Consider the following 115343-nt stretch of genomic DNA (forward strand, 5'->3'; position numbering starts at 1 on the left):
GCACGGCATCCCGGTGCTGATCGCCAAGGAGATGGGCTGGCTGGAGTTCCCGTGGCTGCACGGGCCGCTCGGCGTGCTGGCGATCAGCTCCAGCTGCTTCGCCCTGGCGATCGTGTTGTGTCTGCCGGAGACCAGGACGGTCTTCAAGTGGGTGCTCGAGCCCCGCCTCGTCTGGCTCTATCGCCGTCCCTCTGGAAGTTAAGCGGCCGTTCCACCCGCATTAACGCCTTTGACCTGGTAGGCGCGGAGCATCGACACATGCGCGCATGTGTCGCCACAACCGTCCATCACCCCGAGGACGCCCGGATCATGCATAGGCAGATCAGGGCGTTGCTCGACGCGGGCCACGAGGTGACCTATGTGGCGCCGTTCACCTACTACAACGTGACCCCGGCCATGGGGGTCACCGCGGTGGACGTGGCCCGCTCGGCCTCGTTCGGCAAGGCACGGGCGGCGCTCAGACGCGGCGTCAGGGGCGCGGACTTGCTGATCGTCCATGACCACCGGCTGCTGAGCGCACTGCCGTACCGGCGTCCTCCGGTCGTGTGGGACATGCGCGAAGACGTCACGCCCAGGCAACTGGCCCGCGCCGAGCGGCGCCACCGGGTGATCACCTCCGCGGTGGTGCCCGAAGCGACCCTGGTGTCGCCCAGTCCTCCCCCTCCTGGCGACACCAGGGTCGTGCACCTCGGCCGCCTGTCGGTCGAGCGCGGCGTCAACGAGCTGATCGGTCTGGCCGAGCAGCTGGTGCCGCACGGCGTCCGGCTGGACCTCATGGGGTCCGCCGAGCGCGACGTGCGCCCGCTGCTGCGGGACGCGCAGCGGGTCGGCCTGCTCGACTGGTTCGGGTACGTGCCCAACCGGCACGCGCTGCGCATGGCCGAGGGCGCGCTGGCCGGCCTGTCGCTGGCCGACGGCACGGTACGCGAGGTGCCGACGAAGATCATGGACTACATGGGCCGCGGGCTGCCGGTGATCACCACGCCGCAGGGGGCCACGCTGGTGGAGGGCGCAGGCTGCGGACTGGTCGTGCCGCTGGACGTGGACGCCGTGCTGAACGCTGTCCTGGACCTGAAGGAGGACGCGGTGCGGCGGATCAGGCTGGGCGCCCAGGGCCACGCCGAGGCGCGTCTGCACCACCACTGGCCGGACCACGCGGCGGCCTTCGTGCGCCAGGCCGAGTCGTGGGCGGGCAAGCCCGCCACGCACGCTCTGGCGGTGTAGTCATGGTAAGCCGGGCCCGAGGTTGATGTACTGGGACCATGGCATCTCATCTGATCCAGGGCCGGACGGTGGACATGCCTGTCCGGGTGAGGGACGCGGAGATCTGCAGTGCCTTCTACCCGGTGCGTGCCGACGCCGCCCGGGCGGTCATCGCGTACTCCGGGCTCGACGTGGCTGAGGCGCTGCCCGGCAAGGCCGTGTGCATGCTGCTGTTCGTCGACTACCGCGACGGGGACCTCGACACCTACCACGAGTTCGGGATGGCCTTCCTGGTCCGCCCTCCGGGCGGCTCGGGGGCCAAGGGACTCGCCGATCTCCGGGAAGCGGGGATCTTCGTGCACTGGTTGCCCGTGGACCAGCGGTTCACGCTGGACGCGGGGCGCACGATCTGGGGGTTCCCGAAAGAGCTCGCGGACATCGAGTTGCGGCTCGGCTCGCCGTACAAACGGTGCATCCTGCGCAAGGACGACAGGCTCGTGCTGGACATGCTGATCAAGCCGGGGGTGCCGGTGCCGGGCGCCGCGGCGATGGCGCCGATGGACGCCTACACGCACCGGGATGGGGTCACGCGGCGCGTCCCCTGGTCCGTACGAGCCCGCGGCGCCAAGATGCGGCCCAGCGGCGCGCTGATCCGCCTGGGCAACCACCCCATCGCCAAGGAGTTGAGCGAGCTGGGTCTGCCCAAGCGGGCCATGTTCACCACGACGGTCTCGCGGGCGACGATGACGTTCGGCGCAGCCGTGGAGATCTGAGCCGGACGATCGGAGGGTGGCCGCGCCAGACGATCGCGAGGCGCCCGAGCCAGACTTTTGGGGACGGCCGAGCTAGACGATCGGGGGGCGGCCGAGCTTGACCATGCGCCAGGCCGTGCGCCAGGCCATCGGCCGCCGCTCGCCTGCCGGGCTGCGCAGACCCTCCATGAACCCGGCGAACCACGCCTTGAGCGCCGTCGACGACCCGCGTTCGCGGACGAGGGTGAGCGCCACCCAGTTGGTCAGGTAGAGCACCGCCAGCGGCCACGGCAGGTTGCGGCGGGCCAGCCAGACACGGTTGCGGGCGTTGAGCCGGTGGAAGTTGGCGTGCCGGGTCGGCGGGACCTGCGGGTGGTACATCACCGTCTCGGCGTCATATTCGATCCGGTAACCCTCGCCGAGCAGCCGCCAGGCCAGGTCGGTCTCCTCGTGGGCGTAGAAGAAACGCTCGGGCAGGCCGCCCACCTGCAGGAACGCCGAGCGCCTGACGGCCGAGGCGCCGCCGAGGAAGGTCGTGACCGGCGAGGAGCGCTGCGGGTCACCCGCACGCAGCCGGGGCACGTGCCGCCGCTGGCCGATGCCGCCGTCGGGGTCCATCACCCGAAAAGAGATCACCGCCAGGTCCGGCTCGGTGGCGAAGCGATCACGCACGTGCGCCACGACCTTCTGGCTGGCATACCAGCCGTCGTCGTCGAGAAACAACACGACGTCTCCCGAGCACTCCTCCACGCCGCGATTACGGCCGGCGGGGATGCCCGTGTTCTGGTCGAGCCGGATCGACTTCACGACCGCGGCGGACCCCTCGGGTGGCGTGGCCGACACCTCGGGCACGTCGGCGCCGTTGCCCACGATCACCACTTCGACGTCGCCGTCGATCTGGTTGAGCGCGGACTCGACCGCCCGGTTCAGCTCCGCGACCCGGTTGCCCATGGTGAGAATGACACACGAGATCTTCAAGAGATCACCAGGCGGTCGTGGCATGCTTTCATGATCACCGAGTCTGTTTCTGGGTACGGGTGAAGCTAAGCGTATCGGAACTGGGGATGAACCCCCACCGAACGGCGGACGTCCGATCAATACGACGGACAGCGCCCCTCTTCGGTTCCGATATGCCATCACGCCAGGCGCCTCGACGAGACGATGCTTACCAAATGCAGAACAACCTGTAGGCAAGCCGCTACGAAACACGCGGCGAGAAGAACCCGGGTGACCGTCAGGCCGCCGGCGAACTGGTCGACGATCGCGGCCGCCAGCGCGAGCAACGACAGCTCGATCGGCTGCATGATCCGGTGGAATTGCGTCGCCGACAGCACCCGCCGGCCCAGTGCCAGCAGCCCGGAGCGAAACTGCACCGCGGACGCCTCGGTGGCGGCCGGCAGGCCCCCCTTGGCCCGGGCCACCTCCACGAGGTCGGTCTCGGCCTTGATGAGGATGGCGCCGAGCGCGGCGGCGACGCCCAGCACCGTATACCAATCGGGCATGACGGCCGACGCCCGCCAGCCCAGCCCGACCAGCAACGCGGCCTCGGTGAAGTAGGCCCCGACGCGGTCCAGATAGACGCCGACCAGCGAGGTCTTCCCCGTCCAGCGGGCCAGCTCACCGTCGGAGCAGTCGAGCAGCAGGTAGACCTGCACGAGCAGTGCGGCGGCCACGACGGCCCACAGCCCCGGCAAGGCCAGCACGACACCGGCCGCGATCCCGGCGAACGTCATCAGCCAGGTGAGCTGGTTGGGCGTGACCGGCGTCTTGGTCATCAGCCAGGTGACGTAGATGGACAACCTGCGCATGTAGAGCACGCCTGCCCAGTGCTCGCCGTTCCTGCGATCGAGGTGGCCGGCGGGCTGGGCGACCCGCCGCAGCTCAGCGACCGAAGGCGTGGACATAGTCCCCCACCCGATCGCGGATCTCGTTGTCCTGCATGCGCAGGTGCTCCAGGATCGTGTAACGGCCGGGGCGGGTCGCCGGCGCCAGCGCGACGGCCTCGGCGAACTGCTCGTCGCTCAGCCCGATGTCGGCGGGGACGACCGGCAGCTCGTGCCGCCGCAGGCAGTCGACCACCTGCGTGACCCGGGCCTTGTCCTCCCTCAGGAAGAAGCAGAAGGCGGCACCGATGCCGGCGAGCTCGCCGTGGTTGGAGGTGCCGGGGAAGAGCTGATCCACGGCATGAAGGATCTCATGGTCTCCACCGCTCGCGGGCCGGGATGACCCCGCGATCACCATGGACATGCCGGACAGGATCAGGGATTCGGCCAGCACGGTCAGGAACGCGTCGGACTCGATGGAGTCGTCGCGGCCGATGAGCGCCTCGGCGGAGGTGCGGGCCATCGAGCAGGCCAGCCCGTCGATGGGCTCGCCCCGCTCGATGTTGCCGAGCTGCCAGTCCTCAATGGCCGACAGGTTGCTCACCACGTCGCCCACGCCCGCCCTGACCAGCGACTTCGGCGCGCTGTGCACGAAGTCGAGGTCCACCAGGATCGCCAGTGGCATCGGCACCCCGAAGGTGCCCTTGCCGCCCTCGTACACCAGGGAGGCGGTGGGCGAGCAGATGCCGTCGTGGGAGAGGTTGGTGGCCACCGCGACCATCGGGATGCCGGCCAGCGACGCGGCGTATTTGGTCGCGTCGATGGTCTTGCCGCCGCCGACGCCGACCACCACCTCGTAGGCGCCCTTGCGCAGGTCCGCGCCGAGCGTGACGGCCGCGTCGACCGACCCGTCGGCCACCCTGAACACCTCGGCCTCATCCAGCTGAGGCGCGATCAGGCTCTCGATGTGGTCGCCCTGGCCGGGGCCGACTGCCACGGCGACCCTGCCGGAGGTCGCCACGCGGCTATCGGCCAGCAGAGCGCCGAGCTCGGCCACGGCGCCACGTCTGACCTGCATGGTCAGCGGCGCCGGCAACATCCTCGCGAGAAGCGGCATGCCCGCCCCCTCAGTAGCGAACGGCTATGGTGCGGGCCTTGGCCAGGTCGTCGTGGTTGTCCACCTCGACCCAGTCGACCTCGCCGATGGGCGCGGCGTGGATCGTCTCACCGCGCTCGACCATCTCCTGGTAACCGTCCTCGTAGTAGAGCTGCGGGTCACGCTCGAACGTGGCCTTCAGCGCGTCGGCCAGCCGCTCTCCGGCACCCGGTCTGATCAGGGTGGCGCCGATGTATTCGCCGTAGGCCTCGGCCGGGTCCATCAGCTTGGTGATGCGCCGCAGCGAGCCGTCAGGCGAGAGCGTGACCTTCATCTCCTCGTCGGCGAGCTTCTTGACGTCGTCGACGGCCAGCAGGATGTCGCTGGTCTCGGGGGCGGACAGGAGCGTCTTCTCGACCGAGACCGGGTGCACGGTGTCGCCGTTGACCAGCAGTGCGCCCTGGGAGAAGTAGTCGCGGGCGCACCACAGGGAGTAGGCGTTGTTCCACTCCTCGGCCTTGTCGTTGTGCACCAGGGTGAGCTTGACGCCGTATTTCTTCTCGAAGGCGTCCTTGCGCTCGTGCACGGCCTGAGCGGCGTACCCGATGATGATCACGATCTCGCGCAGGTCCACCTCGGCCAGGTTGCGCAGCGAGATGTCCATGATCGTGGTTTCACCGTCGACCGGCACGAGCGCCTTGGGCAGCGTGTCGGTGTACGGCCGCAGGCGTCGTCCGGCCCCAGCGGCCAGCACCATTCCCAGCAACGTGCACTCCTCAGTCGAGCATGTCGAGCATGACGTACGTAGGCCCAAAGGTTAGTTCCCTTTGGGCCCTCCGCGGGTAATCCGGCGTTAGTCTTGCGTTCCCATATCGGTCGCTTCCACCCCAGATCGGGGTGCGGCCAGCAAGCAGGTCAAGCTCTCCCAGGCGAACAACGCCCACAGGTAGAGCGCGAGCACAAGGTAACCGAAGGTCAACGACCCCAGGAGAGCGACCAGCGAGACCGCCATCATCCGGCCGTCCCAGCCGAGCCCCAGCGTGGACAGCCACGACGGCGCGTAGATGTGCTGCCGCAGCCGATAGACCAGATCGTAGTGGTGGAACGCCAGCGCGCCGAGCAACAGGAAGATCAGCGCCGGGTTCAGCTGGTGGGCGAACCCGCACGCGGCCACGAACGTGTACTCGATCACCCGCAGCATCGGCGGAACGAGCCAGTCGAGCCTGCCGTCGTGCGGATGAGTGCTGCCGGGCCCGGCCAGCAGCAGCGTCACGGCCGGCGCGAACACCGCGAGCCCGTCGGTACCCGCGACACCGAGCACCAGCAGCACGCCGGTGACGAACGTGCCGGCGAGCACCGGCGGCAGCGGCGGCAGCTGCCCGGCCACGAGCAGGCCCATGGCACGGGAGAGCGGACCGTCGTCGCGGTAGGCCACGACAGTGCTGTTGGGTACGGGGGCCATGTGCACAGGACTCATCGCGCCGACCTCATCATCCGCCCGGCAAGTTGGTAGAGGGCCGCCACGCCGCCCCAGCAGAGCAGGGAGAGGAATGTCACCCTGGGGTTCCAGACGGCGGCGGTGACGGCGATCAGCGCGGTCCGCTCACCGATGGGCAGCACGATGATCTTCTTGATCCATCGGGTGGCTCTCCGGCGGTCCAGACGCTGGGCGAGCCTGAGCACGCCGGTCGCGTGCCGGGCGTCGGCCGACTCCTGCAGCGAGCGGGCCGGCCTGCCCCAGCTCGCGCCGACCCGGGCCGCGTCGGCGACCGCCCCGGCGTAGGCGAAGTCGATGGCGTGCCGGACAACCTGCAGGATCATCGCGGCCACAGCCAGATACCAGATGCCTGGGTCGGTGGAGCCGAAGGCCAGGCCGACGTAGACGATGTACTCCTTGACGCGGTCCGCCATGCCGTCCGCCCACGCGCCGAGCGGCGAGAACGTGCGGGTGTAGCGGGCCAGCTGACCGTCGAGGCAGTCGAGCGTGAACGACAGGTAGAACAGCAGCGCCCCGAGCAGCCGCCCGCCCTGGGTGCCCGCGGAGAACCACACGGCCGCCAGCAGGGCCAGGCCGACCGAGACGCCCGTCACGGTGTTGGGGGTGAGCTTGAGCTTGACGGCCGGCTTGATCAAATAGCGCGACCAGGTGGAGACGAAGTAGGTGGCGAAGAAGCCGTCGTCCTGCTTCACCGAGGTGTCCAGCCTGACCTTGGCCTCGTCCACCTCGGCCAGCGCCGCGACGGCGGTGTCGGCGGCGTGCTGGCCGGTCACCCGGTCGGCGTGCAGCGGCCCGATCCCGGCGGCCCGCACCGGCACGCCCGTCCTGACCAGCCCGACCAGCAGCAGGTCCACTGCCTCGACCGGGGTGACGGGGCCCAGCTTGCCGGCATCGGCCAGCTCGGCCAGCTCCTCGGCGATGTCCGCCAGCGTGCCCAGATCGGACTCGCCGGCCTGCAGCACGCCGCGAAACGTGGCGTTGGCCTCGGGGACGATGTGGAACGAGCTGCCCGCGGCGACGACCTTGCCACCCTCGACGCGTACGGGCGGCCGCATGGGCCCCGCGGTCGCGTCGTGGGAGATCAGTGCCCCGGTGGCGTGCGCGGGGTGCTCCAGCAGCAGCGCTAGCGCCTCGGTGTGGGCCACGAGGTCGGCGGGGAGCACGGCTACGGCGCCTGCCGAGATCCGGGCGATCTTGGCGACGCCCCTGAGGTCGGCTCCGAGTCCGCCGTCCGGGGTGACCACTTGGACCTCGTTCACGGGCAGCGTGGCGAGCTGGCCGGTGATCCGATCGACCAGCGTGCCGTCCGCGCAGGAGAGCCGGGCCGCCGGGGTCGTGGCGAGCAGCACGACCGACGTGGTCGTGCTCTCGCGGGTCGTGAACGAGTCGGGCAAAGCGCGGGTCTCCTCCCGGCCGGGGTGGAGCGCGTGGACTTGGGGGGTGCGTAGCCAGCGTAGCGACAGGTCAGGCCAATATCACGGAACAGCACCGTTACTCTGCCAGTATGGATTCAAGGTCGGTTGGGGTGCTTTTGGCGGGCGGTGTGGGGCAGAGGGTGGGATTGGCCACTCCCAAGCAACTCGCCGAGATCGCCGGAAAGACGATCATCGAGCACTCGATCGCCGTGTTCGAGGACGCGCCGGAGATCGATGAGATCGTGGTGCTGATGACGCCGGGCTACACCGACCGGGTCCGCGAGATCGTGGACAAGGGTGGCTACCGCAAGGTCACCAAGATCGTGGAGGGCGGCGCAAGCCGTACGGAGAGCACGTGGCGGGCCCTGCAGGCGCTGGGCACGCAGGAATGCAACGTGCTGCTGCACGACGCCGTGCGACCGCTCGTAGAGCCCCGGATCATCGCCGAATGCGTCAAGGCCTTGCGCACGCATCGGGCCGTCGACGTGGCCATCCCGAGCTCCGACACGGTTCTCGTGGCCGTGCCCGGGCCGGACGGCGAGGTCATCGGCGAGGTGCTGGACAGGTCGCGGCTGCGGCGCAGCCAGACGCCGCAGTGCTTCAAGCTGTCGGTGATCAGGCAAGCGTACGAGCGGGCGCTCGCCGACCCCGATTTCGGCAGCCGCCCGGCCACCGACGACTGCGGTGTGGTGCTGCGTTACCTGCCTGAGGTCCCGATCCACGTGGTGCCGGGCAGCGAGCACAACATCAAGATCACCCATCCCGCCGATCTGCGGATCGCCGAACTGCTCTTGCGGCTGGCCGCCGAGCGGCCAATGGCATAAGGGTCAAGTGCGCGAAAACCCCCGCGTTGTAGGCGTGTGGGGAGATGCCGCTTGACCTGATCCTTGTTACCGTGCGATCACATGAGGAAACTCATCGTGATCGCGGCGCTGCTCGTCTGCTACCCCGTGCTGCTGGTGTCGGCGCTCTGGCCGGCGCCGGTGCTGTTCGGCGTGGTGGCCGCGCTCTCCTACGCCGCCGAGTACGCCGCGCCGCGCGTCGCCAGGCGGCTGACCGACGTGCTCGGCAAGGTGCACCTGGGGATGACGCTGCGATTCGTGGCCAGGCAGACGGCGGCGCTGCTGCTGGTGGCGCGGACGGCCGGGCCGGATTCGCCGTGGTTCGTGGCGCTGGCGGCGGGGATGTTCGGGATTCACGGGGTGCGGGCCGTGCATACCGGGCTGGCGCTGCGGCTCAGGCTGATCCTCAGCAGGATGCCGGTCACCACCCGCAACCTGGATGTGTCGGCGCTGCGTATACCGAAGATGCCGCCGGGCTGGCTGGGTGACGCCCGCAGTGTGCGTTTCCTCTATCTGGACGTCCTGCCGGTGCTCGGGGCCGCGGCCGGCGCCGTCGCGGCGGCCTGTGGCGCGGCCCTGGCGCTCCTGGCCGGCGCCGTCGGCGCGCTCACGCTGTTCCCGTACGTGCGCCGGGCCCTGCCGCTCACCGACAAGGCCCGGGCCATCCAGGTCGTGAGCGAGCAGATCAGGGCCTACCATCCGGAGGTCATCCTCTACTTCTCCGGCGCCACCGCGGCCGCCTACCAGGCCAGGATGTGGCTGCCGACACTGGAGCGCATGGACCGGCGGGCCATCGTCGTGCTGCGCGAGCGCGGCATGGCCGCCCATCTGGAGCCCACGACGCTCCCGATGGTGTGCATCCCGTCCTCGGCCGACCTGATGAGCTTCCACGCGCTCTTCAGCGCCAAGCTCTGCCTGTACGTCTCCAACGTCGGCAGGAACGTCCACATGTTGCGCATCCCCACCCTGCGCAGCGCGTTCCTCAACCACGGGGACAGCGACAAGGAGGCGTCGTTCAACCCGTTCTCCCGGGTCTACGACGAGGTGTGGGTGGCCGGGCCGGCGGGACGCGACCGCTACCGCCGGGCCAAGGTGGGCGTCAGGGACGAGACCATCCACGAGGTCGGCCGGCCGCAACTGGAGGGCATCTCGACGGAGGGGCCCGGGCTGCCGTACCGGACCGTCCTGTACGCCCCCACCTGGGAAGGCTGGAACGACGACCTGTTCCACACGTCGCTGATCACCATGGGGCCGCGCATCGTCCGGGCGCTGCTCGAGCATGATCCGCCGCTCCGCGTGATCTACAAGCCGCACCCGCTCACCGGATACCGCGACAAGAGCGCCCTGCGCGCGCACCGGAAGATCGTCACCATGATCGAGGCGGTCGAGCTGGCCAAGTCGAAGGCCAGACACCCGTCGCGGGCGGCCGGGTCGACACCGCGGATCGCGCACATGGTCGTCACCGGCCGCGAGCCGCACCTGTACGACTGCTTCAACGAGTGCGATCTGCTGATCAGCGACATCTCCAGCGTCGTGGCCGACTTCCTGGCCAGCGAGAAGCCGTACGCCGTGACGAACGTCGCGGGCCTGCCCGAACGCGCCTTCCACGAGCGTTATCCGAGCACCGAGGCAGGCGTGCTGCTGGGCGAAGACCTGGCCGGGCTCGCGGAATTCCTCGACGGGGAGGACACGCTGGCCCGGGCCAGGATCAAGCTCAGGAGCTATCTGTTCGGGCCGGAATATCCCGACGCGCTGGCCCGCTTCAACGCGGCGGTCGAGCGGGTCATGACTTCGGCGGGCGGGCCAGCTTCTTCGGGCTCGTGAGGAAGCCCCATCCCCAGGAGCAGTGCATCGTGGCGTACACGATCGGCAACCGCAGCCGCGCCGCCGGCGACAGCCCGCCGCCGGTCACCACCGAGCCCGCCACGATGGCGAGCGCGTAGCCGCCGGGGATGACGAGCGCGAGCGGGAAGAACGGCGCGACGACCAGCCCCAGCAGCATGGCCAGCACCGCGGCGGGCGGCGCCAGATAGCGCAGGTTGATCGTGCCGTCATGGGTGCGCGCGACCACGCGCCGCCAGCGGCCGTAGTGGAAGTATTGCTTGGCCAGCGCCTTGACGTTGGGCCGCGGCCGGTAGGAGACCCGCATGCGCGGCTGGAACCAGACCAGGCCGCCGGTCTGGCGGATGCGGTGGTTCATCTCCCAGTCCTGGGCCCGCTGGAAGTGCTCGTCGTAGCCGCCCACCCGGTCGAGCGCCGAGCGGCGGAAGACGCCGAGGTAGACGGTGTCGGCGGGGCCCGGCGTGCCGCCCACATGGAACGCGGCCGCGCCCACGCCGATCTTGGACGTCATGGCACAGGCCACGGCCTGCTCGAAGGGTGTGACGCCCTCGGCCGCCATGATGCCGCCCACGTTGTCGGCGCCGGTCTCCGCCAGCGTCTCGACCGCGACGCGCAGGTAGTCGGGGGGCAACATGGCGTGCCCGTCGACCCTGGCGATGATGCCGTTGCGGGAGGCGGCGATCGCGGCGTTGAGCGCGTTGGGAGTGCGGCCCGTGGGGTTGGGCACCACGGTCACCCGGGGGTCGGCCGCGGCGATGGCCTCGGCGACCTCCTGAGTGCGGTCTTGGGACGGCCCCACGGCGAGCACGACCTCGATGGCGCCGGGGTAGCTCTGGGCGAGGACCTGGTCGACGGCCTCGCGGAGGTGCCGCTCCTCGTTGAGGACCGGCATGACGACGGAAATGGGGGGCCAGGCGCGCGTTTCCGCGGGCGCCTGCGGCGAGTCGGGGAACTGCTTCATGGCGGGGCTCACGCTACTGTACCGGCAGGGGAGGAGGGCAATCGAAAGCTCGATCCTCCGTGCGACATGAGGGGGACGGCATGCGCGGCTCGGGCGAGGAGGACGCCGGAGTTCTCGTGGGCGGCGACGCCTACGGCGGCGTCAGGCTCCCGCCCGGCCGTCCGCGCCGGCCGTTCAAGAGGAGCGCCAAGGCGCGCCGCAGGAATGTGATCGCGGCCGGGCTCCTGTCCACGGGCGTGCTCGTCACCACGGGCGTGGTGTGGGCGACCCCGCGCCAGATCGGCACCGTGGACGCGGGCGTGACCGCCCCCTCCCGCGGCGCCGAGAACATCCTGCTGGTCGGCGTGGACAAGCGCGACGACCTCACCCGTCAGCAGCAAAACCGGCTCAAGCTGGGCCGCGAGGCCGGCCAGCGCACCGACACCATGATGGTGATCCACCTGTCCGAGGATCATCGCCGGGTCACGGTGGTGAGCCTGCCCCGCGACACCTGGACGACGATCCCCGGCAAGGGCGACCACAAGATCAACTCTGCTTACCAGTTCGGCGGGCCCAAGCTCACCAAGCAGACCGTCGAGGCCGCCACCGGGCTGCAGATCAACCGCTACATCGAGGTCAACATCCTCGGCTTCATCGACGTCGTGGACTCGCTCGGCGGCGTCACGGTGTGCACGCCGGTGGCGATCAACGACCCGAAGACCGGGCTCAACCTGGCTGCGGGCACCCACCAGCTCGACGGCGTGCAGTCGCTCGGCTATGCCCGCACGCGGGCCACCGCCCGCTCCGACCTCGACCGCATCGACCGGCAGCAGCAGGTCATCTCGGCTCTGCTCAACCGGGCGCTGAGCGCCGGCACGCTGGCCAATCCGGGCAAGCTGGCCTCGTTCGTCAACTCGACGCTCAGCACGGTGAAGGTGGACCCGGACGACGGGTTGCTGGGCCTGGCCACGCAGCTCAGGGACGTGTCGCTGCAGGATGTGAAGTTCGCCGAGGTGCCGCTGACGAACGTCGACTTCAAGGCGCCCACGGGCGAGTCGGCGGTGTTGTGGGACAAGCAGGCGGCCCGCGACATGTTCGCCAAGATCAACGCCGACCAGGACCCGAGCAAGCCCACGCCTACGGCCTCTCCCTCGGCCTCAGCCAAGCCCTCCCCCATCGCGCCGGGGAGCATCTCGCTCAAGGTCAAGAACGGCACGCTCATCACGGGCCTCGGGGCCCGTACGAAGGCGGGGCTGGTCGCGTACGGCTTCAAGGTCCCGGGCGAGCCGGGCAACACCCCGAAGAAGGACTACAAGAAGACCGTCATCCGGTACGCCGCCGATCAGGAGGCCGCCGCTCGCATGGTGGCCGCCGCCATTCCGGGGGCGGAGTTGAAGAAGGCCGATGTCGAGGGCATCGAGGTCGTCGTCGGGAGCGATCGGCCGACCATTCGGAAACAGAAGGCTACTCCTGCCCCAACTGCTCAGCCGCGCGTTACAACTACGACGGAAACGGCAATGCAGAACATATGTAAGAAGTAATCATAACTTTGTGCATATTGGGCAGGTGAGGCCGGTGGTGGTCAGGCGTTGGCGGGAGGACCCCTGTACGGTTCTGCACGTCGTCGGTGATCTCGATGTGGCAGGTGCTCCTCGGTTGCGGGCCGAGTTAGAGCAGGCGATCGCCGAGGCCGATCCGCCCAACCTGGTCGTCGACCTGACCGAGGTGCCGTTCTGTGACTCCGTGGGCCTGGGCGTGCTGGTGGCCACGCTCAACCGCATCCATCACATTCGGGGCCGTATGATCCTGGTGCTGGGCCCCGGCATGATCCGGCACCTGCTGATGATCACTAACCTCGATCGGCATTTCGAGACCAGCGAATCGATCGGCGAGGCCCGCACGGCGCTCGGCAGCGCCGCCTGACGACCTGCCCCATCGACCTACCCCATCGACCCGCACCATCGACCCGCACCGCCGACCCATGCCGCCGACCCGCGCTGTCGACCCGCGCCGCCGAACACCGCGCGCTCATGCCGGTGGAGGCAGGCGCGCAGCGCGTCACCGCGACCACGGGCGTCGCCGATGTCCGCCCTCCCCAGGCCTTCCCCCTCCCACGTGCTGGATACTCGGAGATCGGCCGGGTGTTCCGTTATTACTGGAGGCAATCATGAGACTTGGCGTGATGTTCGACAGGGACCTGCCGCCCGAGCAACTGATCCCGTTCGCCAGGGCGCTGGACGAGACGACCGTCGACGACCTGTGGGTGGTGGAGGACCTGGGCTGGACCGGCGGCATCTCCTCGGCGGCCACCGCCCTCGCCGTCACCTCCCGCCTGCGCGTCGGCATCGGCATCGCCCCCGCTCCCCTGCGTAACCCGATGTTGCTGGCCATGGAGCTGGCCAACCTGGCCCGCGTACATCCCGGACGGCTGGCGGCGGGGATCGGGCACGGCGTACAGGACTGGATGCGCCAGGTGGGCGCCGCCCCGCCGTCGCCGCTCGCCCTCCTCGAGGAGACGGTCACGGCGGTCCGCGCGTTGCTGCGCGGCGAGACCGTCACCCTGCACGGCAAGTCCGTCCACCTGGACAGGGTGTCGCTGGTGCATCCGCCCGCTGTAGTGCCGCCCGTGCTGACCGGGGTGAAGAGCCCGCGCTCACTGGCGCTGTCGGGGCGCGTGGCTCAGGGGACGATCGTGCCCGAAGGCATCGGTCCCGCCCAGGTGCCGGGGATTCTGGAGCAGATCGGGGCCGCGGATGGCGCGGACCACGAGCTGGTGGTCTTCACGTTCCTGCATACCGAGGCTGACGGTTCGCAGGTCGCCCAACCCATGGTGGAGGGGCAGGCGTCGTTCCTGGGGGTGGCTCCGGAGGATGTGGTGATGGCTGACGGGTCGCCGGAGCGGGCGGCGGCGCAGGTCAAGAGTTTGTGGGCGGCGGGGGCGGACACGGTGGCGGTGCGGCCGCTCGGCTCCGACCCGTTGCGCCACGTCACGGCGCTGCTGTCGGCTTTGTAGCGGCCGGTCGACCAAATGGCCGATGGTGCTCGGTCGGATGGCCGATGAGCGACGAGCGGCGCCCGGCCACGATCGACCCATGAGGCGAATCGCAGCATTAACGGCATGCGCGGCGACGGTGGCACTGGCCACGAGCGGTTGCGGCGGTCTGGATCTGGATGCCGAAGAGGTGCGCTCAGCACAGTCGTTCCCCGTGAACGGGACCTCTCTGAGGATCATCTCCTCTCTGGGCGGCGTCCACGTACTCGCCGGCACCGGCAGCACCGTCGAGGTGGAGCGGTGGGTACGCGGCAAGGCCGCCGACGACGGCGGCGCCGCCTGGTCCCTGCGGGACGGCACCCTGCGGCTCAGCGCGAACTGCACCATGGTCTTCGGCGACTGCGGCGCCCGCTACCACGTCAAGGTCCCGCCGGGCGTACGGCTGTCGATCGACGCGGCGGACGGCGTCATCCTGAAGGACCTCCCTCAGGACGTGGACGTGGCGAGCCGGGATCGCATCCAGGTGTCCGGCACCTCGGGAAAATTGCGGCTGCGCAGCGAGGGCCCGATCACGGGTGACGGGCTGAAGTCCGCGAACGTCCGATGCCGGACCCTGGACGGCGCGATCGACCTCTCCTTCACGAGCGCACCGGCCAACCTGGACCTCCAGTCCAGCGATGGCAAGGTGACGGCGACCGTGCCGAGGGGCTCCTATGCGGTGACGGCGAACAGCACGGACGGCAGCGAGCGCTCCGAGATCAAGAACGACTCCAAGGCCACCAGCAAGATCGTCGCCCACAGCACCTCGGGAAACGTCCGCATCCTGGCCCGCTGACCGACGCCGGGCACCCTGGACATGGCGTGCCCGGCGTCGAGGATTGGGCGGCCGGGTCATGGAGGGCCCATGAAAGCTCAGCACCGCGCGTGACGGGTGCCCCGGCGACTGATCAGCCGACCCGCTCGAAAGGCGTCGGGGTCTGGCCCGTCCAGCGGTACAGCTGGGCGGTGCCGGTCTGCTTGGTGACGCCGCCCTCCGTGACGGTCCCGGCCTTGGAGACGTAGTAGCGGCCGCCACCGAGCGAGATCAGGCCATACTCACCGGTGAACTCCCAGCCCCGCACCCCGGACGCGTCATGCTGCAGGCCACCCGGCGCCAGGGTGAGCAGCTCGCCCTGCTCCGGACGAGGCTGTCCGACGATGTCCCCCTTCCTGGGCTGCGCGCCGCCATCGACCATGAAGAACGAGTAGTTGGGGAACTGCGGCTTCTTGCCCTTGTACACGGCCATCATCCAGTTGCCGGTGTGCTCGTCGTACTCGAGGTTCTGCACGCCGTACGTGGTGTTGCCGGTGTAGGCGAAGTACTTGCCGTCGGTGTGCTCCGGTCCGCTGGTGTGCGGGGCGCTTTCGGTGAGCGGCCGCTCGTACTTCTTCCACTGCTGGATGTCGTACTGAAGCAGGACCTGGTAGTCGTTGTCCTGCCGGTCCACGTTCGAGTAGATGCCGTACGCCACAGTCAGCTTCTGCTTGCCGTGCTTCTTGCCGAACGCGGGGCCGAAGGAGACGCCGTCGATGCCGCTGCAGCCGTAGCGGTGGTCGGGGGTGTTGGCGATGTTGCCGTCGAACTTGCCGTCACCGTTCATGTCGGCCACATAGTCGGCCACGACCTCCTTGAGGTAGACCGTCTTGACGACGTCGGTGGTCTGGGCGTCCATGTTCATGCTGGTGATGCGGTCGACGTCGAAGATCGCGATGTAGAACGACTCCTGCGCCTTGTACTCGAGCGAGCCGTACACCCGGCCGTCCTGGGCGTTGAAGTCCAGGTCGCCGAGGTGTCCGGTGAAGCCTGTCACGGAGCCGACCGGGTTGCCCTTGAGGTCGGTCTTGACCAGGAGGTTGGTGAAGGAGAAGTACATGAACCCCTTGCGCTGGTCGATGGCCATGCCCTGCACGTGCCCGGCGGCCCAGGTGCCCCCGTAGATCTCTTTCGGCAGGTCGGCGGGGGTCGCTGTGGCCGGGGTGGTAGAGAAGAGGCCGAAGGTGGCGGTGGCGGCGAGGGTGAGCGTCAGGACTTTACGCATGGTGCGGTACCCGTCTTCGGTTGTGGATCTTACCGAGACGAGACGTTAGCCCGCTGTCATGACGATGTCTGACAAATCAGTAAATCGGCAGTGAAGTCCAGCCGAACGACATATCCAGGGCTGTGCGCGCCCTGCGACCGACGGATGGTTCGCCTTCCAGGACTACAACCACGCCTCATCACGAGGATCGACGACAGCGAGATCATCGGCAATTCCACCGGCGGTCGCCTGGATCAGACCTCCTACAGAGCTCTCCGCCTGCATGGCAGCTTTGAAGAAGTCCATCGAGCCAGCCCTTCCGGCCTTCTTGTATGCGAGGGCCAGCTCGTATGCCGCATTGACCAGTTGGAGACCGCGCACCCGGAGGGCAGCGGCCTCAGGAACCTTGCCCATGGCCCTGCCCTTCCAAAAAACCGCCATATCCCGCCAGTAGGCCGCCTCTTCCCGACCGTTGTCGCTACTCTCCAGTCCGATGGCCTCGCACGCCAGCAGTACGGCTACTTCGTAGGCAGCCCGAGCGTCCCCATCCTCAGCCTGCTTGAGCCGTCGGCTGCCCAGACGGCCCCAACTGTCCGGCATGCGCCGGACTAGCAGAGTAGTCCTCCGCGAAGGCCCTTCCCCGTGAGCCGGGCCCAGGACGTCACCTTCGATCTCGTTGCTCGTAGGCTCTGGCTCTGCACCGCCGCTATGTGGGGCAGCGTAGGTCTGCGGTGCGGATAAGCCACCTTCCTCGTCCTCCTTTGCGGCCTGCCACAGCTGAGCGAACTCCTTCAGCAGGGACTCTTGGGCAGCAATATCGAGATTCGACTTGGTGGCGATGCGGTGACACACGACCACCAGCGTGCGTACGAGCCACCAGTCAGGAGTCCTCTTGTACTTGCCGCTGATCAGGTCGCAGGCGGTGGCTCGTGGGAGATGCCTGAGCCAGTGACCGTCCTCCTCCTCAGCCTCCGCGATGATGCGCTCGGCCTCCCGAGTGAGCGTCTGATATGACGGCTGGCCCGCTTCGACGCTGTACAACTTTCTGATCCGCGTCGCGAGTAGCGCTAGGCGGGTACCACCTGGGCTGGCTCCAGTCATGATCCAACCTGTTTCGGGATCGAAGGCCCGTTTAGGGACGAAAGGGGGCAGGCCGACGCGGAGGAAAAGTGCACTCTGCCGTTCGGCCTGAGAGGTAACTATGGTCCCACAGGTCAGTCTCAAGGGGGTTCGCCACGCTAGGCATGGCATACCCCACTTGGCCGATTTACTCCGAGACTTCCGGTGGCGTCCGGCGGCATCCGGAGCCGAGACCTTCTCATCCGGCGACGATTCCACCCCATCCGGGGTTTGATCAACGCAAAGTGTGAGGACTCACGCTCTGCTACTCGTACTCCTATGACACTCTGTTCAGGGCTCAGACGCGGTAAGTACGGGGTCGCCACTCAAGAGGAGAACGAGGCGTGAGCAAGGCGAACCTCATCTGGTGGGCCGTCGCAGGTGCCCTGCTCTCCCTCTTGATCGGCGTTGTCGGCGCCCTGCTTGCCCTCGGCAATGGGGACGTGGTCACCGAAGCGGTCATCTTCGGCGCAAAGGCAGCAGGAGGCTGCGCGGGACTATGGATCGCGGCTACCGCAGCCATACATGCAGTACTCAAACGGTAGATCGCCAAGAACGTCGACAATTGTTCGGCTTCCCAGACGTGATACACCCTTGCCTGTTCATTCGGCAGGCGGGGGTGTGTCAGTTTGCTGCCCCGTGCGGTCGTAGCCTCGTCGAAGCTGGCCGAGGCCAGGAAGCGATCTGGTGGAAGCCGATGCCACGTCCGTCCGGCGAGCCGGGCGGACCGTGGCTGAGAACCGCATTATCGGGCCTGACTCCGCATTCCTGGAGGGAGTGCGGCTCTTGGGCCACCGCCCCGCCGGACGCTGTCCCGCTGGTGTGGACACCGATGGGGGCGGGGACCAGGCGCCGGTCAAGCACCCGGCGGTGACTGAACACTGCCGTCCGATTATCTTCAGTTGCAACCGATCGGCTCAGAGAACCAACCACCGTTCCCAGTGTTACACCGGCCGGCGCGGCCGGTCGATCTTGAGGCGATGCGAAGCGCGCAAGACCAGGCCGCTCCCTCACGCGATCGAAGACCCGCTCCGGCTTGACGATCAAACCCCTCCACCTGCCTCGGAATATACAGAGCTACCCTTCCCAGAAGTACACTTCTATATGGCAGCACCGGCGTAGTTTCAGGCCGGGACCCAGATCTCGTCGCACAGCAACATTCCGCTGACGGGTTCGTCGTTCACGCCGTGTCCCTATGACGGGCGCGACTCGGACTCCCCTGGAAGGGCGGGTTCTCAGACACGCGACAGGCCTCTGTACTCGCGGCGTGGATCACCTCGCCACGACCGCATCGGGCACTACTTCTCTATGCACCCGCTGGAGATATTCCACGGCATGCTCCGAGGCGGGATCATGGTTCAGCCGCTCTCGATAGAAGTGAAGCCGATCTTCACAGTCGTCGATGATCTCGCACCACGTTCGAGCCCAGATGCGAACCCCTCCCTCCCACTCGGCGATGCAGCCGGGTGGACGATTCGGCGCACTGGCATCCCGCCTTACGATGTCCGCCATCTCAGTGGAGACCACCCAGAAGTCCCATGAAACGCGTACGTCCCGGAACTGCGGATCGCTGACGATCGCCTCCGCATAGCTCTTGATTTGCGCTACCTCCACCTGGCCGATCTTGACGTTGGGCGCCTTGAGTTCGACCACAAGGTGTTCCCGCCCGGAACTCCCCCGGTGTGCGCGCCCAAGGAGGAGATCGACGATGCCCGCCCGTCCGTCCTCTCGGCGCACCGGATTCAGTTGGCCGTTTTCCGGCTCTCGGCCCAGTTCCTTGAGATGGCGGGCCAGGACGGCGTCCAGGCTCTGATCGCTGATCATCAGGGAGTAAGCATCCCCGAAAATCCACGTCTCACGCTCGAGTATCTTGTGCAGCTCGCTGCGTTCCTTGACGGTCCGGCTGATCTCGGGCTCGAAGACGAGCTTCTTCAAGGCCGCCAAGAAGTCGAGCCGATCACTGACGTGCCCCGTTGCCTTGATCACTTCCGAAAGGCTCGTCCGCTGCAGGATTCGCTTGAGCTCTTCCTGTTCCGATTGGGACAGCCGGAACAACTCATCCAGCACCGGGTACAGTCCGCTTGGATTCCGGGAAATGATCTCCCGGAGGAGCCGCAGGGTGGTCTTCTTGCTCTGCGTCACGCCTGGGAGACGCCGCGAGATCCTCGTAGCCACTTCGTCGAACATCTCACGTTCGACCGCTTGCGCGGGCTCGGCCGGCTCCTCGGAATATGGATAGACGCCCTCGTTCTTCCACTCCTGAATGAGCCTGGCCCGGCGCTCTTGATCGCGTCTCTTGAAGTGCGCACGCAGTGTCTCGCGCGCCAGCGCGAGGAGGGGCCCGATTTCGTCCATCTCCGCCAGCGGCAGGTCGTCCCTTCGCTCGACGAAGCCATCCCAGAGCAGATAGGCGGTGAAGTGATATCCGGGCGCCTGAATGCCCGGCGAAGGTTCATCCAGCACGACACCGTTGGCATCGCAGAGAGCGAGCACCCGCCCGACGTCCTTCGGCCATTCAATGACGCGTAGCACAGGGTCGGCCGCCACGTCCGGGGCAGGCCAGGGCACTTGATACTCGGCCATGTCCGTCCACACAGTCGACGGGTCCAGGGCCGTGCCCTGATAAGCGATCCGCACATCCAGATTGGCTGCCAGGAACGGCGCGAAAATCGAGGCCAACTGCTGAGCGATGTCGTCCTGCGTGAGCCGAGTAACGAAGTCCGCCGGGACCGACGCCTCTACACGCGTGCCGCAAGGCGCCTTCACATATTCCGGCTCCGATATATCGAAATCGGCAGGTCGATCTACCGCCCCGCTGATGACAGTTCGTTCGATCCGGCCATCTGCCGCCTGCGCCACCGTGACCCATCGGACCTGCTCGCCGAGTGCAAAAGCGCGGAGGCGACCTTGCCCACTGCGCCCGTGGAGCCCCCGCTTCAGCACCGGCGAGACCTTCGCGCTGGTCTTCCAGGACCCACCCAAACCGCCGAAGTAATTCGCGCAGGAGGCGTTCGGCATGCCGTGGCCGTCGTCCGTGATACGGACCGACTCCACACCGCCCAGTTCGTTGACCTCGAGATCGACGCTGACGACGCTCGCCTCCGCGTCGAGCGCGTTCCAGATCATCTCCGCCACCGCGCCCACTGGGTCCTTCTGCTTGGCCAGGCGCAGCAGATGGTCCGGCTTGGCCTCGATGTGAACGGTACGCACACGGCCACTATCCCAGATGACGTGCGGAATCGCCCGTAAGATCGCTGGAAGCGAGATGTCTGCCGGCCGCCCTGCAATCAGAGCTTGGACATGTAGGTCGCAGCCGTACGCCTGATCGCGGGCCGACCTTGGTGCCCATCGCGGCGGTTACCGCTGTTCGGGTACGAACGTCGCGGCCCCTCCCACATCGACCACACTGCCGGCAACAAAGAATCGCGCAGTTTCTTCGTAGGGCTGCGAGCCGCCGCCGATGCCTTGCGATCATAATCTTGGTCGCGGCCATCGTCGCACTGGCCGCTTTCTGCATCGGGCGCGAATCGGGCGATAGCCGGGGCGAAGCCCTCAAAACAGCGGGAAGAGCATTTTTCGTAGTCCTCGGAATCGGCGCAACGCTACTGATCGCAGCCGCGGCGTTCAGGTCCTGGGATCGCCCAGCAAGCCCGGCCGCGACCGGCCCGGAGTTCATCAACAGCAGATGACGCAATGACGGGACGCGGGAGCCCGCCGACAGCGGGCTTCCCGTCCATACGTCGGCATCCGCCTCTCCAATCGGGCCTCTCACGGAACAGACACGGAGCAGTGATCGTTCAGGTCACGGTCACAAGACAACGAACCTCGCCTCTGCCGGTCAGCAGGCGAGGTTTCCGCATGTCAGGGCTACTTCAGCAACTGCCTGGCCATCACCATGCGCTGGATCTGGTTGGTGCCCTCGTAGATCTGGGTGATCTTGGCGTCGCGCATCATGCGCTCCACCGGGAAGTCCTTCGTGTAGCCGTACCCGCCCAGCAACTGCACCGCGTCCGTGGTGATCTCCATAGCCGCGTCCGAGGCGGCGCACTTGGCGGCGCTCGACAGGAACGTCAGGTCCTTCTGGGGCTCGCCGTGCATCGCGCGTTCCGACTTCGCGGCCGCGTGGTACGTGAGTTGCCGGGCCGCCTCCAGTTTCATGGCCATGTCGGCCACCATGAACTGCAGGCCCTGGAAGTCGGCGATCGGCCGGCCGAACTGCTTGCGTTCCTTCACGTAGCCGATCGCGTAGTCCAGAGCACCCTGGGCGATGCCCAGGGCCTGGGCGGCGATGGTGATGCGGGTGTGGTCCAAGGTCGCCAGAGCCGTCTTGAAGCCGGTGCCGGGGGCGCCGATCATGCGGGTGGCGGGGATTCTGACGTTGTCCAGGATGACCTGGCGGGTCGGGGAGCCCTTGATGCCGAGCTTGCGTTCCTTGGGGCCGAAGGAGACGCCCTCGTCGGACTTCTCCACGACGAAGGCGGAGATGCCGCGGGCGCCGGCTGACGGGTCCGTGACCGCCATCACCGTGTAGTACTCGGAGACGCCGGCGTTCGTGATCCACATCTTGGTGCCGTTGAGGATGTACGAATCGCCGTCCGCCACCGCCCTCGTCTTCATCGCGGCGGCGTCCGAGCCGGCCTCCGGCTCCGACAGCGCGTACGAGAACATGGCCTCCCCCCTGGCCACCGGCGCCAGGTAGCGGGACTTCACCTCCTCCGAGGCCGACAGGAGGAGCGGGACGGTGCCGAGCTTGTTGACGGCGGGGATCAGGGAGGTGGACGCGCAGGCGCGGGCCACCTCCTCGATGACGATCACCGTCGCCAGCGCATCCGCCCCCGCGCCGCCGTACTGCTCAGGAACGTGCACGGCGTGCATGTCCGCCGCCACCAGCGCCTTGTAGACGTCCCAGGAGAACTCCTCGGTCTCGTCCGCCTCCGCGGCATGCGGGGCGATCTTCTCATCGGCCAGGGCCCGGACGGTCTCCCTGAGCATGTCGTGCTCTTCGGCGAGCGCGTAAAGAGGGAAGCTCATGCGGTAGATACTAGGACGTCCGAGCATCTTGTTACCAGCCGGTACGGTTTGCGGAGGGGCACCCGTGGCACGTAGCTGGTAGCGAAAGGCCGGTAGCATGCCTGCGCGATCGAAAGGAGCTCACTCGTGCCATATCGCCTCACGGTGATCGGGACCGGATACCTGGGCATCACGCATGCGGCATGCATGGCGGATCTTGGATTCGAGGTCCTAGGCCTCGACATCGACGCTGACAAGGTCCACCGCTTGAACAGCGGTGAGCTCCCGATCCATGAACCGGGGCTGGAACCCGTGCTCCGCCGTGGGCTCGAATCCGGCAAGCTTCGCTTCACCACCTCCTACGAGGAGGTCGCCGAGTTCGGCGACGTGCACTTCATCTGCGTCGGCACACCGCAGAAGCGCGGCGAGTACGCGGCCGACGTCTCCTACATGGACGCCGCGATCGAATCCCTTGCCCCGCTGCTCGACCGGGAGTGCCTGGTCGTCGGCAAGTCGACCGTGCCCGTGGGCACCGCGGAGCGCCTCGCGGACAAGATGGCGCGCCTGGCCCCGGCAGGAGTCGAGGCCGAGCTGGCGTGGAACCCCGAGTTCCTGCGGGAGGGGTTCGCCGTGCAGGACACCTTGCACCCGGATCGGATCGTGTTCGGCGTCCGTACGGAACGGGCGGAGAAGGTGCTGCGTGAGGTGTACGAGCCGCTGGGCGACGTTCCGATCGTGGTGACGGATTTCGCCACGTCCGAGCTGGTCAAGACGGCCGCCAACGCCTTCCTGGCCACGAAGATCTCTTTCATCAACGCCATGGCCGAGGTCTGCGAGGCCGCGCATGCCGATGTCCAGCAGCTGTCGGAGGCGCTCTCGTACGACGACCGGATCGGCGGCCGTTACCTCAACGCCGGACTCGGGTTCGGCGGCGGTTGCCTGCCCAAGGACATCCGGGCGTTCATGGCCCGCGCCGGTGAGTTGGGCGCGGACCAGGCGCTGACGTTCCTGCGCGAGGTGGACGCCATCAACATGCGGCGGCGCGCCCGCATGGTGGACCTGGCCAGGGTGCTGGCGGGCGGTTCCTTCCACGGGTGCACCGTGGGCGTCCTGGGAGCGGCGTTCAAGCCGAACTCGGACGACATTCGCGACTCACCCGCTCTCGACGTCGCGGTCACCATTGGCCACCAAGGCGGACAGGTCACCGTCTACGACCCGATCGCGCTCGACAACGCTCGCAAGGCTCATCCCGAGCTGAACTATGGCGCGTCGGCTGTCGAGGCGGTTCGCGGGGCGCATGTGGTGTTGCTGCTCACGGAGTGGCAGGAGTTCGTGGACCTCGATCCGGAGGAACTGGGCGCGGTGGTCGCCACCCGGCGCATCGTCGACGGGCGCAACGCGCTGGACGCTGAGACGTGGCGGTCGGCCGGCTGGCACTACCGGGCCCTAGGCCGGCCGTAAGGCCTCCCGCCCCGGTCAGAGCTCGGCGGCCTCGGCACGCAGGCGCTCACCCTTGGCGTACGCCTGCTCCTTGAGCCGCTCCTGGAACTCCTCCATGCGCCGGCGAAGATCGGCGTCGGAGGCGGCGAGGATGCGTACGGCCAGCAGGCCCGCGTTACGTGCCCCGCCCACCGCCACCGTGGCGACCGGGACCCCGGCCGGCATTTGGACGATCGACAGCAGAGAGTCCATGCCGTCGAGGTATTTCAGCGGCACCGGCACCCCGATCACCGGCAGCGGCGTCACCGACGCCAGCATGCCGGGCAGGTGCGCGGCCCCGCCGGCGCCCGCGATGATCACCTGGAGGCCCCGCGAGGCGGCCTGACGACCGTATTCGATCATCTCGGCCGGCATGCGGTGCGCGGACACGACGTCCGCCTCGAAGGGCACGCCGAACTCCGCCACCGCCTCCGCCGCGGCCTTCATCACCGGCCAGTCGGAGTCGCTGCCCATCACGATGCCGATTTTCATGTGTATTCCCCGGTGGTCAGGTAGACGGCGGCGTGGCGAGCGCGGGCGCGGACCTCGTCCAGGTTGGAGCCGAGGGCGGTCACGTGGCCGATCTTGCGGCCGGGACGCACCTGCTTGCCGTAGAAGTGCATCTTGATGCCGGGGTCGTGGGCCAGCACGTGCTCGTAGCGCTTGAACAGGTCGGGGTCGTCGCCGCCCAGCAGGTTGACCATGACGACGGCCTGGGCGGTCATCGTGGGCGAGCCGAGCGGCAGATCCAGCACGGCCCTCAGATGCTGCTCGAACTGCGACGTCCGCGCGCCCTCGATCGTCCAGTGGCCGCTGTTGTGTGGCCGCATGGCCAGCTCGTTGACCACCAGACCGCGGGCCGTCTGGAACATCTCGACCGCCAGCAGCCCGGTCACTCCCAGCTCGTGGGCGATCTTCAGGCCGATGCGCTGGGCCTGCGCGGCGTCCTCCTGGTCGAGATCGGGGGCGGGCGCGAGCACCTCGACGCAGATGCCGTCCTGCTGCACGGTCTCCACGACCGGGTAACTGACGCCCTGGCCGTGCGGCGAGCGGGCCACCAGCACCGCCAACTCCCGCTCGAACGGCACGAACGCCTCGGCCATCAGCTCGGTGCCGGACGCGAACGCCTCCTCCGCCTCGGCGGCGTCAGCGCACACCCACACGCCGCGGCCGTCGTAGCCGCCGCGCACCGCCTTCAGCACCACGGGCCAGCCGTGCTCGTCCGCGAAGCCCGAGACGTCCTTCGCCGACGACACCCGCGCCCAGGCCGGGCAGGGCACGCCGATCGCGGTCAGCCGCTCGCGCATGGCCGCCTTGTCCTGCGCGTGCACGAGGGCGTCGGCCCCCGGGTGAACGGCGTGGCCGCTCTTCGCCAGAGCCCTGATGTGCTCGGTCGGGACGTGCTCGTGGTCGAACGTGATCGCGTCGCAACCTTGGGCGAACTCGCGAAGAACGTCCAGATCGCGGTAGTCTCCGATGCGCGTGTCGACGATCACCCGTGCGGCGCTCTCATCCGGAGCACCGGCGAGCACCCGCAGCTCGACGCCGAGTGCGATGGCGGGCGGCTGCGACATCCTGGCCAGCTGGCCGGCGCCGACGATGCCGACGACCGGGCCGATGGGGTGGTATGAACTCACGCCAGGTGAGCTTACCGGGACGCAACGATGACTAACCCATCGCTCGCATCCATAGGGTCTAGGCGTGAACGACACGCCCACCACTGGAACCGTGAGCGACATGACCACCACTGGAACCGTGAGTGACACGCCCACCACTGGAACACTGCACCACGTGGAGATCTGGGTCCCGGATCTGCCACGGGCGATCGGCAGCTGGCAGTGGCTGCTGGAAGCGCTCGGCTACACCGTGTCCCAGGACTGGGCGGGCGGCCGGAGCTGGCGGCTGGGGCCGACCTACCTGGTGATGGAGCAGTCGCCCGCCCTCACCGCCGACCGCCACGACCGCCGCCGCCCCGGCCTGAACCACCTGGCCTTCCACGTGGAGAGCCGCACCCGGCTGGATGCCCTGGTGCAGCAGGCCCCGGCGTATGGCTGGACGCTGATGTTCCCCGATCGCCATCCGTACGCCGGCGGCGAGCAGCACTACGCCGCATACCTGGAGGACAAGGACGGGTTCGAGATCGAACTCGTCGCCTTCGACCGGCCAGGCCCTTCCTGAGCCCGCGGATCGGCGGTTCGTCAGCTGCCGAGGGAGGTGACGGGGCTGGGCGGTCGTTCCGGGTCGCCTCACAGGCACGGCCGCCCAGCGACCTGCACCGCAGCGTAATGGCAGCCGATCAGAATTGCCGCCTATAGGACGACATTTCTAAACCGGCTCTTGACGCGGTAAGTTCATCCGTCTGACACCGGCCCTACATCGTGACCGGTACGCTGGGGTGACCAGCAGCAGCCCGATGGAAGGGACCGAGCAGAGACGTGGACTTCGTTAAACGCCTCTACGAGCGGTTCGCGGCCCTTGTGCATGAGCTGGCCAAGTTCGGCAGCATCGGCGCCGTCGCCTTCGTCCTCGACACCGGGGTCTACAACCTCTTCCTGCTGGGGCTGGAGTGGGGGCCGCTGACGTCCAAGGTCCTGGCGACCACGATCTCGGCGACGTTCGCCTACGCGGGCAATCGCTTCTGGACGTTCCGGCACCGCGAGCAGAGCGGGCTGGGGCGCGAATACTTCCTGTTCTTCCTGCTCAACGGCATCGCACTGCTGTTCGGGCTGCTGGTGATCGGCTTCACCAAATACACGCTCAACCTGGACGACGGCCTCAGCCTCAACATCGCCAACTTCTTGGGCGTCGGGCTCGGCACGCTGTTCCGCTACTGGTCTTACAAGAAGTGGGTTTTCTTGGAGGCCACCGAGCCGCTCCCGGTCGAGCTGCCCGAGGCCGTCAGGCAGGACCGCTGACGACTCGGCTCCTGCTGTCTTCGTTCGCCGGGCGCAAGAAGATGGCGAACGTCGCGGGACGGCGGCGCACGAGCTCCAGTCGGCCGCCGTCGGCGGCGGCCAGCGCGCGGGCGAGCGTCAAGCCGAGGCCGGTCCCCCCGCCGCCACTGACGTTGCGGTCGAAGATCTTGGGGGCGATCTCGTCGGCGATGCCGGGGCCCTCGTCCGCGACCTCGATCACCACGTAGTTGTCGCCGCTGCTGGTGGTGATGGTGACGGCGCCACCGCCGTGGCGCAGGGAATTCTCCAGCAGGGACGCGATCACCTGGCCGAACCCGCCGGTCGTGGCCATCGCCATCAGCTCGCGCGCGCCCTCCAGCCGCAGCATGCGTCCCGCGTCCCTGAACACCGGCTCCCACTCGGTGATCTGCTGGCCGAGCACGATGTCGATGGCGACCGGTTCGGCTTGGGCGTGGCGCTGGCGGCGGGCCGCCGACAGCAGCTCGTCGATCACGGCGGTCAGCCGCTCCGCCTGCACGATCGCCGCCTCGCCCTCCTCGCGTACCACCTCGGGGTGGTCGGAAGCGGCGACGATCTCCTCCAGGCGCATGGTGAGGCCGGTCAGCGGGGTGCGGAGCTGGTGCGAGGCGTCGGTGGCGAACTCGCGTTCCCTGGTGAGCAGGTCGGAGATACGGGTGGCGCTGCGATCGAGCACCTGGGCCACCCGGTCGAGCTCGGGTATGCCGTAGCGGTGTTTGCTCGGCCGCGCGTCGCCGGAGCCCAACCGTTCGGCGATCTTCGCGAGGTCCTGCAAGGGCAGTGTCAGCCGCCGGGACTGTACGACGGCCAGACTGACGGCCACCGCCAGGGCGGCCACGGCCAGGGCGACGATGAGGAGCAGGCGGGCCCGGACATCCCGCTCAACCTGATCGCGGTCACGACTTATCCGGACGTAGACGCCCGTGTTGGTCTGCGCGTCCTCTGTCATCAGGTGACCGGACGGCGGCGGCGTGCCGACAACGGTCACCCGAAGGGGGGTTCCGCGCTCCCAGATCTGTATGTACCTGCCTGGGTATTTCTGCTCCAGTTGCTGGGGATCCAGCGGTGTCTCCTGCACGCGGGCATACTCGACCTCTCCCACGAGGCGTTTTGCCTCAGCCCCGAGCTCTTGAGCCGCCTCGTCGACGATCAGGCGGCTCACTACGACGCCCAGGGGGACCCCCAGCAACAGGACCGCGATAACCGCGACGACCAGGGTGGAGGTGAGCAGTCGACGGCGCATCCGCCTACTCGCGTTCGAACCGGAAGCCGACTCCCCGGACGGTCGTGATGTAGCGAGGCTTGGCGGCGTCGTCGCCGAGTTTGCGGCGCAACCACGAGATGTGCATGTCGAGTGTCTTGGTGGAACCCCACCAGTTGGTGTCCCACACCTCGCGCATGATCTGCTCGCGGGTGACCACCTTGCCGGCGTCCCGTACGAGCACGCGCAGCAGGTCGAACTCCTTGGTCGTGAGATGTAGCTCTTTCTCCCCCATCCAGGCGCGCCGCGAGTCGGCGTCGATCCGCACCCCCTGGACGACCGGGGTCTCGGAGGTGCCGCGACGTAGCAGCGCGCGTACTCGGGCCAGCAGCTCGGCCAGCCGGAACGGTTTGGTGACGTAGTCGTCCGCGCCGGCGTCGAGCCCGACGACGGTGTCGACCTCGTCGACGCGGGCGGTGAGTATGAGAACTGGAGTGCCGTGGCCCTCGGCCCGGATCCGGCGGGCCACTTCCAGGCCGTCCATCTCTGGAAGACCAAGATCAAGAACAATGAGGTCGATGCCGCCCGACAGTGCCCTCTCGAGGGCCTGTGGGCCATCCGGGCTCACCTCGACCTGATAGCCCTCACGGCGCAGAGCACGCGCAAGAGGCTCAGAGATCGAGGTGTCGTCCTCGGCTAGAAGTACGCAGGTCATGAAGCGATCGTAGGACCTTAGGCGATCGTTTCCCGGGCACAGCGCGCAGTTTGACTCGTCATTGACCTATCTATTGACCTGGGCAAACACGACTAAAATACGGTTGGTCGTGATTAAATTACCGTGGCTTTCCGGGGGAGATCATTGGCTGATCATGCCCAGAGCCGGAATTCTTAACCGTCCGCCGCGCGGCGGCGCACCCAGGCGGGCGGTCACGTCCTTCCGTGACGGTATCGTCGCGGGCAATTTTGCGCTCTGTGTCGTATGACCTGTTCGCCGCGGGGGAACTGCACCGATCCTCATCCAGGACATTCTGCGGGGGAAAGGGAAGAACGATCATGTCAACGACTACCGACGAGTTCGCCGAGCGCCTGTTCCAGGCGTCGCTCGGCACCATCGAGGTCCTCTCCGTGCACATCGGCGACCGCATGGGCTGGTACCGCGCGCTGGCCGCGCACGGCCCGGCCGGGCCGGACGAGCTGGTCGCGCGGGCCGGCGGCCACGAACGCTACGCCAGGGAATGGCTGGAGCAGCAGGCCGCCTACGGGATCCTGGAGGTCGCCCCGGACGGCCGCTTCGTGCTGCCGAAAGGCGCTGCCGAGGTGCTGACGAACGAGGCCGGCCTGGCCTACCTCGCGCCGCTGGCGCGGATGCTCGCGGGCGCCGCCGTGCAGATGCCCGCCCTCCTGGAGGCGTACCGGAGTGGCGGTGGCGTCGGCTGGGCGGAGTTCGGGCCGGATGTGCGGGAATCGCAGGCCGACATGAACCGGCCGTGGTTCGAGCACGCGCTGCCCGGCGCCCTGGCCGGCGTGCCGGACCTCGACGCCGCGCTGCGCCGCCCCGGCGCCCGCATCGCCGACGTCGGCTGCGGCGGTGGCTGGTCGACCATCGCGCTGGCCAGGGCGTACCCGGAGGCGATGGTGGAGGGCGTCGACATCGACGCGCCGTCGATCGAGCTGGCCGAGCGCAACGCGGCCGTCTCAGGTCTCGGCGAGCGGGTCTCGTTCCGCCGTGTCGACGCAGCGGCCTTGGGCGACGGCCGGTACGACGCCGTCTTCGCCTTCGAGTGCGTGCACGACATGCCGCGACCGGTGGACACGCTGGCGGCGGTGCGGCGCGCGGTCGTGCCCGGCGGGCCTGTCGTCATCATGGACGAGGCCGTGGGCGAGTCCTTCGCGGGCCCGGCTGACGACACCGAGCGGCTCATGTACGGCTTCAGCCTGCTCATCTGCCTGCCGGACGGGATGAGCGAGCAGCCGTCGGCCGGGACCGGAACCGTGCTGCGGCCGGACACGCTGCGGCGCTACGCGCGGGCGGCCGGGTTCGGCGACATCGAGGTCCTGCCGATCGAGGACTTCGGCTTCTGGCGCTTCTACCGGCTGATCCCGTAAGCCGCGAAGCCGTCCCTCCAGGACACGTACGCAGGCGTCCAGCCGAGGCGCTTACGGGCGTAACGATTGTCCGCGCCGCGAGCGAACCCGTTCCGCGGCGCGTCGTCCTGAGGCGGCGCGGGCGCGCCGACGGCCCGGCAGAAGGCGGGCAGCCAGTGATGTGCGGGCGCGGGCTCGTCGTCACAGACGTTCACCGGACCGGACGGCCATTCCAGGGCCTGTACGGCGGCGGCCGCCGCGTCGTCGACGTGCACGAAGCTCGTCACGTCCGCATCGGCCATGAGCGCGCCCGAGCGGGCCTGCTCCGCCCGTTGCCCACGCGGCTCGAACCAGGTGCCGGGGCCGTAAAACATCCCGTAGCGCAGCACCACCCACTCCGGCAGCTCCCGGACCGCCGACTCCAAGCTCGCCACCGCCTCGACCATGGGCCGGCGTGTCTCGGGCGCGTTCACGTCGAGCGGGGTCTCCTCGGCGGCGGGGTCGTCGCCCGGCTCGTACACCCACGCGATGCTCTGCGCCACGATGCGCCGCACTCCAGCCGCCAGGGCCGCGTCGACCAGGTTGCGGGTGCCGATCTCGCGGATCCGGCTGTTGGCGGCGAAGTCACCCCCGCTCAGATCCGTCAGCTGGTGCATCACGACGTCGGCGCCGGACTCACGCACCGCGGTCCGCAGCGCGGCGGCGTCGTACACGTCCACCTGCACGGGAACGGCGCCCAGGTCGCGCAGCAGCGCGGCCTTCGCCTCGTCACGGGTCGTCGCGGTCACCGTGTAGCCGTGGGCGACCAGGAGCGGGACGATCCGGCGGCCCAGCACCCCGGTGCCGCCGGCCAGGAACACCTGCAAGGTCATGCCACCTCACGCTAGGGCGTCGCCGGTTCGGGGAAATAGTCCACTTGACCCGCATTCCTGTGGACCACTTAGTTACCGTTGTCCCTCATGACAGGCTTGACGCTCTGGTACGACCGGCCCGCGATCGACTGGGAGACCGAGGCGCTGCCGATCGGCAACGGGGCGCTCGGCGCGATGATCTTCGGCGGCACGGCACTCGAGCAGATCCAGTTCAACGAGAAGACCCTGTGGACGGGAGGGCCGGGGTCGCGGCAGGGCTACGACTTCGGCAACTGGACCGCCCCGCGCCCCGGCGCGCTTTCCGAGGTCCGCGAGCGGCTGGACCGCGAAGGGCGGATGGACCCGGAGGAGGTCGCGGCCAGGTTGGGTCAGCCGAAGTCGGGCTTCGGGGCGTACCAGACCTTCGGCGACCTGTGGCTGGACCTGCCCGCGGGCCCGCCCGCGACCGGCTACCGCAGGGAGCTGAGCCTGCGCGAGGCCGTGGCCGGGGTGACGTATACGGCCGGCGGGGTGCGGCACACGCGCGAATACTTCGCCAGTCACCCGGGCAACGTGATCGTCGGGCGGATCTCGGCCGACGAGCCGGGGGCGGTGGAGTTCACGTTGCGGGCGTCCTCGCCGCACGACGACAAGCGGATCAGCGTCGCGGACGGGCGGCTGACGATGCGCGGTGCGCTGGCGGACAACGGGATGATGTTCGAGGCCCAGGTGCAGGTGGTCGTGGAGGGCGGCACACGGGCGGACGAGGCCGATCGCATCACGGTCACCGGGGCCGACAGCGCGGTGTTCATCCTCTCGGCCGGCACCGACTACTCCCCCGTCTACCCGGCCTACCGGGGCGAGGACCCGCACGACGCCGTCACCGCGACCGTGGACAAGGCGGCGGCGCAGGGATATGACGCGCTCAAACAGACGCACCAGGACGACTACGTGCGGCTGTTCGACCGGGTGGAGCTGGACCTCGGGCAGGAGACGCCGCAGGTGCCGACGGACCGGCTTCGGGCGGCCTACACCGGCGGCGACTCGGCCGCCGACCGCGCGCTGGAGGCGCTGTACTTCGCCTACGGACGCTACCTGCTGATCGCCTCCTCACGAGCGGGGTCGCTGCCGGCGAACCTGCAGGGCGTGTGGAACGACTCCACCAGCCCGGCCTGGGCAGGCGACTATCACGTCAACATCAACCTGCAGATGAACTACTGGCCCGCGGACGTGGCGAACCTGGCCGAGACCGCGCAGCCGTACGACGACTACGTGCAGGCCCTGATGGCGCCGGGCCGGCGGACGGCGCGGGAGATGTTCGAGGCGGACGGGTGGGTGGTGCACAACGAGACGAACCCGTTCGGGTTCACCGGCGTGCACGACTGGGCCACCGCGTTCTGGTTCCCCGAGGCGGCGGCCTGGGTGGCACAGCACCTGTACGACCGCTACCGGTTCAGCGGGGACGCCGGCTACCTGCGGGAGAGCGCCTATCCGGTGCTGAGGGGGGCGGCCGAGCTCTGGCTGGACACGCTGCACACCGACCCGCGGGACGGGACGCTCGTCGTGTCCCCCAGCTACTCGCCCGAGCACGGGGATTTCTCCGCGGGAGCGTCGATGTCGCAGCAGATCGTCTGGGACCTGTTCACGAACGTCGCGGAGGCGGCGGACATCCTGGACGTGGACGCCGAGTTCCGCGCGCGGGTGCTGGACGCGCTGGAGCGGCTGGATCCCGGCCTGCGGATCGGGTCATGGGGCCAGTTGCAGGAGTGGAAGGCGGACTGGGACGAGCAGGACGACACGCACCGGCATGTCTCGCATCTGTTCGGACTGCATCCCGGACGGCAGATCGTCGCGGAAAGCCCTGAGGGCGAGGCCGCCAAGGTCACGCTGGCGGCCCGGGGCGACGGCGGCACCGGATGGAGCAAGGCCTGGAAGATCAACTTCTGGGCGCGGCTGCTCGACGGCGATCACGCGCACCGGATGCTGGTCGAGCTGCTCACGCACTCGACGCTGGACAACCTGTGGGACACGCATCCGCCGTTCCAGATCGACGGCAACTTCGGGGCCGTCGCGGGGATCGCGGAGATGCTGGTGCAGAGCCACCACGGGGTGATCCACGTGTTGCCGGCGCTGCCGCCGGCCTGGCGTACGGGGTCGGTGCGCGGCCTGCGGGCCCGCGGCGACCTGACCGTGGACGTCTCGTGGCGCGACGGGGTCGCCGAGAAGGTGACGCTGCACACGGGACGTGACGGGGAGATCAGGGTGCGGGCGGCCGTCGAGGGCCCGGTGTGGGACGGCGCGAGCCGTTCCGGGGACATGTGGAGCTGGGAGGCGCAGGCCGGAGAGTCGTACACGATGGGCGGGTGAGCCGGGCCCGCCCGCCCCATCGGCAGGGTCAGTCGTCGGCGGACGGCGGCTCGGCGTAGCGGGCCAGGTAGAGCTGGATGCCCAGGCTGTTGATGAGGCCGAGCTCGGTCTCCAGATAGTCGATGTGCTGTTCCTCGTCGCGGAGGATGTCCTCGAAGATGTTGGCCGAGGTGATGTCGCCCTTCTCGCGCATGAGGGCGATCGCCGGGCGCAGCCGCTGCACCACCGACATCTCCACTTCCAAGTCGGCCCTGAGCTGCTCCTCGACGGTCTGCCCGATGTGCAGGGTGCCTAGTCTCTGGTAGTTGGGAAGGCCCTCCAGAAAGAGAATGCGATCGGTGAGGCGCTCGGCGTGGCGCATCTCGTCGATCGACTCTTCCCGGGTGTGCTCGGCGAGTTTGGTGTAGCCCCAGTTTTCCTGCATCTTCGCGTGCAGGAAATACTGGTTGATCGCGGTGAGCTCGGCGGTCAACTGTTCGTTGAGCAACTCGATGATCTGCTTGTCGCCCTGCATGTGACGGGCCCCTTGCTGCTATCCGGCTATGCGGTCGTCAGTTCTTCCGACCGTTTCAGGATCGCACAGATCTTCCGCACACATCGGGCACAGTCCCCACCAGCCCCGGTGGTGTCGCGAATCTCCTTCGCGCTCGTCGCCCCCGAGGCAATGCAGTCGTGCACTTCGTTCTCGGTCACAGCACGACAAATGCACACGTACATCCAGGGACGGCCTCTCGCCAGGAGTTGGGATGCCAAGGTTAGGCACACCTAATGTATCCCACTTTGGTAAGGCTTGCCTACGTTAGGTGGGACACACTCCTGTATCCCTGTGCGATCGGAAGATTACGGCTTGTCCCAATCAGTGCCCTCGGGCGATCCACTCCTCCAGATGCGGGGCCTCGGCGCCGATCGTCGTGGAGTCGCCGTGACCAGTGTGCACGACCGTCTCGGGTGGCAGCGCCAGCAGGCGCTTCCTGATCGACTCGATGATCGTGTCGAAGGAGGAGTGGGAGCGGCCGGTCGCGCCCGGCCCGCCCTTGAACAGCGTGTCGCCACTGAACAACGCGCCGAGTTCCCCCGCGTGCACACAGACCGCGCCGGGCGCGTGGCCGGGGGTGTGCAGGATCTCCAGCGCGCAGCCGCCGACCTCGATGCGCTCGCCGTCGGTCAGCGGCTCGTACGGCACCGCGTCGGAGTACTCCATCTCCCACAACACCTGGTCGGCGGGATGCAGCCGAATCGGCGCCCCGGTCAGCTCGGCCAGCGGCCGGGCGGCGTTGATGTGGTCGTTGTGCGCGTGCGTGCAGATGATGGCCTTGACCGTGCGCCCGCCGACCCGCTCGGCGATCGCGGCGGCGTCGTGGGCGGCGTCGACGATCACCACCTCGCGCGCGTCACCGACGAGCCAGACGTTGTTGTCGACCTCCCACGTGCCGCCGTCCAGCGAGAACGTGCCTGAGGTGATGATCCGGTCGATCATTTAGAACGTCACCACCGAACGCAGCACCTCGCCCCGGTGCATCTTCGCGAACGCCTCTTCGACCTGGCCGACCCCGATCGTCTCCGACACGAACTTGTCGAGCGGCAGCCGGTTCTGCAGGAACAGGTCGATGAGCATCGGGAAGTCACGGCTGGGCAGGCAGTCGCCGTACCAGGACGACTTCAGCGACCCGCCACGGCCGAAGACGTCCAGCAGCGGCAGCTCCAGCTTCATCTCCGGCGTCGGCACGCCGACCAGGACCACGGTCCCGGCCAGGTCGCGGGCGTAGAACGCCTGGATGTAGGTCTCCGGCCGGCCCACCGCCTCGATGACCACGTCCGCGCCGAAACCGCCGGTCAGGTCGCGAACAGCCTCGACCGGGTCGTTCTCGCGCGAGTTGACCGTGTGTGTGGCGCCGAAACCACGCGCCCACTCCAGTTTGCGGTCGTCCACGTCCACCGCGATGATCGTGGCGGCGCCGGCCAGCGAGGCGCCGAGGATCGCCGCGTCGCCGACCCCGCCGCAGCCGATCACGGCCACGCTGTCGCCCCGCGTCACCCCTCCGGTGTTGATCGCCGCGCCGATCCCGGCCATCACCCCGCACCCGAGCAGCCCCGCGACCTGCGCCGGGGCCTCGGCCGCGACCTTGGTGCACTGCCCGGCCGCGACCAGCGTCTTCTCCAGGAACGCGCCGATGCCCAGGGCAGGGGACAGCTCGGTGCCGTCCTTGAGCGTCATCTTCTGCGCCGCGTTGTGCGTGCTGAAGCAGTACCAAGGGCGGCCACGCAGGCAGGCCCGGCACTGGCCGCACACGGCGCGCCAGTTGAGGATCACGAAGTCGCCCGGCTCCACCTCGGTGACCCCGGGGCCGACCGCCTCGACGACGCCCGCGGCCTCGTGACCGAGCAGGAACGGGAAGTCGTCGCTGATCCCGCCCTCCCGATAGTGCAGGTCGGTGTGGCAGACCCCGCAGGCCTGCACGTTCACGACGGCCTCACCCGGCCCCGGGTCCGGCACGAGGACCGTCTCGAGGGAAACTTCCTGGCCTTTACCTCGGGCGATGACGCCCTGCACTTCGTACGGCATGGCAGCCATCTTGTGTCAGGAGGATGATCTCCGCAAGACATAGGGCTGCACCACGCCGAGGCCTCTAGCCGGGCGGCGTCGCATCTTGTGGACCTCGAAGCCGTCCAGCCCGCCGGCCAGCTCCTGGTCCACTAGAACGGTGCCCGGGCGGGCGATCGCGGTGAGCCTGGCGGCCAGGTTGACGGTGGTGCCGAAGACGTCGCCCATCACCGGCAGCACCGGCCCGTAGGCCATGCCGATGCGCAGCTCCTCCGCCTCGACCAGGTCGAGCGCGATCGCCGCCGCCTGCGCCGGGGTCGGCGCCGTGAACAGCACCTCGTCGCCCAGCGTCTTGACCAGCCTGGCGCCGTGCGTGGCCACCACGTCGGAGGCCCGCGACTCGAACCCTTCCACCAGCTCCGCCAGCTCCCGCTCGTCCAGCTCGCGGGCGCGCCGGGTGAACGACACCAGGTCCGCGAACCCCACCGCCATCGACACGCGGGTCGGCACCAGCTCGTCGTGGCCGTCGGCGAGCGCCAGCAGCCGGGTGCCGGCCGCGGCGAGCTGGGCCCGCCAGACGTGGATCAGCACGTGCTCGAAGTCAGGCAGCAGCTGCTGCGCCGTGTCCAGCACGTCGGCCAGGTCGCCCTCGTCGGGATCTCGCGGCAGCATCGAGCCCGTCATGATCTCCGCCTGCCACTGGGCAAGCCTGGCCGTGGTCTGGCCGAGCGCGCGGGCCATGCGGACGACCGTCTCCTCCTCGAGCAGGCCGCTGTCGAGCATGCTACGCACCCGGCGCAGCGCGTCGACGTCGGCGTCGGTGAACGCCGCGTCGTCATCGGCGCGCTGGGCGAAGCCGAGCGCCCGCCAGATCCGCCCCGCCAGCTCCGGCGACACGCCGGCCAGGGCCGCGACCTGCGCGCGTGTGTAGCGGCGAGGCAGGCCGAGGAGCCGGAGCTCGATCTCCTCGGCGGTCGGCCGCCCCCGCGAGCCCGAGCTCAACGGCCGTCGACTTCGCCGTCCGAGGCGTCCTCGACGAGCCTGAAGATGTCAGTGCGGACGTCCTGGATCTTCGGGATGTCCCGGAGCACGATCTCGCCCCGCTCGCCGGCGGACTCGACGGTCAGCGTGCCGCAGCCGAGCAGGCGCTCGGCGAACGTCTGGTCGGAGCTGACCGTGTTGACCTTGGCGATCGGGATCTCGTCGGTGGACTTGTTGAGCACGCCCGTGCTGATCGTGAAGCGGTGCGTGGTGAGCACGTAGCCGGTGTTCTTCCACTGTAGGTAGGGCACGAACGACCAGATCGTCAGCAGGACGAGCGCGATGACGACGACGGCGATCCTGGCGTAGAGAGCGAACTCCCACTCAGGTATGAACCACAGCGCCGCGCTTGAGGCCGCGACGATGAGAACGAGCGCGAGGAACGGGCCGATGAGCCGCTTCCAGTGCGGGTTGAAGGATCGGACGCGCCGCTCACCCTGCGTCAGATGATGGTCGGGAAGGGTCATGGCGCACATCGTGCCACCATCGCCGCCCGGCGGCTACGCGGACGGCGCAAACCGGCTCATCCCGCGATCCGTACGTGCACGACGTCGCCCGCGCTCAGCGTGTGACGTTCGCCCTCGCTCGCCACCTGCAGGTGGCCGGAGGTGTCGACGCCGGTCGCCTGCCCGATCAGCACCTGCCCGCCGGGCAGCTCCACTCGCACCAGGCGGCCGATCGTGGCGCTGGCCGCCAGGTAGGCCGAGTGCAGCCCGGAGGCCTCGGCGTCGCCGCCGGCCGCCGTCCACTCCCTGTAGTGGGTCTCGACCTCCCTGAGTACGGCTCTGAGCAGCGGATCCCGGTCCACGCACGCCGCCTGCTCGATGGCCAGCGACGTGGCCGTCTCGACGGGCAGCTCCTCGGGCTTGAGCGACACGTTGAGCCCCATGCCGATGACGATGGCGTCGCCGGCCCGCTCGGCCAGCACCCCGGCCAGCTTGCGTTCGCCGATCAGCAGGTCGTTGGGCCACTTCAGGCGGACGTCCACCTCGGCCAGCCGGCGCACGGCCGAGGCGGCGGCGACGCCGTACAGGAGGGACAGCCAGCCCTGCGTGGCCACCGGGACCCGCGGTCGGAGCAAGATCGAGAACGTCAGCCCGGAGCGGGGCGGCGCCGACCAGGTGCGGGCCAGCCTGCCGCGACCGGCGAGCTGCTCCTCCGCCACCAGCACCGCACCCTCGGCGGCTCCCTCCTGTGCGGCCTTGGCCAGGTCGGAGTTGGTGGAGCCGGTGCTCTCCACGACGGTGACGCCCGTCCACAGGCTGCCGGGGCGCACCAGGGCGCGGTTGAGCGCCGCCGCGGAAAGGGGCGGCCGCTCGAGGTCGGAGTAGCGCATTCTCATATCTTCGCAGGAGGGAGGATGGAGACATGAGCAGCAAGCGTCTGGATCGGCGTAACTGGGCGTCCTGGCGGCCGTTCGGCATCGGGTTGCGCAAGCCGAACAATTACCTGGAGCTGTGGAAGGCGTTCAGGTCCGTCAAGGGCAACAGGCGCTACGCGTGGCGGATACTCAACGAGGGCACCTGTGACGGGTGCGCGCTGGGCACGCAGGGCATGCGTGACTGGACGATGGACGAGATCCATCTGTGCAACATCAGGTTGCGGCTGCTGCCGCTCAACACGATGCCGGCCATGGACGTCTCCGTGCTGCGCGAGGTCTCCGGGCTCACCGGCAAGAAGAGCGCCGAGCTGCGGGAGCTCGGCCGGCTGCCCTATCCGATGCTGCGGCGAGCCGGGGAGGCCGGATTCACCCGCATCTCGTGGGACGAGGCGTTGCGGGTGGCGGCGGAAGGGCTGCGGGGAGCACGGTTCGGGACATACCTGACAAGTCGCGGCATGCCCAACGAAAACTACTACGCGGCACAGAAGGCGGTGCGTGCGCTCGGCACCAACAACGTGGACAACGCCGCCCGCATCTGCCACTCACCGTCCACCGTCGCACTCAAGCAGACCATCGGCGCGGCCGCCACGACCTGCTCCTACAGTGACTGGATCGGCTCGGACCTCATCGTCTTCATCGGCTCGAACCCGTCGAACAACCAGCCGGTGGCGATGAAATACCTCTACCACGCCAAGAAGGAGGGCACCCGCATCGCGATGGTCAACGCCTACCGCGAGCCCGGCATGGACAAATACTGGGTGCCCTCGAACGCCGAGTCCGCGGTGTTCGGCACGAAGATCACCGATGAGTTCTTCGGCGTGAACGTGGGCGGCGACATCGGCTTCCTCAACGGCGTGCTCAAGCACCTCATCGAGAACGACTGGGTGGACAAGGCGTTCGTGGACCAGCGGACGAGCGGCTTCGAGGACGTGCGGCGGGCCGTCGCCGGCCAGTCGTGGGAGGAGCTGGAGGCGCTGTCCGGCGCCTCGCGCGACGACATGCTCCGCCTGGCCAGGATGCTGGGCGAGGCCCGGTCGGCGGTGCTCGTGTGGTCCATGGGGATCACCCAGCACGCCTACGGCGAGGACAACGTGCGGGCGATCGTCAATCTGGCGCTCGCCCGGGGCTTCGTCGGGCGGGACAAGTGCGGGCTGATGCCGATCCGCGGGCACAGCGGTGTGCAGGGCGGGGCCGAGATGGGCGCGTACGCGACCGGGCTGCCGGGCGGGCTGCCGATCACACCAGAAAATGCCGCGAAATTTACGGACATGTGGGGATTCGAAGTGCCGGACACGCCCGGCCTGACCGCCACCGACATGATCGACGCCGCCCACCGCGGGGACCTGGACGCGCTCGTCTCCTCGGGCGGCAACTTCCTGGAGGTGCTCCCCGACCCGGCCTACTGCCGCGAGGCCCTGTCGCGGCTGCGGCTGCGGGTGCACATCGACATCGTGTTGTCGTCGCAGATGCTCGTGCCGGGCGAGGGCGACGTGCTGCTGCTGCCCGCCCAGACCCGCTACGAGATGGTCGGCGGCGTGACCGAGACCTCCACCGAGCGGCGGATCATCTTCTCGCCGGAGGTGGAGGGGCCGCGGATCGGCGAGGCGTGGCCGGAGTGGAAGATCTTCACGGAGCTGGCCGCCCAAACGCGCCCTGAAATTTCGGCAAAAATCCACTTCACCGGCACACCGCAGATCCGCGCCGAGATCGAGAAGGCCGTCCCCTTCTACGAGGGCATCGCCGGCCTGTCGAAGTTCGGAGACAACGTCCAGTACGGCGGCCGCCACCTGTTCGCCGACGGCCGTTTCCAGACCCCGGACGGGCTCGGCAGGTTCTCCGCCGTCGAGCCGCCCGCGCTGGAACGCCCCGATGGGACCTTCATGGTGGCCACGAGGCGCGGCAAGCAGTTCAACAGCATGGTCCACGAGCGACGCGACGCCTTCAACAACGCGGTGCGCGAGGCCGTGCTGATGAGCGCGTACGACGCCGACCGCCTGGGCCTGCCCGACGGCGCCAGAGTCGAGCTACGCTCGGGCGGGCGAACATACCAGGGCAGGGTCCTACGGGCCCCGCTCATGCCCGGCAACCTGCAGATTCACTGGCCGGAGGGCAATGTGCTGCTGGATGAGTCCCGCCGCTCGCCCCAGGCGCGCATCCCCGACTACAACGCCCTCGTCACCGTGCGGCCGCAATGAAGAGGCGACCCGGCCCCACCACCCGCGCCAGGATCCGGGAGCTCAACGGCTCCGTCGCCAGGGACCGCCGCGACGACCTGGCCACGGAGGAGCCGCTGGAGATCCGGCTCACCGCGCCGGACGGCGAGCGCAAGACCGTCGCCATCACCATGCGCACGCCGGGCCACGACTTCGAGCTGGCCGCCGGGTTCCTGCACGGCGAAGGGCTCGTGCGGCCCGGCGACGTCGCGGCCATCGTCTACTGCACCGACGAGGACCTCCCGCCGGAGGCCCGCTACAACACGGTCACCGTACGCCTGCGCGGCCCCATCCCCGACCTGCCCGCGCTGGACCGGCACTTCCTCACCTCCAGCGCGTGCGGCGTCTGCGGCTCGGCCAGCCTCGACGCGCTGCGCGACCGCTGTGTGCCCCTCCCGGAGGGCTCGCTGCGGCTCACGCCCGACATCCTGTACGGGCTGCCGGACACGCTCCGCAGCGCGCAGGGCGTGTTCGGCAAGACCGGCGGACTGCACGCCGCGGGGCTGTTCTCGGCCACCGGCACGCTGGTGGCGGTGCGTGAGGACGTGGGGCGGCACAACGCCGTGGACAAGCTGGTCGGCTGGGCCGCGATGGCGGAGCGGCTGCCGCTGGCCGAGCATGTGCTCATGGTCAGCGGCCGGGCCAGCTACGAGATCATGCAGAAGGCCCTCGCCGCCGGGATCCCGGCGGTGTGCGCGGTGTCGGCGCCCTCATCGCTCGCCGTGGAGCTGGCCAGGGAGTTCGGCATGACGCTGGTGGGCTTCCTGCGCGGGGAGCGCTGCAACGTGTACGCGGATCAGGAACGGATCAGGCCATAGTTATGGAATGAAGCATTCCGTTCTGGTACTCTTGGAACAGAACAAACCGTTCCGAGAGGATGCGTCATGAACCCCTTCCGTGTCGAGATTCCTCAGGCCGACCTCGACGACCTCCAGGCCCGCCTCGCCATGACCCGCTTCACCGACGAGATCCCCGGCGCCGACCAGGGCGTGACCGTCGAGCGGGTCAAGCGCCTGGTCGGCTACTGGCGCGACGGCTTCGACTGGCGGGCCCAGGAGGCGAGGCTCAACGCGTACCCGCAGTTCACCACGGAGATCGACGGGCAGAACATCCACTTCATCCACGTGCGCAGCGACAACCCCGACGCCCTGGCGCTGATCCTCACCCACGGCTGGCCCGGCTCGATCGTCGAATACCTCGACGCCATCGAGCCGCTCTCGCGCCACTTCCACCTGGTCGTCCCGTCGCTGCCCGGCTACGGCTTCTCCGGCCCCACCAAGGAGCTGGGCTGGAACAACCCGCGCATCGCCCGCGCGTGGGCCGAGCTGATGGCCCGGCTGGGCTATGAGCGCTACGGCGCGGTGGGCAACGACGCCGGCTCGATGATCTCGCCGGAGGTCGGCCGCGTCGACCCCGGCCACGTCGTGGGCGTGCACGTCACGCAGCTGTTCTCATTCCCCTCGGGCGACCCCGCCGAGTTCGCGGAGCTGAGCGAGGAGGAGAAGGCCGGGCTGGCCGTGCTGGAGTGGTTCTGGAAGGAGAAGGGCGCCTTCAACGTGCTGCACGCACAGCAGCCGCAGACCCTCGCCCACGCCATCGCCGACTCCCCCGCCGGCCTGCTCGGCTGGCTGGCCCAGCTCCTCGACGACGACCTTGACGACGACTTCGTGCTGGCCAACGCGGCGATCTACTGGTTCACCGGGACCGCCGGCTCCGCGATCCGCCTCTACTGGGAGAACGCGCGCGCCGAGCAGCCCAAGGAGCCCACGACCGTGCCGACGGCGCTGGCGATGGGCGAGGGCGACTTCAAGTCGATCCGCCGCTTCGCCGACCGGGACCACGCCAACATCGTCAGCTGGAAGACGCTGCCGGCCCCGGCCCACGGTCACTACACCGCGCACACCGCGACCGAGGCGCTCACCTCCGACGTCATCGCCTTCTTCACGGGCCTCCGCTAGCCCTGTTGTCGCGCGTCAGCCGCTCTGCTCCCCCAGCGCCCGCCCTTCCGCCAAAGGACCTTCGCCGGAGCCGCCGTCAGCCGGTGTTCTGCAGGCCCGCCGCCACCCCGTTGACCGACAGGAGCAGGAGCGTGGACAGCCGATCGCGTTCCTGCTCCGACGGCTGGCCGGTGCGCAGGGCGCGCAGGGCACGCAGCTGGAGGTGCGACAGCGCGTCCACGTACGGGTCGCGCAGCTGGACGGCGCGCGACAGCACCTTGCGGTTCTCCAGCAGCCTCGTGTGCCCGGTGACGCGCAGCACCAGGTCGCGGGTCCGGTCGTACTCCTCCAGCACCTGCCGGGTGAAGTCCTCCCTGCCGCCCAGTGCCAGGTAGCGCTTGGCGATCGAGCGGTCGGTCTTGGCCAGTGACATCTCCGCGTTGTCCAGCATCGCGTTGAACAGCGGCCACTCCGCGTACGCGGCCCGCAGCTCCTCCAGCGAGCCCACCGACGCCAGTCCGGTGCCCAGGCCGTACCAGCCGGGCAGGTTGACCCGGGTCTGCGCCCATGCGAACACCCACGGGATCGCCCGCAGGTCGTCGAGCGAGCGCGGCGCGCCCAGGCCACGGCGGGCCGGGCGGGAGCCCAGGCGCAGCGTGCCGATCTCCTCCAGCGGGCTGACCAGGCCGAACCACTCGGGGAAGCCCGGCGCCTCGGTCAACGCCCGGTACGCCTGCTCCGACGCGACCGCCACCTGCTCGGCGAGACCGCGGAAGCGCTCGGCCGCGGCCGCGGTGCGGGCGCCGATCGTGGGCGAGGAGGCCATCAGGACGGCGTTGGTGACCTGTTCCAGGTGGCGGCGGGCGATCGCGATGTGGCCGTAGCGGGCGAAGATGACCTCGCCCTGCTCGGTGACCTTGAAACGACCCGCGACCGAGCCGGGGGCCTGCGCCAGCACCGCGCGGTTGGCCGGGCCGCCGCCGCGGCCGAGCGCGCCGCCGCGGCCGTGGAACATGCGCAGCTTCACGTCGTGCTTCGCGGCCCAGGCGGTCAGCTCCTCCTGCGCCTCGTACAGGCGCAGCGTGGCGGCGGCCGGGCCGAGTTCCTTGGCGGAGTCGGAGTAGCCGAGCATGATCTCCAGGCGCCGGCCGGTGGCCGCCAGGCGCTCCTGGATCTGCGGGATCTCCAGCATGCCGCTCAGCACGCGCGGCGAGTTGGCCAGGTCCTGGCCGGACTCGAACAGCGGCACCACGTCCAGGACGGGCGCGCGGTCGCCGAGCGCGTGCCGGGCCAGCTCGTAGACGGCCGCGACGTCGTCGGCGGAACGGGTGAAGGACACCACGTAACGGGAGCAGGCGGTGACGCCGAACCGCTCCTGGATCCAGCCGATCACGCGGATCGTGGCCAGGACCTCCTCGGTGCGCTCCGACAGCTCACCGCCGGCCCGCAGCTCCTCCAGCGCCGCCGCGTGCACCTGGGAGTGCTGGCGCACCTCCAGCTCGGCCAGGTGGAAGCCGAACGTCTCCACCTGCCAGATGAGGTGCTGCAACTCCCCGTACGCCTGCCGCGGCGCGGTGGCGGCCAGCGACTCCTGCGCCAACCGCAGGTCGGCCAGCAGGTCGGCGGGCGAGCGGTAGGCCAGGTCGAGGTCGCGCCGCTGGGTGGCGGCGATACGCGCGGCCACGAACAGCAACCACTGCCGGTGCGGCTCCCGCGGCGACCGGGTGGCCAGCTCGGAGACGACCCCGGGGTGGGCGGCCACAGTCGCGGCCAGCGCCGTCTTCAGCTCGGGTGAGCAGGGGGCGAGCGTGGCGGCGGCGGTGAGCGTGCGGGCGATGCGCAAGCAGGCGGCTTCCAGCGCGGCCAGCACGTGCTCGGACTGGATCTGGATGGTCTCGCGGGTGACCCTGGCCGTGACGTTGGGGTTGCCGTCGCGGTCGCCGCCGATCCAGCTGCCGTATCTGACGAACGGCCTCGCCTGCGGCGGGCGGGTGCCGGTGCCCGGGTCGAGTGCCGCGTCCAGCGCGCGGTAGACCTGCGGCACCATGCGGAACAACGTCTCGTCGAAGGCGGCCATGGCGGTGCGCACTTCATCGAGCGGGTCGAGCTTGGTCGAGCGCAGCTGGGCCGTGCGCCACAGCAGGTCGATCTCCTCCAGCAGGCGCCGCTTGCTCTCGGCCCGTTCGGAGGCCCCGCGACCTGGGGTGTTGTATTCGGTGAGCTGGCCGCTGATCCGCTGGATGGCGGTGACGACCGCGCGCCTGCGCGCCTCGGTCGGGTGCGCGGTCAGCACCGGGTGCAGCTCCAGGCCTTCCAGCAACTCGGCGACCCGGTCGTGGCCCAGCTCGTGGACGGCCTGCGCCATCGACTCCCGCTGGACCCTGCCCTCGGCGTCCCGCTCGCGGAGCGTGCGGATCCGATAATGCTCCTCGGCCAGGTTGGCCAGGTGGAAATAACACGTGAACGCGCGGGCGACCTGGACCGCCCGCTCGATGTCCCACGCCGCGACCATGTCGGTGATCACATCGGCCGAGATCTCGCCCCTGCGTGCCGCGATGACGGCCTTGCGCAGCCGTTCGACGTCGGCCAGCAGGTCCTCGCCCCCCTGCTCGGCGAGCACCTGGCCGAGCAGCTTGCCGAGCATCCGCACGTCGTGGCGCAGCTCGTCCGGCATCTCCGTCACTGCGGCGCTGCGATGTTCGAGCCCCTGGTCAATCATGTCTCGAAGGGTATCTAGTCGCCCGAAGTGCCCGTAGACCGGTCTCACCAATTGGACTAGACCACTGCGAGGGAGTGCCGTCGCCTGGAGGAGCGGCGGGAGCGCAGCGACCAGAGCGGGGGAAGACGGCGGCGTCTGGCGACCGAGCCGCCGAACGGAGTGAGGCCATAGACACTGGTCAGGAGGCCTTCGACACGGCCCCGAGCAGCTCGGGGAGCCGGCCGAAGCCGATCTTGGCGGCCAGCCGCCTGCCGAGCACCTCGGCCAGCAGCCCGTAGAACGGCGCGAGCACGCTGACCCACAGGAGCCCGAAGATGAGGGGCACCACGAAGGGCAGCGACAGGAGCGCGATGCCGAGCATCGCGCCCATGGAGGAGGCGAACGCCTGCCCGCCCTGCCCGGGAGCGGCGCCGCTGAAGGCGTTCATCCGCTCGGGCACGGAGTAGGGCAGCACGACGCTGGTCACGGAGCCGACGCCGAGGCCGATCCCGAGCGCGCCCCAGCCGGCCAGCATCGCCGGCAGGATCGCCGCCGGGTGGCCGGCGAACAGGCCCGCGCCGACCGCGATCACGGCGAGCAGCGGCACCGCGACCAGCGCGTTGGCCAGGTGGCGCCCGGCCAGGTCCGTGGCCAGGCTGCGCTCGGAGCCGAACGTCACGGCGTTCATCCAGAGCGAGCGCCCGTCGATGCCGAACGCGTTGCCCGACTGCAGGGCGATCATCAGGGCGCCGCCCGTCGCGATCACGATCGGCAGGCCCGGCCCCGGCGGCCCATCCGACGTGTTGCTCAGCGAGACCGACAACACGAGCGTGACCACGACGGCGCTGAACCAGCCCACGCGGAACCTCGGCTCGCGCCTGATGTACTTCAGCTCCTTGGTGACCACGGCGGCCAGCGGCCCGTCCGGCAGGATCCGGTCCACCAGTCCGCTCTCCCTGCGTACGGAGGCCGCCTGGGTGGAGACGTCCGGCATGACCAGCGCACGGCTCAGTGCTTTGATCCACAGCCAGCCGAGCGCCACGACGAGCAACGCCAAGAACACGAGCTCGGCCAGCCCGGCCAGGCCGCCGTCGGCGATCGCGTGCGCGGCCATGCCCGGCGGGGTCCACCGGAGCACGGCTGCCATCTGGTGCAGCATCGCCTCCGGGTCGCCGAAGCCACGGTTCAACACCAGGTTGGGCAGCTGCGCGAGCACCACCACGAGCAGGGCGGCCACGGCCAGCACGTCACGGCCGCGCCGGGTGCGCAGCGCGCTCGACAGCGACGTGGTGATCAGCCGTGACGTCACCACGCAGAGCGCGAACTGCAGCAGCACGGCCGGCACGCCGAGCAGGACGCCGCCGATGTTGACAGGCAGCGCGATCAGCGCGCCGATCGTGACGATCAGCATCGCGGCCGGCCAGACGCCCGTTACGGACGCGGTGAACATGCCGACCGCCAGCGTGCGCGTCCGCAGCGGGAACAACGACAACTTGGCCGGGTCGAGCGTGTCGTCCAGGCCGAACGCCATCAGCGGCACGATCATCCAGCCGAACAGGAAGAACGCGAACGCCACGATCACGAGCGAGGTCCTGATGTCGCCGGGCGCCAGCCGGAGCAGGCTCATCAGGAGGAAGCCGAACGCGGCCAGACCGGTGGCCATGATCAGGGTGAAGATGAACCCGAGCTTGCGCTGGAGGTCGCCGCGCAGGTTGCCGGCCAGCAGCCGGAGCTTCAGCCGCGCGAACAGCGACACCGTGTTCATGGGGCTGTTCATGGGGCTTCCTTGGTCTTGGCGCCCAGCCAGCTCAGTCCTGCCTCGCGGCCCGGCGCCGAGCCGCCGACCAGGTCAAGGAACGCCTGGTTGAGGCTGCGGCCGCCGCGCACCTGCTCCAGTGACCCCTGCGCCACGATGTGTCCCGCATTCATCACCGACACCCAGTCGCACAGCCGCTCGACCAGGTCCATCACGTGACTGGAGAAGATGACGGTCGAGCCGGACGCGGTGAAGCGCTGGAGCACCTCGGTGAGCGTGTTGGCGCTGACCGGATCGACGCCCTCGAACGGCTCGTCCAGGAACAACACCGACGGGTTGTGCAATAACGCGGCCGCCAGGCCGATCTTCTTGCGCATGCCGGTGGAGTAGTCCACGACCAGCTTGTCGGCGGCGCCGGCCAGGTCCATCAGGTGCAGCAGCTCGCCGGCCCGCTGCTCCACCTCACCTTTGGGGATGCCGCGCAACCGCCCCGCGTAGAGGAGCAGCTCGCGGCCCGACAGGCGCTCGAACAGCCGCAATCCCTCCGGCAGCACCCCGATGCGGGCCTTGACCTCGACGGGATCGCGCCACACGTGGAGCCCGTCCACCTCGGCCGACCCGCCGTCCGGCCGGAGCAACCCGGTGATCATGCTGAGCGTGGTCGTCTTGCCCGCGCCGTTGGGTCCGACCAGGCCCGCGAAGCTGCCGGCGGGGACGACGAGATCGACTCCTGCCACCGCGACCTGCTGTCCGTATCGCTTGAACAGGCCCTGGGTGCGAACGGCATCCGTCATGGAACCAATCTATGAGGAGAGACTAGCCTTGCGCGTATGAGCGCAGCTGCGGAATCCATGCCGGACAAGCCGGATATCCATACGACTGCCGGAAAGATCGCCGACCTCGAGCGCCGCCTCGATGAGGCCGTGCATGCCGGGTCCGCGGCGGCGGTGGAGAAGCAGCACGCCAAGGGCAAGATGACGGCCAGGGAGCGGGTGCTCACGCTGCTGGACGAGGGCTCGTTCGTGGAGTTCGACGAGTTCGCCAGGCACCGGTCCACCATGTTCGGGCTGGACAAGCGACGGCCGTACGGCGACGGGGTGATCACTGGGCACGGCACCGTCGACGGGCGGCAGGTGTGCGTGTTCTCGCAGGACGTGACCGTGTTCGGCGGCTCGCTCGGCGAAGTGTACGGCGAGAAGATCGTCAAGGTCCTGGACATGGCGCTCAAGACCGGCTGCCCGATCATCGGGATCAACGAGGGCGGCGGCGCGCGGATCCAGGAGGGCGTGGTCGCGCTCGGTCTCTACGCGGAGATCTTCAAGCGCAATGTGCACGCCTCCGGCGTGATCCCGCAGATCTCGCTCATCATGGGCGCGGCGGCCGGCGGGCACGTCTACTCCCCCGCGCTGACCGACTTCGTCGTGATGGTGGACCAGACGTCGCAGATGTTCATCACGGGCCCGGACGTGATCAAGACGGTGACGGGCGAGGAGGTCACGTTCGAGGAGCTCGGCGGGGCCCGCACACACAACACGAAGTCGGGCGTGGCGCACTACCAGGCCGCCGACGAGGAGGACGCGCTCGACTACGTCAAGGCGCTGCTGTCGTACCTGCCGTCGAACAACCTCGACGAGGCTCCGGTCTTCGAGGCCGCCGCGGATCTGGAGCCGGATCCCGAGCTGGACGAGGTGATCCCGGACTCGCCGAACCAGCCGTACGACATGCACCAGGTGATCGAGCACGTGCTCGACGACGGAGAGTTCCTGGAAGTGCACGCGTTGTTCGCGCCGAACGTCGTCGTGGGGTACGGCCGGGTGGACGGCCAGCCGGTCGGGGTGGTCGCGAACCAGCCCATGCATTTCGCCGGATGTCTGGATATCAACGCATCCGAGAAGGCCGCGAGATTTATTCGAACATGTGATGCTTTTAATATTCCAATCCTGACTTTCGTTGATGTACCGGGTTTCCTGCCCGGCACGGATCAGGAATGGAACGGAATCATCCGCCGCGGCGCCAAGCTCCTCTACGCCTACGCCGAGGCCACCGTGCCGCTGATCACGGTGATCACCAGGAAGGCGTACGGCGGCGCGTACGACGTCATGGGGTCCAAGCACCTCGGCGCGGACATCAACCTGGCCTGGCCCACCGCGCAGATCGCGGTCATGGGCGCACAGGGCGCGGTCAACATTCTTTACCGGCGCGAGCTGGCCGCCGCCGAGGATTCGGACACCGAGCGGGCCAGGCTCGTCACCGAGTACGAGGACACGCTGGCCAACCCGTACATCGCGGCGGAGCGCGGCTACGTGGACGCGGTGATCCGGCCGTCCGAGACCCGGCCCCAGGTCGTCAGGGCGCTGCGGGCGCTGCGGAACAAGCGAGCCACCCTCCCGCCGAAGAAGCATGGGAACATCCCGCTATGACGCCACATCTGCGTATTGTCCGGGGCGACGCCACGCCCGAGGAGATCGCCGCGTTGGTGACCGCGCTCGCCACACGACACGCCCAACCGTCAACGCCTCCCCAACCCCGTCGGCAAACATGGCGAAACCCCGCCAGAGGCATGCGTAAGCCTGTCCTTCCCGGGAAGTCGGCATGGCGGATGAGCGCTCTACCTTAGATAGATCCTGGGAAACGGGTGTCAAGCTCGCCGGGAGTTGGGACTATCTAGAGAAAGTAGGCGTATATAGTCGGCCGATCAACTAACACCGCGGCCTGGAGGACGACATGGCCATCCCAGACCTCATGCCGCATCCTGTGGCAGCCAAGTACGCCGTCCTAGTGGATGTCGGTTATCTGTACGCGGCGGCAGGTGAAGTGCTGCTCGGCGCCAAGGAGCGCAAGGAATATCGGGTGGCCGCTGATGAGCTCATCCAGAGTCTACAGAAACATGCAGAGGCACGTATTTCTGGCGAACTTCTGCGGATCTATTGGTATGACGCCGCCCGTGACCGCGTGCCCACCGTCGACCAGCGGGTCATCGCCCAGCTCCCTTGGGTCAAGGTGCGACTTGGCAACCTGAACGCCCGTGGCCAGCAGAAAGGCGTGGACGCGCAGATCAGGAGCGATCTGGAGGCCCTGGCGAGGCATCATGCGGTCACCGACACGATCCTGCTGGCGGGTGACGAGGACATGGTCCCGGCGGTGGAGGCCGCTCAGGCGTACGGCGTGCGTATCCACCTGTGGGGCGTCGAGCCGCCGTACGGCACCAACCAGGCCGAGCGCCTGGTGTGGGAGTCCGACACCGTAGAAGTGATCTCTGCTGATTTCCTGAGGCCGTTTTTCAGCCGTGCTCCCCAGCCCGTCCCCGTCACCCCGCCCGCCGCTCCCTCGCCCGCGCAGGTCTTCGCCGGACGCGCGCCCGCCAAGCCGCACGCCAAGCCGGGGCAGGTGGCCAAGCTCGGGCCGAGCCGGCCGCGCGTGGAGGACGTGGGCGAGCACGTGGCGCAGAAGTGGATCCTCACCCGTGGCCGCGACAACATCCGCGACCTGCTGCCGGGGCCGATCCTGCCGACCGTGATCGACACGGAGCTGCTGATCGAGGCGGAGAAGGAGCTCGGCCACTCGCTGCGGCCGTTCCCCGAGGCCCGGGTGTGGCTGCGTGACGGTTTCTGGGCCCGCGTTTACCGCGAGTTCGACCTGGGGGTGGGGGTCTCGTCCAAGTAGGCGGCGGCCCGCCGGCGAGCAGACTCGGGGAGATGTCCGATTCCTGCGGGTCGTGGGCTGTGACCTGCCGACCTGGCATTTCACGGTCGCGTCCGATTTCCGCCAGTCAGCCGCCTGAGAAGCGCATACCGTCGAAGACATGTCACCACTTGAGCTCGACTTCGACTCCTGCTACCGGGCCGTCTCGGCCAGGGACGCCCGGTTCGACGGGCGCTTCTACACGGCGGTGACGACGACGCGCATCTACTGCCGCCCGATCTGCCCCGCCCGTACGCCGGCCTCCCGCAACGTGCGTTTCTACCGGCACGCGGCGTCGGCCGAGGCCGCCGGGTTCCGCCCGTGCAAGCGTTGCCGTCCCGAGCTCTCCCCCGGGGATCCCGGCTGGGACGTCCGCGGCGACCTCGTCGGCCGGGCTTTGCGCCTGATCGACGACGGCGGGGCCGACGAGCAGGGCGTCGTGGGGCTGGCCAGGCGGCTGCACATCACCGAGCGGCACCTGCACCGGCTGTTCGTGGCCGAGCTGGGTGTCGGGCCGCTGGCGGTGGCGCGGACGAAGCGGCTGCTGCTGGCCAAACAGCTCCTGACCGAGACGGGGCTGCCGGTGACGGAGGTGGCGTTCGCGGCAGGGTTCGGGAGCGTGCGGCAGTTCAACGCGACGATGCGGGAGACGTACGGCTTCACGCCCAGCGAGCTGCGGGCCACGGCCGGACCGCGGGTCTCCGACGCGACGCTCAGGCTGCGGCTGCACCGGCGGGAGCCGTACGACGTGGAGGGGGTCTTCGCGTTCCTGGCCTCCCGGGCGATTCCCGGGCTGGAGGTGGCGGACCGGACGTCGTACTCGCGGGCTGTGCCGGGCGGGACGATCACGCTCACCCCGCGGCCGGACCACATCGCCCTGGACGTGGCGGTGGAGGACACGCGGCAGCTCGCCCGCGTCGTGGCCCGCTGCCGCCGCCTCCTCGACCTGGACGCCGACCCGGACGCCATTGCCGAGATCCTCGGCCAGACCTCGCTCGGCCCCCTCGTGTCGGCCCGGCCGGGATTGCGCGTGCCGGGGACGTTCGATGGGTTCGAGCTGGCGGTGCGGGCGGTCGTGGGCCAGCAGATCTCGGTGGCGGGCGCCCGTACCCTGCTCGGCCGCATCGTCGCCAGAGCCGCCGCACCCGGCGGCCTCTTCCCCACGCCGGCCCACCTCCTGGAGACCGACCTCACCGGCCTGGGCCTGACCAACCGCCGGATCGAGACCCTCAAGGACCTGGCCGCGCGCCTGGCCGAGGGCCAGATCGACCTGGACGGCGGCCAGGACCCCGCGGAAGCCGTGACGGGACTGCTCGAAGTCCCCGGCATCGGCCCGTGGACGGCCAGCTACATCGCGTTGCGGGCCCTTCGCGACCCCGACGCCTGGCCCGCGGGCGACCTCGTGCTCAAGAAGCGCATGGCCGCCCTGGGCATCACTGACGACCACATCGAGCGGTGGCGGCCCTGGCGGGCCTACGCCGCGCTGCACCTCTGGAGCTCATCATGATCGCTGCACAGCTCATCCCGACCCCCATGGGGCCTCTGTCCCTGCTGTCCCGCGAGGGAATCCTGGTCGCGGCCGGCTTCACCGCCGACCCGAAGGAGATGTACGCCCGCCTCACGCCCGCACTCCAGGCGGAGGGCCTGGAGGTGGTGGACGACCTGGGGGCGGCGTCGGAGGCCGTCCGCGCGTACCTGTCGGGCGACCTGGCCGCCCTGGACGCCATCCCGGTCTCCCAGCCCGGCTCACCGACCCGCAAGCGGCTCCACGCGGCGTTGCGTGAGGTCAAGGCGGGGACCACCGTCTCGTACGCGGAGCTGGCCGAACGGGCCGGACTACCGAAGACGGCTGCCCGGGCAGCCGGGTCGGCCTGCGCCCAGAACCTGATCGCACCGTTCGTCCCCTGCCACCGGGTGCTGCCCAGCTCTGGGGGATATGGCGGCTATTACTACGGCGTACCGGTCAAAGAGTGGCTGCTTGCCCACGAATCCGGAGGAATCACTAACCTATAGTAATGCCTTGACTGCATTCGGTAATGCGTTCGGCATGCCAACGCGGAGGATGGGCAGCGATGAGAACACATGAGAACGAGAGCGAGTCAGCCCAAGACGCCATAGCGCGCATAGCTACGGCCGTCTATTGGGCCAGACAGGTCGCCGACGCAGCAGTAGGCCATATGGATGCCGACGGGACGAACAAGGAAATACCCCAGGCCGTCCCGTTGATCGTAACGGTTCGCTGTAGTCACATGCCAGACGAAGCGTAGGCGCGGATCGACGCGTGGACTGACAAGACGACGGCCATAGGTCGGCTCGAGAAGGCAGCTCTTGCCAAGGAATTCGAGGAGTCGTTCGTCTGAACAAAGCAGGCGGGGCTGGCGCAACACCCAGTGTGCCGGCCCTGTCTGCTCACATCGAGGGCGCCAAGCGCTGAGGCTGAATGCCGTCACCCCAGCCACCCCCACCACGCTCAGCAGGGCAGCGGTCCACCTGGGAGCCGCAAAGCCGAAGTCGGCGTCGATCGTGAGATCTGCTCCAAAGGAGCCGATCTCACGAAACGGGTAGCAGCCCGTTGATGGCAACCGGATCCCCCGCGTAAATAATGCGGGGGCTTTCAGCCGAGATGGCTGGAGGCACGTGTGTTGCCAGCACCAGCCAACAATCATCGCAAGGAGGTGACCGACGTTGGCTACGTTCCGCGTACGACAGAAGACCGACCGCGCTGTGCTTCACCAGCAGCGCGCTCTCGAATTCGGGTCAGCAGACAACCCCGGGATCAGGGACGAAACGGGGCTCGAAGGCTATAGCGCACCGGGCGCGGGACATGTGCGAGGTGAGACCCCCGGCAGTTCACCTGCCGCCGGGGGCGTTACCCCGGACCATACTCCGGTTCGGGAGAAGGGACGTGAGTCCCCACCCTATGTATTCGTGCTGGACAGGCACGGACATCCGCTCCAGCCCTGCACCCCGGCCAGGGCACGCAAGCTGCTCACAAGGGGACGCGCTGTCGTGCATCGGCGCACGCCATTCGTCATCCGTCTCAAGGACCGCACCATCGACACCTCAGAAGTTGATGGGGCGGAACTAGGCATCGACCCCGGCTCCCAGCACACCGGGATCTCGATATTCACCGCCCAGGGTGGCGAGCGCCGCGCCCGGTTCGCGCTCCGGCTCGACCACCGCGGCGCCGCGATCCGGAAAAGGATGGGGCAGCGGGCCAACTACCGGCGCGGCCGCCGCACCCGGAACCTGCGCTACCGAAAGCCGCGCTTCGCCAACCGCACGCGACCTTCAGGCTGGCTCCCGCCTTCCCTCCTTCATCGCGTGGCCACTACCGTCTCCTGGGTCGACCGGCTCGCTCGCTGGGCGCCGGTGCGGGCGGTGCTACCTGCTGGCCAAGTGGGGGCGACGGTGCGCCTACTGCGGCACCAGCGGGGTGCCGCTGAACATCGACCACATCCAGCCCCGCAGCCGGGGCGGCACCGACCGGGTCTCGAACCTCACCCTGGCCTGCGTGCCGTGCAACCAGGTCAAGGGCAACCGGCCAATCACACAGTTCCTCACCGGTAAGCCAAAACTGCTCGCCACGATTCGAGCACAGGCCATGACGCCGCTTCGGGACACCGCTGCCGTGCAGTCCACCCGCTGGGCCCTATGGCGCAAGCTTGACGCCCTCCTACCCACCCACGTGGCCTCCGGGGGCCGCACAAAGTGGAACCGTACGCGTAATCACCTACCCAAGACCCACACCCTCGACGCCCTGGCCGTCGGAAAGCTCGACACCATCACCGAAACCGTCTCCCCAGTGATGGTCGCCGGATGCACCGGCCGCGGCACCCACGCCCGCACCCGCTCCGACAAGCACGGCTTCCCCCGCCTTCGCATGCCCCGCCAGAAACAGCACTTCGGCTACCAGACTGGGGACCTCGTCCGAGCCGTCGTGCCCACCGGTAAGAAGCAAGGTACCTACACCGGCCGCCTCGCCGTCCGCTCCCGCGGCTATTTCAACATCACCACCGCACACGGCACCGTCCAAGGACTCAATCACCGTCACATCCGCCTGTTGCAACGGGCGGACGGATACGCCTACACCTTTCAGAAGGAGTCATGCGGACCGTACGCCTTCTCCCCCTTGCCTAGATAGCTTGAGCGATGCCCATAGCCGACGACGCTGTCGAAGCGCGCGCCCAGAGCTGACGCGCCCTCGCGGCCCTGCACGCAAAATCGACGACAAGCTGGAAAAAGCACTCCAGAAGGAGCACGACCTGAGCGTGAGCGAATACACGGTGCTGGACATACTGGGCCCGCCAGGACGGCTGGCACATGCGCATGCAGCAGCTGGCTCGCGCGGTCGTGCTCAGCCAGAGCGCCACCACCCGGCTGGTCACGAGGCTGGAGAAGCGCGGGCTGCTCAGGCGCTACCTGTGCGAGGACGACAGGCGCGGCATCTACTCCGAGGTCACGCAGGACGGGCGGGACCTACTCGCGCAGGCCCGCCCGACGCACGACGCCGTGCTCAAGGAGGTGCTGGCCGAGGCGGCGGAGCAGCCGGAGCTCGCCCCGCTCGCCGCGGTCCTCAGCTGACGCGATCTCGGATCCCAGACGGCGGCTGGGTGCCCGGCGGCACGAAGACGAACGGGTCTATGGTGCCGAAGCAAGCTGGCCCTTCAGGGTCGGAGGCGTTGTAGGCGGGGCCGCAGGCATTCCTGCGTCTTGAGCATCTCGCTCGCGTTCATGCCGGGCTTGCCGGAGCGCGTGGAGGCCACACGCGTCTGGTCGTACGGACCAGGGCCGACCGTGAGTTGAGATTCATATCCTGCCGGTATCGATCGTTTCCCAGCTGAGCGCGCCCCTGCGACGCCATGGTCCTCAGTTGGGTGGCTTGACGTTGCTCTGGATCTCGCCGACCGGCACGTCCCGGGTCACACCGAGCTCCACCGGCGCGAACTGGAACGGGACGACGTTGCCCTGCACCTCCACTGGCCATACAGCCGTGACGGTCAGCGGGTACGTCTCGCGCGGCTGGTCGATCGACGAACGCAGGTAACGCACGCCGCAGGCGAATTCACCGCCTCTGACGTACGGCTTCCCGGCCGTGCCGCAACCGCTCTCAGTCACCTCCGCGCGTTCCTTAGTGGTGCCGGGATCGATCTTGATGTCCTGGAGCGTGGCCACCAGTGTCACGCTCATGACGCCAGGGATCTCAGCGGTGACGGAACGGCTGGTCTCGCCTATTCCTTCCAGCCAGACGTGGGTGGGCAGGTTCACGAAGCTCCTGGCATCGGGATTGAGTTTGACGGTCTGCTCGGGCACGGTCATCGAGGCCCTGGCGATCTCGGCCAGCTGCTCGAGTGTGATCCCCGAGGGCGGCGTGACCCCAGGCGGCACGAACAGGAACTGCTGGAGCGTCGCCCAGCAGGCCGCGCCTGCGGGATCACCCCTGTTGTAGGCGGGCGTCCACCACGTCCCTTCCTGACCCCGTCTGTCCACGAACGGCTGCTCAAATTCCCGGCGGCTCTCCTCGTTGATCCGGTGTCGGTTGGCCGAGTCCCGGCCCTTGGTGAAGAAGTCGGCGGCGTCGTCGGCGTTCAGGAAAGGCTCGTACCAGCACGGCCGCTTCATCCGGAAGCCGTCACCCTTGCCGCCCTTGGTACCGCTGCCGTAGACCTTGACGCGTTTTGACTCGATTTCGGCGAATAGGTTTTTCCCAGATTTCCCGGTCTGGGAGCCACGGGCCGACGTGTCACCTTCCCGCCCCGGATCCTGGGCGCTCAAAGAGGGCAGGAGCAGCAGTCCCGCCGTCACGAACGAGATCAACGCTTTCATCGGGTGCATCCTTCTCTGGGAGTGAGGTAGGACCTGATGCGCCACACCCCGTCGTCACCGCGGTGCGCGGCCACGCTCTCGGCGTAGGGGCGGGTCCAATCAGGATGGGGGGAGATGACCTCCCCGGTGCGCGAGGAGATCAGGCGCACTTTCGACTCGTCCACGCATGCGTCGACCTGCGCCCCGCTGCCCATGCGCGCGCTGACCCGCAAGTTGTAGATACGGCCTGTTCCGCGCATCGAGTGTCCCTGGTCGATGAGCTCTTGCACCCACCTGCTCGCCTGGAACACGGCATCGAGCTCGAGGTTTCGCTTGTAGACGCGCTTTCCCTCGACAACGGCCTCGCGGGTGCCGACGTACTGGTCGACCATGACCTTCAGCAGCGGGTCGGGGTTCGCGGGCCATTCCACCCGCACCCGCATGCCTTCGGCGATGTCGATGGTCTGAGTGCCGGAGGGCAGCGGCTGTTCCTGCGCGGGGCTGCTCTCCGTGGGTTCCGCCTGCACCGGATCACTCCCGGCGGGCGTGGGTGCCTCCAGCGGCGCGTACGGGCGTTCTTGCTGGCCGCATCCCGCCATGACCAGCAGGCACAGCACCATCGCCATCGCCGTTCGTCTCATGCCGACGACTCCTTCACGACGTGGATGCGCCACGTGGGCAGCAGTTCCTCGATCAACGCCTCGGTCTCCGGGGCCATCCCGCCGCCGTACGGGTGCGAGGCGGCCCTTCTGGTCAGGCCCTCGACGACGGCGCGCAGGCGGACGACGTCCTCGGTCGCGTGCGTGGCCCGCAGCAGGTCGCGCCACAGACCCTCGTCGTCGGCCGCCAGCAGCAGCGCCGCGCGTACGGCGGCCACCGCGGCGTCCGGCTGGTCCTGCGCGAGCCTGATCTCGCAGAGCTGGTGTGCCGCGTCGGCGACCTCGGCGGCCACGTCGTACTCCAGGTCCTCGGCCGCCAGCCACGCATACCTGCCGGGCGGCCTGCCGGTCAGCAGCGGGCCCCTGACCAGGCCGAGCGCCTTCTCCAGCAGCACGGCCTTGGCCGACGGGTCGCCGTGCGAGCGGCGGACGAGCTCGCGGAACAACGCCCAGTCCGTACGGACCTCGGGCCCCAGCCGCAGCCGGCCGACCTCGTCGGTGAGCAGGTGCCGGGGGCCCAGCCAGTCGGCGACCCTGGCGATCGTGGCGTCCCTGACCATGTCCTGCACGCCGCGCGGCCACAACACCCCGCCGAGCACCACGGGATGCACGCCGCCCGGGTGCGTGGCCAGGTAGATCAGCAGCTCCGTGGCCAGCGCCAGCCGGCCTTCCTCCAGCGGGCTGAGGCCGAGCACCTCGATGGGGCCGAGCATCCTGATCTCGACGGCCGGCGGGTGCAGCCCCGGCAGCGGCTCCGCCTCGGGGATGGCCTCGCCGTCGAGCCGCCCGGCGGTGCGGAACAGGTCGACGAGCGCACGGTAGTGGCGGCGGGGCAGGAGCTGGGCATCCACCTCGAACCCCAGTTCGGCGATCTTGGCCTTGCCGTCGTCGGTGATCTCCAGCGTCCATGTGGCGTGCGGGACGTCGCCCGCGACCACATATCCGGCGGTGTCCCTGCGGGCCAGCAGCGCCAGCCGGCGCGCCTCCTCATGCGTGGGCGCGACCGCGGACAGCAAGTAATGGGCATCGCGCGGGCTGCCGCCGATGCGGCCGGTCAGCACCTCTCTGCGCGGCGCCGCGGCGGCCTCGAGCTCAGGGAGCACCTCGGCCAGACCGCCGACGGCCCTGATGCGGTCGGGTGCGATCGCGGTCAGCTCCTCGCCGAAGCCGACGAGCGTGACGCGCATGCCGTCGGACCAGCGGTTGGTGGCCAGCTCGACGGCGAGGGCGGCCAGCGCGGCCGTGGTCTGCGCGCCGCGTACGTTGATCAGGCCCTGTGCGGCTTCCAGGTCGATGAGCACGCGCCCGTGCACGTTCGTGCCGATCGAGACCAGTCCGGGGTACGGCGCCCCGCCCGGCTGGTGGGGCTCGTGGTGGCCGGCTCGTGCCCCCCATGGGCTCGTCCGGTCCGGCAGCAGCCGGCCCTCGTGTGCCGGCAGCCGCCACACCTGGCCGCCGTCCTCGGCCGTCCAGGGCGCGGGCGGGTCGGGGTCCGGCGGATGCACCCACAGGTCGAGCGTGCGCGGCGACAGGTGGGCCGCGTACACGATGGGCGGGGTGCGGTTCTGCCTCGCCAACTCCGCGCCGAGCACCCGCAGGCCGACGTCCAGGATGCGGGCGCCCGGCGCGTCTCCGCCCAGCCGGAGCGCGACCTCGGCCTCGGCGGCGTCGCCGCGTGGCCGGGCGAGCCTGCGGCCGAACATCCGGCCCCAGAGCTGCTCGCGGCGCCGCCTGGCCAGCACGAGCAGCAGCCCGGCCGCGGCCAGTGAGGCGCCGGCCAGGTATTCGACCAGCTCGTTGCCCTGGCTCTCGCGGACGGCCGGCTGCTGCTGCTCGGGCTCCTGACGCCGCTGGTCCTGCTGCTCCGGCAGGCGGTGCTTGGCCTCGCCCTTCTTCTCCTTCTTGACCTCGCCGTGGGCCCTGCCGTCGTCGGGCACCTGCGCCCGGCCCGGGTGCTCGCGCAGCGTCTCCTCGCGCGGCTGGTCGGCGGGGACGATGTGGGCGTTCCTCGCGTCATCCGGCATGTCGAGCACCCAGCCGGGCCTGATCAGGTCGGCCATCTTCAGCCGGGTGCCGTCCGGCTGGACCTTCGCCTGGTTGAGCCGGTAGATCTCGTGGTAGCGGCGGCCGTCGCCGAGGCACTTCTCGGCGATCTCCCACAGGCTTTCGTGGTGGCGGCCGTGCGGCGGCTGGACGACGTACACCTTCTTGGTCTTGTTCGTCTCCAACGTCTTCTCGACGATCGGCGCGGAGTACGCCACCGCCGTCACGGGCGGGGCGGCGGGCGTGGGCGTCAGCTTGGCGATGGGCGCGAGCATGGCCCCGGTCGTGAACAGCAGCAGCACGGCGCCGACGAGCTTGTTGGCCAAGACCTGAGTGCCGCCGGAGAACGGTACGCGGGCGGGCATGCCCACCCGGCGGACCCCGGCGTACACCTCGACGAGCACACAGGCGAACAGCTGGAACCAGGCCAGCCACACCAGCAGCACCAGCACCGCCACGATCGTGCTGGGGCCGACGCGGCTGGTGAGCGTCTCGAGGTCGAGCAGCTCAGGTCTGAGCGGCGGCCCGACGAACGTGAGCAGCGCGTAAGGCACCCCGCCCACGAGCGCGACCAGCACCACCAGCGCCGCGAGCCCGGCGAGCACGTCGCCGGCCCTGCGCCTGGCGGGCATGCGCGCGGACGTGTGGCGCCCCATGGGACGCGCGGGCTCTCGCGTCGGCATCGCCTCTCCGTCTCCTTTACCTCGGGGGCGCCGTGCCCCTGGGGTCTCTCGTCCAGCGTGTTGCCTCGTGCGTTCCGCAATCCATCGAGTGAAGAGATTCGGTCTATCTCGCTTCGGGCGCGGCCGTGGCCTCGCCGATCGCCTCGTCGCCGGGGAAACCGATCGCGCCGAGGAAGAACGCCTCCCACCGCACCCTCACGCTGACCGTCACCAGCGCCTGCCCCTGCCCCACCGAGCACTCGCCGCTGGTCACGTCGTCGCCGCCCTGGGCCGCGACGATCTCGTCGGCCCGCGCGCACACCTGATCGTCACCGAGCAGCCGGGTCTCCCCCGTGGCGCGGAGGTGGTCGACGTCGATCTGGTCGGCGCCGGCCCGCGCGGCCTGCTCGGCCACGTCCGCGGCACGCAGCCGGGCGTTGATCGCCGCCCCGCCGTCCACCAGCAGCCCAGCCAGCAGGAACACGGCCACGGAGAACAGCACGGTGAACACCGACATCGAGCCGCGTTCACTCATCGATCCTCCTGAACTGCTCCAGAGGCACCACGGCCGTGCCGGTCATCCGCGTGGTGCCGCCGAACCCGAGGAAAGCGAGGTCCAGCTCGCAGGTCACCTCGGCCTGGACCTGGCCGCCCTGCTCCCACTCCGAGCCGTCCAGCGACACCGACGGTGAGCCGCAGGGGCCGGTGAGCGCGCTCTCGGCGATCGCCTCGGCCGCCGCCTCGGCCTCGTCGAACGTACGTTGCACCGACGCGGCCCTGGCGGCGTCCCTGGCCGCCCCGTTGACCCGCCCCTGCGACTCCACCAGCACACCGGCACCGGCGAGGAACATGAGGAACAGCAGGAAGAGCGGCGCCAGCATGACGGTCTCCACGGCCATGGAGCCGCGCTCGCGATCTCTGGTCATCCGCAGTCCTCGCCGCCGTCGTCGGGGCGGAAGCACTCGACGGGCCCGCCCGCGGTCGCGGTGATCGTGAACGTCAGCGGCGGGAGCAGCGGGATGACCTGCACGGCGCTGCCGGTCACCGTGACGAAGCGCTCGTCGGGCTCCTTCTCGGACGTCGTGGCGGTGGCGTTGCCGAGCAGCTGCGGCCCGATGGCCCGGACGATCTCGGTGGCCTTGGCCGTGGCCGCGCCGGGCCAGTCGCCGGAGTCGATGGGCGCCGCCCTGGCGACGCGGGCGCCTTCCCTGGCGGCCGCCTCGGCCACCTGCCGCCCGTGGAACCAGAGCGCCACCTGCACGATGAGCAGCGACACCGCGAGGACGACCGGCATGAGGATGGCCAGCTCGATCGCGGTCACGCCGCGTTCGCCGTCGCGGGGCCTAGCCGCCGCCACCGTCGCCGCCGAAGTTCGACCGGATCTGCTCCTGTTGCTGCTCGACAAGAGTCCTGATCAAGGTGGCCAGGCCGAGCGCCACCCCGGCGATGATGGCAGTGATGATCACCCATTCCACGGCGGAGGCGCCGCGGGTGGGCGCCGTGCGGGCGCGGTGGATGCGCGAGCTCAGCCACGCGGTGAGGTAAATGATCCAGGGATGGTTCACGAGACCCCCAACATCTTCATAGCGGCGGGAAAACTGAGGAAAATCACGAATCCGGCGCAGAGCAGGAGCTGGGCCACGAGCATCGACTGCGAGCGCTCGCCTGCCCGGCCCTCGATCTCCGCCAGCTCGCGGCGGCGCAGGGTGGCGGCCCTGGCCGTGAGCGAGGCGCGTACTTTGGCGCCGTCATCGGCCACCAGGCCGAGCGCGGCGGACAGGTCGCGGAGCTCGTCGACGTTGATCTCCTCGCCGAGCTGGCCGAGCGCCTGCCATGGGGTGATGCCGACGATCCTCGCGCCGCTCAGCGCGTCGCGGATGCGGCCCATCGCCCAGTTGGGGCGCTCGCCGCTGACTGAGACGGCCATCATGAGCGCCTCGGGCACGCCGCGGCCTCCGGCCAGGTTCATGGAGACGAGGTCGAGGAACGCGCCCACGGCGTGGCGGAAGTCGCGTCTCTTGGCCGCCGCCTCCTTCCTGATCTGCAGATCGGGCAGGAAGAAGAACACGATCGCCACGAGCACGGACGACCAGAACGGGATGGCGAGCGAGGTGCCCCACCCCATGAGCACCAGCCAGCCGAGCAGCAGCGGGAACGCCAGCAGGCCGCTGGCGGCCAGCAGCGCCTTGGTCGCGAGGAACGCCTCGAACGACCGCCCCAGCAGCGCCAGGTCCGATTTGACCGATCTCGCCTCCCAGCCGCGGGCACCGTAGAGGCGGGCCAGCCGCACGCCGAGGCCGCGGCGGAACGCGCTGACCTCCTCGTCCGGCAGCACGAGCTGGATGCGGGGGGCGTCCGCGTCCTCGCGTACGGCATCGAGCGCGAGCAGCCGCGCCACCAGGCCGGGGCGGGCCGGGAAAAGGGCCCGCAAGAACACGAACAGGCCAAGTCCCAGTACGGCGCCCGCCAGCGCGCCCTCAACCATGGCCGCCCCCTCCCATCAGCAGCCGTGTCGGCTTGTCGAACCTGGCCAGCCGCCTCATCCAGGCGAACCCGGCGCCGAACAGCCCGGCCACGATCACGAGCACGGCCTGCCCGAGCAAGCCCTCGTATTCGGCGACGTAGGAGGGGTTGAACACCACCAGGATCGCGGCGAAGCCCAGCGCGGTGATCACGACGATCTGGACGCTGCGCCTGGTGGCGCGGCGTTCGGCCTCGACGCGGCGGCGCATGTCGAGCTCCTCGCGGGCCGAGACGGCCAGCGCCCCGAGCACGTCGCGCAGGCCGGGGCCGCGCAGCTTGGAGTTGAGGATGAGCGCGGCCACCACCAGGTCGGCTGAGGGGTCGTCGAGCTCGTCGGCGAAGAGGGCGAGCGCCTCCGGCAGCGCCATCCTGGTGTGCAGCCGGTCGATCATGGCCCGCAGGTGGGGCCTGAGCGTGGGCGCGGCGGCCCTGATGGACGACGGGATGGCCTGTTCGAGCCCGGCCGCGCCGGCGATCGTGTCACGCAGCGACTCGGTCCAGGCGGCCAACCCTTCGAGGCGGCGCATCGCGGTGCGTTCCTCGGCCGCGCCGCCCGACAGCCCGCGCCAGGCGAACACGAGCAGCACCGTGCCCGCCGCCATGACCGGCCAGCGGGTGATCACCAGGACGATGGTGGCGGCCACGGCGGCGATCGCGGCGCGCGTGGTCAGCATCTTGACGAGGTGCCGCTTGGGCTGCGGTGGGCGGGGGCGCAGGCCGTACAGGGACAGGACGAACAGGAACAGGCCGCCGCCGGCCACTGCGCCGGCCAGCAGAGCGAGCGGGTCGAACGTGAGCGCCATCCGTCACCACCCCCCCGGCGTGTAGCCGTGCGCCATGAGCTCGTCCAGGCAGGAGACCGGCGCGTGCGGGACGGCGGCGCCGTCGGGTCCCGGGATGAACACCTCGCTCGACAGGACACGGCCGTCGCAGCCGTTGACCTCGCGGATGCTGGAGACGTAGCGGCGCAGGGTGCCGCCGCGGTGGTAGTCGTTGCGTTTCTCGATGAAGATCACGAAGTCGATGGCGCCCGCGATGAGCATGTGGGTGGCGTCGATGGGCAGGCGCTCGCTGGCCTGCAGGGCGTAGGTGGCGATCCGGTTGAAGACCTCCATGCTGGAGTTGGCGTGGATGGTCGACAGGGAGCCGTCGTTGCCCTGGGTCATGGCGTTGAGCATGGTGACGATCTCGTCGCCGAGGACCTCGCCGACGATGACGCGGCTGGGGTTCATCCGGAGCGAGCGCCTGACCAGCTCGGCCATGGAGATCTCGCCCTGGCCCTCGGAGTTGGGCAGGCGCTGCTCGAAGGCGACGACGTTGGGATGGAGCTCGGGGAACTGGTCGAGGCCGAGCTCGAGGGCGCGTTCGACGGTGATGAGGCGCTCGCTGGGCGGGATCTCGTTGGCCAGGGCCCGCAGCAGGGTGGTCTTGCCGGCGTTGGTCGAGCCGGCGATCATGAGGTTCTTGCGGGCGGCGACGGCTGCGCTCAAGAACCTCCCCACGTCCTGACTTATCGTGCCGTTGCCGACTAGATCGGACATGAAGACCTTGCCCAGGCGGGCGCGGCGGATCGAGACCGCCGGCCGTACCGTGACGTCCATGACCGCGCTCAGCCGGGAGCCGTCGGGAAGGCGCAGGTCGAGCTGCGGGTTCGCGGTATCGAACGGCCTGCTCGACAGGCCCGAGTACGCCGCCAGGATCTGGATCAGCTCGATCAGCTCGTCGTCGGATTCGGCGACCGGGTCCTGCGTGAGCTCCTGGCCGTCGGCGTAGCTGACGAAGACCCTGTCGCAGCCGTTGATGTCGATGTTCTCGACCTCGGGGTCGTCGAGCAGCGGCTGCAGGCGGCCCACGCCGAACAGCGCGGCGTGGATGCCGGCCGCGAGCGCCTCCTCCTCTTCCACTGTGGGAGGCGTGCGGCCGAGGCCGATCTCACTGCGCGCGTGCTCCTCGAGGACCTGGGAGATCAGCGCCCTGGCGAACTGGCGCTCGTCCTCCCCGGTCATCGCGGGCAGGCCGTTGGCCTGGTCGAGCCTGCGCTGGTGGGCCAGGCGGTCGCCGACTTCCTGGCGGAACCGCTTGACCAGCGAGTGATCGATCATCGGTGGCTCACCAGCCTCGTCGCCAGGTCGCGGGCCGTTCGGATGAGGAGCGAGCGGTCCAGGCGGCCGCCCCACTGGCCGCGCAGAAGCTCGGCGCCCTTGGGGTCGTAGGCGAGGCCGTAGACGAACTGCACGCTGGGGCCGACGATTCTGCGGACGTCCTCGATCGAGGCGCGGTAGGCACGCGGGTCGGCGATCACCACCACGCCGTGGGCCTTGCTGACCTGGAGGCGTTCGCGCAGGTGGGCGACATGGTCGAGGCTCGCCCTGGTGAGCAGCACGACCTGCTCGGCCTCGGCCAGCAGGTCGCCGAGCTGCGGGTGCGCGCCGAGGCGGCCGCAGTCGGCGATCACGTCGGCGTTCGGGATCGCGGCGAGCGACCTGCCCAGCGGACCCCACAGCCAGGTGAGGCCGGCGGCCTGCTCGCCGTGGGTGAGCCCGGCCAGCACGTCGAGACCACCGATGATCTTCTGCGTGTGCTGATGGATCTGGGCGGGCTCCAGGCCGCGCCTCGCGGTCGCGCCCAGCGTGAGCAGGCCCTTGCCCGGGTTGAGCACGCCGCCGTCGGCGGCGGGCAGCCGGTAGGCGAGGTCGCCGCCCGCCGGGTCGCACTCGGCCAGCAGCACCGGCCGCGGCCACACCGCGGCCAGGGCCGTCGCGGCCGTCGTCACCCCCGGCGCGCCCTTGTCGGCGGCCAGCACGATCAGTCCCACGTCAGCGTGCCCCCGGCAGCTCGGCCACCGCGATCTCACCGGTGGAGGCGAACGCCGCTATTTCCGGCGCGGCCGCCGAATCCACGACCACCGTGATCTGGCCGGAATTTCCAGATCTGGACTTGTCGCCGGCGGCGAAGACGAGCGCACTGGCGGCCAGGACGCGCGTTTGTCCCTGACTCGAACGGCTCGGTACGAATATCACCTGGACGCGGTCGCCTTGTTGGATGCCGGCGGGCATTTGCCCTGGCTTGAGCGCCAATCCGACCGTGGCCTTTCCCTCGCCGAGCTCGCTGCTGGCCCGGACGCCCATCTGGTTCGTCAGCAGGGTTCCGGGCAGGATCGTGACGGCCGCGAAGCTGTTGACCACCTGCTGGCGCTGCGACCAGCTGACGAAGTCGACGCCCGTGTCGGCGATCTTCACTTCTTCGAGCGCCTCGGGCGGGAACTTCTGACCTGCGCCGATCTGCTGGGTGACCCTGATGGCGGAGACGCGGTTACCACTGTTGAGCACGAGCAGGGTCGTGGCCAGCGCGCCGCCGAGGATGAGCAGGACGGCGAGCGCGGCCAGGGCCGGCTTGCGTTCGCGGGGTGGCACGGGGAGCTTGCGCGAGGCCGGGCCGGACAACCCCGCCGCCGCGTTGACGGCAGGCTTTTCACTGGTCCTCATGGGTGGGGGGCTCCCAAGGTGATTTGCGGAATCCACGCCATTATGTGGGGCTTGTTCGGATGGCGGGGGCCGAATGCGAGGACCAATGCTTGTTTCGCAGGTAGCGGGATGTCAATGGGAAATAATCAATGCTTATTGTTTCTATCGCATTGACGAGTGGGGATTTTTCCGGCTAGTCGCGCCTGTTTGCCACTTGAGTCACATGGGGCACAGGATTACCGGTTCTACGGATTTATACCCACCAATGGCCCCCGCACCGCCCGCGCCCAGTCATGCCATTGATGTCAACCAACCGGCCTGGCCGCGCTTCGGGCGCTACCTTGGCGGCCGAAGTCGAGCGAGGAGACGGCACCATGCGGATCATGCTCACCGTGCTCGGCGGGCAGGGCGACCGTGACGTCGTGATCGACGGCGACGACAGCACCACAGTGGCCGGGGTGAGTGAAGCGCTCAGCGACGCCGGGCCACTGGCGACGGTCGTCCGGCTGCCCAGAGCCCGAGCGCCCTACGGCATGTCCGCCGGTCGTGGGCTTCCTCCCGACGACGGGCTCCACGTGCCCCGCCCGCGCGGGCCCGAACGGGCCGGCACGCCGGGCATGCCGGGCGGGCATGAGCCGGTCATGTGGCGTGACGGCCGCCCCCTCGACCCCCGAGCCCGCGCCACCTCCGTGCTGCGGGACGGCGACAAGGTCACGCTGGATTCCCGCCTGGCCCGGGCGACGGTCATCGAGGAGCCGGGTGGGGTGGCCGAGGTGCGGGTCGTGGGCGGGCCGGCGGCTGGGGCGGTGCATCGGCTGGGGCTGGGCACTTACATCATCGGCTCCGATCCGATGTGCGCGATCGCCGCCGCCGATCCGGCACTCGCGCCGGAGGCGGTGACCGTACGGGTGACGCCGGACGCGATCACTGCGGAACGCACGTGGCAGCAGCCGGGCCAGGCGCCCAAACTCAAGCTCAAGGGCCGCTGGGCCGGCGAGGTCGCCGAGCTGACGGCGCGGGTGGCCGAGCGGGAGGCGGCCGAGTTCGCGGCCGGCTACGAAGAGGTGCCCCAGATCGACGGCCGGCCGCTCACCGAACCCGTCCAATGGACCGATCAGGCGGTGCTGACCTGCGGTTCCTCGGTCTTCGTACTGACGTCGATCGAGCCCAAGGACGCGCACCTGGCGCCCAGGAGCGAGGGCGGCGTGTCCTACAACCGCCCGCCCAGGCTCCGGCGTCCCGAGCCCGAGCGCACGTTCGTCCGGCCGAAGGAGCCGAGCAGGAACGAGGGCCTGCGCCTGCAGCTGCTGGCCGCGTTCCTGCCTGCCGCGCTGGGGGTGACGCTGGCGTTCGCGCTCAAGCAGCCTTACTACCTGCTCATCGCGCTGATGACGCCGATCATGATGGTCGGCCAGTGGTGGAGCGACCGCCGTCACGGCAAGAAGCAGCACAAGAAGGCGATCAAGGAGTGGAAGGAGCGGCTCCAGGCGTACGACGAGGCGGTCGAGCAGGCCAGGGTGGCCGACGAGGCCGCCCGCAGGGCGGACGCTCCGGACCCGGCCCAGGTGCTGCTCACCGCCACGGGGCCGCGCAGGCGGCTGTGGGAGCGCAGGATCCACGACTCCGACGCGCTCAGGCTGCGGGTCGGGCTCGCCGACCTGCCCGCCAACCTGGAGCTGTCGGAGGAGCAGGGCGGGCCCATCGATCCGCCGATCTGCCGTTCCGTGCCCGTGGCGCTGCCGATGCGGCGGCTGGGCGTGGCCGGCGTCACCGGCCCGCGCACCGTCGCGGCCAGCCTGGCGAGCTGGCTGATCGCCCAGGCCGCGACCCTCCACAGCCCGCGCGATCTGGCCATCGTGGTGGTGTCGGCGCATCCCGACGCCGAGCGCCGCTGGGGCTGGATGCGCTGGCTGCCGCATTGCGCGCCACGTGCAGGCGAGGAATGTGTGGCGCTGTTCGGCACCGACCCCGAGTCGGCGGCGCGCCGCGTCTCCGAGCTCGCCGCCCTCATCGACGAGCGCCAGAACACCGCGATCCCCGAGCTCGGCAAGGTCCCCAGCGGGTGGGACGACCTCGGCGGCCCAGAGAAGCCCACGTTCTCCTCCTATGACGTACGCCCCTACGACGTGCTGGTGATCCTCGACGGGGCACAGGTGCTGCGCGGCCTGCCCAACATGCCGCAGGTGCTGCGCCAGGGACCCCGTTCCGGGGTTTACACGCTCGCCATCGACGATGACCAGCGCCTGCTGCCCGAGGAGTGCCAGACGGTGGCCGCGTGCGGCGGCGACGGCCTCGTACACCTGCGGGGCGGCGGGCTCGACGTCATCGGCCCGGTGCTGGGCGACTTCGTGTCGGCCGCCTGGTCCGACCGCCTGTCCAGGTCCCTGGCGCCGATCCGCGACGTCAGCAGGGACGATCCTGCGGGCAACCTGCCCGGAGCGGTCCGGCTGCTCGATCTGATGGGCATGCCCGAACCCTCCGGCAAAGAGCTGGCCGCCCGATGGCGCGACCGTGGCACCACGAGCGCGCTGATCGGTGTCGGGCCCGAGGGACCGTTCTCGGTGGATCTCAAGCTCGACGGCCCGCACGGCCTGATCGCCGGCACCACGGGCGCGGGCAAGTCCGAGCTGTTGCAGACGCTGATCTGCGCGCTGGCGGTGGCCAACCGGCCCGACCAGCTGACGTTCGTGCTGATCGACTACAAGGGCGGGGCCGCGTTCAAGGAGTGTGTACGCCTGCCGCACACGGTCGGCATGGTCAGCGACCTCGACGGCCATCTGACACAACGGGCGCTCGACTCGCTGGCGGCGGAGATCCGCCGCAGGGAGCGCCTGCTGCTGAAGGCCGGGGCCAAGGACATCGACGACTACGCGGGTGCGGTCCCGCTGCCGCGCCTGGTACTGATCATCGACGAGTTCGCCGCTCTGGTCGCCGAGTTGCCCGACTTCGTGACCGGTCTCGTGGACATCGCCCGCAGAGGTCGCTCGCTGGGCATCCACCTGATCCTGGCCACGCAGCGACCGGCGGGCGTGGTGACGGCCGACATCCAGGCCAACACGTCCCTGCGGATCGCGCTTCGCGTGACCGAGCCTGCCGAGTCGGCCGACGTCATCGACCTGCCCGACGCGGCCCACATCTCCAAATCCACACCGGGCCGCTGCTACGTGCGGTCGGGTGTGGGCGCGGCGACCGCCGTGCAGACGGCCAGGGTCGGGGGCCGCAGCCCGGCGAGACCTCCGGGATCACCGCAGGACGTCGTCGGATCATCGCCGGGCGCCCACAGCGCGGCGACCGGCACCATCCGGGTGCTCGAGGTGAACTGGCGCTCCATGGGCAAACCGCTCCCTCCCCCGCCCGAGCCGGAGGAGGAATCGACGGTCACGGACCTCACGCTGGTGGCCGACGCCCTCATCGAGGCCGCCCGGCTGACCGGCGTCCCGGCCCAGCCCAGCCCCTGGCTGGACCCTCTCCCCACCCATTTCGTCCTGGATCTCCCCAGCCCCCTCCACGCCACCTCGGACGGGCCAGGGTCCGCCCCGCCCCTCAACGCGTCAGGCGTGCCCTTCCGCGGCAACCCGATCCAGGCGCGGGTGAAAGGCTTCAGCCAGCCGGCGTTGGGACCGGACGGAGCTTCGGCATCGAGCCCGGCGGACGCGTCCCTGCCGCGGCCGGAATCCGACCCGTTCGTGGAGGTGACGCCGCTGCCCTTCGGCCTGACGGATCGTCCGTGGGCGCAGGACCGGCTGCCTCTCGCGCTGGACCTGGCCCACGGTGGGCACCTGCTCATCGCGGGCTCCGCGCGCAGCGGGAGGTCGACGGCGTTGCGGACGATCGCGGGATCGATAGCGGCCCATGCCTCCCCCGGCGACGTGCACCTTCATGCGGTCGACTGCGGCTCGGGTGCGCTGCTGCCCCTGGTGGCGATGCCGCACTGCGGGGCGGTGGTGACCCGTGACCAGCTCGACCGGGTAGAACGCCTGCTCACCCGGCTCCGGGTCGAGATAGGCCGCCGTCAGCAGCTGCTGGCCGAGGCCGGGCACGCGTCGCTGGCCGAATACCGCCAGGCGGGCCATCGGCTTCCCTGGCTGGTGTTCATGCTCGACCGGTGGGAAGGCTTCGTGGCCGCGTTCGAGAGCTACGACTACGGCCGCCTCATCGAGTCGTTGCTCCAGCTACTGCGCGAAGGGGCGGCTGTGGGGTTCAGGGCAGTGATCACCAGTGACCGGTCGGGGCTGCTCGGCCAGGTGTCCACGGTGTTCGACGACCGCTTGATCCTGCGCCTGTCCGACTCCTCCGACTTCGGTCTGGCCGGGTTTCCGCTCAAGGGCCTGCCTGCCTCCATGCCCCCGGGCCGCGCCCTGTCCATGGGCGATCACGGCATCGTCGAGCATCACATCGCCCTGCTCTCCTCCGATCCCGCCGGCCCCGCGCAGGTGGCGGCCCTTCAGACCGTGGCCCGCGCCGCCGCCGGCCCGGCTCAAGCGCAGCCGCCGGCGGCCGGTCCACATGGCTGGCGTTGGCACGGGGAGCCGCCCTTGCGGGTGGACGCCCTGCCGATGCGCATCACCGCCGGCCAGTCGCTCGCGCTGGACCCGGCCTTCAGTCCTCCCTCGCCGCTCTGGGCGCTGGTGGGTGCGGGCGGCGACGCGCTCGCGCCGCTCGGGCTCGACCTGCTGGCTCACGGGCCGGGCGCCGTGATCGCCGGCCCCGCGCGTTCCGGCCGTTCGTCGACGCTGCTGTCGGCGGCCCATTCGCTGCTCGCCCAGGGCACGCCCGTCATCGTCGTCGCACCGAGACGCAGCCCCTTGAGAGAGCTGGCCGGAGCGCACGCCGTGCTGGACGGCAACGCCACGAACCTGGCCGAGCTCGTCGCGGATCTGCACCACTATGTCGTGCTGGTCGACGACGCCGAGCTGATCAACGCGGACGGTCCGCTGGGAACGGCGCTGGAGGAGGTGCTCAAGACAGGGAGAGACGGCGATCATGCGCTATTGATCGCCGGCACGACGGGGGATCTGGCCGTCGCCTACCGCGGGTTCGTGGCGGAGACCCGCAAGGCCCGTACGGGTGTGCTCCTGGCGATCCAAGGGCAGACCGACGGCGACCTCTTCACGATTCGGCTGCCCCGTGGGGCAACCGGAGGCCCGCCCGGGCGAGGGATCCTCGTGACGACCGGCGTCATCACCCCCATCCAAGCGGCTCTCCCCGACCACGAATGACGGCCACGGCCGCCCTCACGGTCCGGAGAAGGTGACGTCCAGACGGCGGGCCTTTGGTGGGGCGTGGGGTGAACGTACTGTTTATGAATAGTTCGCGAAGATCTAGACGCGTTGATGATCCAAATGGCACCCTTCCCTCCATGCGGATCAAGACCCTTTTAGCCGGCCTATGCGGCGTTGCCGCGCTTTCCCTTGGTGGCGTGAACGCGGCGAGCGCCTCGGCGGTATCGGCCGGACCCATGTTCCAGCTCCCGTTCCCCTGCGGAGAGACCTGGGTCGGCAGTAGCAAGAGCCCAGCGCACACCGCTGGTTACGAGGTCGACTTCAATGGGAGCGCCGGCGACGGCAACGGCGACCTGGGCAGGACTGTCGTGGCGGCGGCCGCGGGCACGGTGGTGATGTCGGAGTTCCGGACCGCGGACGGCTTCGGCAAAGTCATCAAGATCCGGCATTCCGACGGCTCCGTCACGCTGTACGCCCACCTGAACGACCTGCTGGTCAGCAAGGGTGCGACGGTCCGGCAGGGCCAGAAGATCGGCACCGTGGGCAAGACGTCGAAGAAGTACAAAATGCTCGCCCACCTCCACTACGAGCAGCGCACCTCCTCGGGGAGGATCGTCCCGGCCACGTTCAACGGCGCCAGGTTCCGCTACCCGAACCAGACGCTGACCTCGAAGAACTGCGGGGGTGGCCAGGCCACCACGCCGCCGCCGGCCACGGGCGGCACGAAGAACCCGTACTCGGCCACGCAGGTCTGCGGCTCGGGCTTCAAGCAGATCGACTCGGCCGCTCTCGGCACTCTGGGGCGGGTGGTGCTGCTCTACTCCGCCTCCAGCGGCCAGAACTGCGTCGTCACCCTGCGGAACAACGTCTCCGGCAAGGTCGCCATGCGGGCGTATCTGGAGCTCAAAGACCAGCCAAGGAAGACGGGCGCGGGCAGCTTCCAGTACTACGCGGGTCCGATCCGGGCCAAGGCCGCCCACATCTGCATCAAGTGGGGCGGCGCCATCGGCTCCGTCAGGTATGACAGCCCCTTGGAGCACTGCGGCTGACGGTTGTCGCGGCGAGGCGCCTCTGGCCCCGTGATCCGGCGATCGCGGGGCCAGAGGTGGATATGGTGCTTGAGGGACGTTTGGGAAAGCTGGGCGTTTATGCTGATGCGCGGGCTGTGACGCGCGGGAGGGGCTGTGCAGACCAAGAAGGACCTCTATCAGGCCCACCGCTTGATGCAGCAACGGCTCGGGATGGCGCTCCTGCAGGCCGAGCCGGACGTGCCCGAGTCTCCGATGCGGCGGCAGAACGTGGCCACGTTCGGCGGGATCCTGGTCGGAGTCCTGGTGATGGCGGTGTTCGGGATCTGGGGCCTGGTGAAGCCGGGCAACGCCACCAAGCTGACCGACCCGGGGCAACTGCTCGTCGAGGAGGAGAGCGGGGCCAAGTTCGTCTACAGCCAGCAGCGGCAGCGGCTGTTGCCGGTGGCGAACTACGTGTCCGCGCGGCTGGTCCTGGACGGCGGGGAGATCACGACGCGGAGCGTGACCGCCGCGTCCCTGGCGGGGTTCACCCGTGGGCCGCTCATCGGAATCTCCGGCGCGCCAGACTCGCTGCCCGTCAAGGAGAAGCTGGTCAAGGCCCCTTGGTCGGTGTGCGTGGCGGACGGGCCCGACAACGCGGGCGGGCGCAGGCCGTACACGACGCTGGTCGGGGGGACTGACGTCGGCGGGAAGCCGGTGGGCACGAGCGCGATGGTGGTGTCCGACGGGCAGCAGAACTGGGTCATCTGGGGAGACCGGCGCATGCGCGTGGGCGAGCCGGGCGTGCGCGCGCTCAACGCCCAGCCGAGGAAGGTGCCCACCGCCTGGCTGACCGCGCTGCCGGCCGGCCACGACTTCAAGGGCCCCGACGTGGCGAACCGGGGCAAGAAGGTACGCACCGGAGGCCAGGCCACCGCGGCGACGGTCGGGCAGGTCTTCACGGTACCGGCCCTGCCGGGCACCGCCGCGCGCTGGTACGTCCTGCTCGACGACGGCCTGGCCCCCATCACCGCCGTCCAGGCCAGGCTGCTGCTTGAGGATCCGGCCAGCAAGAAGGCATACGGCAACCGCCCGGTGCAGCCCATCCAGATTGACGCCGCGTCGGCCAACGCGGCACCGTCGCGCCAGAACGTCATGGACACCACCCTGCCGACGGCCATGCCGAACGTGATCACCGTGTCGGGCTCGGTGCCGCTCTGCTCGGTGTACGCGAACACGATGGCGGGCTCGGTCGCGGCGAAGGTGACGGTCGGCAGCAGGATCGCCATACCGGCCCCGGCGAACGCGGGCGTCCAGAACCGCTTCGACCAGGTCCTGCTCCCTCCGGGGAGCGCCGTGGTGGCCGGCCTGCTACCCGGCGAGGGCCAGCTCGGCGCGGTGGCCGGCACGCTGTCGCTGATCAGCGACCAGGGTGTGCGCTATCCGGTGCCGTCGGCGGACGTGCTCGCCAAGCTCGGGTATGACGCCGCCGACATCGCTCCCGTGCCGGCGAGCATCATGCACTCCATCCCGCAGGGGCCGGCGCTCGACCCGGCGGCCGCCATGGTGCCGCTGACGGTAGCCGGCAGGTGAGGCCCTGATCAGGCGCCGTCGGCCACGATGAGATCGAAGCTCCCGGGCAGGGGGATGATCTCGGCGAACCGGAAGCCGACCGCCCGCAGCAACGTGGTGTACTCCTGGCGCGTGCGCTCCATCCCGCCGTCGAACAGGGCGAGCATCCTGATGTCCATGTCCTTGCCAGGATGCGGGGCATCGTCGTCCGGCAGCACCATTTCCAGCACGAACAGCGTCCCGCCTGGGCTCATCGCCGACCGGACGTTGCGGAGGATCCGTACGGCGTCCTCGTCCGACCAGTTGTGCAGGACGTTGGCCAGCAGGTAGGCATCGGCGCCCGGCGGGACCCCTTCGAAGAAGTCTCCCGCCACGAGCCGGCATCGGTCCGCCACGCCGCGCTCGCCCAGGGCGTGGGCGGCGCCCGGTACGACATGGTCGAGATCGAGGAGCACACCCTTGAGCCGCGGGTGCCCGGCCAACACCGCGGCCAGCAGATGCCCTCTCCCGCCTCCGACATCAACGAGGGTGTGGAATCTGGAGAAGTCATAACTCTGGGCCATCGTCCCGATGCACGGCCGCGTACGCGCGATCATGTACTCGTCGAAGAGCGTTCTGAGCGCTGGATCGCGGTCGAGGTAGTCATAGAAGCTCCCGTACCGCTCGGCGAACGCGCTCCTGCCGGTCCGCACCGTCCGGGTCAGGGCGCCTATCGCGTACCAGAGCCCCTCTTGAGCGATCACCCGCACGACGGGACGCAGCGACCCGGGTGCTCCGGAGCGGAGAGTCATTCCGTGCTCGGTGAGCTCGTAGCCGTCGGGAGTGGAGTGCACGATTCCCATGCTGGCCACCTCACGCAAGGCGCGGCGCAACGATGGCGCGTCCGCCCCGCACAGGTCAGCCAGTTCGTCTACGCCGCGAGGGCCGTCCACGAGATGATCGGCGCAGCCGAGCTCGGCCACGGCCGCCAGCGCCGCGAAGCGCGAGAGAGCGTAGATCGCCTCCCACACCGGTTCCCCTGAAGCGGACATCGGATCCCCTGCCCATCACCGTCCGATGCAACTCCTCTACCCAGCGTGAGCGCGGGGAAGCGGGAGCGCCGGCGAACCAGGTGACGGCTACCAGCCCATCTCCGGCATGAGCGACGGCTGCTCCATGTCGAACTGGCTCTTCGGGTTGTCGACGATGTCCACCGAGGAGGGATCGTAGATGGCGCTCGCCTCCATCAGGTTCGGCTTGCTCGCCGACACCGCCTGCAGGCCCGGAAGGTCCTGGGCGAACTGGTTGTAGGCGATGCCCGCGACACCCAGGATGCCGGTGGCCTTCAGCACGAGCTTCCAGTGGCTCCTGAACACCGTGGACACCGAATCGTGCAGCCCCATCACCGCGCGCATCGCCGACGCCTCGCCCTGCAGCGCGCCCGCCACCGACGCCCGGCACACCAGGACGAACGCCGCCAGCGCTTCCAGGAAGGCCCCGACGATGATGCAGACGGACATCAGCACGTGATACCCCTGTGCCGTGCATCTGAGGGTGTTCCCGCAACCGGCCCTGTTCTCGTCGAGCGTCGCGAGGTGCCCGTCGAGGACGTCGACCTTGTCCTTGAACGACTGGTAAGCCCGGCCCTCCCAATCCTCGCTCTGACCGATCTCCGTGGTCAGCCGCTGCAGCTCGCCGCGGAGGAAGGCGATGTCACTGCCGGCGGGCGCCGCCATCGGCGGGCGCCACTCCTGCTGCCCGCCGCCCGTGATGAGCGGCGACGCAGAGGCGGATGAGATGTTGACGGAGTGGGGATTGAGCCACTGGTCGGCCCCCTGGTCCTGCGCGAACGGGTCGGCGACCATCAACCCCATGAGCCCGACGATGGGCCAGGCGTACGGCATGACCACGGCTGCCGCGGTCGCGAGGCCCACAGCGGTGACGAAGCCATCGAAATCATTCTCGTAATCCGCCATCCGGCTGCCCTATGCCTCTTCCTTGCCGAGCACCGCCGGCGCGTAGTCCTCGTCCGTTCCCCAGACGCCCTCGTCCTCGGCGAGGTGCGGGCCGCGCTCGCGGTCCTTGTCCCCGTTGTTCGCCCCCATCCCGCCCATGCCGGGAGGGGGGTACATCGGCGGTATCCCGGTGTTGAGCGCGCGGGCGATGCTCCCCGGCGCCGCGCTACCTGGCGGCATCGCCCCTCCCGCCACCGGGCCGCCCTCCGGATAGCCCGTGCGGGGCATGGAGGCACGCGGGTCGAACGCCGGGGCGTCCGGCGTGCGGATCGACGGGGGGGTGGTGGAGGTGGGCAGGTTGGGGTTCGCCGAGGCCAGGTCGGTGTTCGGCTTGCTGACGCCGCTCAGGTCGGGGGTCTTCGCGCCCGGAGTGTTGAGGTCAGGGGTGTTGACGCCGGGGGTGTTGAGGCCCGGAGTGTTGACGCCCGGGGTGTTGAGATCGGGCCGCTGGATATCGCCGGGGTCCGGGGTGGTCAGGTCCGGCTGCTTGATATCTCCCGGATCGGGGGTGGTCAGGTCCGGCTGCTTGATGTCGCCCGGGTCCGGCTGGGGGATGGTCGGCGGGCGGCCGGTCCCCAGGTCGCTCGGATCGATGCCGGGACCGCCCAGGGGGCCGGTCTTCGGCATCTTGCCCAGCCCGGTCGGGGGGCCACCTGGCCCTCCGGGGCCAGTCCCCGGCCCCTTGCCCGCCTCCTCGGCCGCCTCGGTGTTGTCGGCGGCCGTGTTGAGCGCTTTCTTCCAGGAGTCGAGCACGTCCTTGGCCTGCTTCAGCGCATCGGCCGCGCCGTCCCGCACCGAGCGGTGCGCCACGTTCAGGCCGCCGCCGATCGCGCCGAAAGCCATGACATGGATGTCGATGGCCCTGGTGTTGTCGCTCATCTCCGTCAGGTCCTGGCCGTAGCCGCCCACGTTCGTGCCCAGTGTCCTGACGCTGGAGCGGCGCATCTTGAACTTCGGGTCGATGGACCGCGGATCGAGACCGGCGCCGAGATTACCGGCTCCGAGGTTGCCGTAGGCGCCGGCGAAAGGATCGCCGCTGGACGAGGATGAGTTGGACATGCGCCCCCCTTGTCACGTACGCCACATACGCTACGCCAGCTCACATTACGGACGCACCCGAATCAGAGCCCCTGTTCTGGCGATACACCCACGATCTGCCCGAAGGATATGGAAAATTAACTGGATCACGTGCGACGCTAGCGACAGATGTTCACTAATGTGACCAATCAGGACGACACTTCGCTGTCGGCCTGAGTCAGCCGACCAGCAAGGGGAGGGAGACCCTGTGGGGACCCAACCGCAGGCGCAAGTAAGCGAATCCGATCTCAAGTCCGCGATCATGCTCATCGAGGACGCCGCCGAGAGACTGCGTGGCATCCAGAGGAACCTCGACACCGCGGGTGTGACGCTCAAGGCCCACTGGGTGGGCCAGTCGGAGGCCGCGTTCGACGCCGTGCACAAGAAGTGGCACGAGCGGATGGACGTCGTGATGGGCAGCCTGGCGCGCCTGGCGCAGAACATCGGGACGAGCAACACCAACTACGCCGCGTTCAACCAGGAGCGGACCGAGGCGATCAACCAGATCGCCGCGATGATCAACGCCGCGCCGCAGTCCCGGATCTAACGAGCAGCACAGGAGGCCGCGATGCCCGCGGAAGACATCTTCGATATCACTAAGGTCAACTTCGCCGGTCTCGGCGAGGGTGAGGACGCCTTCGCCAGGGCGTTCAACGACATGGTCACCACTCTGGACACCCTGGAGCGGGACCTGCTGGCCAAGAGCGCGATCTGGCAGGGCGAGGCCAAGACCGTCTTCGACGAGGTCCGCGCGCTCTGGAAGAGCGAGGCCAACGACATGTCGCAGTTCATCGACCTGATGAAGCAGAACATCAACATCACGAACATGAACATGCAGCAGGTCGAGAGGATCAACGCGCAGATCTTCGACGGCAGGTAGGACAGACGGGGCGAGACCGCCGGAGCCCTGACAGCGAAGGGGGAGCATGGGCACCGATCGTGGGGTGGACCTCAGCAGGCGAGCCATCCAGACCGCCAGGAACGACCTGGCGGAGGCGCTCGCGCTCCTGAGCCCTGACAGGGAGAACGGCGGCACCGCCACCCCCGTGCTCAGACCGGAGGGCGTGGCGACCGAGCTGTCCAACGACTTCTCGGCCATCGGCTTCACGTGGCCGGCCGCCATGGATTTCCACAGGAGCGCGGGCAACGGCATCAGGGCCGTGACCACGTCGTACAACAGCATCGTCCTGCAGGTGCAGACCCTCCTCGAGCTGTTCGACCAGGCGTTGCGCAACTACGACGGCGTCGAAGTGGGCAGTGAGGACCGCTCCGGGCAGGTGCGGGTCTGATGGCTCAGGAATCACATGAGATCAGGGTGCCGGTCAACACCGAGGAGGTCGAGGACGCGAACCTCGAGATCCTGCGGGAAGATCTGGCCAACAACAAGCCCGAGCTGTTGCGTAACGCGGCCTCTGAGCTCCTCACGGCCAAACGCCGCCTCGATAACCTGGTGGGAGTGATCGACCGGCATCTGAGGGAGCTGGACCAGCACTGGACCGTGGGCGAGGACGCCAGGACGGTAAAGGCCGGGCTCCGCAGGTTGCGGGAGTCCGCCGCGGACGTGTCCATCACGATCAGCGAGCAGACCCTGGACCCCGACGCGAAGCAGTGCCTCGCCAACCCGAGTGGCGTCGCTCCCGCACTCCTCCTGCAGGCCCACACGTTGTCGGCGTTCAGCGGCAAGAACGTGCCGGAGTCCGCGGACTCGGATGTCAACTTCCTCGAGGGCGCCTTCCAGGGCGGCGTGGCCGGCACCATCGGAGGCGGACTCATCGGGGGCCCGCCGGGAATGGTGATCGGCGCCGTCGTCGGCACGCTGGCCGGAGGCGTCACCGCCCTGTTCACCGACGGCCCCTTCGCCAACATCATCGGCGATTCCAAAGAGGAGCAGGACAGGAAGGCAGCCAAGGAGCACATCCGGCTGCTGACCGAGGCGACAGAGCAGAACAACCGGGCGTTCCCTGCCAGTCTCCAGACCGACATCCCGCAGTTCGATCCCCTCGCCCCGAAGATCCCGGAGATCCCGTTCAACGGCGGCGACAGGTTCGACGGCACGGTGCCGACCGGCCTCAACCAGTCCATCGCCTCCCCGAACGCCGACCTGGATGGCCTGGGCCAGCCGAACCAGGACGGCCTGCGGGATCCGAACCTGCACCAGATCCCGGGCCTCGACACCACCGATCCGGGCAGCAGGTTTCCCGACGGCCCCGGCATGGGCGCGATCCCGGACCCGAGCACGGACCTGAGCGGCACAGGCATGCCCGAAGGCCCGAACCTCGACACATCCTCGGCGAACACGCCCGACGCCCCCAACACTGACGTGAACGCCCCGCGGACCTCGCTGGCGGGCCTGCCCGACCCGTCGACGTCCCTGCCCACCCCTGCCACCCCGTCCGCCGCGAACCTGCCGAACCCGCAGAACACCAGCGGCATCGGCAACCCGTACGGCGGTGGCGGCACAGGCCCGGGCAACGCAATGGCGAGCGCCGCGAACGCGGCCGCCATGCGCGGCATGGGCAACAGGTCCCCGATGATTCCGATGATCCCGCCGGCAGGCCGAGGCGGCCAGCAGGAGAGTCAGGAGTCGACCCGGACCACCTGGCTTCTCGAGGACGAGGACTATTTCATGAGCGACGAGGCGACCACGAATCCCTACCTCCGTGGCGATGCGAAGGGCAAGGCATGAGCCGCCCCGCGGATGGCGGCACCCCGCCGCCGGAGCTGGAGCTGCCCAGTGACTTCCCCGGGCTCGGCGAGGACGACGGCAACGGTCCCTTCATCGACCACCATGAGGTCAGGAACGTCATCAAGGCCCTGCGCACGAGCCTCGGAGCGCTGCGCGGCGAAACGGTGCCGAACATGAGCGCCACCTGGACCGGGCCCGGCACCGTCAACCAGGTGTCCTACGAGGGCAACGTGGGGCCGGAGGAGGCCGGGCAGTGGGAGGCCGCCTCGGCCTTCGGCAACAACATCCACTTCGCCTACAACGCGTTCGACCCCAGCTACGCGCTGCTCATCGAGCACGTCGAGAAGTGGGCCAACGCGGTGGAGCAGGCTATCGCCAACTACGAGAGATTCCATCAGGACAGCAGTGCGTAAGAACGGGCAGGGATGAGCGATGGCCGATCACTGGGAACCGATCAGGGTCTATGAGGTCGAAGTCACCGCACCCAACTGCGACACCACCAGGCAGCAGATCGTCACGTGGCTGGAGAGCACCAATCCGGACCGGATCGAGTCCGCCGGTCAGAGCTACGTGGAGGCCGCCAAGCTGATCCGGGACGAGGGCGGCGTCCAGGACGCCATCATGGACGCGGCCAGCGGGCTGGCGCGCGTGTGGCGGGGCGAGAGCGCCACCAAGGCGCTGAAGGCGCTGCGGCTGCTGTACGCCAGCGCGGGCGCGCTCGCCGACGCCATGCACGACACCGGCCAGCCGATGACCGACTACGCCAGAGAGGTCAGGACCACCCGCGAGAAGGTGGCCTCGGCTCCGGCGAACAACGGCTCCCTCCTCTACAACGACACCGGCCGGCTCTACACGAACGGCGGCAACTACGGCGCGTACGGCGGCTCGGGCCTGGGAACGGGTCAGACCGGCTACACCCCGCCGCTGATCACCGGCAACGGCGACCTGTCGAACACTCCGTTGCTCCCGCCGGCGCTCCAGGCGGACGCGCAGGCGAGGAGGGACCTGGAAGCCCTCAACGTCAAGATCGACAGCCTGAACCGCCAGCTGGCCGAGGGTCTCGCCTTCCAGATGCCCGATATCGCCCCTCTGGAGGTGGAGCTCGAGAAGCAGGGCAAGCTCGACCCCGGCAGCGGGACCAGGACGCCCACGGGTACGACCACGTACTGGAACGGCAGCGGCTCGGACGGCGGCGGTCCGGGTTCAGGCGTTACCGGCGGCGGCGACACCGGAAACGGCTCGGACAGCCGGGGAGACACCCCGCAGGACCCCGGCCGGACGGATCCCGAGCAGGGCCGGGACGACCCGTCCACGGACGACCCGTCCACGGACCCGCAGGATCCGTCCACGCCGGAGCAGCCCGGCCGCGGCGAAGACCCACAGCCGACCGGCCAGAATCCGGGCCAGGACGGCGCCGACCGGCAGCAGGACGTGCCTCCGGTCATCGGCGCCGACAACAGGGACCAGACCCAGCTCGCGGACGCCGGCAACCCGACCACCACCACGCCGCCCGGCACGACCACGAACCCGTACCAGACGACGCCGAACGCAACGGTCATCCCGACGACCACCCAGCCTCCGGCGACCACCCCCAACCCGTATGCGGCCGGCCAGCCGGGCGCGGGCACCTGGTACGGCACGAGCGGCACGGCTCCGGCGGCCACCCCGGCCGTGCTCAGGGGCGGGTCCGCCACTCCGGGCTCGGGTTTCATGGCCTACCCGCCGGGAGCGGGCATGGGGGCGGTCGGCAGCGAGGGCGACGAGCGCACCCGCGAGATCTACGACCCGGAGCCCGGCATCTGGTCGGTCTCCCATGAGACGAGCCCAGAGAAGATCGGCTGACCCGGGCGAGGCCGGCCCGTGCGGGATCGGGCTCAGCCCTCCATGCGCTGCCGGATCCGATCGAGCTGCCCCATGAGGTCCTCGAAGGTGCGGTTGTAGGCGGCCTGCGCCTGGCGTACCTGCTCCATGGCGGCGTCGGCGTCGGTGCCGAAGCGCATCGGGTTGTCCTCGCCGAAGGCCTCCTCCATCACCTCGCCCATCTGCCGCCGCAGATCCGCGGCGGCCTCGGCCACGGTGATCTTGATGCGCTCGGCGAGTTCGCCCGAGGTCAGGCGCATGGCCTTCGGGTGGAGGACGAGTTCCTTGATCCCGCCGCCGGAGAACTCGACGGCGACGAGCCCGTCCTCGTCCTCGGCCCGGCCGACCAGCTCGGTCATGGAGGTCCGCAGCTCGGCGACGCGTGACATCTGCTCGTCGGCGTTCTTGAGAATCCTGTCGAAATCCAGTGCGCCGAACTCCCGCTCGATCATCCGCCTACCCCACATGCCACAAAAGACGCTTTACTCACAACCCTATCCTCAGGGTTGGCGGGCCGCCGTTCCCGGCCGACGCCCCGGCTGACGGCTCCGTTAACAGCGGGCGAACGTTACAGATCCATAGAAGCCCGGTAAAAAAAGCGGACGTAAGATGCCAGTTGGTGTTGAACGTACGAAAGGTGCATCTGTGGCGGATGCGTTCGAGGCGGAGATCAGGGAGCTCGCAGGCGAGATCAACCAGCAGATCGCCCGCGTTCGCGAGGCGTACGGAGAACTCTCCGCTCTGGAGCACACAGCACGTTCCGCGGACGGGATGGTGAGCGTGACCGTCGGCCGGCACGGTCAGGTACGCGCCATCGAGTTGAACCCTCGGGTGTATCGCACCCTGTCCCCCTCGCAGCTGGCCGAGGCGATCATGCAACAGGCCGGCAAGGCCACCGCCGCGGTCTCCGAGCAGAGCAAGGAGCTCTTGAAGCCCCTCATGCCGGAGGGCGTGCCGCATGAGGAGGTCTTCGGCGAGCACGCCACGCTCGACGCGTTCTTCCCCAGCCCTGTGGAGCCGGCCCCGTGACCGGCTACTACGTGGAACGGGAGGCGCTGCGCCGTGAGGCCAGGGTCTACGACGAGCTCGAGCGCAACGCGAAAGAGGCGCGTGACGAACTCCGCGCCGCCTTCGACCGGGACAGGAACACGCTCGGCAACGACGAGTACGGCGCCGAACTGGCCAAGAACATGCCCGGAATCGAACGCGGCATCTTCGACGCCCTGAAGGCGCACATCGACGAGCTCGAGCGCCTGGCCTCGGGCCTGAACGTCAGCGCCCGCAACTACGAGGCTGCGGAGCAGCCCCCCGTCGAGCGTCGCTGATCGCCCATGGGCTTCGACGGGTTCCTCGTGCCCGAGTTCGCCAAGCCGTACATCGGCTGGGTGGTCGGCATGGACTGGCCGGAAGGGGACGAGTCCGGCTGCTTCCGGCTGGCCGACGCCTGCGTGACCGCCGCGCACCGGCTCGTCGAGGGCACGGCCGCCGACCAGCCGGGGAGCGCGTCCAAAATCGGCTCCGCCTGGGACGGGGAGGCACACCTCGCCTTCGCCGCCCATGTCGAGGCGGTGGTCGGCGGTCAGCTCGCCGCCGTCGTCAAGCGGCTCGTGGACACCGCCGTCGCGCTCAACGGCGTGGGAGTGCAGATCCAGTACGCCAAGTACATGATCGAGGCCACCGTCTGGCTGCTGATCGCACAGCTGGCGTATCTGCTGGCCATGGCCCTGGCCAGCGGCGGGGCGAGTCTGGCGCTCATCCCACCACGTCTGCAGCTGGCACGGATGACGGTCGCGCAGATCGCCAAGACGTGCCTGCGCAACATAGCGCTGTTCGCCGGGATCGTGGCCGGCATGGACCTGGGTATCCAGATCCTGCAGATGGCGAAGGGCCGCAGAGACGAGATCGACGTCCAGCAGGTCGCGATCTCGGCGGCGGCCGGCGGCGCCATGGGCGGGCTCATGGGACTGCTCTCCGGCGGCCTGAGCCGGCTGGCCACGCCGGCCCTGCGGGCCGGTCTGACCAGGGCGGAGATGTCCACGGCGGAGAAGCTGCTGGCCGCGGCCAGCTCGTCGTTGTACGGGCAGGCCGCGCAGTTCGCCGTGACCGGCGGCATCACGACCGCGGGAACCTTGTTGGCCCAAGGGCACTTCAGCTGGGACATGCTAGCCAAGGGCATCACGTCCAGTGCGCTGGGGGCGGACGGGCAGCACCTGGCCACGCCCATGCCACATGGTGCCGACGGCTCGCCCACGCCCGGCCCGGCCGCTCCGTCCGGGGATCCTCCGCCGTCCGGAAATCCTCCGTCCTCCGGACGCCCTCCATCCGGCCCGGACACTGGCGGCGCGCGCGTACCCGAGACCAACGGTGAAACGACCCTGTCGGCGGCGGCGAACCATAACCAGCGGACCACCATCAACGCCGGGGCTGACGGGCCGTCTGTATGGAAGAGCCTCGACGTTCCGTCCCAGCAGGCCGAAGTCGCCGCGGCCCGGCCCGATGGCCCGCCGGTGTGGAAGAGCGCTGAGGCGCTCACGCGGCCAGATGGTTCGCCGGCGGTGAGGAACTCCGCGCTGCCCGCGCAGTCAGTGGACGGAGCAGCGGCCCGGCCCGATGGCCCGCCGACCTGGAAGCCGCGTGAGGCGCTCATTCAGTCAGCGAAGGGCGCCATGCACAACGCTCAAGTCCTTCTGGCGGCGAGACCTGAGGCTGGCTCGCACTCGGCTGACCGAGGTGTTTCGGAGATGTCGGCGGACCCGAGTCGGACGGCTCGGCCCGAGGGGACTATCGAAAGCAAGGGTGCCGAGCCGACTTCACGGCCGGATACCGCTTCACAGTCGGTCAACAGCAAAAACCCGGACACAGTGGCGAGCGCCGCTACGCCGTCCCGACCGGACGGCCCGGTGGCCTGGAAGGACAAGCCCGACATCCTTCCACCGCCCGAAAGGCATCCACCTCGCACCGTCGAGATCGGCGCCCTGGGCGAAACGGCCGTACACGACGTCAAGGTGCCGGAAAGCGCGACGGCGGCGGCTCGGGCTCTGACCGACGGCATCACGGGTGTCACCCCGCGGGAACGACGCGCGATCCGCGAGTGGCTTGCGGAGACGCTCTCCGACGGCAATCGCGACACCTGGACCAACCATCTCCAAAGGGGCGTGGCACTCAGCGTCGGAGACAAGGTGATCTACCTCAAGCTGACGCCGAGCGAGTTCACCCACATGGAGCACCCGAGCCTGGCGCCGGAGAAGCCGGTCGCGTTCGGCGGGGACGGCGTGGAAGGCAAGTCCTCGCAGGCCTCCTCCCTGGAGCGGACCGCGGGGATGATTCGCGCGCTGAATCACTCGTCGGACGAGGCCGAGGCGAGCGCCCTGCCCCGTGCGGGCATCAGCAACACGTTGCGCACGACCCACACGAACGGCATCGAGGTCATCAGCGGCCACAAGGCCGTTTCCCCGGCGCACGACTATTTCGTCGCCGACATCTCGCTGGAGGTGTACCGCAACGGCGAGAAGGTCACCGAAACCGCCGCAGTCCCCGAGCTGTCCGTGACCCTCCCCTTCCCCAAGCAGTTCACCCGTGAAGGGCCGCTGCTGGCCGCCGACCACCCACCGGCGCTGCCTCGCCACGAGGTCCCGCCCGGAGCCGAGCACAAGTTCCGTGATCACGGGATCGCCATCACCGGGATGGACGTCACGCCTCTGGTGCTGGAGGTGCAGCGCCGGACGTTGTCGGCGGGCGTGCCCGCGGGTGAGGTGGTCAAGATCGTTGAGCACCTCACGTCCACCGTGCTCAGCGAGCAGGGGATGAAGAACCGCAGCCAGTCGTTGCTGTCGAGCGGGGCCGGCTCCGAGGCGGTCCGGTACAAGAGCTCCGCACTGCGGTCAGCGGAGGACTCCATCGAGGTCACCAGCCGGATCACCCGGATCGAGCCCATCGACGGAAGCGGGCGGCCACCGATCGAGACGATGTTCCGGGACGACATGGGGCGGCGCGAGAGCGAGGGGACGACACATCGGCAGGGCGCGAGCCTCAACGTTCACGCGGGCGGCAAGATCGGCCTGACCCTGGGCGACAGGGCGGAGGTCATCGGACGCGCCATCGGCGGGTTCGGCTTCGGCTCTGACCATGTGACGACCACCAACAGAGCACACGGCAACCACACCGTCCTGACCAGGCTCGATGACGTCACCATGTACGACGCCCACATGCGGCTGCAGGTCGAGACCGAGAAGCTGGGCACCTTCGAGGTGGAGGTGAAGGCCGAGCTGACCGTGCCGGCTCGGGACGCGCCCCGGATGGAGCAGGACATCTTCGGCCACGATCTCCGGCCGCGAGGGGAATTCAACGAGATCCGGCAGAAACTCGCCGACCTCCACCGGGAAATCGACAACGTACGTGAGGAGTTCGTGCGCAGCGAACCGGTCGGTGAATACCCGGCCAGGGGCGAGCACCCGAACCGCGGCTACGACCCTCACGCGCTGGAGCCGGAGACACTCGCCGCCGGGCGGGGGACAGGACTGGGCAGCGGCATCCGCGTCCACTCGGAGACGCTCCTCAGCACGGAGATCCGCCAGGCCGTGGATCAGGCACTGCCCGACCTCCCGCCGGGGATCAGGCGCCAGGTCGCACGGGACATCGAGAGCCGCTTCGGGGGCGTGGCCCTGGAAGCCGACCTGACGCATGCCCTGCACGGGATCAGGTACGACAAGACGATCGGCGGCTACACCTTCGAGATCCTGGCCGAGGGCACTCTCGGCCGGCGGCACCAGGTCGGCTCGACCGACATGACGGTGAACGAGCGCAGGATCACCTCGCGGATCGACACCAGCCAGCGGGAGACCTCCGTCGGAGGCCGTGCGGAGGTACGCGCCGTCGCGCGCCTCGAGGTGAACGAAGGGCTCAAGATCGACCCCGCGAACCTGGCTGTCACCAGGAGCGGCACGAAGGCGGAGAGTGTCGGCTTCTCCGCCGGTCACACGAGGTACGACCGCACGGAGACCAGCGGCGGCTTCACCATCACGCGGGATCTCTCCTTCGATGTCAGGATGAGGGTCTCGCGCAACGGCACAGAGGTGACGAACACGTCATGGGAGGTGCACGGCAGCAAGGCGGAGATCCTCCTGCCGAATACCCACCTGCCGGAGACGCCGGTGCTCGCGCAGGACGTCGCACATGTGGGTCGTATCGAGTCGTCGACCAGGCCGCCCGGTTACGTATGGGCTCACGACGACCGGCTGCACGCCACCGTCCGCCTGGGCGCCATGCCTGACCTGGCTCAGACGGTGGCCAGGGCGCACGCCGACTGGGCGGGACTGCCGCTGCCCGCGGAGCGGCTGGACGTGCCGACGGTGTTCGAGACCGCCACCGACGTGATCAAGCTGGAAACCATGATCACATCTCACCCCGACGGCCTGCACTACACCGTGTCCGACCAAGGGGGATGGCGGCACGACGTGCATGTGAAGGCCGACGTGGCCGGGTTGAAGCACGTCAAGTCGGAGACCGGGGTAGAGCACGAAATCTACTCCAACAGCAACTCGAAGATGACGGACAGCGAGCGCAGCAGACAGGCCCTGGGCGGGCACGCCCGGACCGGCCTGCGCGTCACCTTCGGCCGCGACGGCGAGCACGGCGGTGAGACGGCGGGTCACACAAGAGGGGACGAGGAAACCACAGGAAACGAGCGAAAGGTCGTGGCGCGAGCGGGGGTGCACGCCGCCGCGAAGAGCATGACCCAGGAAAGCTCCTACCTGGGCGGCAGCGACGTCGCCCGGGTCACCTACTCGGACGGGAGCCCCTCGCACTGGTATCGCGGAGACCTCGTCCTGGAGGTGACGCCGTCCAGAACCAACGGGGAAACGGTCGAACGGGGCCCGACCACCTACGTCCGGGTGGGCGAGATCATGGACCTCGTCCTTCCTGACGAGGTGGCACGCCGTCACGGTCTGGAAGGTCCGGAGGGCGTGGAGCCCGCCAAGCAGGCGGGGGACACGACCCGCGCCTATTCCGCGCCTGAGGCGGCGATGAGCACCGCCTCCGTTCAGCATCTCGACGCGCAGACCGTACTCCCGAAGATCCTCGAGAAGCTTCGCGACGAGAAACTGTTCTTCCCTGACCAGGAGTTCACGAACCACCCGGTGGCCGAGCACCTGCGCGGCCACTACGGCCAGGACGCGCTCGCCACGAAATTGGGGGAACTCCGCGGAAACGGAGTGTCCTCCTGGTTGTTCGTCACCGACGAACACGGCCGGGTCACCGAACGCGTGGGGATCCGGGTCACGGCCGAGATCGGCGACGGGGTGCACGTCGGTGAGCGTTCCGACACCGGCCTCATGCTCCGCAGCGAGCGCCTCAGCGGCGACCTGAGCGTGCGTGAGCGGGGATCGGACCACGGCGGGGAGCTGCTCGCGCGCTACTCCGAGTCATCGGACGGCCAGCTGAGGGGAGCCGAAGCGGGCTACGCGAACTTCCGCGACTCCCACACCGTGGACGCGCGCGGAACGAATGCGAAAGACATCAACCGTTACCAGACGCGGGAGGCCCCGCAGGAGTTCAAGCACCCGGTCACGTACGAGATCACGCTCGAGCGCGCCCAAGTCCGCCCTGTCCTGGAACCCATGCAGAGCGCGGCCCGCAGCATGCTGCTCAAGGTGGGCGAGGTGACCGGACGTGACGGGGCCGTGCGGCTCTTCGACAGGCATGTCGGGGTCACCTCGACGTCCAGAGCGGTCGCGGACGGCGAACTCGGCGTCTTGGTCCCGGGGCACCTCACCATGGAGGTCCCGCAAGGGACCCCGGTCACGGCGCGTACGCCGGTCGCCGCCGCGGACCCGCGATGGGCGGAGCCGGCCGGGCCCAGCACCATGACCACCACGCTCGGGAGGGGCGTCCCCAAGGGAGACGTCAGCCAGGTCGCGTTCCCGGCCGCCACGATGGTGGAGCAATGGGCGCCGGTGGCCGCGGTGCCGCCGAAGCTCCGCGAGGAGGTGCCCTCGCTGGACAACAGGCCCAACGGATTCGAGCTGTCTCGCCCGGCCGGCATGTCCCTGGCCGAGGCCGCCAAGGAAAGGACCATGCGCGCGCACATCGAGCAGTTGCTCGCGCATGACTACGAGATCCCAGGGGTCGGCAAGGTGGGGATCGATGTCAACGGGGCCCGCGAGATCACCAGCGCGCTGGTCAAACAGCGCGTCTACGCGCAGACCATGAGCACAACCGGGCACGGCCAGGAGCAAGGCCGCGGCCGGGCCGCCCGAGCGGGCGGGTCCGACGGATCGACCGGCGAAGGGAACCTGGGCTTCGGCGGCATCGGCGGCAGCACGAAGACGGCGGACGAGGCCGCGTCGCGGAGCGCCGACATCGTCGAACGCAACTTCCTGGAGAAGCAGCACGAGAACACGTACCTCGAAGTGGACATCTCCGTCGTGCTCTATGGCGAGGGCAGGCCGCTGGTGATAGACGTCGACAAGGGCCTCTACCTGAGGCTCACCCCTGAAGGGCTCGCCGAGTTCGACGCCGCGCATCCCGGGGTCATCAGGCGCTGACCTCCGGGCGGGCTAGCCGGACAGGCCCCTGATCCAGGTGTAGACGTCGAGCACGCCGAGCGCCAGCGGGAAGAGCGCGATGAGCAGGATGACGTCCACGACCTCACCCGCACGCCCCCAGAACGGCGACAGCCGCCCGGACGGCAACCACAGCCCGAGCCCGACGACCAGCATGGCCAGCCAGAGCAGCCCCATCACCACGGCCGCGGCGGCCACCGTCCCTGCGCCCGCGGCCAGTGCGATCGCCACCCCCACCAGTCCGGCCAGCCCCGTGCTCAGCAGCCAGAGCCGCTGGCCGAGCCCGTGGAAGACGCGGGCGCGCAGCAGCAGCACCAGGGAGAGCACGATGGCCATGGAGACCGCCATCCAGGTGGCGGTCGTCATCAGGTAGGCCAGCGCCCCGATGGCGGTCAGCGTGATGCCGACGATCATGCCGGTGGCGTACCGGCCGGCCTGGGCCGTCCGGCCGAGCACGGCGTCGCTGTCCAGCCGCTGGTTGTCCGCACGCAGTTCCTCGGCGTTGGTGGGCAGGGCGGGCAGCGGCACCCGGGCGATCCTGAACGACAAGGACGGGATCAGCGGGCTGAACGAGATCAGGATCGTGACCGTCATGGCGGCGACACCCGCGGCGGGCACGCCGAAGACCATGACCACGGCCGCGGCCAGCGCGCCCGCCACCGTCGCGATGGCCGTGCCCAGGAAGCCCGCCACCCCGTCGGCGACCAGGGTGCCGCCGATCGTGGCGACCAGTGCGGTGCAGGTGAGCGCCGCCAGCAGGTGAGGGGCGCCGATCCCGGCCAGGGTCGAGCCGCTGACCAGGCCGTACAGGCCGGCCAGGAAGGCGTACGGCAGGGCTGCGTAGCCGATGAGGGCGCCGGCCGAGGAGTCGCCGACCGCCCTGGACAGGGCCGCGCTGACGCCGAGCAGCAGCAGCGCGAGCATGCCCGCGACGACGGCCACGCCCAGCGGCGCGCTGCCGGACAGGACCAGCGCGGGCGCGCCGAGCGCGAGCAGGATGGCCGCCGCGCCCGTGCCCATGGCCTTGGTGTGGCGGGATTCCCACTTGCCGGTGCTCTGCTTCACGCCGGTGGCCACGACGTCGGCCACGTCGTCGTACAGTGCGGGCGGCAGCGTGAATTCGCGGGGCCGCAGGTAGAGGAGCTCCCCATCCAGCACCCCGAGGGAGGCGAGCGTCTGCCCCAGGTCGAACGGCTGGCCGCCGAGCCGCTGGAGCACCCAGCCGGGCGCGCTCGCCGCGTCGCCGCCCGCCTCGCCGACCGCGCGCAGCAGCCCTGGAAGCACATGAGGCAGCGGGATGTCGGCAGGCAGCGCCAGATCCACCCGGCGGCGCGGGGCGACGATCGTGACGTGGCACAGCGCCGCCTGCGGCGCCCGCCCCGGCGCACCATGCGGCACCGGCGGACCCGGAGGCATGGGTTGCATGGGCTGCATGGGCGGATGGGCGAGCGAGGTCACGACCACTCCAGATCCGGCTGGCTTAAAACGACACGACCGACATAGCGAACATATAGGGACGGCCACATATAAGGATGGCGCGTCTGGTAAGAAAGTGTTTCAGGTGACAGGAGGGTTGTCCCGTCAGTGAGCATTGTTGTCGTCCGGCGTCCTGAGCGCCGTCCGAGCCCCCAACCTCCGCGCGGGGAGATCCTGCTGGAGTCCCCGCCGGAGATCCCCGAGGTCCAACCCGCGGGGCTCGGTGGCGTCCTCATGTACGTCCCGATGCTGGCCGGCGGGGCGGCGATGGGCTTGATGTTCACCGCGGGCGGCCACGCCAGCCCGATCATGTACGTGGCCAGCGGCCTGTTCGCCATCTCCATGCTGGGCATGACCGCCGGCCAGTTCGGCCGCAACGCCGGCGAGCGCAAGAACCGGCTCAACGGCCTGCGCCGGGACTACTTCCGCTACCTCGCCCAGATCCGCAAGCGGGTCCGCAAGGCCGCAGTCCAGCAACGCGAGGCCCTCGAGTGGAGCGGCCCGGCCCCCGACACCCTGTGGTGGGTGGCCATGGGGCCGCGGCTGTGGGAGCGCAGGCCCCGCGACGACGACTTCGGCACCGTACGCCTGGGCACGGGCGTGCAGAAGCTCGCCGTGCAGCTCATCCCGCCCGACTCCAAGCCGGTCGAGGACCTCGACGCGTTGACGGCGGGCGCGCTGCGCAGGTTCGTCAGGGCTCACTCCACGGTGTCGGGGTTGCCGGTCGCGGTCGCGCTCAACTCCTTCGCGCGGATCCACCTCAGCGGGGATCCCCGGGCCGTCCGCGGCCTGGTCAGGGCGATGATCGCCCAGCTGGCCACCTTCCACTCCCCCGACGACATGCGCATCCTCGTGTGCGCGAGCAGGGAGTGGATGCCGCACTGGGACTGGGTGAAGTGGCTGCCGCACGCCCTGCATCCCGAGGAGGTGGACGCGGCCGGGCAGGTCCGGCTGATGGGCGAGAACCTGGCGCAGCTCGACCAGCTGGTGGGCGACGAGCTGAAGGAACGGGCCAGGTTCCGGCCGGGCACGGACGCGCTGCCGTACCACATAGTGATCGTGGACGGCGGGCACGTGCCGCACGATTCCCAGCTCGGCACGGACGCCATCCAGGGCGTCACGGTGATCGACCTGTCGGACGCGACCGGGCCGGTCGAGGAGTCCGCCACGCTCAGGCTGGAGATCCGGCCCGACGGATTCCACATGGTCAAGATCGACCACGCGGGCAAACGCTCCACGAACCGGCTGGGCGACCCCGACACGCTCGACTACGCCCGGGCCGAGGGTCTGGCCAGGCAGCTCGCGCCGCTTCGGGCCTCGGCGGGCTCAGGCGGCGAGTCGCAGGACCTGCTGAGCACCAACACCACGCTGACCGACCTGCTCGGCGTCGGCGACCCCGGCAGGCTCCAGCCCGCCGTCACCTGGCAGCCCAGGGCCGGCCGCAACAGGTTCCGGGTGCCGATCGGCCTGGGCGGCGACGGCCGGGTGGTCGAGCTGGACATCAAGGAGTCGGCGCAGGGCGGCATGGGCCCGCACGGGCTGGTCATCGGCGCGACCGGCTCGGGCAAGTCGGAGCTGCTGCGCACGCTCGTCCTCGGGCTCGCGATCACCCACTCGTCCGAGATCCTCAACTTCGTCCTGGTCGACTTCAAGGGTGGCGCGACGTTCCTCGGCCTGGACACGCTGTCGCACGTCTCCGCCGTGATCACTAACCTGGAGGACGAGCTCCCCCTGGTCGACCGCATGCACGACGCGCTGCACGGCGAAATGGTACGCAGGCAGGAGCTGCTGCGCGCGGCCGGCAACTACGCCTCGCTGCGTGACTACGAGCGGGCCCGCGAGCAGGGCGCGGACCTGCAGCCGATGCCGACGTTGTTCATCGTGCTCGACGAGTTCAGCGAGCTGCTGGCCGCCAAGCCGGAGTTCATCGATCTGTTCGTCATGATCGGCCGGCTGGGCCGCTCGCTCGGCGTGCACCTGCTGCTGGCCTCGCAGCGGTTGGAGGAGGGGCGGCTGCGCGGTCTGGACACGCATCTGTCGTACCGGATCGGCCTGCGCACGTTCTCCGCCATGGAGAGCCGGGTCGTGCTCGGCGTGGCAGACGCCTACGAGCTGCCGTCCTCGCCGGGCAACGGCTATCTGAAGTACGACACCACCGGCATGACCAGGTTCAAGGCCGCATACGTCTCCGGCGCCCACCACGAGGACCCGGCCCAGGCCGTCGCCGCGGACGGCCAGACGACGTTGCGCGAGGTCGTCGAGTACGGGCCCGCGTACATGCCGCTGCCCGAGATCACCGGCCCTGTCCCTACCACGCCGCAGCCGGAGGGCGAGTCCGCGAGCGGCAACCAGCGCAGCCTGCTCGACGTCGTGGTCGGCCGGCTGGCCGGGCACGGGCCGCCGGCCCACCGCATCTGGCTGCCGCCGCTGTCCGAGTCGGCCACCCTGGCCCACCTCATGCCGCCGCTGTCGGTCACGCAAGAGCACGGCCTGACCACGGCGGGCTGGGCCGGCCGGGGCAAGCTGCACGCGGTCGTCGGGATCGTCGACAAGCCCTTCGAGCAGCGGCGCGACCCCTTCTGGCTGGACGTGTCCGGCAGCGCGGGCCATGTGGGCGTGGCCGGCGGCACGCAGAGCGGCAAGAGCACCGTGGTGCGGACGCTGGTCGCGAGCATGGCGCTCACGCACACGCCGCGCGAGGTCCAGTTCTACTGCCTGGACTTCGGTGGCGGCGCGCTGGCCTCGCTGGAGGGACTGCCGCACGTGGGCGGCGTGGCCAGCCGGCTCGACGCCGAGCGGGTGCGCCGCACGGTGGCCGAGGTCGGCGCGATCCTGGAGCAGCGCGAGCGGGACTTCGGCGAGCACGGCATCGAGTCGATCACCACGTACCGGCGGCTGCGCCAGGAGGGCGCCATCGAGGGCGACGGCTGGGGCGACGTGTTCCTGGTCGTGGACGGGTGGCTGACGCTCAGGCAGGAGTTCGACTCGCTGGAGCCGACCATCACCGACATCGCGGCACGCGGGCTCGGCTACGGCATCCACCTCGTCGCGGCGACCAACAAGTGGTCGGAGTTCCGGCCGAGCATCCGCGACCTGCTCGGCACCAAGATCGAGCTCAAGCTCGGCGACGCGTACGAGTCGGAGGTCAGCAGGAAGAAGGCGCTTGCCGTGCCCGAGGCCGCGCCGGGGCGCGGGTTGACGAAGGACGGCTTCCACTTCCTGTCCGCGCTGCCCAGGATCGACGGCGTGCAGAACGCGGCGGACCTGGCGGCCGGCGCCCGCGGCCTGGTGCAGGCCGTCCGCGACTCCTGGCACGGACCGGCGGCGCCGCCGGTCCGGCTGCTGCCCCCGGTGCTGGCCGTCTCCGCGCTGCCGGACGACCCCGATCGCATTCCGATCGGCATCGACGAGGCCTCGCTGTCGCCCGTGGCGCTGGACTTCGACGCCGACCCGCACTTCGTGGTGTTCGGCGAGAACGAGAGCGGCAAGTCGAACCTGCTGCGCCTCATCGCCGAGGGGCTGGTGGGCAGGAAGCAGCCCAGCCAGGCCATGATGATCGTGATCGACTACCGCAGGTCGCTGCTGGACTCGGCGGCGACCGAGCACCGCATCGGCTACGCGGCCTCCAGCGCGGCCGCCACCGAGCTGATCAACGATGCCAGGGGCGCGCTGCTGAGCCGCCTGCCGCCGGCGAACCTGACATCCGAGCAGCTCCGCGACCGCAGCTGGTGGCAGGGCTCGGACCTGTACATCATCGTCGACGACTACGACCTGGTCGCGACCTCGTCCAACCCGCTGCTGCCGCTCGTCGAGCTGCTGCCGCAGGCCCGCGACATCGGTCTGCATCTGGTGCTGGCCCGCCAGATGGGCGGCGCGGGACGCGCCATGTTCGACCCGGTGATCCAGCGGATGAAGGACATGGCCACGCCGGCGCTGCTCATGTCCGGCAGCAAGGAGGAAGGCTTCCTCTTCGGCAATGTGCGCCCGCAGACCTTGCCGCAGGGGCGCGGTTACCTCGTGGACAGGCGATCCGGCGCACGCCTGATGCAGACCGCGTACCTGGACACCGAACCGACGGGAGGCGAACGTGGCGGATCTTGACATTCACCTCTCGGCGCTGGACCGATGCCGTGAGGCCATCAACAAGGCAGCCGGCCAGTACGAGGACACCCTGCGCGAGCGCAACCCGGGCCGGCAGGCCTACGACGAGCACGGGAACCTGCGCAACAACCGCACCCCGGTCAACGAGGAGATCTTCGGCGACCTGCCCGACTCCGGCCTGCTGGCCACGGCCGCCGACAACGTCTGGACCGCGGTGGCCAGGGAGATGGACCAGGCCTACCGCAAGCTCGACGGGACCGAACGCGGCCTGAGCAGCGTCGAGGAGAACATCCGCGCCGCGCACCGGGGCACCTCGTGAGCATCTCCAGCCTGCCCGAGTACACCCGGCTCACCGAGATGCTCAGGAAGGTGACCGGCGACCCGGACAAGATCACCTCACTGGCCCGCCAGTGGCGCAGCGTGTCCGGCGACCTCAACGAGTTCGCCGGGGCACTGGGAGCGGCGGTCGAGGTGGTGGACGACGCCTGGAAGGGGCGCTCGGCCGACCAATTCGACACTTACATGCGCAAGTACGGCAGGGCCGCCGAGGAACTGCGGCTGGCCCTGTCCAGTTGCGCGTCCTCGATGGACGACGTCGCGACCGCGCTGCGCGAGGCGCAGACCGAGATCGGCGCCATCCGCAGGGACCTGGACACCAACGCCCGCAACTACGAGACCCACTACTTCGCCCACAACTCCGACGCGACCGAGGAGGACGTGAAGCCGGAGCTGCGCAGGATGGCGAACGAGGCGCTCGGCGAGGCCCGGCCGTGGTTGAACAAGGCGAAGAGCGCCGTGCACAAGGCCCAGGGCGACATCAACCGGTTCCTGAACGAACGCGCGCTGCTCTTCCGCCAGATCCCGGACGTGGTGCTCGAGGAGTTCACGCCGGCGCCCGGCCGGACGATCGAATGGCAGCGCGACCCCGGCTACCAGACCCGCGACAGCACGTCCGTCCAGAGCCACGGCGGTTCCTCAGGCGGCTCGACGGGCGGCTCCGCTGGGTATGGACCGAGCGGTCCTCCCCCGCCCGGTGGCGGGCCTGCGCCGACGGGCCGGGTCAAGGAGTGGATCGAGGAGGCCATCGCGATCCTCGCCAGGCAGGGCGTGCCGGTTTCGAAGATGAACGCCAACGACATCTGGATGATCATCCAGCACGAGTCCGGCGGGAACCCCCACGCGATCAACAACTGGGACTCGAACGCGGACCGCGGCACGCCGTCCAAGGGCCTCATGCAGACCATCGACCCCACGTTCAACGCCCACAAGCTACCTGGGCACGGCGACATCTACGATCCCGTCGACAACATCATCGCGGGTGTGCGGTACGCGATCTCACGCTACGGCTCGGTGTCGAACGTGCCCGGCGTGGTCAACAGCAAGAACGGCCTGGACTACGTCGGCTACTGACGGCGCCAGGGCCCGGCGTCCGGGCCCTGGCGGGCGCCTCAGCCGCAGTTGGCCCAGCCGACGCTGGTGCTCTGCGAGCCGACGCTGCCGGAGAACTTCACGCACTTGCCCTTCGCGGACAGCTTGACCGGTCCCGCGTAGTACTCGTAGTTGCCCTGGTCGGTGTCCGAGCCGCCACCCTGGACGTCCAGCGTGGCGCTGACCGGGGTCTTCTTACCCACGTCCGCAGACTTCATGGTGACCACGCAGTTCTGGCCGGTGCTGTTGTTCCACAACTGGAACGTGGTGCCGCCGGTGAACGCCTTGGAACGCTGGATGGAGAAGCCGGACCCGCACACCTGCTGAGGCGTGTAGGGGTTCTTGGCCGGTGGTGGCTGCGTGGTCTTGGTCGGCGTGGGCTTCGCCGTCGTCTTGGTGGGCGTCGGCTTGGCGGTCGTCTTGGTCGGCGTGGGCTTGGCCGCCGTCTTCGTCGGGGTTGGCTTGGCCGTCGTCTTGGTCGGCGTCGGCTCAGGCTCCTCGGTCGGCGTGGGCTCCTTGGTGGGGGTCTTGCTCGGCTCCACTGTCTTGGTGACGGTGGCCGTGGGCGAGTTCTTGCGCTTCTTCGTGGGCGTCGCCTGCGCCGGGGCCGAACTCGTCGCGGTGGGCTGCGTGGTCGGGATCGGCTGTGTGGGGACTGGGGCCGGCGTCGTGGGCATGGTCGTCAGCTCAGGCACCGGGGGCGAGGCCGAGTCGGTCGGCAGGATCATCGGGCCGATGCCTGAATCGTCAGGAGTTCCCGTGGTGCCCCAGGGAACCGGGACGTCGGTCTGCGCCTGCTGCGGGTCGCCGCCGACGGGATAGGAGCCCTGCGGCACTGGAGCCGCCGACGTGCCGGCGGGCACCGGGACCTGGTCCGCGTTGGCCTGGGCCGCGGAGGCCGGGTTGACCGGCTGCAGTTCGACGTACCTGTTGGCGCCCCACAGGCCCAGGACGGACAGGAGCACCACCACTCCGACGCCGGCGACCAGCGCCATGGGGAAACCCCGGCGCGGCGTCTGAGCACCGGGCCTGGCGGGCATCGCCTCCAGCCTGATCTGGTGCGGCGGCTGCGGGTCCGGCTCCGGCGGGCCCCACATGGGCGCCTGCGGCTGCTGCGGCACCGGGGGCGGCACGGCCATGCCCTGCACGGGCACCGGGCCTTGAAGAGGCGGCCCTTCAACGGGCGGACCTTGCACGGGCAGCGGCCCTGGCGCGAGCGGCCCCTGAACGGGCGGCCCTGACACGGGAGGTGGCCCCTGCACGGGCACACCCTGCACTGGCACACCCTGCGGCGGCAGGCCCTCCGGCGACGGGCCATGGGGCGGCACTTGCAGCGGCGGACCCTGGAGCGGCACCTGCGGCGGCGGGCCCTGGACCGGCGGGCCTTGGAGCGGCACCTGGGGCGGCGGGCCCTGGACCGGGCCCTGCGCCAGCGGGATGTGGATCGGCGGAGCACCCTCGCTGAAGGTGGGCGGACCCTGGACGGGAACGCCTTCGATCACCGCCGCCGGCCCGGCCGGCGGCCGCGCCGCGCTCGTGTCGCCGAGCACCTGCATGAGCGCGCTGTACGTGGTCGGCCGCCGCCCGACCTCCTTGGCCAGCGCCGACAGCAGCACCCTGCGCATCGGCTCGGCCTCGATGCCCACCTCGGGCTCGGCGTTCAGCACCGCCTCCCGCCCGTTGAACGGCGGCGTGCCCGAGCCCGCGAACACGATCGTCGCGGCCCACGCGAACACGTCCGCGTACGGGCCGTACTGCAGGCCGGCGAGCTGCTCGGGAGCCTGGAAGGCGACCTCGCCCACGGGCTCGCCGAGTGCGGCGTCGGTCACTCTCGGGCCGTCGGCGCCGAGGATCACGTTGTGCGGCGTGAGCGATCTGTGCGACAGCCCCGCGAGGTGCACGGCCGACAGCGCGGTCAGCACCCCGACCGCGACCCGCTCGAGCGCGTCCCCGCTCAGCGGCCCGTCGTCGGCCACCACCTGGGCCAGGCTCTTGCCCTCGACGTATTCGCGGACGACGTACGGACGTTCCTCCAGCAACCCGGCGTCCAGCACTCTGGCCACGTAGGAACTCGAGATCCGCTTGGCGCCCAGGTAGGTGCCCAGCGCGTCCGGGCCGGGCTGGGGCTCGGCCGGGAGCAGCTTGATGGCGACGATGGGCGCGTCCTCGGACTCCCGTCCGAGGAACACCTCGCCCCGCGGCCCCTCTCCCAGGAGACCGACGATGGCGTACTCGCCGATCCGCTCTGGATCACCAGGGCGCAAAGGGTTCATGACCAGACCTTTCACAGCAAAGCATGATCTCGTCACATTGAACCAGATCTGTCACATAAGCATCAGAGGTTTACTGATCTATCCGACAATTCACAGTCCCGTTTCCTTGCAGACGCTGTGAGGCCGGTCACTCCGCCCGCCCGGGCCGCCATCCCCTGCGGCGCCCCATGGGGATCATGACGCGGGTGACCGCCACGAGCAGCGCCAGCCCCAGCGCCGACCCGGCGATGATCAGGGCGAGGTCGATCGCGTCCCGGTCCACGGGCGGCGCCTTGGCCACGGTGCCCGGCGGGAGTGGGCTGGCCGGTGGCGGGGCGACCACGGGAGCGCCGGCGGGCTCGAAGGGAAGGACCGCGCTGACCGCCTGCATGGGATTGACCATCCCGGCCCCCTTTCCCACGCCGGTGGCGCCGTCGGCCGTCGCGATGATGCGCTGCCGGACCTGGGCCTGGTCCAGGGTGGGGAAGCGGGCACGGACGAGCGCCGCGACCCCGGACACGTACGGGGCCGCGTAGCTGGTCCCCTTGAGGTCCTTGTAATAGGAGCCCCCCGGCCAGGTCGAGGTGACGCCCTGGCCTGGGCCGAGCACGGCGACAGGCGACTTGGGGTTGGAGAATTCGGACAGGAGGCCGTTCGGCCCGGCCGCGCCCACGGCCAGGACGCCCTCGTAGGACGCCGGGTAGTCGGGCAAGGGGGTGCCGTCCTCGTCCTTGACGTTGCCCGCGGCGGCCACGATGACCACGTCCTTGGCGAGCGCGTACTCCACGGCCGCCTTGAGCGCGGGCTGGTCGCTCGTCGCGATCGACACGTTGATGACCTTGGACCCCTGGTCGGCGGCGGACTTGATGGCCCTGACCAGCAGGTCGAGACCGTCGGACCGCTCGGCGTTCGTCTGCTTGTACGACAGCAGCCGCGCGCCCGGCGCCATGCCGTAGAAGAGCACGCCCTGCATGTACTGGGCGCCGATGATGCCCGCCACCGCGGTCCCGTGCCCCAGGCAGTCGCGGTAGCCGGTGCCGGTGAGATCGGCCCTGCCCGCCAGGCGGATCTGTGGATGCTGCAGGTCGACGCCGCTGTCGATGATCGCCACGCGCACGCCCGCGCCCGTGGACAGCGACCAGACCCGTTTGGGGTCCAGCCTTTTCTGCGCCCAGGATTCACCGCTCTGCATGACACCCCGGGGCGGATCGCAGGCCTCACGGGCGGCCGCGGGCGCCAGCGGGACCTGCAGGGCGAGGAGGCTCGCCAGGAAGGCGCGACCAATCATGGCGAAAAAGCGTAGCTTGCCCGATTCGGTCGCCGGCCCGGTTCAACGGAAAGAAGCCCCAGCGGCGCGACGCCAGGGCCCCATTCCGTTGCTCATTTCGTGGCAGACTCGATGTTCTGCCGGTAGGTGCCGATGACGCGAGAGGCCTCCTGTAGCTCCTCTGTCATCCGCTGAAAGGCCGTGCGGTAGTTCTGCCAGGCCTGCTGGAAACGCTGCGCTCCGGGACCCGTCCACGCCGTGCCGACCTTGGCGGCCTCACGGTCGAGTGCGGTCATCGTGGTGCGGACCGCCTCCGACTGCTGCGTGAACTGGGTCGCCATCTGCTGCATTTCTGCGGGATCGCCGCCGAGCATACTCTGGCTCATGCATACCTCCTGACCGTGTGAAAGCGCCATCACACTAAAGGGGGTGCACCAGGCGTCGTCGTGGTTATACCGAGCGGCTATGGTCTTCCAGAGGAAGATTCGGGATTTGACGGGAGCTGTCCGGACATGCGCGAGGTTGTGGTGACCGGCGGCGGCACCGGGATCGGATACGCGATCGCCGCGGCGTTCGCCTCGCTGGGCGACCACGTCACGATCACCGGCCGCCGCGAGCACGTGCTGAAGGAAGCCGCCGAACGCCTGGGGGCGGCCTACGCCGTCTTCGACGCCGCGAGCCCCGTCGCCGTCAAGGACGCACTCGACAGCCTGCCGTCGCGGGTGGACGTGCTGGTCAACAACGCCGGCGGAAACACCAACCTGGACCGCAGGCAGTCGGACGACCTGATGGACGTGGCCGAGGCGTGGTGGGCCAACCTCAACGCCAACCTGATGTCCGCCGTGCTCGTCACGGCCGCGCTGGCACCGCGGATGAACGACGGCGGCAGGATCGTCTCGCTCGGCTCGATCGCCGCCCGCGGCACCGGCTCCGGCTCGTACGGCGCCGCCAAAGCCGCCATCGAATCCTGGACCGCCGACGTGGCCGCCGAGCTGGGCCCCAGGGGCATCACCGCGAACGTCGTCTCCCCCGGCCTGGTGCTGGACACCGAGTTCTTCCGCGGCCGCCTCACGCAGCAGGGCATCAGAGCTCGTGTGGAGAACACGCGCAACGGCCGCCCTGGCACCCCGTCCGACGTCGCGGATACCGTTCTGTACCTGGCCTCCGCGGGAGCAGGGCACGTCACCGGGCAGGTGCTCCATGTCAATGGCGGCGCGTACCTGGGCCGCTGACTCTCACAGGAAGGACGGACATCGGTGCGGAAGGTTCTGATCGCCAACCGCGGCGAGATCGCCGTACGGGTGGCCCGCGCGTGCAAGGACGCCGGTATCGCGAGCGTGGCCGTCTACGCCGACCAGGACCTCGACGCACTGCACGTCAGGGTGGCCAGCGAGGCGTACACACTGGCCGGGCAGTCCCCTGCGGAGACCTACCTCGACATCGCCAAACTGCTGGACGTGGCCGCCCGCTCCGGTGCCGACGCCGTGCATCCCGGATACGGATTCCTGGCCGAGAACGCCGCCTTCGCCCAGGCCGTCATGGACGCGGGCCTGATCTGGATCGGACCGCCCCCGGCGGCGATCGCCGCTCTCGGGGACAAGGTGCAGGCCAGGCACATCGCGCAGAAGGTCGGCGCGCCGCTGGTCGCGGGCACCAAAGACCCGGTGTCCGGGGTTGACGAGGTGGTGGCGTTCGCCGAGGAGCACGGGCTGCCGATCGCGATCAAGGCCGCTTACGGCGGCGGCGGGCGCGGGCTGAAGGTCGCCAGGACGCTGGAGGAGATCCCCGACCTGTACGACAGCGCGGTGCGCGAGGCGGTGTCGGCCTTCGGCCGGGGCGAGTGCTTCGTGGAGCGTTACCTGGACCGGCCCCGCCACGTGGAGACCCAGTGCCTGGCCGACGCGCACGGCGCCGTGGTCGTGGTCTCCACCCGCGACTGCTCGCTGCAGCGCCGCCATCAGAAGCTGGTCGAGGAGGCGCCCGCACCGTTCCTGTCGGCCGAGCAGGAGCGGCTGCTGCGGGACAGCTCCAAGGCCATCCTGCGCGAAGCCGGATATGTCGGGGCAGGGACCTGCGAGTTCCTCGTCGGTCAGGACGGCACGGTCTCCTTCCTGGAGGTCAACACCCGCCTGCAGGTCGAGCACCCGGTGACCGAGGAGGTCTCCGGCATCGACCTCGTACGGGAGATGTTCCGCATCGCCGACGGCGAGCCGCTGGGCTACGACGACCCGGCCCTGCGCGGCCATTCCCTCGAGTTCCGGATCAACGCCGAGGACGCGGGACGGGGCTTCCTGCCCGCCCCCGGCGCCATCACCGGCTGGCGTGCCCCCTCCGGTCCAGGCGTGCGCCTGGACACCGGATACGAGCAGGGCGAGACGGTGCCGGGCGCCTTCGACTCGCTGGTGGCCAAGCTGATCGTGACCGGGCGCACCCGGCAGGAGGCGCTGGAGCGGTCGCGGCGAGCGCTGGCCGAGTTCGAGATCTCCGGAATGCCGACGGTGCTGCCGTTCCACCGGGCCGTCGTCACCGACCCGGCCTTCACCTCGGCGCCGTTCTCCGTCCACACACGGTGGATCGAGACCGAGTGGGACAACACGATCGCCCCGTACGCGGAGGACGTGGCCGCGGCCGAGGCCCCGTCGCGCGAGACGGTGACGGTCGAGGTCGGCGGCAAACGCCTGGAGGTGGTCCTGCCCGCGGGCCTCGGCACCTCCACCGCTACGCCTGCGGCGAACAAGGCGCCGCACCGGCGTGGCGGCGGCACGGCGAAGAAGCCGGCGGCGGGCGGCGACTCGCTGGTGAGCCCGATGCAAGGCACGATCGTCAAGGTCGTGGCCGCCGACGGGGACACGGTGACCGAAGGCGACACGGTCGTGGTGCTGGAAGCCATGAAGATGGAGCAGCCGCTGGCCGCGCACAAGTCCGGCACGATCACCGGTCTCACGGCGGCCGTGGGCCAGACCGTGACGTCCGGCGCGGTGATCTGCGAGATCAAGGACTCGTGACGGATGCCACATGACGTTTACTTGAGGTCAATGGGGCGAGTAAGAGAATTCGCAGCCCCAGGATCTTCGCCGAGGGTGTGCGCCTCCGCGCTTCCCGGCGGGTAACGTGCGCAGTGAGGAACTTTGCCGACCGCCCATTCGTCCTCAAGGGCGAAGGAGGCTTGCTGCCAATGACCCATTCGCTGCGCCGAGCAGGGGCCGCGATCGCGGCTCTGATCACCGGTCTAATCGTCGTTCTTGCGCTGTCCCCTGCCGCCAACGCGGCGGCTCCCCCTGACGCTCAGTCGGTGGTGTCCAACTGGAAGAACAACCCGCTATACGTGGTGTCCGGCTCGCCCTTGACGTCGGACCAGCAGAGTGAGATCAGTGACGCGCTGAAGGGGGCGGACAGCAAGATCTATGCTGTGGCACTCCCCGACGGCACAGTGGACAACTCGACCATTGCACCGTTCATGACCTCGCTCAACACCGCGCTGGCCGACGCGGGCCGGCCCCGCGCCACCATCGCGGTGCTCGACGGCCAGACGTTGTTCGCCGCCTCCAGCGCCATTCGCCAGAGCGGCCTCGCGGGTGAGCTGGCGCAGCGCGCCGTCACCGCCAACTCCGACGTCGTCGATGGCATGAAGGACTTCACCAACCGGGTCGACGCCGCCGTCGCGGGCAAGAGGAGCACGGCGCTCGACAGCGGCAGCCAGGCCAACCCGGGCGCCGGCGGCACCGCCGCGCTGATCGGCCTGGGCGTGCTGGCCCTGGCCGGCGGTGGCGGCTACTTCCTCTACTCCAGCAACAAGAAGAAGAAGCGCGCCATCCAGGAGGCCAAGGACCTGGCCGCGGTCAAGCAGACCGTGGACGAGGACGTCACCAAGCTCGGCGAGGAGATCACCGCCGTCGACGCCGACGTCACCCTCTCCGGCGAGGGCGGCAAGCACATCGACGAGTGGCAGACGGCACTCGACTCCTACGAGAAGGCCAAGACCCAGCTGGCCACCATCGAGCGTGTCGACCAGGTCCGCGAGGTCACCCAGACCCTCGAGGACGGCCGCTACGCGCTGGCCGTGGTCAAGGCCAAGGTCAACGACGAGCCGGTCCCCGAGCGGCGCGCCCCCTGCTTCTTCAACCCGCAGCACGGCCCGTCGGCCCGTGACGTGCGCTGGGCCCCGCCCGGCGGCGCGGTCCGCGACGTGCCCGCCTGCCGCGCGGACGCCGAGGCCGTGGAGCGCGGCTTCGACCCGCAGATGCGCGAGGTCATGGTCGACGGCCAGCGCCGGCCCTACTACGACGCGGGCCCGGCCTACCAGCCGTACGCCTACGGCTACTACGGCGGCTTCGGCGACATCATGACCGGCATGTTCATCGGCACCATGATGGGCAGCATGCTGAGCGGCGGCTGGGGCATGGGCGGCTACGGCGCCGGTTATGCCGAGGGTGCCGCTGACGCCGGAGCCGGAGACTTCGGCGGTGGCGACGGCGGCGGCTGGGGCGACTTCGGCGGCGGCGGAGACTTCGGAGGCGGAGACTTCGGCGGCGACTGGTAAGCAAGCATTTCCAGAAGCGCTCTCCCCGGGACGACCGGTCCCGCGGGGAGCGCTTCTTGCTGCTCAGCCTTCCTGCTCCTGGAGCCGCCCGATGGCGGCGATGAGCTTCTTGGTGTGGGGGCACAACCACACGGCGCTGTCCTGGACGACTGCGGCGCTCAGCGGGTGCGTGTCGGGATGCATCGGACAGTGCGGCCACACCGCCGGCAAACCCTCCTGCCACAGGGCTTCGACCGCCCACTCCTGGACCTGATCAGCGAAGTCCGCTGTTTGAGAGGCGGCGTCGCCATCGCCGTGGAGGCGGATCCCCTGCCCGCTTCCGTCCGGGGCGTGCAGCCAAAGGAACCGCTCCTCCCAGCTCCGCACGTCGGCGAACCGGACGGTGGGGCGTACCCGGCAGGTCGCGTAGAGGTCCCTGAGCACGGGCTGCAGCGTCGCGGGGAGCACCTCATCCATGAGATGAGTATCGCAATCAACGCGAAATCCGACCATCACCCGCGCAACTCGCCAGGCGTAAGATCACGTGAATGACCTACCTGGCCCACGGCAGCCACGTCGGCATCCGCCGCGTCTCCCGGCGGGACCGCTCCGAGTTCCTGGCCCTGAACAGGGAGAGCGCGGAGTTCCTCGCACCGTGGATGCCCGGCCCGCCCATCACCACACCTGAGGCCTTCGACGCGTACATCGAGCGCTTCATCGGACCCGCGCACGACGGGTTCCTGATCTGCCGTCTCGACACCGGTGCGATCGCCGGGCGGGCCAACATCAACAACATCGTCCGGGGCACCCATCAAGCCGGCACCCTCGGTTACAACGCCTACGCGGCCACGGCCGGCCGCGGCTACATGACCGAGGGCCTGCGGCTGCTCGTCCAATACGCCTTCGGCGAGCTCGCGCTGCACCGCCTGGAGGCGAACATCCAGCCGTCCAACACCGCCTCGCTCAACCTGATCAAGCGGGTCGGGTTCCACCGCGAGGGCTACTCCCCCAATTTCCAGTTCATCGACGGCGCGTGGCGCGACCACGAGCGCTGGGCCATCACCGCGGAAATGGCCTGATCAGGTGGAGCGGGTGAATACTACGACGCCGGCCTCCGGCCTGGTCAGGCGCCGCCAGCCCAGCTTTTCGTAGAGTCTGATCGCATCGACCGCCGCCGGGGCGGTGAGCAGCCAGCAGGCGTCGGCGCCATCGCACAGCAGGTCGAGGATGCGTCCCGCCAGTCCGTGGCCGCGTGCGTGCGGGCTCACCGCCAACTCGTCGATCTCGAGTGTCCCGACCAGGCGCGTTTCGACCTCGTCGCCGAGTTCCGCGCGTACCCGATCGTAGGCGCGACCCGTGGGAAAGGGGCTCTGGGTCGGCCATGCCGTGCCCAGTCCCGCGGGCACACCGTCGTGGCCGGCCAGAACCGCCGCGAAGCCGGGGCGGCGTACGTCCGCGGTCAGGCGCTCGGCGAAGGCCGCTGTGCCGTACCCGTCCTCATACCAAGGGGGGCCGCTGAACGCGGCGCGGTAGATGTCGACCAGTTGGGCGGTGTGGGCGAGTGCCTCCGGCCCGGCGAGTCGTTCCAGCTTCATGCGGGTACCCGTACCTTGCCGATGCCCAGGGTGCTCGTCGCGGGCAGCAGGCCCGACTCGAAGACCGCGCCGAGCAGTGGCCGGTTGAGCTCGGCCAGGCGTTCGGCCGCCGCCTCACCGAGGGCTCGCCACGGCTCGGCGGCCAGGTCGTCCGTGAGCCGCTCGACCTGGTCGCGCAGGGCCTGCCCGGCCGCGGTGGCGGACCCTTCGGCATCGATGAGGCCGCGGCCGGCGAGCCGTTCCCGCGCGGCCGCCCATTCCTCGGGGCTCCAGCCCCGTCCGGCGAAGTTGGCGACCGGTGCGGCCCCGACGGAGGCGAAGGAGACGAGAGCCTCGCAGGCGTCCAGGCCGGCGGCCTGCAGCGCGGTCAGGTGTCCGTCGCCGCGATGTTCGCGCAGCACCGTGTACGCCTGCCACAGGGCCAGATGCGGCTCGTCTGGCCAGGGCAGGTCCAGATTGGCCGCGGCCAGCGGCCGATGGGCCACTTGGATGCTCTCCGCGGCCCTGACGGCCAGCTCAGCCGCCTCTCTCAGGTCGGTCAGCTCGCCGGGCAACGCGTGGATCGTCCGGTCCATCGCGCGCAGGCGGGCGTCGAGCACCTGCTGGGGCGTCGCGGTGGCCCAGATGGCGGGCACATGGTCGGCGATCATCGCAGGGCTGAAACTGTAGTAGGTGGCGGCGGCCAGCCTCGAGCCGGCGGCGCCGAGCGGCGCCGTGCGCCAGGCGAAGTAACTCGGCCAGCGCGAGGTGACGTCGTAGCCGAGGGCCGCCGCCTCCTCGAAGGCCTCAGGGCTGAAGTAGAGCGTCGCGTGCACCGGCTCGATCTGATGCCACATCTGCCGGGCGAGCGGTCCGAAACTCATCACACACCTCACTGTCTATATAAACTATGCCAGTGACGATAGATCTATGGCGCATCACTGGTCAACCAGAAATAGACAGTTATGTCGGAGGGCGGGTCGAGCTGGCGGTCCTCCTGGTGAACTGCCTGGCCGTCACCACGGCACATGGCAGGCCCGTCACGCCGCCGCAGTCCGGGGAGCTACGGCGCGCCGCGATCATCGCCGAGTTGGCCGCGACCGGTCGCCCGCCCAGCGCGCTCACGGCCGCCGACGCCGACCGGTTGGCGGAAGTCGCCGGGCAGCTACGCCCGATCTTCGGCGCGGGCGATCGCATCCTCGCCGTCGTGGAGCAGCTCAACGATCTCCTGATCCGCCACAAGGCCGTCGCCAACCTGCACGGCCATCCTGACCGGCCCCCGGTGCTGGCTTTCCACCGGGCGGATGCGGGCCTGGTGGACGCCTGGGCCGCGGACATGGGCACGGCGTTGGCCATGGTCATCGGCGTCGGCCAGTCCGTCCGCCTCGGTGCCTGCCAGGCCGGCAAGTGTGCTCTGGTCTTCTTCGACACCACGCGCAACGCTTCCCGCCGCTTCTGCGACCTGTCCTGCCAGAACCGCGCCAAAGCCAGCGCCTACCGCGCCAGACGGAGAGTATGAGACAACCGCCGCCCGGGCAGGATGGGTGGCGTGACCTTCGTACCTCCGCCGAAGACCGCCGCCTGGCGGCACACCGACGTGCAAACGGGCTTCGAGGTGGTCTACTTCCGCCCGCTGGGCGACTGGCATCGCATCGAGGGTTGTACGACGGGCGTCGAGGCGGGCCGGACCTGGGTCGTCGGCTACGCCATTGACGTCGACTCGCGGTGGATCACGAGACGCGCCGAGGTCACGGGACGGTGGGTCACCGGGTCCCGGCGCACCACGCTGGAGGGTGACGGGGACGGCCATTGGCTGGTCGACGGCGTCCCCGCCCCGCACCTGGACGGCTGCCTCGACGTCGACCTGGAGTCGTCGGCGATGACCAACGCGTTCCCCGTGCACCGCATGCGCCTGGCCGTCGGCACGGGCTCCGGAGCCCCCGCCGCCTACGTCCGTTCCCTGGACCTGGCCGTCGAGCGGCTGGAACAGCAGTACGTCCGGGTCGACGACGACAGCTACGACTACGTCTCGCCGGCCGACGGCTTCTCCTGCCGCCTCGTCTACGACGAGGCCGGTTTCGTCCTGGACTATCCCGGCATCGCCGTACGGGCCCTGTAGGGCCGTCAGGTGCTGCTGCGGATGGCCAGCAGCGGGGCGAGGAGGGTGGACTCGGGCACCGTACGGCCCTCCAGCTTGTCCATGACCAGGCGGACCGCCTCCCTCCCGACCTCTTCGGCCGGGATCAGCACGGAGGTCAGAGGCGGGCTGGCCCGCTCGGCCACGTCGTCGGGGCAGATCGCCACCACGGCCACGTCGTGCGGCACCCGCCGCTCCAGCTGGCGCAGCGCCGCCAGCACGTGCCCGACCGCGGCCTCGTTGTGCACGACCAGGCCGGACAGGCTCGGACGGTCGAGGAGCAGGTCGCGTACGGTCTCGTAGACCTCGTCGAACGTCTCCTCGCAGGGCAGCGCCACCCCCTTGAGCCCATGGTCGGCCATGGCGGCCTCGAAGCCCTCGCGGGTGCGGGTGGCGAAGCCCGTGCCCCGGTCGTACACCACGGAAGGGGCTCCGAGCAGGGCGATCTCCTCGTGACCGCGCTCGGCCAGATGCTCCACGCAGCGGGTCCCGGCGGCCGCGAAGTCGAGGTCGACGCAGGTCAGCCCGGCCGGCTGGGCGGGGAAGCCGATGAGCACGCTCGGCTCGGCCAGCTCGCGCAGCAGTGGCACCCGGCGGTCGTCCAGCTCCACGTCCATGAGGACCAGGGCGTCCACCAGCGCGCTCGCGGCCACCCGGCGGATGCCGGCGGTGCCCTCGTCGGCGGTCAGCAGCAGCACGTCGTGGTCGAAGCGGCGGGCGGCCGTGACGACGGCGCTGGCGAAGCGCATCAGCACGGGCACGTGCATGCCCGCCCGCAGCGGCAGCACCAGCGCGATCACGTTGGAGCGCTTGCTGGCCAGGGCCCGGGCGCCGGCGTTGGGGTGGTAGCCGAGCGCGCTGATGCTGTCGAGCACCCGCCGCCTGGTGTCGGCCGAGATCGTCCGCTTGCCGCTGAGCACATAGGAGACCGTGCTGACGGCCACGCCCGCGTGCTTGGCGACCTCGGAGATCGTGACCGTGCGCCGGCTCAAGCCCCGGCTCCGAAGTCGAGCTGGACCAGCGTCACGCCGTCGTTCTCGAACACCACATAAAGATCGTGCACCCCGTCGGCGGTGGCAAGGGGTGCCGTGATGGCGTGATAGTCGTACCGGTCTGTCCTGGGCACCGGGAAGGTCGCCACGGCCTGGCCGTAGAGGGGGTCGCCGCGGCGGATCGTGATCATGCCTCCTTCGGCGCTGCCGGCCGTGGCAACGCAGGTCGTGGCGCCGGTCAGGTCCACCTGCCTGAACAGGATCCAGGCGCCTTCCGCGTCCGAGCGCACCGCGTCGCCGTCCGTCTTGGTCTCGTCCACGAACGTGATCGCGTCGTACTCGTCGTGGCCGGCCGCGCGCAACACCCCGGACTGGGGCGGGATGATCTCCCCTTCGACCTCGAAGCGGGCGCTCAGGCGCAGGTCGGTGGCGCTGCGGCCGACCATGAGCTGGTTCGGCGCGCTCTCCACCACGAACCTGTCCCTGGTCACGTCCCAGAAGGCCAGCTCTGGAACCGGCAGGGTGAGGGTGACGGTGCGGCTCTCGCCGGGCGCGAGGCGGGCCTTCTCGAAGCCGCGCAGGCGGCGCAGTGGCTGCTTGACGCGGGAGCGCTGCTGGTGGGTGTAGAACTGGACGACCTCGACCCCCGGCCGGTCCCCCGTGTTCGTCACCGTGACCTCGGCGGTGAGCACGCCGTCCGCGATCCGCACGCGCAGGTCTGCGTACTCGAAGGTGGTGTAGCTGAGGCCGTGGCCGAAGGGGTGCAGCGGGGTGCCGCGGAAGTACAAGTATGTGGCGTCCGAGGCAATGATGTCGTAGTCGAGCAGGTCGGGGAGCTCCTGCTCGGAGCGGTACCACGTCTGGGTGAGCCGGCCCTCCGGGTCGGCGTCGCCGAACAGCACCTCGGCCAGGGCGTGACCGTACTCCTGGCCGCCGTGGGCCGACCAGAGCACGGCGGGGACCTCGTCGTCGGTCCACGTGAGCGGGTATCCGCTGGTGATGACCAGGACGGTACGGGGGTTGGCCTTGCGCACGGCGGCGATCACGGCGTCCTGGGCGGAGGCGAGGGCCAGCGTCATGCGGTCCTCGGTCTCGCGGCCGTTCACCAGCGGGTGGTCGCCGACCACCACGACCGCCACGTCGGCGTCCGCGGCGAGCCGGGCGGCCTGCTCGGTGCCGCTCCTGACCACCTCCATGGCCAGCCACGCGGCCTGGTCGGCATCGTCGACCAGGCGCAGCACCCCGTCCTCGCCCGCGCCGACGTAGCAGCCGGTCGAGATGTGGCGCAGCGCGAGTGTGCCGCGGGGCCGCTCCTCCATGCGGAAGGTCTCGCGCACCTCCCACCCGTTCGGTCCCGGCTGGTCGTTCACCAGCGTGCCGCCTTCCACGGACACGAACCGGCCGGTCGTCACGGAGCGCAGCGCGTACGCGCCGCCGCCCCAGTCGAACAGGTCGAACGCGCCGGCCTCGGCCGACTTGATCTGCAGCGGCCCGCCGGCGGGGTCGGCGACGACCGGGCCGGCTTCGGCGGTCAGCGTCACCCGGTCCACGGCCTCGCAGAAGATCGTCTCGCACCGCTCGGACAGCCCGGCGCGGGCGGTCACGGCGTAGGGCAGGGTGCCGCTGTACCAGTCCTCCATGAGCGTGTCGCCGAGCTGCCCGATCACCGCGATCCTGGTCACGTCCGCCAGCGGCAGCAGGCCGTCGTTCTTCAGCAACACGAACGAGCGCCGCGCCGCCTCCCTGGCCAGCGCCTGGTGCTCGGAGCAGTTGACCACGCTGTCGGTGATGTCGTCGTACGGCGTCGCCGGGTCGAACTCGCCGAGCCTGAGCCGGATCGACAACGCGTGCCGCACGGCCGCGTCGACGTCCTCCTCGCCCAGCAGGCCGGCCTCCAATGCCTGCCTGAGATGCCCGAGCGTGGCCTGGCTGCGGTCGTCGTCCTGGGTGAAGCTGTCCAGCCCGGCCTTGACCGCGTGCGCGTACGCCTCCGGCAGCGTGTCGTGGTAGGCCTGCAGCGAGGTGAGGTTGCCCGGCGCGTACGCGTCGCTGACGACCAGCAGCTCATCCGGCGCCCACTCCCGCAGCACGCTGTTGATCAGCGGGCTGAGGTGCGCCGGGCGGCCGTTGACCAGGTTGTAGGAGGGCATGACGGCCACGGCCGCGCCCTGCTCGATGGCCGGCCGGAACGCGGGCAGCTCATACTCGCGCAGCACCCGCGGCGGCATGCTGCTCGAGGTCGTGCAGCGGTCGGTCTCGTTGTTGTAGGCGAGGAAGTGCTTGAGCGTGGGGGCGGTCTTGAGCCTTTCGGGAGCGCTCCCACGCAGTCCGCGTGCATAGGCGGTCGCCATGACTCCGGTCAGCCATGGATCTTCGGAGTAGCCCTCCTCGTTGCGCCCCCAGCGCGGGTCACGCAGCGGGTTGACCACGGGCGCCCACACGTTGAGCCCCGCCCCGGCCGGATCCTTGTGGTGGAAGGCCAGCACCTCGTCACTCGTGGCCTCGCCGACTCGTCTCACGAGATCGAGGTCCCAGGTCGAGGCCAGCCCGACGGCCTGGGGGAACACGGTGGCCGGGCCCAGCCAGGCCAGGCCGTGCAGCGCCTCGGTGCCGGTGCGGAACGCGCCGAGGCCCAGCCGCTCGACCGGCGCCTGGTACTGGTGCAGCAGCCCGACCTTCTCCTCGAGCGTGAGCCTGCGCACCAGGTCGTCGATCCGATCGGCCAGGGGGACCGACGGGTCGCGGAAGGGGGGTTCGTGCATGGTCATCCCTCTGAGAGTGTCGAAGCGCTTCGACGACCGGCCTGGGGAAGTTACGCGGACATTTCGGTGGGTTGACTGAAGGGTGCACTTCCCGGTGACCGAGGTCAAGGGATTCGCGACAATCCCCCAGGCAATCTTCCCGAATCTATGGAATCCAGGACCCTTGCCGCGCCACCGAGCGCGGCCGCGTCGTGGTCCAGCGTCGAGGCCACGACCTGGCATCCCCCGGCTTCGGCGGCGATGACGCGGTCGCTCAGCTCGTCGTGGACCGCGGGCAACAACCAGGGTGCGAGCGGCACGTAGTAACCACCGAGGATCACCACCTCAGGGTTGAGCAGGTTGGCCAGAATGGACACACCTCGGCCCAGGCTCCGGCCGACCGAATCCAGCGCGGCCAGGGTGTCGGGATCACCGGTGCGGGCCAGGCGTACCGACTCCTCGATCTCGATCTGGATCTCGGCGGGTGAGGGAATCTTACGCAGCACGGCGCCGATCCCCGCCATGGCCTCCAGACAGCCGCGCCGGCCGCAGTGGCACTCGGGGCCCTCCGGGTCGAGCTGCACGTGGCCGATCTCGCCGCTATAGCCGAGGCCGCCGCGGCGCAGCCGCCCGTCGAGGATGATGCCCGCGCCCACGCCGATCTCGCCGGTCAGGTAGACCAGGTCGGAGGCACCGGCATGGGCACCCCAACGCTGCTCGGCCAGGGCCGCGAGGTTGGCGTCGTTATCCACCTGGATGGGGAAGCCGGGATCGCGCAGCGCCTTGGCCAGGTCCCCGCCGATGTCGGCGTCCCGCCAGCCGAGGTTGGGCGCCAGGCGCACGGTGCCCTGCACGTCGACCAGCCCCGGCACGGCCACGGCCAGGCCGAGCACTTGGCGCTCCTCCTTGGCCATGCGGTTGACCACCCGCCGGATGATCGCCCCGACGCTGGCCACGCCCTGGTTGACCGAGTCGCCGGCCGAGAACGAGCGCCGCCAGGTCAGCAGCCGCTCCCCGGCGAGGTCGGTGGCCACGGCCGACACGTGGTCGACGTTGATCTCGACCCCGATGGCGGCGTACGGCGAGCCGTCCAGGACGAGCATCGTGGCCGGCCTGCCCACGCGGTTTTCCGTCAGGCCGGTCTCACGGACCAGCCGCCGGTCGATGAGGTCGGCGACCAGGCTCGACACGGTGGCCTTGTTGAGGCCGGTGGAGGCCGCGATGTCGGCACGCGAGCAGGGGGCGTGCTCGCGGACGAACCGCAGCACGACCGCTAGGTTGGTGGCCCGTACGTCGGCGAAGTCGGCCGGCTGCGGGCCGGTCGTAGAAGTGATCAATATCAGCCCCGTTCCCGCCAAGAGACGACCCCAGCATGCCGCATTCCCGGGCCTCCTTCACCAACCTGTGACCGTAGCGATCCCTTGTGGTCAGGACAACACTCTACTAATTTGTTTGGTCGCAATACCAACTAATTTTAGTAGGCCATCCCCCACTCGGAGAAGGGAGAGATCCATGGCGACCAACACGACTCGCCGCGGGTTCCTCGGCCTGGTAGGCGCAAGCGTTCTGGTGGCGGGCTGCGCCGAGAAGAAAGCGACCTCCAAGGGCACCGCCGTGGCGGCCGACAAGCTCAAGAGCCTGGTGCCGACGCGGATCCCCTTCGAGATCCCTGGGCTCAAGCCGGACCTGCCCGGCAGCGAGTTCGTCGCCCCCGGCTTCCTGACGCGCCCGGCCAACATGGTGCAGGCTGTCACCACCAAGCCGCTGACCAGCGGCAAGGAAGTGACCGCGATGACGCCGCTGTGGGGGACCGTGCCGCCTGGGCTGGGCGACAACTCCTACTACGAGTACATGAACGAGCGCCTGGGCGGCACCGTCCGCTTCAACATCTCGGACGGCAACACCTACCACGAGAAGCTCAGCACTACCCTGGCCAGCGGCGACGTGCCCGAGATGGTCATGGTGCCGGGCTGGGAGCTCATCAAGATCGCCCGTTTCACGGAGGCGGCCAACAAGCTCTTCGCCGATCTGGGGCCCTACCTGGCCGGGGACAAGGCCAAGGAGTTCCCTCTGCTGGCCAACTACGACACCGCCGCCTGGCAGTACGGCGTCTTCGGCGGCATCCTGCAGGGCATCCCCTGGCAGAACGAGCCGTTCCCGTTCGCCACCTTCGTCCGCCAGGACATCATGGAGGAGCTCAGCCTGCAGCACCCCAAGAGCGGCGACGACCTGCTGGTGCTCGGCAAGGCCATCACCGACGCAAAGAAGAAGCGCTGGGCCTTCGGCGGCGGCATGGAGCAGGAGATGCAGCGGGCCTTCGGCGCACCGCGCGAATGGCGCAAGAAGAGCGACGGCACGCTCGAGTACAAGTACGAGACCGCCGAATTCGCCGCCTCGATCGAGTTCATGGTCAAGCTCTTCGAGGCCGGCTACATGCATCCGGACCTCGTGGCCAACAAGGACGCCGACATGAAGGGCCCCTTCGGCAGCGGCCAGATGATCATCTACCGGGACGGGCTCGGCGCCTGGCACGAGAACCTCGGCCGCTTCCAGGCCGACAACCCCAAGTTCGACATGCAGGCCGTCGTCCCCTACCCGGCCAAGCCCGGCGGCAAGACGATCATGTGGCGCAACGAGCCCGCCGGCATGTTCGTCTTCATCAAGAAGGGCCTCGGCGACGCCCGCACCCGCGAGCTGCTCGCGCTGTCCAACTGGACGTCGGCACCGTACGGCACCCAGGAGTACGAGCTGGTCAACAACGGCGTCGAGGGCAAGCACTACAACGTCAAGGACGGCAAGGTCGAGCAGACGGCGCTGGGACGCAAGGAGGTCGCGCCCACCTACATGTTCCTGTCGGGCCGGCCGCCGGCCAACGAGAAGAGCCAGTACGAAGGCCTCGTCCAAGCCCTGTACGACTGGCAGACGCAGGCCGCGAAGCTCCTGGAGAACGACCCGTTCGTCGGGATCCGGGTGGAAGTGCCCTCCAAGATGGCGGGGCTTGCGCAGCCCACCGAGGACAAGATGCAGGAGATCTTCCGCGGCAAGCGGCCGGTCTCCGAGTGGGCGAAGATCGTCAAGGAATGGCAGGACCAGGGCGGGAACGAGGCCCGTGAGTTCTACATGAAGGTCGCGCGGGAGAACGGCAGGCTGTGAGGAACACGTCATGGGGGTAGTCACGGCCAAGCGGCCGGTCAAGCCTGGCACGGCCCCCACTGAACAGGTGAAGGCGACCTGGCAGGCCAAGCTACGCAGGGACTGGCCGCTCCTGGTGATGAATCTGCCGATGCTCCTGCTGGTCCTCGCCTTCTGGTGGATCCCGGCGCTCGGCAACGTCATCGCCTTCCAGGACTACAACCCCTACACCGGCGGCATCACCGGCAGCCCGATCATCGGCTTCACCAACTTCGCGCTGCTCTTCCAGGACCCGCAGTTCCTGCGGGCGATGCTGAACACGCTGTCGATCACGGCCTTCCAGCTCGTCTTCTACTTCCCCGTGCCGATCATGCTGGCGCTCCTGCTCAACAGCATCGTCTCGGCCAAGCTGAGGGCGTTCGTGCAGGGCGTGGTCTACATGCCGTTCTTCTTCTCCTGGGTGCTGGTCGTGGCCATCTTCCAGCAGATGTTCGGCGGGGCCGGCCTGCTCGCGCAGCTGCTGCGCGAGCGCGGTTACGAGGGCGTCGACTGGATGACGAACTCCGACACGTTCATCCTGCTCATCACCAGCCAGACCATCTGGAAGGACGCCGGCTGGGGCGCGATCATCTTCCTGGCCGCGCTGAGCACCATCGACCCCAACCTGTACGAGGCCGCCGCCGTGGACGGCGCCCGCAGGTGGCGGCGCATGTGGCACATCACACTGCCCGGGCTGCGCCCGGTGATCGTGCTGCTGCTGATCCTGCGCCTGGGCGACGCGCTGAACGTCGGGTTCGAGCAGTTCATGCTGCAACGCAGCGCCGTCGGCAG

The 115343-nt window shown here is 69.5% G+C and carries 100 protein-coding genes and 1 pseudogene (2 of these 101 cut by a window edge); 49 read left to right on the forward strand and 52 right to left on the reverse strand.

The features are described 5' to 3' along the window. The 3 genes in view from OHA25_RS58830 to OHA25_RS58840 are tightly spaced (at most 56 nt apart) and all read left to right on the forward strand, a layout consistent with a single transcriptional unit that may run on beyond the window. Window positions 1-202: the 3' portion of an acyltransferase family protein gene (locus OHA25_RS58830; protein WP_327585439.1), read on the forward strand. Its footprint begins 1226 nt before the window's first position; the window shows 202 of its 1428 coding nt (coding positions 1227-1428); its start codon lies off the left edge, out of view; it ends in the stop codon at window positions 200-202. Window positions 203-258: 56 nt separating this feature from the next. Then, window positions 259-1224, forward strand: a complete 966-nt coding sequence (locus OHA25_RS58835) for a glycosyltransferase (RefSeq protein WP_327585440.1) — start codon at window positions 259-261, stop codon at window positions 1222-1224. 38 nt (window positions 1225-1262) lie between these two features. After that, a complete protein-coding gene (locus tag OHA25_RS58840; RefSeq protein ID WP_327585441.1) occupies window positions 1263-1976 on the forward strand; it encodes an acetoacetate decarboxylase family protein in 714 nt (237 codons plus the stop codon). Window positions 1977-2048: 72 nt separating this feature from the next. Here OHA25_RS58840 and OHA25_RS58845 read toward each other — a convergent pair whose 3' ends face one another. The 6 genes from OHA25_RS58845 to OHA25_RS58870 all read right to left on the reverse strand — a co-directional run bounded on the left by OHA25_RS58845 (window position 2049) and on the right by OHA25_RS58870 (window position 7766). Continuing rightward, a complete protein-coding gene (locus OHA25_RS58845; RefSeq protein WP_305920314.1) occupies window positions 2049-2933 on the reverse strand; it encodes a glycosyltransferase family 2 protein in 885 nt (294 codons plus the stop codon). 158 nt (window positions 2934-3091) lie between these two features. Further along, a complete protein-coding gene (locus OHA25_RS58850) occupies window positions 3092-3859 on the reverse strand; it encodes a CDP-alcohol phosphatidyltransferase family protein (RefSeq protein ID WP_327585442.1) in 768 nt (255 codons plus the stop codon). Beyond that, entirely contained in the window at window positions 3837-4877 is a 1041-nt protein-coding gene (locus OHA25_RS58855; RefSeq protein ID WP_327591209.1) for an iron-containing alcohol dehydrogenase family protein, read from the reverse strand. Before OHA25_RS58855 ends, OHA25_RS58850 begins: the two co-directional genes overlap by 23 nt. 28 nt (window positions 4878-4905) lie before the next feature. Beyond that, window positions 4906-5640 (reverse strand): phosphocholine cytidylyltransferase family protein, encoded by a 735-nt coding sequence (locus tag OHA25_RS58860; RefSeq protein WP_327585443.1) that lies wholly within the window; start codon window positions 5638-5640, stop codon window positions 4906-4908. A gap of 87 nt (window positions 5641-5727) precedes the next feature. Then, on the reverse strand, window positions 5728-6351 hold the full coding sequence (locus OHA25_RS58865; protein ID WP_327585444.1) for a DUF5941 domain-containing protein: 624 nt from the start codon (window positions 6349-6351) through the stop codon (window positions 5728-5730). Further along, window positions 6348-7766, reverse strand: a complete 1419-nt coding sequence (locus tag OHA25_RS58870) for a CDP-alcohol phosphatidyltransferase family protein (RefSeq protein ID WP_327585445.1) — start codon at window positions 7764-7766, stop codon at window positions 6348-6350. Before OHA25_RS58870 ends, OHA25_RS58865 begins: the two co-directional genes overlap by 4 nt. A gap of 110 nt (window positions 7767-7876) precedes the next feature. On the opposite strand from OHA25_RS58870, the gene OHA25_RS58875 reads away from it, so the two are divergent. Both OHA25_RS58875 and OHA25_RS58880 read left to right on the forward strand, forming a co-directional pair. After that, complete coding sequence (locus OHA25_RS58875) at window positions 7877-8611, forward strand: IspD/TarI family cytidylyltransferase (RefSeq protein WP_327585446.1); 735 nt, start codon at window positions 7877-7879, stop codon at window positions 8609-8611. 81 nt (window positions 8612-8692) lie between these two features. Beyond that, a complete protein-coding gene (locus OHA25_RS58880; protein WP_327585447.1) occupies window positions 8693-10453 on the forward strand; it encodes a CDP-glycerol glycerophosphotransferase family protein in 1761 nt (586 codons plus the stop codon). On the opposite strand, the gene OHA25_RS58885 is transcribed toward OHA25_RS58880, so the two are convergent. After that, on the reverse strand, window positions 10413-11432 hold the full coding sequence (locus tag OHA25_RS58885; protein WP_327591210.1) for a glycosyltransferase family 2 protein: 1020 nt from the start codon (window positions 11430-11432) through the stop codon (window positions 10413-10415). The two genes, OHA25_RS58880 and OHA25_RS58885, sit on opposite strands and share 41 nt — an antisense overlap. Window positions 11433-11512: 80 nt before the next feature. Here OHA25_RS58885 and OHA25_RS58890 point away from each other — a divergent pair, with 80 nt between their 5' ends. From OHA25_RS58890 to OHA25_RS58905, 4 genes are all read left to right on the forward strand, one after another. Continuing rightward, complete coding sequence (locus OHA25_RS58890) at window positions 11513-12952, forward strand: LCP family protein (protein WP_327585448.1); 1440 nt, start codon at window positions 11513-11515, stop codon at window positions 12950-12952. 37 nt (window positions 12953-12989) lie between these two features. Next, the gene (locus tag OHA25_RS58895) at window positions 12990-13334 is read left to right on the forward strand and encodes an STAS domain-containing protein (RefSeq protein WP_327591211.1); all 345 of its coding nucleotides are present in this window, start codon (window positions 12990-12992) and stop codon (window positions 13332-13334) included. 244 nt (window positions 13335-13578) lie between these two features. Continuing rightward, on the forward strand, window positions 13579-14424 hold the full coding sequence (locus tag OHA25_RS58900) for an LLM class flavin-dependent oxidoreductase (protein WP_327585449.1): 846 nt from the start codon (window positions 13579-13581) through the stop codon (window positions 14422-14424). A gap of 79 nt (window positions 14425-14503) precedes the next feature. Then, a complete protein-coding gene (locus tag OHA25_RS58905; protein ID WP_327585450.1) occupies window positions 14504-15238 on the forward strand; it encodes a DUF4097 family beta strand repeat-containing protein in 735 nt (244 codons plus the stop codon). A 112-nt stretch (window positions 15239-15350) separates the two neighbouring features. Here the strand turns inward: OHA25_RS58905 and OHA25_RS58910 are convergent, their stop codons facing one another. Further along, on the reverse strand, window positions 15351-16481 hold the full coding sequence (locus tag OHA25_RS58910; RefSeq protein ID WP_327585451.1) for a hypothetical protein: 1131 nt from the start codon (window positions 16479-16481) through the stop codon (window positions 15351-15353). Window positions 16482-16643: 162 nt separating this feature from the next. After that, the gene (locus OHA25_RS58915) at window positions 16644-17561 is read right to left on the reverse strand and encodes a hypothetical protein (protein ID WP_327585452.1); all 918 of its coding nucleotides are present in this window, start codon (window positions 17559-17561) and stop codon (window positions 16644-16646) included. Between the two features lie 362 nt (window positions 17562-17923). Here OHA25_RS58915 and OHA25_RS58920 point away from each other — a divergent pair, with 362 nt between their 5' ends. After that, entirely contained in the window at window positions 17924-18124 is a 201-nt protein-coding gene (locus tag OHA25_RS58920; protein WP_327585453.1) for a hypothetical protein, read from the forward strand. Window positions 18125-18851: 727 nt separating this feature from the next. Here OHA25_RS58920 and OHA25_RS58925 read toward each other — a convergent pair. Beyond that, window positions 18852-20789, reverse strand: a complete 1938-nt coding sequence (locus tag OHA25_RS58925; protein ID WP_327585454.1) for an ATP-binding protein — start codon at window positions 20787-20789, stop codon at window positions 18852-18854. A 657-nt stretch (window positions 20790-21446) separates the two neighbouring features. After that, complete coding sequence (locus OHA25_RS58930; RefSeq protein WP_327585455.1) at window positions 21447-22610, reverse strand: acyl-CoA dehydrogenase family protein; 1164 nt, start codon at window positions 22608-22610, stop codon at window positions 21447-21449. 126 nt (window positions 22611-22736) lie between these two features. On the opposite strand from OHA25_RS58930, the gene OHA25_RS58935 reads away from it, so the two are divergent. Beyond that, the gene (locus OHA25_RS58935; RefSeq protein ID WP_327585456.1) at window positions 22737-24050 is read left to right on the forward strand and encodes a UDP-glucose dehydrogenase family protein; all 1314 of its coding nucleotides are present in this window, start codon (window positions 22737-22739) and stop codon (window positions 24048-24050) included. Between the two features lie 15 nt (window positions 24051-24065). Here OHA25_RS58935 and purE read toward each other — a convergent pair whose 3' ends face one another. Together purE and OHA25_RS58945 are read right to left on the reverse strand one after the other, a co-directional pair. Beyond that, window positions 24066-24560 (reverse strand): 5-(carboxyamino)imidazole ribonucleotide mutase, encoded by a 495-nt coding sequence (purE, locus tag OHA25_RS58940; protein ID WP_305920299.1) that lies wholly within the window; start codon window positions 24558-24560, stop codon window positions 24066-24068. Further along, window positions 24557-25705, reverse strand: a complete 1149-nt coding sequence (locus OHA25_RS58945) for a 5-(carboxyamino)imidazole ribonucleotide synthase (RefSeq protein WP_327585457.1) — start codon at window positions 25703-25705, stop codon at window positions 24557-24559. Before OHA25_RS58945 ends, purE begins: the two co-directional genes overlap by 4 nt. A 64-nt stretch (window positions 25706-25769) precedes the next feature. On the opposite strand from OHA25_RS58945, the gene OHA25_RS58950 reads away from it, so the two are divergent. After that, window positions 25770-26246: a VOC family protein gene (locus OHA25_RS58950; RefSeq protein WP_327585458.1), complete on the forward strand. Its 477-nt coding sequence runs from the start codon at window positions 25770-25772 to the stop codon at window positions 26244-26246. Window positions 26247-26503: 257 nt separating this feature from the next. Beyond that, window positions 26504-26983 carry a GtrA family protein gene (locus OHA25_RS58955; RefSeq protein WP_327585459.1) on the forward strand — a complete coding sequence of 160 codons (480 nt, stop codon included), beginning with the start codon at window positions 26504-26506 and terminating at the stop codon, window positions 26981-26983. On the opposite strand, the gene OHA25_RS58960 is transcribed toward OHA25_RS58955, so the two are convergent. Together OHA25_RS58960 and OHA25_RS58965 are read right to left on the reverse strand one after the other, a co-directional pair. Continuing rightward, on the reverse strand, window positions 26967-28244 hold the full coding sequence (locus tag OHA25_RS58960) for an ATP-binding protein (RefSeq protein ID WP_305920295.1): 1278 nt from the start codon (window positions 28242-28244) through the stop codon (window positions 26967-26969). The genes OHA25_RS58955 and OHA25_RS58960 overlap by 17 nt on opposite strands. Window positions 28245-28248: 4 nt before the next feature. Then, entirely contained in the window at window positions 28249-28917 is a 669-nt protein-coding gene (locus tag OHA25_RS58965) for a response regulator transcription factor (RefSeq protein ID WP_043620820.1), read from the reverse strand. Window positions 28918-29255: 338 nt separating this feature from the next. Between OHA25_RS58965 and OHA25_RS58970 the strand changes: the two genes are divergently transcribed. After that, a complete protein-coding gene (locus OHA25_RS58970; RefSeq protein WP_327585460.1) occupies window positions 29256-30308 on the forward strand; it encodes a class I SAM-dependent methyltransferase in 1053 nt (350 codons plus the stop codon). On the opposite strand, the gene OHA25_RS58975 is transcribed toward OHA25_RS58970, so the two are convergent. Continuing rightward, window positions 30290-31159: an NAD-dependent epimerase/dehydratase family protein gene (locus tag OHA25_RS58975; RefSeq protein WP_327585461.1), complete on the reverse strand. Its 870-nt coding sequence runs from the start codon at window positions 31157-31159 to the stop codon at window positions 30290-30292. The two genes, OHA25_RS58970 and OHA25_RS58975, sit on opposite strands and share 19 nt — an antisense overlap. Before the next feature lie 87 nt (window positions 31160-31246). Between OHA25_RS58975 and OHA25_RS58980 the strand changes: the two genes are divergently transcribed. After that, entirely contained in the window at window positions 31247-33505 is a 2259-nt protein-coding gene (locus OHA25_RS58980) for a glycoside hydrolase family 95 protein (protein ID WP_327585462.1), read from the forward strand. Window positions 33506-33533: 28 nt separating this feature from the next. On the opposite strand, the gene bfr is transcribed toward OHA25_RS58980, so the two are convergent. From bfr to OHA25_RS59015, 7 genes are all read right to left on the reverse strand, one after another. Then, a complete protein-coding gene (gene bfr, locus OHA25_RS58985; protein ID WP_127939837.1) occupies window positions 33534-34019 on the reverse strand; it encodes a bacterioferritin in 486 nt (161 codons plus the stop codon). A gap of 26 nt (window positions 34020-34045) precedes the next feature. Continuing rightward, complete coding sequence (locus OHA25_RS58990) at window positions 34046-34222, reverse strand: (2Fe-2S)-binding protein (RefSeq protein ID WP_327585463.1); 177 nt, start codon at window positions 34220-34222, stop codon at window positions 34046-34048. A 139-nt stretch (window positions 34223-34361) separates the two neighbouring features. After that, window positions 34362-34982 carry an MBL fold metallo-hydrolase gene (locus OHA25_RS58995; RefSeq protein ID WP_327585464.1) on the reverse strand — a complete coding sequence of 207 codons (621 nt, stop codon included), beginning with the start codon at window positions 34980-34982 and terminating at the stop codon, window positions 34362-34364. After that, complete coding sequence (locus OHA25_RS59000; protein WP_327585465.1) at window positions 34983-36068, reverse strand: S-(hydroxymethyl)mycothiol dehydrogenase; 1086 nt, start codon at window positions 36066-36068, stop codon at window positions 34983-34985. A gap of 15 nt (window positions 36069-36083) precedes the next feature. Continuing rightward, window positions 36084-37049, reverse strand: a complete 966-nt coding sequence (locus OHA25_RS59005) for an adenylate/guanylate cyclase domain-containing protein (protein WP_327585466.1) — start codon at window positions 37047-37049, stop codon at window positions 36084-36086. After that, window positions 37046-37555, reverse strand: coding sequence for a PH domain-containing protein (locus OHA25_RS59010; protein WP_327585467.1), 510 nt, complete (start codon window positions 37553-37555; stop codon window positions 37046-37048). Before OHA25_RS59010 ends, OHA25_RS59005 begins: the two co-directional genes overlap by 4 nt. Before the next feature lie 56 nt (window positions 37556-37611). Continuing rightward, the gene (locus OHA25_RS59015; RefSeq protein WP_327585468.1) at window positions 37612-38424 is read right to left on the reverse strand and encodes a biotin--[acetyl-CoA-carboxylase] ligase; all 813 of its coding nucleotides are present in this window, start codon (window positions 38422-38424) and stop codon (window positions 37612-37614) included. A 32-nt stretch (window positions 38425-38456) separates the two neighbouring features. On the opposite strand from OHA25_RS59015, the gene OHA25_RS59020 reads away from it, so the two are divergent. The 3 genes from OHA25_RS59020 to OHA25_RS59030 all read left to right on the forward strand — a co-directional run bounded on the left by OHA25_RS59020 (window position 38457) and on the right by OHA25_RS59030 (window position 42640). Further along, complete coding sequence (locus OHA25_RS59020) at window positions 38457-40664, forward strand: FdhF/YdeP family oxidoreductase (protein ID WP_327585469.1); 2208 nt, start codon at window positions 38457-38459, stop codon at window positions 40662-40664. Beyond that, window positions 40661-41500 carry a formate dehydrogenase accessory sulfurtransferase FdhD gene (fdhD, locus tag OHA25_RS59025; RefSeq protein WP_327585470.1) on the forward strand — a complete coding sequence of 280 codons (840 nt, stop codon included), beginning with the start codon at window positions 40661-40663 and terminating at the stop codon, window positions 41498-41500. Before OHA25_RS59020 ends, fdhD begins: the two co-directional genes overlap by 4 nt. Before the next feature lie 66 nt (window positions 41501-41566). Continuing rightward, on the forward strand, window positions 41567-42640 hold the full coding sequence (locus OHA25_RS59030) for an epoxide hydrolase family protein (protein ID WP_327585471.1): 1074 nt from the start codon (window positions 41567-41569) through the stop codon (window positions 42638-42640). 76 nt (window positions 42641-42716) lie between these two features. On the opposite strand, the gene OHA25_RS59035 is transcribed toward OHA25_RS59030, so the two are convergent. The 3 genes from OHA25_RS59035 to OHA25_RS59045 form a co-directional block, all read right to left on the reverse strand. Continuing rightward, entirely contained in the window at window positions 42717-45338 is a 2622-nt protein-coding gene (locus OHA25_RS59035; protein ID WP_327585472.1) for a phosphoenolpyruvate carboxylase, read from the reverse strand. A gap of 178 nt (window positions 45339-45516) precedes the next feature. After that, window positions 45517-47094 (reverse strand): hypothetical protein, encoded by a 1578-nt coding sequence (locus tag OHA25_RS59040; RefSeq protein WP_327585473.1) that lies wholly within the window; start codon window positions 47092-47094, stop codon window positions 45517-45519. Continuing rightward, window positions 47091-47867: an ABC transporter ATP-binding protein gene (locus OHA25_RS59045; RefSeq protein WP_327585474.1), complete on the reverse strand. Its 777-nt coding sequence runs from the start codon at window positions 47865-47867 to the stop codon at window positions 47091-47093. The genes OHA25_RS59040 and OHA25_RS59045 overlap by 4 nt, the downstream gene beginning before the upstream one ends. Before the next feature lie 36 nt (window positions 47868-47903). Here OHA25_RS59045 and OHA25_RS59050 point away from each other — a divergent pair, with 36 nt between their 5' ends. The 8 genes and pseudogenes from OHA25_RS59050 to OHA25_RS59085 all read left to right on the forward strand — a co-directional run bounded on the left by OHA25_RS59050 (window position 47904) and on the right by OHA25_RS59085 (window position 55338). Continuing rightward, window positions 47904-49493: an acyl-CoA carboxylase subunit beta gene (locus OHA25_RS59050; RefSeq protein WP_327585475.1), complete on the forward strand. Its 1590-nt coding sequence runs from the start codon at window positions 47904-47906 to the stop codon at window positions 49491-49493. Continuing rightward, on the forward strand, window positions 49490-49690 hold the full coding sequence (locus OHA25_RS59055) for an acyl-CoA carboxylase subunit epsilon (protein WP_327585476.1): 201 nt from the start codon (window positions 49490-49492) through the stop codon (window positions 49688-49690). Before OHA25_RS59050 ends, OHA25_RS59055 begins: the two co-directional genes overlap by 4 nt. 107 nt (window positions 49691-49797) lie before the next feature. Then, the gene (locus OHA25_RS59060; RefSeq protein ID WP_305920277.1) at window positions 49798-50736 is read left to right on the forward strand and encodes an NYN domain-containing protein; all 939 of its coding nucleotides are present in this window, start codon (window positions 49798-49800) and stop codon (window positions 50734-50736) included. Between the two features lie 139 nt (window positions 50737-50875). After that, window positions 50876-52261: a DNA-3-methyladenine glycosylase 2 family protein gene (locus OHA25_RS59065; protein ID WP_327585477.1), complete on the forward strand. Its 1386-nt coding sequence runs from the start codon at window positions 50876-50878 to the stop codon at window positions 52259-52261. Beyond that, a complete protein-coding gene (locus OHA25_RS59070) occupies window positions 52258-52767 on the forward strand; it encodes a methylated-DNA--[protein]-cysteine S-methyltransferase (RefSeq protein WP_327585478.1) in 510 nt (169 codons plus the stop codon). The genes OHA25_RS59065 and OHA25_RS59070 overlap by 4 nt, the downstream gene beginning before the upstream one ends. Window positions 52768-53682: 915 nt before the next feature. Beyond that, window positions 53683-54078 (forward strand): annotated as a pseudogene (locus tag OHA25_RS59075) (RRXRR domain-containing protein); the annotation flags it as partial. Window positions 54079-54190: 112 nt separating this feature from the next. Then, entirely contained in the window at window positions 54191-54898 is a 708-nt protein-coding gene (locus tag OHA25_RS59080; protein WP_327585479.1) for an HNH endonuclease, read from the forward strand. 179 nt (window positions 54899-55077) lie between these two features. Continuing rightward, window positions 55078-55338, forward strand: coding sequence for a MarR family transcriptional regulator (locus OHA25_RS59085; protein WP_442942027.1), 261 nt, complete (start codon window positions 55078-55080; stop codon window positions 55336-55338). 285 nt (window positions 55339-55623) lie between these two features. On the opposite strand, the gene OHA25_RS59090 is transcribed toward OHA25_RS59085, so the two are convergent. The 12 genes from OHA25_RS59090 to OHA25_RS59145 form a co-directional block, all read right to left on the reverse strand. Next, a complete protein-coding gene (locus tag OHA25_RS59090) occupies window positions 55624-56580 on the reverse strand; it encodes a hypothetical protein (protein ID WP_327585480.1) in 957 nt (318 codons plus the stop codon). Beyond that, window positions 56577-57200, reverse strand: a complete 624-nt coding sequence (locus tag OHA25_RS59095) for a hypothetical protein (RefSeq protein WP_327585481.1) — start codon at window positions 57198-57200, stop codon at window positions 56577-56579. Before OHA25_RS59095 ends, OHA25_RS59090 begins: the two co-directional genes overlap by 4 nt. Further along, a complete protein-coding gene (locus tag OHA25_RS59100) occupies window positions 57197-59944 on the reverse strand; it encodes a BTAD domain-containing putative transcriptional regulator (RefSeq protein WP_327585482.1) in 2748 nt (915 codons plus the stop codon). The genes OHA25_RS59095 and OHA25_RS59100 overlap by 4 nt, the downstream gene beginning before the upstream one ends. Window positions 59945-60047: 103 nt before the next feature. Next, on the reverse strand, window positions 60048-60458 hold the full coding sequence (locus OHA25_RS59105; protein ID WP_327585483.1) for a flp pilus-assembly TadE/G-like family protein: 411 nt from the start codon (window positions 60456-60458) through the stop codon (window positions 60048-60050). After that, a complete protein-coding gene (locus tag OHA25_RS59110) occupies window positions 60451-60849 on the reverse strand; it encodes a TadE/TadG family type IV pilus assembly protein (protein ID WP_327585484.1) in 399 nt (132 codons plus the stop codon). Before OHA25_RS59110 ends, OHA25_RS59105 begins: the two co-directional genes overlap by 8 nt. Next, window positions 60846-61244: a TadE family protein gene (locus tag OHA25_RS59115; RefSeq protein ID WP_327585485.1), complete on the reverse strand. Its 399-nt coding sequence runs from the start codon at window positions 61242-61244 to the stop codon at window positions 60846-60848. The genes OHA25_RS59110 and OHA25_RS59115 overlap by 4 nt, the downstream gene beginning before the upstream one ends. Before the next feature lie 22 nt (window positions 61245-61266). Beyond that, window positions 61267-61488, reverse strand: a complete 222-nt coding sequence (locus OHA25_RS59120; protein WP_327585486.1) for a hypothetical protein — start codon at window positions 61486-61488, stop codon at window positions 61267-61269. Beyond that, complete coding sequence (locus OHA25_RS59125; RefSeq protein WP_305920261.1) at window positions 61485-62408, reverse strand: type II secretion system F family protein; 924 nt, start codon at window positions 62406-62408, stop codon at window positions 61485-61487. The genes OHA25_RS59120 and OHA25_RS59125 overlap by 4 nt, the downstream gene beginning before the upstream one ends. Then, window positions 62401-63249 carry a type II secretion system F family protein gene (locus OHA25_RS59130; protein WP_327585487.1) on the reverse strand — a complete coding sequence of 283 codons (849 nt, stop codon included), beginning with the start codon at window positions 63247-63249 and terminating at the stop codon, window positions 62401-62403. The genes OHA25_RS59125 and OHA25_RS59130 overlap by 8 nt, the downstream gene beginning before the upstream one ends. Before the next feature lie 3 nt (window positions 63250-63252). After that, window positions 63253-64548 carry a CpaF family protein gene (locus OHA25_RS59135; RefSeq protein ID WP_305920259.1) on the reverse strand — a complete coding sequence of 432 codons (1296 nt, stop codon included), beginning with the start codon at window positions 64546-64548 and terminating at the stop codon, window positions 63253-63255. Next, the gene (locus OHA25_RS59140) at window positions 64545-65261 is read right to left on the reverse strand and encodes a hypothetical protein (protein ID WP_327585488.1); all 717 of its coding nucleotides are present in this window, start codon (window positions 65259-65261) and stop codon (window positions 64545-64547) included. Before OHA25_RS59140 ends, OHA25_RS59135 begins: the two co-directional genes overlap by 4 nt. 1 nt (window position 65262) lies before the next feature. Then, complete coding sequence (locus tag OHA25_RS59145; protein ID WP_327585489.1) at window positions 65263-65931, reverse strand: hypothetical protein; 669 nt, start codon at window positions 65929-65931, stop codon at window positions 65263-65265. Between the two features lie 353 nt (window positions 65932-66284). Here OHA25_RS59145 and OHA25_RS59150 point away from each other — a divergent pair, with 353 nt between their 5' ends. The 3 genes from OHA25_RS59150 to eccB all read left to right on the forward strand — a co-directional run bounded on the left by OHA25_RS59150 (window position 66285) and on the right by eccB (window position 73735). Further along, window positions 66285-71129 carry an FtsK/SpoIIIE domain-containing protein gene (locus tag OHA25_RS59150; RefSeq protein ID WP_327585490.1) on the forward strand — a complete coding sequence of 1615 codons (4845 nt, stop codon included), beginning with the start codon at window positions 66285-66287 and terminating at the stop codon, window positions 71127-71129. 200 nt (window positions 71130-71329) lie between these two features. Beyond that, on the forward strand, window positions 71330-72181 hold the full coding sequence (locus tag OHA25_RS59155; RefSeq protein ID WP_327585491.1) for a M23 family metallopeptidase: 852 nt from the start codon (window positions 71330-71332) through the stop codon (window positions 72179-72181). Window positions 72182-72316: 135 nt separating this feature from the next. Next, a complete protein-coding gene (eccB, locus tag OHA25_RS59160; protein WP_327585492.1) occupies window positions 72317-73735 on the forward strand; it encodes a type VII secretion protein EccB in 1419 nt (472 codons plus the stop codon). 8 nt (window positions 73736-73743) lie between these two features. On the opposite strand, the gene OHA25_RS59165 is transcribed toward eccB, so the two are convergent. The 3 genes from OHA25_RS59165 to OHA25_RS59175 all read right to left on the reverse strand — a co-directional run bounded on the left by OHA25_RS59165 (window position 73744) and on the right by OHA25_RS59175 (window position 76767). Beyond that, window positions 73744-74745, reverse strand: a complete 1002-nt coding sequence (locus tag OHA25_RS59165) for a methyltransferase (protein ID WP_327585493.1) — start codon at window positions 74743-74745, stop codon at window positions 73744-73746. Between the two features lie 87 nt (window positions 74746-74832). After that, complete coding sequence (locus tag OHA25_RS59170) at window positions 74833-75669, reverse strand: hypothetical protein (protein ID WP_327585494.1); 837 nt, start codon at window positions 75667-75669, stop codon at window positions 74833-74835. 9 nt (window positions 75670-75678) lie between these two features. After that, on the reverse strand, window positions 75679-76767 hold the full coding sequence (locus OHA25_RS59175) for a hypothetical protein (RefSeq protein ID WP_327585495.1): 1089 nt from the start codon (window positions 76765-76767) through the stop codon (window positions 75679-75681). A 226-nt stretch (window positions 76768-76993) separates the two neighbouring features. Here OHA25_RS59175 and OHA25_RS59180 point away from each other — a divergent pair, with 226 nt between their 5' ends. From OHA25_RS59180 to OHA25_RS59205, 6 genes are read left to right on the forward strand one after another with little or no spacing between them, the layout of a single operon-like run. Then, on the forward strand, window positions 76994-77332 hold the full coding sequence (locus OHA25_RS59180) for a WXG100 family type VII secretion target (RefSeq protein ID WP_327585496.1): 339 nt from the start codon (window positions 76994-76996) through the stop codon (window positions 77330-77332). A 21-nt stretch (window positions 77333-77353) separates the two neighbouring features. Then, window positions 77354-77665, forward strand: coding sequence for a WXG100 family type VII secretion target (locus OHA25_RS59185; protein ID WP_305920249.1), 312 nt, complete (start codon window positions 77354-77356; stop codon window positions 77663-77665). A 46-nt stretch (window positions 77666-77711) separates the two neighbouring features. Then, a complete protein-coding gene (locus OHA25_RS59190; RefSeq protein ID WP_305920248.1) occupies window positions 77712-78074 on the forward strand; it encodes a hypothetical protein in 363 nt (120 codons plus the stop codon). Continuing rightward, window positions 78074-79471: a hypothetical protein gene (locus OHA25_RS59195; protein WP_327585497.1), complete on the forward strand. Its 1398-nt coding sequence runs from the start codon at window positions 78074-78076 to the stop codon at window positions 79469-79471. The genes OHA25_RS59190 and OHA25_RS59195 overlap by 1 nt, the downstream gene beginning before the upstream one ends. Further along, window positions 79468-79884, forward strand: a complete 417-nt coding sequence (locus OHA25_RS59200; RefSeq protein WP_327585498.1) for a hypothetical protein — start codon at window positions 79468-79470, stop codon at window positions 79882-79884. The genes OHA25_RS59195 and OHA25_RS59200 overlap by 4 nt, the downstream gene beginning before the upstream one ends. 19 nt (window positions 79885-79903) lie before the next feature. Further along, window positions 79904-81313: a WXG100 family type VII secretion target gene (locus OHA25_RS59205; RefSeq protein ID WP_327585499.1), complete on the forward strand. Its 1410-nt coding sequence runs from the start codon at window positions 79904-79906 to the stop codon at window positions 81311-81313. Between the two features lie 32 nt (window positions 81314-81345). Here the strand turns inward: OHA25_RS59205 and OHA25_RS59210 are convergent, their stop codons facing one another. Next, on the reverse strand, window positions 81346-81783 hold the full coding sequence (locus OHA25_RS59210) for a YbaB/EbfC family nucleoid-associated protein (RefSeq protein WP_327585500.1): 438 nt from the start codon (window positions 81781-81783) through the stop codon (window positions 81346-81348). A gap of 193 nt (window positions 81784-81976) precedes the next feature. Here OHA25_RS59210 and OHA25_RS59215 point away from each other — a divergent pair, with 193 nt between their 5' ends. From OHA25_RS59215 to OHA25_RS59225, 3 genes are read left to right on the forward strand one after another with little or no spacing between them, the layout of a single operon-like run. Beyond that, the gene (locus OHA25_RS59215) at window positions 81977-82360 is read left to right on the forward strand and encodes a YbaB/EbfC family nucleoid-associated protein (RefSeq protein WP_327585501.1); all 384 of its coding nucleotides are present in this window, start codon (window positions 81977-81979) and stop codon (window positions 82358-82360) included. Continuing rightward, window positions 82357-82656 carry a hypothetical protein gene (locus tag OHA25_RS59220; RefSeq protein WP_305920242.1) on the forward strand — a complete coding sequence of 100 codons (300 nt, stop codon included), beginning with the start codon at window positions 82357-82359 and terminating at the stop codon, window positions 82654-82656. The genes OHA25_RS59215 and OHA25_RS59220 overlap by 4 nt, the downstream gene beginning before the upstream one ends. A gap of 6 nt (window positions 82657-82662) precedes the next feature. Then, window positions 82663-88875, forward strand: a complete 6213-nt coding sequence (locus OHA25_RS59225) for a WXG100-like domain-containing protein (protein WP_327585502.1) — start codon at window positions 82663-82665, stop codon at window positions 88873-88875. A gap of 12 nt (window positions 88876-88887) precedes the next feature. Here OHA25_RS59225 and eccD read toward each other — a convergent pair whose 3' ends face one another. Further along, window positions 88888-90351: a type VII secretion integral membrane protein EccD gene (eccD, locus tag OHA25_RS59230; protein WP_327585503.1), complete on the reverse strand. Its 1464-nt coding sequence runs from the start codon at window positions 90349-90351 to the stop codon at window positions 88888-88890. A 126-nt stretch (window positions 90352-90477) separates the two neighbouring features. Between eccD and eccCa the strand changes: the two genes are divergently transcribed. Genes eccCa through OHA25_RS59245 form a run of 3 tightly spaced genes read left to right on the forward strand, consistent with a single transcriptional unit; the run spans window position 90478 to window position 95880 of the window. Beyond that, a complete protein-coding gene (gene eccCa / locus OHA25_RS59235; RefSeq protein ID WP_327585504.1) occupies window positions 90478-94470 on the forward strand; it encodes a type VII secretion protein EccCa in 3993 nt (1330 codons plus the stop codon). Continuing rightward, the gene (locus OHA25_RS59240; protein ID WP_327585505.1) at window positions 94457-94789 is read left to right on the forward strand and encodes a hypothetical protein; all 333 of its coding nucleotides are present in this window, start codon (window positions 94457-94459) and stop codon (window positions 94787-94789) included. Before eccCa ends, OHA25_RS59240 begins: the two co-directional genes overlap by 14 nt. After that, a complete protein-coding gene (locus OHA25_RS59245) occupies window positions 94786-95880 on the forward strand; it encodes a WXG100 family type VII secretion target (protein WP_327585506.1) in 1095 nt (364 codons plus the stop codon). Before OHA25_RS59240 ends, OHA25_RS59245 begins: the two co-directional genes overlap by 4 nt. A 38-nt stretch (window positions 95881-95918) precedes the next feature. Here the strand turns inward: OHA25_RS59245 and OHA25_RS59250 are convergent, their stop codons facing one another. The 3 genes from OHA25_RS59250 to OHA25_RS59260 form a co-directional block, all read right to left on the reverse strand. Further along, a complete protein-coding gene (locus OHA25_RS59250; protein ID WP_327585507.1) occupies window positions 95919-98171 on the reverse strand; it encodes a serine/threonine protein kinase in 2253 nt (750 codons plus the stop codon). Window positions 98172-98298: 127 nt separating this feature from the next. Further along, on the reverse strand, window positions 98299-99438 hold the full coding sequence (locus OHA25_RS59255; RefSeq protein WP_327585508.1) for a S8 family serine peptidase: 1140 nt from the start codon (window positions 99436-99438) through the stop codon (window positions 98299-98301). A gap of 92 nt (window positions 99439-99530) precedes the next feature. Beyond that, window positions 99531-99803 (reverse strand): WXG100 family type VII secretion target, encoded by a 273-nt coding sequence (locus tag OHA25_RS59260; protein ID WP_305920234.1) that lies wholly within the window; start codon window positions 99801-99803, stop codon window positions 99531-99533. Between the two features lie 126 nt (window positions 99804-99929). Here OHA25_RS59260 and OHA25_RS59265 point away from each other — a divergent pair, with 126 nt between their 5' ends. The 3 genes from OHA25_RS59265 (at window position 99930) to OHA25_RS59275 (ending at window position 103957) form a co-directional block, all read left to right on the forward strand. After that, the gene (locus tag OHA25_RS59265) at window positions 99930-100649 is read left to right on the forward strand and encodes an SDR family NAD(P)-dependent oxidoreductase (protein WP_327585509.1); all 720 of its coding nucleotides are present in this window, start codon (window positions 99930-99932) and stop codon (window positions 100647-100649) included. Between the two features lie 24 nt (window positions 100650-100673). Next, window positions 100674-102422, forward strand: a complete 1749-nt coding sequence (locus OHA25_RS59270) for an acetyl/propionyl/methylcrotonyl-CoA carboxylase subunit alpha (RefSeq protein WP_327585510.1) — start codon at window positions 100674-100676, stop codon at window positions 102420-102422. 287 nt (window positions 102423-102709) lie between these two features. Further along, the gene (locus OHA25_RS59275; protein WP_327585511.1) at window positions 102710-103957 is read left to right on the forward strand and encodes a hypothetical protein; all 1248 of its coding nucleotides are present in this window, start codon (window positions 102710-102712) and stop codon (window positions 103955-103957) included. A gap of 63 nt (window positions 103958-104020) precedes the next feature. Here OHA25_RS59275 and OHA25_RS59280 read toward each other — a convergent pair whose 3' ends face one another. After that, window positions 104021-104413 (reverse strand): hypothetical protein, encoded by a 393-nt coding sequence (locus OHA25_RS59280; protein ID WP_327585512.1) that lies wholly within the window; start codon window positions 104411-104413, stop codon window positions 104021-104023. A 71-nt stretch (window positions 104414-104484) separates the two neighbouring features. Here OHA25_RS59280 and OHA25_RS59285 point away from each other — a divergent pair, with 71 nt between their 5' ends. After that, entirely contained in the window at window positions 104485-105015 is a 531-nt protein-coding gene (locus OHA25_RS59285) for a GNAT family N-acetyltransferase (protein WP_305920229.1), read from the forward strand. Here OHA25_RS59285 and OHA25_RS59290 read toward each other — a convergent pair whose 3' ends face one another. Together OHA25_RS59290 and OHA25_RS59295 are read right to left on the reverse strand one after the other, a co-directional pair. Beyond that, window positions 105016-105531 (reverse strand): GNAT family N-acetyltransferase, encoded by a 516-nt coding sequence (locus OHA25_RS59290; RefSeq protein WP_327585513.1) that lies wholly within the window; start codon window positions 105529-105531, stop codon window positions 105016-105018. Beyond that, a complete protein-coding gene (locus OHA25_RS59295) occupies window positions 105528-106394 on the reverse strand; it encodes an SCO6745 family protein (protein ID WP_327585514.1) in 867 nt (288 codons plus the stop codon). Before OHA25_RS59295 ends, OHA25_RS59290 begins: the two co-directional genes overlap by 4 nt. A gap of 32 nt (window positions 106395-106426) precedes the next feature. Between OHA25_RS59295 and OHA25_RS59300 the strand changes: the two genes are divergently transcribed. Both OHA25_RS59300 and OHA25_RS59305 read left to right on the forward strand, forming a co-directional pair. After that, the gene (locus tag OHA25_RS59300) at window positions 106427-107029 is read left to right on the forward strand and encodes a CGNR zinc finger domain-containing protein (protein WP_327585515.1); all 603 of its coding nucleotides are present in this window, start codon (window positions 106427-106429) and stop codon (window positions 107027-107029) included. Between the two features lie 30 nt (window positions 107030-107059). Beyond that, window positions 107060-107629, forward strand: a complete 570-nt coding sequence (locus tag OHA25_RS59305) for a putative glycolipid-binding domain-containing protein (RefSeq protein WP_327585516.1) — start codon at window positions 107060-107062, stop codon at window positions 107627-107629. A 5-nt stretch (window positions 107630-107634) separates the two neighbouring features. Here the strand turns inward: OHA25_RS59305 and OHA25_RS59310 are convergent, their stop codons facing one another. From OHA25_RS59310 to OHA25_RS59320, 3 genes are all read right to left on the reverse strand, one after another. After that, entirely contained in the window at window positions 107635-108639 is a 1005-nt protein-coding gene (locus OHA25_RS59310) for a LacI family DNA-binding transcriptional regulator (protein ID WP_327585517.1), read from the reverse strand. Then, entirely contained in the window at window positions 108636-111407 is a 2772-nt protein-coding gene (locus tag OHA25_RS59315) for a glycoside hydrolase family 3 C-terminal domain-containing protein (RefSeq protein WP_327585518.1), read from the reverse strand. The genes OHA25_RS59310 and OHA25_RS59315 overlap by 4 nt, the downstream gene beginning before the upstream one ends. 98 nt (window positions 111408-111505) lie before the next feature. Continuing rightward, window positions 111506-112717 carry an ROK family transcriptional regulator gene (locus OHA25_RS59320; RefSeq protein ID WP_327585519.1) on the reverse strand — a complete coding sequence of 404 codons (1212 nt, stop codon included), beginning with the start codon at window positions 112715-112717 and terminating at the stop codon, window positions 111506-111508. A 175-nt stretch (window positions 112718-112892) separates the two neighbouring features. Between OHA25_RS59320 and OHA25_RS59325 the strand changes: the two genes are divergently transcribed. Beyond that, the gene (locus OHA25_RS59325; RefSeq protein WP_327585520.1) at window positions 112893-114533 is read left to right on the forward strand and encodes an extracellular solute-binding protein; all 1641 of its coding nucleotides are present in this window, start codon (window positions 112893-112895) and stop codon (window positions 114531-114533) included. A gap of 10 nt (window positions 114534-114543) precedes the next feature. Then, window positions 114544-115343, forward strand: partial view of an ABC transporter permease gene (locus tag OHA25_RS59330; RefSeq protein WP_327585521.1) — the 5' portion only. The gene runs 175 nt beyond the window's last position; only the first 800 of its 975 coding nucleotides appear in the window; its start codon is at window positions 114544-114546; its stop codon lies beyond the right edge, outside the window.

It is taken from the genome of Nonomuraea sp. NBC_00507 (assembly GCF_036013525.1).
In the GTDB taxonomy this organism is placed as follows: Bacteria; Actinomycetota; Actinomycetes; order Streptosporangiales; family Streptosporangiaceae; genus Nonomuraea.

Bases quoted from the DNA above. Each gene is read 5' to 3' on its own strand.
- OHA25_RS58905 (WP_327585450.1), top strand. From the start codon at position 14,504: ATGAGGCGAATCGCAGCATTAACGGCATGCGCGGCGACGGTGGCACTG.
- OHA25_RS58975 (WP_327585461.1), bottom strand. From the start codon at position 31,159: ATGACCTTGCAGGTGTTCCTGGCCGGCGGCACCGGGGTGCTGGGCCGC.
- OHA25_RS59040 (WP_327585473.1), bottom strand. From the start codon at position 47,094: ATGAACAGCCCCATGAACACGGTGTCGCTGTTCGCGCGGCTGAAGCTC.
- OHA25_RS58835 (WP_327585440.1), top strand. From the start codon at position 259: ATGCGCGCATGTGTCGCCACAACCGTCCATCACCCCGAGGACGCCCGG.
- OHA25_RS59295 (WP_327585514.1), bottom strand. From the start codon at position 106,394: ATGAGTTTCGGACCGCTCGCCCGGCAGATGTGGCATCAGATCGAGCCG.
- OHA25_RS59265 (WP_327585509.1), top strand. From the start codon at position 99,930: ATGCGCGAGGTTGTGGTGACCGGCGGCGGCACCGGGATCGGATACGCG.
- OHA25_RS59195 (WP_327585497.1), top strand. From the start codon at position 78,074: ATGGCTCAGGAATCACATGAGATCAGGGTGCCGGTCAACACCGAGGAG.
- OHA25_RS59285 (WP_305920229.1), top strand. From the start codon at position 104,485: ATGACCTACCTGGCCCACGGCAGCCACGTCGGCATCCGCCGCGTCTCC.
- OHA25_RS59050 (WP_327585475.1), top strand. From the start codon at position 47,904: ATGAGCGCAGCTGCGGAATCCATGCCGGACAAGCCGGATATCCATACG.
- OHA25_RS58930 (WP_327585455.1), bottom strand. From the start codon at position 22,610: ATGAGCTTCCCTCTTTACGCGCTCGCCGAAGAGCACGACATGCTCAGG.
- OHA25_RS59065 (WP_327585477.1), top strand. From the start codon at position 50,876: ATGTCACCACTTGAGCTCGACTTCGACTCCTGCTACCGGGCCGTCTCG.
- OHA25_RS59020 (WP_327585469.1), top strand. From the start codon at position 38,457: ATGAGCAGCAAGCGTCTGGATCGGCGTAACTGGGCGTCCTGGCGGCCG.
- OHA25_RS58990 (WP_327585463.1), bottom strand. From the start codon at position 34,222: ATGTACGTGTGCATTTGTCGTGCTGTGACCGAGAACGAAGTGCACGAC.
- OHA25_RS59145 (WP_327585489.1), bottom strand. From the start codon at position 65,931: ATGAGGACCAGTGAAAAGCCTGCCGTCAACGCGGCGGCGGGGTTGTCC.
- OHA25_RS59315 (WP_327585518.1), bottom strand. From the start codon at position 111,407: ATGACCATGCACGAACCCCCCTTCCGCGACCCGTCGGTCCCCCTGGCC.
- OHA25_RS59205 (WP_327585499.1), top strand. From the start codon at position 79,904: ATGGCCGATCACTGGGAACCGATCAGGGTCTATGAGGTCGAAGTCACC.
- OHA25_RS59210 (WP_327585500.1), bottom strand. From the start codon at position 81,783: ATGATCGAGCGGGAGTTCGGCGCACTGGATTTCGACAGGATTCTCAAG.
- OHA25_RS58865 (WP_327585444.1), bottom strand. From the start codon at position 6,351: ATGAGTCCTGTGCACATGGCCCCCGTACCCAACAGCACTGTCGTGGCC.
- bfr (WP_127939837.1), bottom strand. From the start codon at position 34,019: ATGCAGGGCGACAAGCAGATCATCGAGTTGCTCAACGAACAGTTGACC.
- OHA25_RS58875 (WP_327585446.1), top strand. From the start codon at position 7,877: ATGGATTCAAGGTCGGTTGGGGTGCTTTTGGCGGGCGGTGTGGGGCAG.
- OHA25_RS59150 (WP_327585490.1), top strand. From the start codon at position 66,285: ATGCGGATCATGCTCACCGTGCTCGGCGGGCAGGGCGACCGTGACGTC.
- OHA25_RS59125 (WP_305920261.1), bottom strand. From the start codon at position 62,408: ATGGTTGAGGGCGCGCTGGCGGGCGCCGTACTGGGACTTGGCCTGTTC.
- OHA25_RS58850 (WP_327585442.1), bottom strand. From the start codon at position 3,859: ATGTCCACGCCTTCGGTCGCTGAGCTGCGGCGGGTCGCCCAGCCCGCC.
- OHA25_RS58890 (WP_327585448.1), top strand. From the start codon at position 11,513: ATGCGCGGCTCGGGCGAGGAGGACGCCGGAGTTCTCGTGGGCGGCGAC.
- OHA25_RS59255 (WP_327585508.1), bottom strand. From the start codon at position 99,438: ATGATTGGTCGCGCCTTCCTGGCGAGCCTCCTCGCCCTGCAGGTCCCG.
- OHA25_RS59010 (WP_327585467.1), bottom strand. From the start codon at position 37,555: ATGACCCTTCCCGACCATCATCTGACGCAGGGTGAGCGGCGCGTCCGA.
- OHA25_RS59190 (WP_305920248.1), top strand. From the start codon at position 77,712: ATGGGCACCGATCGTGGGGTGGACCTCAGCAGGCGAGCCATCCAGACC.
- OHA25_RS58900 (WP_327585449.1), top strand. From the start codon at position 13,579: ATGAGACTTGGCGTGATGTTCGACAGGGACCTGCCGCCCGAGCAACTG.
- OHA25_RS59105 (WP_327585483.1), bottom strand. From the start codon at position 60,458: ATGAGTGAACGCGGCTCGATGTCGGTGTTCACCGTGCTGTTCTCCGTG.
- purE (WP_305920299.1), bottom strand. From the start codon at position 24,560: ATGAAAATCGGCATCGTGATGGGCAGCGACTCCGACTGGCCGGTGATG.
- OHA25_RS59015 (WP_327585468.1), bottom strand. From the start codon at position 38,424: ATGCGCTACTCCGACCTCGAGCGGCCGCCCCTTTCCGCGGCGGCGCTC.
- OHA25_RS58995 (WP_327585464.1), bottom strand. From the start codon at position 34,982: ATGATCGACCGGATCATCACCTCAGGCACGTTCTCGCTGGACGGCGGC.
- OHA25_RS59200 (WP_327585498.1), top strand. From the start codon at position 79,468: ATGAGCCGCCCCGCGGATGGCGGCACCCCGCCGCCGGAGCTGGAGCTG.
- OHA25_RS59085 (WP_442942027.1), top strand. From the start codon at position 55,078: ATGCGCATGCAGCAGCTGGCTCGCGCGGTCGTGCTCAGCCAGAGCGCC.
- OHA25_RS59325 (WP_327585520.1), top strand. From the start codon at position 112,893: ATGGCGACCAACACGACTCGCCGCGGGTTCCTCGGCCTGGTAGGCGCA.
- OHA25_RS58880 (WP_327585447.1), top strand. From the start codon at position 8,693: ATGAGGAAACTCATCGTGATCGCGGCGCTGCTCGTCTGCTACCCCGTG.
- OHA25_RS59095 (WP_327585481.1), bottom strand. From the start codon at position 57,200: ATGAGACGAACGGCGATGGCGATGGTGCTGTGCCTGCTGGTCATGGCG.
- OHA25_RS58885 (WP_327591210.1), bottom strand. From the start codon at position 11,432: ATGAAGCAGTTCCCCGACTCGCCGCAGGCGCCCGCGGAAACGCGCGCC.
- fdhD (WP_327585470.1), top strand. From the start codon at position 40,661: ATGAAGAGGCGACCCGGCCCCACCACCCGCGCCAGGATCCGGGAGCTC.
- OHA25_RS59280 (WP_327585512.1), bottom strand. From the start codon at position 104,413: ATGGATGAGGTGCTCCCCGCGACGCTGCAGCCCGTGCTCAGGGACCTC.
- OHA25_RS59130 (WP_327585487.1), bottom strand. From the start codon at position 63,249: ATGGCGCTCACGTTCGACCCGCTCGCTCTGCTGGCCGGCGCAGTGGCC.
- OHA25_RS59070 (WP_327585478.1), top strand. From the start codon at position 52,258: ATGATCGCTGCACAGCTCATCCCGACCCCCATGGGGCCTCTGTCCCTG.
- OHA25_RS59000 (WP_327585465.1), bottom strand. From the start codon at position 36,068: ATGCCGTACGAAGTGCAGGGCGTCATCGCCCGAGGTAAAGGCCAGGAA.
- OHA25_RS58840 (WP_327585441.1), top strand. From the start codon at position 1,263: ATGGCATCTCATCTGATCCAGGGCCGGACGGTGGACATGCCTGTCCGG.
- OHA25_RS58970 (WP_327585460.1), top strand. From the start codon at position 29,256: ATGTCAACGACTACCGACGAGTTCGCCGAGCGCCTGTTCCAGGCGTCG.
- OHA25_RS59170 (WP_327585494.1), bottom strand. From the start codon at position 75,669: ATGGCGGATTACGAGAATGATTTCGATGGCTTCGTCACCGCTGTGGGC.
- OHA25_RS58855 (WP_327591209.1), bottom strand. From the start codon at position 4,877: ATGTTGCCGGCGCCGCTGACCATGCAGGTCAGACGTGGCGCCGTGGCC.
- OHA25_RS59110 (WP_327585484.1), bottom strand. From the start codon at position 60,849: ATGACCAGAGATCGCGAGCGCGGCTCCATGGCCGTGGAGACCGTCATG.
- OHA25_RS59260 (WP_305920234.1), bottom strand. From the start codon at position 99,803: ATGAGCCAGAGTATGCTCGGCGGCGATCCCGCAGAAATGCAGCAGATG.
- OHA25_RS59060 (WP_305920277.1), top strand. From the start codon at position 49,798: ATGGCCATCCCAGACCTCATGCCGCATCCTGTGGCAGCCAAGTACGCC.
- OHA25_RS58980 (WP_327585462.1), top strand. From the start codon at position 31,247: ATGACAGGCTTGACGCTCTGGTACGACCGGCCCGCGATCGACTGGGAG.
- OHA25_RS59100 (WP_327585482.1), bottom strand. From the start codon at position 59,944: ATGCCGACGCGAGAGCCCGCGCGTCCCATGGGGCGCCACACGTCCGCG.
- OHA25_RS58910 (WP_327585451.1), bottom strand. From the start codon at position 16,481: ATGCGTAAAGTCCTGACGCTCACCCTCGCCGCCACCGCCACCTTCGGC.
- OHA25_RS59055 (WP_327585476.1), top strand. From the start codon at position 49,490: ATGACGCCACATCTGCGTATTGTCCGGGGCGACGCCACGCCCGAGGAG.
- OHA25_RS59035 (WP_327585472.1), bottom strand. From the start codon at position 45,338: ATGATTGACCAGGGGCTCGAACATCGCAGCGCCGCAGTGACGGAGATG.
- OHA25_RS59135 (WP_305920259.1), bottom strand. From the start codon at position 64,548: ATGATCGATCACTCGCTGGTCAAGCGGTTCCGCCAGGAAGTCGGCGAC.
- OHA25_RS59030 (WP_327585471.1), top strand. From the start codon at position 41,567: ATGAACCCCTTCCGTGTCGAGATTCCTCAGGCCGACCTCGACGACCTC.
- OHA25_RS59250 (WP_327585507.1), bottom strand. From the start codon at position 98,171: ATGAACCCTTTGCGCCCTGGTGATCCAGAGCGGATCGGCGAGTACGCC.
- OHA25_RS59225 (WP_327585502.1), top strand. From the start codon at position 82,663: ATGGGCTTCGACGGGTTCCTCGTGCCCGAGTTCGCCAAGCCGTACATC.
- OHA25_RS59045 (WP_327585474.1), bottom strand. From the start codon at position 47,867: ATGACGGATGCCGTTCGCACCCAGGGCCTGTTCAAGCGATACGGACAG.
- OHA25_RS58965 (WP_043620820.1), bottom strand. From the start codon at position 28,917: ATGACCTGCGTACTTCTAGCCGAGGACGACACCTCGATCTCTGAGCCT.
- OHA25_RS59290 (WP_327585513.1), bottom strand. From the start codon at position 105,531: ATGAAGCTGGAACGACTCGCCGGGCCGGAGGCACTCGCCCACACCGCC.
- OHA25_RS58915 (WP_327585452.1), bottom strand. From the start codon at position 17,561: ATGACTGGAGCCAGCCCAGGTGGTACCCGCCTAGCGCTACTCGCGACG.
- OHA25_RS59185 (WP_305920249.1), top strand. From the start codon at position 77,354: ATGCCCGCGGAAGACATCTTCGATATCACTAAGGTCAACTTCGCCGGT.
- OHA25_RS59175 (WP_327585495.1), bottom strand. From the start codon at position 76,767: ATGTCCAACTCATCCTCGTCCAGCGGCGATCCTTTCGCCGGCGCCTAC.
- OHA25_RS59165 (WP_327585493.1), bottom strand. From the start codon at position 74,745: ATGTCCGCTTCAGGGGAACCGGTGTGGGAGGCGATCTACGCTCTCTCG.
- OHA25_RS59090 (WP_327585480.1), bottom strand. From the start codon at position 56,580: ATGAAAGCGTTGATCTCGTTCGTGACGGCGGGACTGCTGCTCCTGCCC.
- OHA25_RS58960 (WP_305920295.1), bottom strand. From the start codon at position 28,244: ATGCGCCGTCGACTGCTCACCTCCACCCTGGTCGTCGCGGTTATCGCG.